Here is a 115,343-nt window from a genome sequence, read left to right as displayed (position 1 = left end):
TAATTTTGAGCAACCCTCCTTACATTGACCCGAGAGACCCGCATCTTCATGAAGGAGATTTGCGCTTTGAGCCGCGCAAAGCCCTGACTGACGAACACGACGGCTTGCAATGCATCCGCCTGATTCTAGATCGGTGTCAGGAGTTTCTAAAGAGGGATGGCCTCATTGCCTTGGAACATGGCTACAATCAGGCAGCGCAGGTTCGCGCTCTACTGAATCAGGCAGGCCTATCGGATGTGGAGTCTCGTCCTGACCTAGCCGGGCATATGCGGATTAGTATTGGCCGTAAGGCTCCTAAAACCCCATTAGCAAATAGGTCATAAAATATGGGGGTTGATTCAATGAAAGGATTTAACCCATGAGTGATGCTCAAACCCGTATTAAAGAGATTGTGACCGGCCATCCTGTAGTCCTTTTTATGAAAGGTACTGCCCAGTTCCCCCAATGCGGCTTCTCCGGTAACGCCATTAATATTTTGCGTGCCTGTGGAGTAGAGACACTGCATACGGTCAATGTCTTTGATGATGAGGCAATCCGTCAGGGGATTAAAGAGTATGCCAACTGGCCGACCATTCCTCAGCTTTATGTCAATGGAGAGTTCATTGGCGGATCTGACATCATGACCGAAATGTACCAAAGCGGCGAGCTTAAAAAGCTTCTTGGAGCTTGATTTACTCCTATCCATTTATCGTTTTAAAAGCTCACCCAGTGGGCTTGGTCTAATTTAGACTAATGCCCATGTCTGATCTTAGTCTTCTAATCCCCGCCCTAAGCTTTGGTATTACCATCGGCTTATTGGTCTATGTTTTTATCTTGCGCTCTCATCAAAAACAAACTGCTGTATCCCTGTTTGAGCAAACTACTCTTTTAAACGCCTTACGCGAAGAACGTGATCAAGCTGTTTTGCATGCTATTCGTTTAGAGGCAGAATTAGATTCTGAGCGCAAGCAAGTACAGAACCGTATTGAGTCTCTCAATGAAGCTAAAGAAGCACTCACTAATCAGTTTAAGAACCTAGCCAATGAGATTTTGGAAGATAAGTCTAGAAAATTTACAGAACAAAACGCGCAGCAATTAGATATCTTATTAAAACCTTTGCAAACTAAGCTAACCGAGTTTAAGGAACAGGTTAGTAACTCCTACGACCAAGAGTCACGTGAGCGCTTTGCTCTGAAGAACGAGATCGAGCGCCTAGCCAATCTAAATCTAAAGATGTCAGATGAAGCAAGATCATTGACCAATGCCCTAAAGGGTGACTCGAAGATTCAGGGTAACTGGGGGGAGCTTGTTTTAGAGTCCATCCTCGAGTCTTCTGGTCTTCGTAAGGGTGAAGAATACCTTGTCCAAGATAGTCATACACAAGCCGACGGCGGAAGACTTCAGCCTGATGTGATCGTTAAGCTCCCCGAAGGCCGACACCTAGTCATTGATAGCAAAGTATCGATTACAGCCTATGCCCGCCATACTGAAGCGGGTGACGATGCGATTGCAAAACAAGAGCTCTTAGCTCATATCCAATCGATCCGTCAACATATTCAAGGGCTATCTGCCAAGAACTATGCAGGTATCGCTGATTTATCTACCGTTGATTTTGTGCTGATGTTTATCCCCATTGAGCCAGCATTTTTAAGTGCACTTAAGGCTGCACCTAATTTATATCAAGAGGCCCTTGCTAAAAATATTGTCTTGGTCTGTCCCAGCACTCTGATGGCAACACTCCGAACAGTTGCTCACTTATGGCGCCAGGATCAACAGAATAAGAATGCAATGGAAATTGCACGTCAGTGCGCAAATCTCTATGATAAGTTTGTGGGGTTTGTAGAGGACTTAGAGCAAATTGGAAAGCGTCTTGATCAAGCCCAATCAAGCTACCATGACGCCTTTAATAAGCTCAAGTCGGGTAAAGGTAACTTGATTAAAGCAGCAGAACGCGTTAAGGAGTTGGGTGTGAAACCCAATAAAGTAATTGCTAATAATTTACTAAATCACGAAGAAGAATAAAAATTCAACACTGAATAAAAAAACCCGCCCATATAGGGCGGGTTCTTGACTCATAAATCCTACTGGTAAAACTAGCTCAATTAAGCAGCCTTACGTTTAGCCGGAGCAGCAGCTTTTTTTACTTGAGCAATTTGACCTTGGAATGCTTCGAAAGCTTGGTCAGCAGATTTCTCTACCGTTGCCATTGCATCTTTACTGGCTTCACGGAACTGCTCAAAACCCTGCATCACCGAGTTCATCGAAGTTTTGAATGCAGATACAAATACATCCGAACCGGCTGGTGCGTTAGCAGCTAATGTATTTACCCAATCTTGCATACCAACTTGAGTTTGTTCAATGCTAGCTTCTACAACGTTAGCGAACTCTTTGCCGCTCTCACGCAATACTTTCGTAACTTTACGCTGATGAGCAATCGCCTGATTACCTACTTCCTGCAAAGTTTCAGCTTGAAGGAACTCGCTCACGTCTTTTGGATCTTTAGCGGTGATTACCTGCTGAATGTTCTCTTGAGCATTCAGAAGTGCGTTCTTGGATGCGTCGTAATTGAGTTCTACGAGCTTTTGTGCATTCTCAAGAGCGGCTTCGCCCAAGGAAAATACAGTCTCGAGGTTCTTGCTCTGAATTTGCGACAATTTTGCTGTTACTTGATCTTGATTCATGGTGTACTCTCCATTAAGTTAATGTATTCAATACTGCACTGCACCATGAAACTATACCCAATTTTTTGCTGCTCTGCAATAAATATTATTGCTCTGCAACATAAAAGTCTCTAATCTATTAAATAGTCATTTTAAATCAATAGCTTATACATATTTAGTGTAATTAATTTATGAGTAATTCTAATCGGTCTTACCCCAAAATTGCTACAGCAGCCTGCTTTGGCACCTTTCTGGAGTGGTATGACTTTCTTACCTTTGCAACCCTTGCGGTGGCTTTTGCACCCTTATTCTTTCCAAGCTCAGACCCAGTTACTGGGCTTTTAGCAAGCCTTGCTACCTTTGGGGCTGGGATGATTGTGCGGCCCTTGGGGGCGGCCTTCTTTGGCTCCCTCGGGGACCGCATTGGCAGAAGGCCCGTCTTTCTAATCACAATCTCTTTAATGGGTGGGGCTACATTTGCGGTTGGCTTTTTGCCAACTTACGAGCAAATTGGCATTTTGGCGCCCATTCTTTTGGTGAGTTTAAGACTACTTCAGGGCTTATCAGCCGGGGGTGAAATTGGGGGTAGTGCGGTTTTCCTCACGGAACACGCCGGCGACTCTAATAGGGGTTTTAAGACTAGTGTTCTGCAGTTAATGGGTCCTTTGGGTATGCTGGTATCAACCCTCCAACTTCTTTTACTCAATCAATTTCTGGACCCCGCAAGTTTTAAGGAATGGGGGTGGCGAGTACCGTTTTGGTTCTCGATCGTGCTTCTCTTGGTGGCATTAAAGGTGCGTATGACCTTAGAAGAAACACCCATCTTCAAAAATATGCTTGCCAAAGGTGAAACATCAAAATCGCCCTTACGCGATAACTTCAAAGATAAAGAGACCCGCAAGCAAATGTTCTTACTTTTCTTTTGTATCTCAGCCGGTGGCTCTGTTTTATTCTTCTGCGTACAGGTATACACCGGCATATTTATGAAGTCGGCATTACAAATTAACCCACAAATTGTGGATACTTTAACGATTACCGCAACGATAGTTTTGTTCCCATTAACGATTATTTCTGGGGCACTCTCTGATAGGATCGGCCGAAGACCAGTGGTCATCAGCGGATTACTCCTTGGCACAATACTGATTCAGCCGGCTTATCAGTTTTTACAAACACTCAGCCAGCAAACTGCCCCAGACTACTCCCTCATGATCGTCGTACTCATAGCAATCACGTTGCCATTGGCTCTAGTGGTTGGGCCACAAACTGCCCTATTGGCGGAACTATTTCCCGCGCGAACGCGCAATAGTGCTGCAACCCTGCCACATAATCTTGCAGCAGGCTGGATCGGAGGGATGCTACCTCTTATCGTCACTTGGCTTAATAAAGAGTTTTCCAGTCCGCTCGCTGGTTTATGGTACCCAACCATCTTTTTAGCTATCGCAGCTGGGCTGGCGATCTTCTTCTTGCCAGAAACTAAGAAAATTGATCTGACTAAATAGAATAATAAAGACGGGGGAATTTTGGTGCCCCATGTCCGACTCGAACAGACCACCTACTGATTACAAATCAGTTGCTCTACCAGATGAGCTAATGGGGCATCTAAGAAATTTAATTTTAACTTACTTCACAATCTTTAAAGCGGGACGCTCACTCTTTGCCTTCGTAGCGTCTTTATTTCCAAGCCCATTATCCACTGGCCCCTTTGTTTCGGGATCAAATGGGAAGGACATTCCCTGACCATTTTCTCTAGAATAGATTGCCAAGACATGGGTGACTGGAACCAATACTTTCTTGGGTATACCCCCAAATCGAGCCTGAAAACTGATCCAATCGTTCTCAATATGCAGTTGATGGCAGGCATCTGCCGAGATGTTGAGCACGATCTCATTATTTTTCACAAACTCCATGGGAACCTCAACCCGCTCGTCCACAAATACTGCTAAGAACGGGGTAAAACCAAAATCCGTACACCACTGATGCAGTGCACGAATTAGGTAGGGCTTGGTACTTGGAGCGTCGGTAGCCATCATTACGATTTTAAGCCAACCGAAGAGTGCAGCTAATTATCAAATTAGCGGCGCATCACTTTCTCGGAAGGGGTCAATGCCTCAATATAGGCTGGGCGGCTAAAAATACGCTCTGCATATTTGAGTAAGGGTGCCGCATTTCTGGAGAGGTCAATGCCGTAATGCTCAAGACGCCAGAGTAAGGGGGCGATTGCAACGTCAAGCATGGAAAACTCTTCGCCCAACATATATTTGTTTTTGACAAATATTGGGGCTAGTTGCGTTAAACGATCCCGAATCGCTAAGCGAGCCTTCTCATGTAATTTCTCAGCAGTTTTACCCTTCTCATTCTCGAGTGCACTAACATGCACAAAGAGTTCTTTCTCAAAATTAAATAAGAACAGGCGTGCCCGTGCGCGCGCAATCGGATCGGGCGGCATGAGTTGAGGATGAGGAAAGCGCTCATCAATGTACTCGTTAATGATATTGGACTCATACAAAATGAGATCGCGCTCAACCAAGATAGGCACTTGCGCATATGGGTTCATGACCGAGATATCTTCTGGTTTATTAAACAGATCGACATCCCGTATCTCAAAATCCATACCTTTTTCAAATAGAACAAGGCGGCAGCGTTGTGAGAATGGGCAATTTGTGCCCGAGTACAACACCATCATAAGCAGGTATCCTTTAAATCAAATTATTAAAGCAAAACGCTTGGACTTAACGAATATCTTTCCAATACGCTTTATTCAGACGCCATGCAATCAATGTAAAGATCGCTAGGAACAGAAGGACAACGACACCAATGCGCTTACGTTGTAACTGAGTGGGCTCAGCCATCCAAGACATAAACGACACAAGGTCCGCAATATTATCATCATATTCTTGGGGCTTCATTAATCCAGGGCTTAACTGCTCAAAACCCTTGAATGCTTTTGTTGTTTTGCCTGGATCTTTAGCGTCTTTAACGTTCTCAAAAATAGCGGCACGCTCACCCTGCAATTGCCATAAAACATGAGGCATACCGACATTTGGATAAACTAAGTTATTCCAGCCTGTTGGGCTATCAGGATCTTTGTAGTAGGTACGAAAATAGGTGTAGAGCCAATCCGTGCCACGTGAACGGGCCACAACCGACATATCTGGCGGTACCTTACCAAACCACGCCTTCGCATCCTTTGGATTTGTAGAGATGGTCATGAGATCGCCCACCTTTTGATCGCCCAAGATGAGGTTGTCTTTAATTTGTTGATCGGTAAGGCCGATATCTCGTAAACGGTTGTAGCGTAAGTTAACCGCAGAGTGACAACCCGAACAGTAGTTCACAAAGATCTTGGCGCCATTTTGCAATGAAGCGTTGTTATTTAAACGATCTGGTGCGCTATCAAGCGGGAAGTCACCACCTGCCGCAAATGCCGTTCCAAGCAAAAAGCTGGTACTAACTAGAGTAAGCCCTTTTTTTAGGATACACACCATAGTGAGTCGATAATTCATAAAAGTTCCTAGCAATCTTTATGGTTATGATTAATGTGCATGAAATGTCACTCTGTCAGGGACTTGTTTAAAGCTACCTAACTTACTCCACCATGGCATTGCTAAGAAAAACGCCAAGTAAATAATCGTACCTACTTGGGCAAGAAACTCAAATAAAGGCGATGGTGGCTTAATACCCAAATATCCCAAAACTAAGAAGCTCACAACGAAGGCACCATAGATGTATTTATGAAAATCTGGGCGATAGCGAATCGAGCGCACGGGGGATTTGTCCAGCCATGGCAAAAAGAAGAATATCAATACAGAACCGCCCATGATGACAACGCCCCAAAACTTAGCATCCAAGAAGTAAAAGCCAACTGCTAGGATCAAAATAATGGCTGCACATACACCCTTAACGCGGATATCTCGTGTATTTTTAATCACGAGGCCCAATGGTATGGCGCACAAGATCCAGAGGGGTATTAAAAAAGGAGTGGTAGTGGCACGCAGCATGGAGTAGAACGGCGTGAAGTACCAAACTGGTGCGATGTGTGATGGGGTTTGTAGTGGGTCAGCCGGAATAAAGTTATTCGCTTCTAAGAAGTAACCGCCCATCTCAGGGGCAAAGAACACGATGGCAGCAAAGATCATCAAGAAGACACCCAAACCCATAATGTCATGCACTGAGTAGTAAGGATGAAACGGAATGCCATCCACTGGTTTACCCGTGGAATCTAGAGTATTTTTAATCTCGACGCCGTCTGGATTATTAGAGCCTACTTCGTGAAGAGCAATAATATGAGCTACTACTAAACCGACGAGTACCAATGGCAGCGCAATGACATGGAAGGAGAAGAATCGATTGAGTGTTGCATCACCAACCACGTAGTCGCCTCGCAACCATAAAGCAAGGTCAGGCCCGATTAAAGGTATGGCGGCAAACAGATTAACAATCACCTGCGCACCCCAGTACGACATTTGTCCCCAAGGCAGAAGGTAACCAAAGAATGCTTCAGCCATTAACAACAAGAAAATAGAACAGCCAAAGATCCAAATCAGCTCACGCGGCTTTTGATAGGAGCCATAGATCAAACCGCGGAACATATGCAAGTACACCACTACAAAGAACATGGACGATCCAGTGGAATGCATATAGCGTATCAACCAGCCCCATGGAACCTCGCGCATGATGTACTCAACAGAGTCAAACGCCTTGGCAGCGTCAGGCTTGTAGTTCATTACCAAAAAAATACCGGTTACGATTTGAATGGCTAAAACAACAATTGCTAAAGCACCAAAGAAATACCAAAAGTTGAAGTTTTTGGGAGCGTAGTACTCGCTCATGTGCTCCTTAAACAATTTAGTCAAAGGAAAACGTGAGTCGACCCAAGCCAAGCCTTTTTGGGCAATCGTTGCGTTATCTGGAACTTTAATTTCTTGGAAAGCCATAGCTAGTGTCCTGAATCAGTTTCTAAAGAATAAATAGTAAAGTAAATTAATCAAGTTTTCTTGTCTTCACCAACCAAGATCTTGGAGTCGCTCAAATACATATGGGGAGGAACCTCTAAATTATCGGGGGCTGGCTTATTTTTGTAGACCCGTCCTGCCAAATCAAAGGTGGAGCCATGGCAAGGACACAAGAAACCACCTGGCCAGTCATTTGGCAAGGAAGGTTGTGCGCCTGCCTGTAACTTGGGATTAGGTGAGCAGCCTAAATGGGAACAAATTCCCACCACAACCAGGTACTCAGGCTTAATCGAGCGATATTCGTTACGAGCATAGGCGGGGGTTAAAGCAGCAGGATCTCGTAAAGACTTGGGGTCAGCCAGCTCACCGTCAAGCTTTGAAAGCTCTTTAACCTGGTCTTGATTACGACGAACCACCCACACAGGCTTACCACGCCACTCAACGGTTCTGATCTCATCGGGCTTCATACCGGAGATATCTACTTCAACAGCTGCACCAGCGGCCTTGGCGCGCTCCGAAGGCTGAAAACTGTCTAGGAACGGGTAAGCCACTGCGGCAGCACCACAACCACCGACGGCCGAGGTTGCTATTAGCCAAGTACGGCGATCTTTATCCATTTTTGGGGTATCACTCATTTACGATCTATCCTTGTACCGAATTCAAAATAAGAGGTTCTAAAGGGCGAATTGCTCAAATCCTCGATTTTAAGGTAAAAAGTGGTTACCCTGCTCAATCCTGCTTAACTTATAAAAATAGAGATTCAAAGGAGAAATACGTGGCTTCCAACATCATGAAAGAATTTAGGGCCTTTGCCGTTAAAGGCAATGTGATCGACCTCGCGGTTGGAGTCATTATTGGTGGGGCATTTGGCAAAATTGTCGATTCCTTAGTCAATGACATTATGATGCCCCTCATTTCAACGCTTCTAGGTGGAAAAATTGACTTTACGAACCTCTTCATTGTAATGGGAGCAGTCCCAGAAAATGTACCAAGAACATTTGATGCCCTCAAAAAAGCAGGTATACCAATTTTTGCCTATGGCAACTTTATCACCATCTCAATCAACTTTGTCCTCTTGGCTTTTGTGATCTTCCAAATGGTCAAGATAGTCAACAAAATCAGATTACAAGATGAAGAGCCAAGGCCAACCCCGCCAACACCAGAAGATATTACCTTATTACGAGAAATAAGAGATTTAATAAAACCTAAGTTTTAGAAAAGTGAGAAATAATGAAGAAAATATTTTTTAGGTTTGCTACTGCAGGCAAAAAAATTTGCAATAGTAATTTTGTTAATGAAATTAATTTCAAATCCTGAACAGCACTGTTCATTAAAAAATACCTTTTCTTTATCAGATTATGAATTTAATTTCTTCCGATCAATTACTTAAAACTGCCAAAATACAGTTAAAAAAAAATAATTTTGAATTAGCAAAACAAATACTTTTAAGTGCGATTAATTCTAAAAATGCCAAAGCTGAGCACTATGAACTATTGGCAAAAATTTACGACACTAATAATGACTTCGCCCAATGTTTAAAATATCTTTCAATAGCCTGCTCTACTGAAAATGCTTCTGCAGAGGCGCATTATTACCTGGGAAAAGAATATATTAAATTAGGTAGGTTAGAAGAAGGAATCAACCATATTCATATATCAATAAAAAAGGCAGGGGATTTTATTGAAGGATTAGTAGAGTTAGGACTCGGTTATATAAAATTAAATGAAAGCCACAAGGCGCTAGATTTTTTAAAAAAAGCCCTACAGTATGACCAAACTAATATTGGTGTGCTATTTAACCTTGGCAAAATCTATAGCGAAGAATTAGCTGATTATGAAAACGGCCTTAAATTTTATGATCAAATTCTTGAATTAGATCCGAAAAATACCGAAACATTAATTGCTAAGGGTATTTTATTTAGTCAATTAAATAAATATGACGAGTCAAATTCATGCTACTTGGAAGTAATTAACCTAAATTCAAAACTATCAATTGCATGGCACAATATAGGACAAAATTTAGGTATAAAAAAACAATTCAAAAAGGCACTTTTAAATTTTGATAAAGCAATTCTATTGGAACCCAATAATCCAATATATTTATCTAATGCGGCCAAGTGCCATTACGAGTTAAAAAACTATAAAGATGCATTTTATTTATATAACAAAGCTATAGAATATAAAAATAGTCATCATGAAGCCTGGATCGGAAAATCTAGATGTGAATTTAAAAATAATAAAATTTCAGAAGCTTTTACATCTATCGACCAAGCAATAAAATTTGCTCCTAATGTTGCAGATGGTTGGTATTGGAAAGGAAATTTTTATGCTGATATGAAATATTATTCTGATGCCATTAATTGTTATGAAAAGGCAATAAATTTTAAGCATGACCATCTGGCTCTTTTAGGATCATTACTACAGGTAAAAATGGAAACCCTTAATTGGGCTGGCGTTGAACCTCTCTTTTCTGAAATAAGAGCAAAGGTTTCAAGGGAGGAATTTATTATTTCCCCCATGATCTTTCAGGCAATTAATGATGATCCTATATTAAATTTAAAGTGTAGTAGAACTTGGTGCAATAATCACTTTCATAAAATTGAGAATAAATTTACTACACAATTAAAAAAGTCAAAAATACGTATTGCATATATTTCACCAGATTTTAGAAGTCACCCAGTTCTTTACCTCACAGAAAAAATTTATGAGCTCCATGATCGATCTAAATTTGAGATATATGGATACCACTTAAATTCTATAGTTGATGAAAACACAATAAAAATATCAACTAATTTTGATAAATTTTTTTTTGTAAGCAAATTTACTGATGAAGAATTAATTAATTTCATTCGCGAGCATGAAATTGATATTGCTATTGATTTAGCTGGTCATACGAAAGGCGCAAGAACCAATATTTTTTTAAACCGTATTGCGCAATTTCAAGTTAATTTTATTGGATATCCTGGAACTCTAGGGTCAGAGATGTACGACTTTATTATTGGTGATAAAATTCTCACGCCTAAAAGTAGCCAACTATTTTATTCGGAAAAAATATTAAACTTACAACGCACTTTTCAGCCTAATGGCTTTCGCTGTAAATCAAATAGATTTAATTCACGAACAGATCTTGGTCTTCCAGAAGATACTTTTATTTACTGTTGTTTCAATTCCAATTATAAAATTACAGAAACTATTTTCAAGAGTTGGATTAATATTTTAAAGAGAGCAAATGATTCAATCTTGTGGCTATTTCTAAATGAGCCCAATGTAAAAAATAACGTTTATAATAAACTTGATTTATATGGAATTCCACGACAACGTGTAATTTTTGCAGAGCAATTAAATTATTCAGATCACCTAAGTCGCATTAGATTTGCAGATCTGTTTCTTGATACTTCTCCATTTAATGCTGGTACAACTTGTAGTGATTCATTATGGTCTGGGGTTCCAGTTCTTACTTTAAAGGGAAAAAGCTTTTGCGGGAGAATGACAGAAAGTATCTTATCTTATATATCTGTAACCGAGTTAGTTGCAAATTCACTTGATGAATATGAAGATATTGCTGTGAGGCTCTACGAGGATGAATTTTATTTTCGAAATATAAAATCTAAGTTAGCCAATAAAATTCATAGTTCAAATTTTTTTGATCCAAAAGAATATATCGCCGATCTTGAATATTCGCTAATTTCTACTATTTCGGCTAATACTTAATTAAAGTACTAATTTAGTGCTCTAGTTTTTTAAACTAATTTCATTTATAAATTTTGAAATATAGCATTCAGATTTTATATTTAAAAAATTTTCATATATTTGGCACCTTATTTTTTTTAAGTATTCATTGTTTAAACTGATTGTATAAATTTTTTCTATCAGTTCCTCTGGTGATGTGGAAGTTAACTCCTCTATACCTATTAATTTATATATTGCAGCTGTGTGATTTGATCTCATAAAATTATTTTTTAAAGTTAACACTGGCAGTCCAGCACCCAAACAATCTAAAGTTGTATTACCTCCCGACCAACCCAAGGTGTCTAGTGCGATATCTAAAGTTTTTAAAAAATTCCTATAGTTTTCTTTATTTAGTCGATCTTGAAATGTGATGATGCTTGGATCTATTCCATTTTTTTCAAATTCTAATGTTAATCTTTTCCTTAATTTTTCATCTAGCTCATCTTGATATTTTATAAATTTAAATTTTACTTTTACTATCTTTTTTGCAATTTCGATTAATATGTAATCGTATTGTGGATGATATTTAAATGGTGTTTGTAAGCATCCAACCATTAAATGTTCATTTTTTTGCTTATCATGTAATTTTTTTATAGTTGTTGATATGTACGGTTCTGGATTTATTTTTAATCCAATACCAGGTAATTTAATTAAGGTTTCTGTATATTGACTTTCTGACTCCAATGTTTCCATTAATTCGCCACTTAAAAAATAATCAATATTTTTTGAGCCTGATGTAACTGGATGGAGCCATCCCATAATACTTACCTTAGCAAGTCTATATGCAGCTAAAATTTGCGACTCTATAGACATCCCTATATCGGGCATAAATAATATATCGATATTTTGATTACTAATATTTTGTACCACTTGATTTAGATTGTCAGGTGATATATTTACATGATCTATTTTAAAGTTTGTTGGTATCCCATCTAATTTTATTTTTGGATTATTTATTATTATCAGTACTACCTGAAGGTTTTTATCTATTTGCTTGAGTTGTTCAATAATAAATAGGTTTGGGTGGTATTTGAATGTGCTGATAACACCTATCTTTTTATTATGTATGTTTTTAATTTTATTCGGTTGTTCTATCTTATCTAACAGCAATGCTGTAATTTGACTATATATTTCATTTATTTCTTTGTCATCTTTTTGTTGATACGCCAAGTAAAATCTATTCAATTTAAATGCTATTTTTTTACCTATATTATTTGTTTGCAAGTATTCTGATGGGATTTTTTTTAAGCTCTCTACAATGCGCCTAGCTTTTTCTTCTAATCTAATTCTATCTGTATTAATTTTTTTTTCAGTTTCGTAAATTGCATTTATTTTTATTAATTCTAAGCACTCTATTAGAGTGTCGGAATATTTTGTGTTTACATTTTTAATTTTTAGATTTAGCCATTTTTTTAAGTCTAAATTTGCATCTTCTACCAGGTCTTGATGTTGTTTTGCGATTCCCCTGGCTTCATATGCCTCTGCAATATTAGAATTTATACTTATTGCTTCGCTTGAGTATTGAACAGCTTCTTTATAATTAGTAGTTTCATTTAATGAGACTGCTAGATTAACAAGTGCATCACAGTCTTTTGGGTTTATTTCAATTATTTCTTTATATTTTTTTTGTTCTTCGACATGGTTTCCAGCTAAGCCTAGCATTAGTGCATAGTTATATTTAGTATCTAAATTTTTTGGATCACTTAACTCAATTTTATGTATTGCTTCTAATGCAGCTTCTTTATAGCCCTTATTAAATAAGGCAATCACTTCTAACATTTCTGCTCTTTGCATAATGCTTAATTTTTCATTTCTAAGTTTGCTTTTTCAGTTCATTTTTTTTAATAAGTATATATCGATGACCCTTTTTGGTGTTTTTTTAATTTCCATCACCTAGATACTCTTTTTTTTGTGTTTAAATGTTTTTTAATCACTCTGGTTTTTTATTTTTTTTATCACCACATTAATACTCTTTTTATAATAAAAAACCCACTGTGAGATCACAGTGGGTTTTTTTAACTTCAGACCTAAATTTAACTAGCAGATGCTAGCTTCAAATTAGAATGTATGACGCATACCAATAGTGTATTGCTGGTAAGTTACGCTGGCTGTAGTTGTTGGAATTTTCGATTTCCAGTCAGTTGAGCCATAGCCCGCATAGACACCGGTTCTCTTGCTAAGATTGTAATTAGCAACAAATTGCATACCGGCTGTATCGTAAACTCCGGTATTGTTATTTGTTACTTTTCCACCAGTATATGACGCTGTCACAGTTAATGCTGCAGACAATGGAGCAGTTAAACCAAACAATACGCCAGATGTTGTACCAGATTGCTGTGTATTCGCACCGTTAACACTTTGGTTGTAATACAGCACAGCAGGTTTAACCATCTTCAAATCATAACTTGCGCCTAATGCATAGTAATTAATGCTAGGTGCGATTGCTGATAAAGTGCCACCGGGGCCAACTGCTACCATCTGATTGAACCCGTTACCTGCTCCGCCCGAGGCGGCAGCTGCTGCAGTACCTACGTTTAGTGCCCACGTTGTTCTGCGCTCATAAATACCGCCGACCTTAATTGGGCCTTGGGTAAAATCTAAGCTAGCTGAACTTGAGCGGTTGCTTGTTGGAACCGCATTAGCTGCGGTTGCTCCACCATTATTTGAGGCTGTGCCATCAACGGTTGTCTGCACTCTCAAGGTAATACCTGCCATAGTAGGCGCCTGATAAGTAGCCGCTTGGCTATAGCGTGTAACGGTACCCTGTTGATATAACGAACCAGAACCAGTCATATTTGGACCACCTTGTGGGTCAAATCCCTCGGTAGCGTCTTTGAGCAATGAGTTTTGGGTACCAATACGCAACTCTCCAAATTTGCTATTACCGAGAGATGCATATGCTTGGCGAACGTTGCCAAACATCGTTGCATTAGTTGCACCTGCAACGTCAGTCATGGTTGCTGCGACTGTTGGGGCAGTTGCGTTGTTATAGTTAATGGCTGTCTCAAGGACGAAGCCGGCACGATCGCCACCACCTAAATCTTCTACGCCACGAAAGCCTAAACGTGAGCCGGATAAGTTACCAGTTCCGTTACCGCTTTGGAAACCGCCGATAGTAGTTTGGTTTTGTTTTTGAACTGTGTTGTAGTCTATATTGGTTACGCCTACACCAGCATCAACTAAACCATACACAGTCACGCTAGACTGAGCTTGTGCTACACCAGCAAATGCGCTAACTGCCGCAAGTGCAAATAGTGATTTTTTCATTGTTTAAATCTCCATAAGTTAAGAATTGCCCGAATTGCTTCAGGACACTAGAATTATCCGGTTTTTCTATGTAAATACATTCTTTTAAATCTTTTATATGGCTATTCGTTGTATTGATGCAACAGCTCAATTTAAGGAAATAATCCATTTAAATCAATTACTTATAGTTCTAAGCTGTTTTTTCTTCTGGAGATTCTGTTTTGGGTAGGTAGAAACGAGCAATAAACAGTCCGAGCTCGTAAAGAATGCACATCGGAATCGCCAATAAAAGCTGGGATAGCACGTCTGGGGGGGTAACAACAGCCGCAATAATGAAGGCGCCGACGATGACATACGGTCTTATCTCTCGAAGTTTTTCAATCGAGACAATGCCCATTTTGACCAAAACCACCACCACGACCGGGACTTCAAAGGTAATACCAAAGGCTAAAAACGTCGACATGGCAAAACTTAGGTACTTATCAATATCAGTCGACATCTCAGCGCCCAATGGGGCGTTATAGCTTGCCATGAACTGAAAGACGGTTGGGAAGACCAAAAAATAGGCAAATGACATGCCGATCAAAAAGAGTGAGTAACTACTTACTACCAATGGAAGAACCAACTTCCGTTCATGAGTATAAAGGCCTGGTGCTATAAAAGCCCAAACTTGGTAAAGAACTATTGGTAAGGCAATTAAAAAGGCAACCAACATGGTGACCTTCATAGGCACAAAAAAGGAGCCGGTCACATCGGTGACAATCATCTTGCCGCCTGCCGGCAAGGAATCCAGCATTGGCTTGGCAAATAAATGGAAGATGTCAGGGGCCCAGTAAACCAGGGAAACAAACACAATGATCACCGCGATGGCCGACTTAACAACCCGATCTCGCAACTCAAAGAGATGCGACATGAAGGTTTCTTGAAAACCCTCTTTTTGCTCCGTCTCTTTGGTGTCGAAGTTTGTATCAGACATCGTTGATTTTAGTGTTCTTTTGATTGTTGGTTTATTGTTTTGAGCTTACTTATGCAACACTGGTCGCTTAAAGCGCTTCACGCGTGCAGCGCCCGACTGAACTCTCGTACGAATTCCAGCGGAATGCTTAAACCATAATGGTCTCGCAGTACGTTTCACACCCCAACTATCTCGCCCCTGACGCAGGGCATCGCGATACACCTTGGTAACGTCTGGTGCTGATTCTAAAATAGCGCTAGCGTAATCATCGGTCTTTGGTTCTGCCTGATCACTGAGATTGACATTGGCTTCTTGCACCGTAGCATTTAAGGTGCTCTCCATCTCCTTCATGGCGTCGGTGCTCGCTTCACGCAGTTTCTTGAACTCGTCAAGCTCTATTTGGCGATTAACCTCGGAGCGCACTTCATTCATATAGCGCTGAGCGCGTCCAAATAAATTGCCCGCCATGCGAGCAACCTTGGGTAAACGTTCGGGACCCACCACAATCAAAGCCACCACTGCGATCAGGGCGAGCTTTGATATACCAAGATCAATCATCGATGCATCGCCGGTTCTTGATTAGCGCTAGTAGAAAAGTGTTCTGCTAAGTACAAATGGAATGGCTTAGGACTTATTAACGTCCTTCGCATGCACGTCCACTGTTTTGTCAGCAGGGGCTGCTTGCGACTGAATTTGATCGGTCTTAGCTTCTTCACCAGGCTTCATACCATCTTTAAAACCTTTCACTGCTCCGCCTAAATCTGAGCCGATATTACGCAATTTCTTGGTGCCAAACACCAACAAAATGATCGCCAATACGATTAACCAATGCCAAATACTAAATGAGCCCATCTCAATTTCTCCTAAAATTATTTTTTCCAGGGGCGTGGCCCGCCCATCACATGCAAATGCAAGTGGTAAACCTCTTGACCCCCATCAGCGCCATTGTTCACCAACACCCGAAAACCACCCTCTTTTCCAGGCCGAGATCCTTGTTGTAGAGCCAAACGCGGGGCTAATTCCATCATTCTACCTAGCAATGGTGCATCGTGGGCAGTGGCAGATTCCAGCATAGGGATATGTTTTTTGGGAATGATCAAAAAATGGACTGGGGCTGCCGGATTAATGTCATTAAAAGCGAGGATTTCTTCGTCCTCAAAGACCTTTTGGCAAGGTATTTCCCCTGCAATAATCTTGCAAAAAATGCAACTGGGGTCATGGCTGGAATGATTCATGGACATGGATCTTACCCGAAAACCTCCCCAAAACAAGGAGCGTGGGGCTACTTAGGGTTAATTAAGGCTTACGGGCCGCTTTCTCAGCCAAGCCCGAAACCCCCTCCCGACGCTTGAGTTCAGCTAAGACATCCTCGGGACGTAAATTGAACTTGGATAGGGCAACAAGACAATGGAACCATAAATCCGCCATCTCACCCACAAATAAGGCTTGGTGTTTTGGGTCCAATTGATGCTGCCGAGAGTCTTTGGCAGCCAACACGGTCTCGGTCGCCTCCTCCCCAATCTTTTTCAAAACCGCATCATCCCCCTTGGTGAACAGTTGGGCGATATATGAACTGCTTGCATCAATCTTGCCGGCAGCCAGATCGGCACGGCGCTGATCGACCACATCGGCAAGGTAGGCCAATACAGAATCTAAATTAGCTTTGCTGTCTGTCATGGCTTTATTGTATCGACCCAGTTACTGGCGACCGGGTCCCATTCATTAAAGAAACAACTGTGTCTGCCAGTATGGCAGGCAATACCACCCTTCTGATCAACAATGAGCAAAAGAGTATCGCCGTCGCAATCCAAACGGATCTCACGTATGGTCTGAAAGTGGCCAGACTCATCGCCCTTGTGCCATAACTTATTGCGTGAGCGCGACCAATAGACCGCCTCACCCTTTTGCAAAGTTTGTAATAAAGCCTCTTGATTCATCCAGGCCATCATCAAGATATCGCCCGAAGAAGCCTCTTGTGCAATCACAGGCACTAAACCCAGATCGTTCCAAACAATACGATCAAGCCACGGGCCTGCTTGCAAAGTGGGAGTCTTGGTTAATTTGGGCGTTGTCATATTTAGTTGAGCTCGATCAGTCAAGTCTAATCGCAATTCCCTTGCTCGCCATAAACTGCTTCGCTTCTTGTACCGTATGCTGCCCATAATGAAAGATACTCGCTGCCAAAACGGCATCCGCTTTACCAATCTGAATACCATCAACCAAATCTTGTAAACCACCTACGCCACCGGAGGCAATCACCGGCACGGAAACCGCATGACTCACCGCCGCAGTGAGCGTCAAATCAAAACCGTCTTTGGTGCCATCCCGATCCATGCTGGTTAAAAGTATTTCTCCGGCTCCTCGTTTGGCAACCTCTTTGGCCCATTCAATGACATCAATACCAGTGTTCTTGCGGCCACCATGCGTAAACACTTCCCAACGATTAGGGGCGCTTTGCTTTGCATCAATGGCCACCACAATGCATTGCGATCCATAGTAAGCCGAGGTCTCGGAAACTAGATCGGGGTTCGCAACTGCCGAGGAGTTCATGCTGACCTTATCCGCACCCGCATTTAAGAGACGACGTACATCGCTTAGCTCTCGAACTCCACCACCCACCGTTAATGGAATGAATACCTTCGAAGCAACGGCCTCAATGATGTGCAAAATTAGATCGCGCTCATCTGAGGTTGCGGTGATATCTAAAAAGGTGAGTTCATCAGCGCCTTGACCGTCGTAACGTTGCGCAATCTCAACGGGATCACCCGCGTCTTGCAAACCCACAAAATTTATACCCTTCACCACTCGCCCTGCAGTGACATCAAGGCAAGGAATAATCCTCTTATTGAGCATGCTTTACTGACTCTTACTAAGTTGATCAGCGTATTTTTGAGCCTCTGCAAAATCAAGGTCACCGTTATAAATCGACCGTCCAGCAATGACGCCCATGATGCCCTCGTCTTCTACCTTGCAAAGTGCTTCGATATCTTTCTTATTTGACAGCCCACCGCTCGCGATTACAGGAATGCGCACAGACTGAGCCAGTTTCACGGTCGCCTCTAGATTAATGCCCTTGAGCATGCCATCACGGCCTATATCGGTATAAATGATAGCTTCAGCGCCATAGTCCTCAAACTTCTTCGCCAAATCAATCACCTCATGACCCGTGAGCTTGCTCCAACCATCGGTTGCCACCTTACCGTCTTTGGCATCGAGACCCACCATGATATGACCCGCAAATGCAGTACAGGCATCTTGTAAAAATCCAGGGTTCTTCACAGCCGCTGTGCCAATAATGATGGTACTAATACCGTCATCCAAAAGTCGCTCAATGGTCTCTAGATCACGTACACCACCACCCAGTTGAACTGGAATGTCATTACCAACGGCTTTCAAGATCGCCTTAATGGCAGACTCATTTTTTGGCTTACCAGCAAATGCGCCATTCAGATCAACCAAATGTAAGCGTCTTGCGCCCTTACTTAACCAATGCTTTGCCATCGCAGCAGGATCTTCAGAGAATACCGTGCTACGGTTCATATCGCCTTGCTCAAGACGAACACAATGTCCATCTTTAATATCGATTGCGGGGATTAACAACATAAATAAATGGCGTAAAGGAAATGTTGTGTGGGATCAAGGTCGCCAAGCGACAAAGTTTTGATAGAGCTTAAGTCCGTGTTGAGCACTTTTTTCTGGATGAAACTGCGTAGCAAAAATATTATCCCGAGTCACGGCAGATGTAAACCACCCCCCGTAATTGGTTGATCCTACAGCATCTTCCGACCTACTGGCTTTTACATAATAGCTGTGAACAAAATAAAAACTGCTCATATCGGGTATGCCATGCCATAAAGGATGATCTTGGTCTTGACGGACCTGGTTCCAACCCATATGCGGGATTTTGTATTCTGAGCCGTCTTCTTGGGTTCCGGACAAGGCAAAACGAACAACTTTGCCAGGCATAAGTGCTAAGCAAGCGGTGTTAGTCGCCACCCCTGGCTTACACTCTTCGCTTTCTTCAAACAACATCTGCTCGCCCACACAAATTCCAAGAAGAGGTTTCTCGCGCGCAGATAACAAGACCGCATCAAGCAAACCAGAGGAGCGTAGCTGTGCCATGCAATCTGGCATCGCCCCCTGACCCGGCAACACAACTCGATCGGAGCGGAGGATCTCTTGCGCATCATTGGCAATGCTGATCTTGCAGTCTGGGGCGACATGATGCAGGGCCTGAGAGACCGAACGCAAATTACCCATCCCGTAATCAACAATGGCGATATGCATCGCTAGCTCAATCGATTCTTTAGCAATAGAAAGGGGGCAGTATTACAAACTTCCTTTGGTGGATGGAACGGCATTCGGGGAGCGCGGATCAACACTCAATGCCATCCGCAGAGCTCTTCCAAAGGCCTTAAATACAGTCTCGATTTGATGGTGCGCATTCACGCCCCGAATATTATCGATGTGCAGGGTCACTCCCGCATGATTGACAAACCCCCGAAAGAACTCAATGCTTAGGTCAACATCAAAGTCACCCACACGAGCACGAGTAAATGGTACATTGAACTCCAAACCGGGTCTACCCGAAAAATCAACCACGACTCGAGAGAGGGTCTCATCAAGAGGTACGTAAGAGTGTCCATAGCGAGTAATGCCTGCCTTATCGCCCACCGCCTTTGCAATAGCTTGACCCAGGGTAATGCCAACATCTTCCACGGTGTGATGATCATCAATATGAGTGTCGCCCTTGGCATGGACCTTGAGATCAATCATGCCGTGCCGCGCAATTTGATCGAGCATGTGGTCTAAAAAGGGGACTCCCGAGTTCAGATCGGCCTTACCCGTTCCATCCAAATTTAATGTAATTTGGATCTTTGTCTCAGAAGTATTTCGACTTACATCCGCTTGGCGCATAGTGTGGCGTTCAAAAAAATAAAATGGGTTTAGGGGTTCATAATATCATTTGTCATTCAAAATCAATCACTTCACTCCCTCTATGAGCCGCTTTTGGAACCCTGACCTACAAAATCTTAGCCCCTATGTGCCGGGTGAGCAACCGAAGCTTGAAAAGCTCGTAAAGCTCAATACCAACGAGAGTCCCTATGGGCCATCCCCCAAGGCACTAGCAGCGATTGCGCAAGCTAATAACGACAACCTGCGTCTGTACCCCGATCCGGATGCCAAAGATCTCAAAGAAGTGATTGCTAAGCATCATGGCATCACATCCAATAAAGTCTTTGTGGGCAATGGCTCTGATGAGGTCTTGGCGCATGCCTTTCTAGGTCTTCTCAAACACCCTAATCGGCCTGTTTTATTTCCAGACATTAGCTATAGCTTCTACCCAGTCTACTGCCAACTCTTTGGAATTGAGCATCGCACCATTGCCTTAGATGATCAGTTTGCCGTTCGGGTGGAAGACTATTTGGAATTGAGTAAACAATATGGTGGTAATGGCGGGATCATTTTCCCCAACCCCAATGCGCCCACAGGATGCGGTCTGCCACTTTCACAAGTCGAGTTATTGCTTCTTCAAAATACCGACAGCATTGTGGTGATTGATGAAGCCTATGTTGACTATGGAACTGAGTCTTGCGTACCTCTTCTGCAAAACAATCCACCTAATTTACTAATTACCCACACCCTTTCTAAATCACGAGCACTGGCAGGATTACGAGTTGGTTATGCATTAGGCCACCCAGACCTGATCACCGGTCTAGAACGAGTCAAAAATAGTTTTAACTCTTACCCATTAGGTAGGCTAGCGCAAGTGGGTGCAATCGCCGCGATGGAAGATCAAGCTCATTTGGATGCCATGTCGAGTAAAGTTATGACAACACGATCTCAATTTGTCAAGGAACTAGATGTACTTGGTTTTGAGACCCTGCCCTCCAGTGCGAACTTTGTCTTTACACGACACCCCAAACATGATGGCGCAAGGATCCATCAAGCATTACGTGATCGGGGAATTATTGTGCGGCACTTCAAAACAAAACGTATTGATCAATTCTTGCGAATCACCATCGGCACCGATGAGCAAATGAGCGCTTTCCTTGCGGCATTAAAAGAAATACTTTCTGTCTAAACCAATTATTTTTTCTTGAGGCGCATCTCAGCGGCACGCGCATGGGCTTGCAAGCCCTCGCCGTGCGCTAGGGTGCTCGCAATTGGTCCGAGCGTTTGCGCTCCTGCTTCGCTTACTTCAATTAAGCTTGAGCGCTTCATGAAGTCATAGACACCCAATGGGGAAGAGAAACGGGCGGTACGCGCCGTTGGTAAGACGTGATTAGGACCCGCACAATAATCCCCGAGAGATTCACTCGTATACGAACCCATAAAGATTGCGCCTGCATGCCGAATTTGCTCAGCCCAACGTTGTGGCTCTTGCGTACATATCTCTAAATGCTCGGCAGCAATCAGGTTGGCAATCTGACAGGCTTCATTCATATCGCTTACTTCAATCAACAAAGCCCTGTTTTGCAACGATGCTCGAATCACTTTCTCACGTGGCATTTGCGGTAATAGCTTTTGAATGCTCTGATTGACCTTATCAATAAAATTAGGATCAGGACACAGCAAAATCGACTGGGCTAATTCATCATGCTCTGCCTGCGAGAACAAATCCATCGCAATCCAATCGGGATCGGTGCTGCCATCACAGAGCACCAAGATCTCTGAAGGGCCGGCAATCATGTCAATGCCCACCGTGCCAAAGACACGACGCTTTGCAGCGGCCACATAGGCGTTACCAGGACCCACGATCTTATCAACCGCAGGAACTGTTTGCGTTCCATACGCAAGTGCAGCAACAGCTTGTGCGCCACCGATGGTAAATACGCGATGTACTCCTGCTAAATAAGCGGCAGCCAAGACTAAAGGGTTGCGAGCACCATCGGGGGTTGGCACCGCCATGATGATTTCTCCAACGCCTGCAACGGTTGCTGGGATTGCATTCATCAAAACAGATGATGGATAAGCTGCCTTACCACCTGGCACATAAATACCGACGCGGTCTAAAGGAGTTACTTTTTGACCTAAACGGGTACCGTCGGGCTCGGTGTATTCCCATGAACGACAACCTGCCGCCTCTTTTTGTTTCTCGTGATAGGCGCGTACCCGCTGTGCAGCAATCTCTAACGCCTTGGCTTGCTCGCTCGGTAAAGAACGATAGGCTGCTTCTAGATCTGCCTGTTTAATCTCAAGATCAGAAATACGATTAGCAGACAGTCGATCAAATTGTTTGGTGTAACTTAATAGCGCCTCATCCCCTCTAGACTTAACCTCAGCCAAGATAGCAATCACCACTACATCAATTGCTTGATCATCGGCCGATGGCAATGAAAGACTTGCCAATAATGTTTTCTTAAAGTTAGGATCACTACTCGTTAAACGTTGTACCATCACAGTTTGGTTTGATACCTTAGACATTACTGCCACGCATCCAGTAATTTTTTGATGGCCGTACGCTTACGCTTATAGGACGCCTGATTCACAATAAGGCGTGCACTGATATCGGTGATTGATTCCACCTCAACCAAATTATTAGCGCGCAAAGTGTTACCCGTGGATACTAGATCGACAATCGCATCAGCTAAGCCAACTAAGGGCGCTAGCTCCATCGAGCCATACAAATGGATCGTATCAATATGAACGCCTTTGTTCGCAAAGTGCTCACGGGCGCAATTGACATACTTGGTTGCTACGCGCAAGCGTGAGCCCTGACGAACCGCCCCTGCATAATCAAACCCATTCTTAACAGCTACCGCCATCCGGCAACGTGCAATCCCTAAATCGATCGGTACATACAAACCATCGCTACCCTTTTCTAAAAGGACGTCTTGACCGGCCACCCCAAAATCAGCCGCCCCAAATTGCACATAAGTAGGCACATCGGAAGCTCGCACAATAATGATCTGCACTTCTGGGTTCGAAGTTGGGATAATCAATTTGCGCGACTGCTCAGGATTTTCTAGTGGACGTATTCCAGCCTTAGCCAAGACTGGGGCTGTTTCCTCGAAGATGCGCCCTTTGGATAGCGCGAGTGTCAACATAATGCGTTGATTATTTCATGCGGCGGATGTTTGCGCCAATTTGGGTTAATTTTTGTTCCATCCGGTCATAACCCCGATCAAGATGGTAGATACGATCAACCTGGGTCTCCCCTTGAGCCGCTAAGCCTGCAATGACAAGGCTTGCTGAGGCACGCAAATCGGTTGCCATAACGGTTGCCCCCGAGAGCTTATCCACCCCCTCGACAATGGCTGTATTGCCCTCAATCGAGATATCGGCACCCAAACGATTGAGCTCTTGAACGTGCATAAAGCGGTTCTCAAAAATAGTCTCGGTAATCCGGGAATTTCCACTGGCAATCGCGTTTAAAGCCATGAACTGAGCCTGCATATCGGTTGGAAAGGCGGGGTATTCTGAGGTTCTGAAGCTCACCGGTTTAGGGCGACCTATCATGCTAGCCGTTATCCAATCCTTGCCCTTCTTCAACTTAAGGCCCGCTTCTTTTAACTTCACTAAGACCACATCCAAGGTATCGGGTCGACAGTTCTTAAGCGTGATCTCACCGCCGGTCGCAGCCACGGCACATAAAAATGTTCCGGTCTCAATTCGATCTGGGATGATGGAATGACTTGCACCGTGTAAAGCGGATACACCCTCAATCACCAAGCGGTCGCTACCAATTCCAGAAATCTTCGCTCCCATTTTTACTAAGAGCTCTGCTAAGTCCGACACCTCGGGCTCACGTGCGGCATTTTCAAGCACTGTAGTTCCTTCGGCTAAACAAGCTGCCATGAGCAAATTTTCTGTACCAGTAACCGTAATCATGTCGGTCAGAATCGCATTGCCCTGCAAGCGCGGCTTACCTTCCGCAATCTTAGCAACAATAAACCCTTTACGAATCTGGATGCCAGCGCCCATCGCCTTAAGGCCCTTAATATGCTGATCGACAGGTCGTGCGCCAATTGCACAACCGCCTGGCAACGACACCGTCGCTAGACCCATTCGTGCGAGTAATGGGCCCAATACCAAAATTGATGCGCGCATGGTTTTAACTAACTCATAGGGCGCTTCTGGGCTAATGATCTTGCCAGCGTTGAGACACAAATGACTGCGATCACTGGGGTCCGGGAAGTCAACCATCACGCCCATTTGCTGTAATAACTTCAGCATGGTACGTACGTCTTGTAAATCAGGCACATTATGCAACTCGATTGTGTCTGAACTTAATAAGCAAGCGCACAAAATAGGCAGGGCAGCATTTTTTGCGCCTGCAATCTGTACCTCGCCCTGAAGGGGTGAACCACCCGTCATTACTAATTTATCCATGAATCCGTTTTAATTGATTGATTCTGAATGAGTGCTTATTTAGCAGCAAACTCATCGGGGGTAAACGCCTTAATCGATAGGGCATGAATTTCTGCTTTCATGCGATCTCCTAAAGCTTCATAGACCATTTGATGCCTTTGCACCAAGCGCTTACCAGCAAAGTCAGGGCTCACAATCGTGGCATAAAAATGCTGGCCATCTCCCTCCACCATTAGATGCGTGCACGGAAGTTTGTCCTTGATATAGCCTTCAATCTGCTCTGGTGTGGGGAACATCTGCTTTCCTCATTCAATGGATTTAATACCGTAATTTATAACCTGATTGTAGTAAACGCAAAGCCAGGGCCGAGACAATCACAAAAAATCCTCCAACCACTCCTAGGCTCATCCAAGGCGAGACATCCGAGACTCCAAAAAAACCGTAACGAAAGCCGTCAATCATATAAAAAAAGGGGTTGAAGTGCGAAATGACTTGCCAGATCGTTGGCAAGGAATGTATCGAGTAGAACACCCCTGAGAGCATCGTCGCAGGCATGATTAAGAAATTCTGAAATGCGGCTAACTGATCAAACTTATCCGCCCAAATTCCAGCAATGAGTCCCAGCCCACCCAAAATAGCAGCGCCCAAGAAAGCAAACAACAAAATCCAAAGTGGATACTGCATACTGGGAACATCAAAAAATAAGGTGATGATCAAAACACCTAAGCCCACTACAATCCCTCGAAATACTGCCGCTAATACATAGGCTGAGTAAAATTCAAGGTGCGTTAATGGGGCCAAGAGAATAAATACTAAATTACCAGTAATCTTTGACTGAATTAAAGATGAAGAAGTATTAGCAAAGGCATTCTGCAAAATGCTCATCATCACTAAACCTGGTATCAAAAATGCGGTGTAACTTAATTTGTCATATACCACCAGCCGACCCTCTAATACATGACCAAAGATCATGAGATATAGAACGGCCGTTAAAACAGGAGCAGCAACGGTCTGAAAGGCAACCTTATAGAAGCGTTTAATCTCTTTACGCAATAGGGTAAAAAAACCGCTACCGTACTCCAATGCAGGTCGCATTATTGTTGATCCCCTGCCATGATTTGCATAAATACATCTTCCAAATCGGTCTCTTGTCCATCAACCCCGCGAGTCTTTCCATAACGCGCGAGTAGGTTTGCTGTGGTATCCAACGCCACCACCTGCCCAGACTTCAACATGGCAATACGACCACATAAACTCTCAGCCTCTTCTAGGTAATGTGTGGTTAATACAATAGTGTGGCCATCTTGATTGAGACGGCTAATAAATTTCCAGAGCGATTGACGAAGTTCAACATCGACTCCGGCAGTAGGTTCATCTAAAACTATCACTGGCGGACGGTGGACCAATGCTTGAGCAACCAAGACTCGACGTTTCATGCCCCCTGACAAAGAGCGCATATTACTATTCGCCTTAGTCGTGAGATCTAGATTGGCCATGATCTCATCGATCCAATCATCGTTATGCAAAATCCCAAAATAACCCGACTGAAATTGTAAGGTCTCGCGTACCGTGAAAAATGGATCAAACACGAGCTCTTGGGGAACCACGCCCAACATCCTGCGTGTTTCTAAGAAATGGCTTTGAACGTTTGTGCCCATAATGAAGGCCTCTCCCTGATCTGGACGACAAAGGCCAGCCAGTATGGAGATCAGGGTAGTTTTACCAGCCCCATTTGGACCCAACAGACCAAAGAATTCACCCTCTTTAACTTGTAGAGACACATCATCAAGAGCGAGTAAATTACCGTAGCGCTTACTTAAGTGCTCGACCGAAACTGCCAATGCCATACCTACTCTAAGCCTAGTAAATTAGAGATTCCGTAAACGCGGGCTAATACTTTTAACTTCTCGGGCGGGTTAAGTAAATCTAGGGTTTGATGAATGGGGTGGAGCTCCCGTTGCCAAGCCATAAGAACGGCAAGTACGCTGGAATCAAAATCGATTAAAGCAGAGCAATCAATTATCTGGCTTTGTCGAATACTTGCCATACCCTGCTGCTGAAGACCCATTGCATTACCTTGATTGACACAGGCAGGGAGCGCAAAACTCATGCTTATTTTTTTCCAGCCAACATAGCATTGCGCTCTTGCAAAAACCGAATTAAACCATCCACGCCATTTTGACTAATTTGATTGGCAAATTGATTACGATAGGCCTCAATCAACCATGCGCCCATGATATTAATGTCATAGACTTTCCAGCCATCATTGGTTTTCTCAAGTCGATAGTCCAAAGGAATTGGATCTGCCTTACCCACAACTACTGTTCGTACAATCACATCCGTATCACTAGGAGTGGCGCGTAACGGTTTATATTGCACAGTCTGATCACGAAGCTGACTAAGCGCTCCCGAGTAGGTCCGAATTAATAAATTTTTGAACTCCATGATGAGCTGATTCTGTTGCTCTGGACTAGCTTTGCTCCAATTTTTGCCCATCGCCAACTGTGTGGTGCGTCGCATATCGGTATGGGGCACAATTTTCTTCTCAACCAAGTCGACCACCCGAGGAATATTACCCTTCTGGATTTCTGGATCCGACTTAACCGAGATCATCACATCGGCCACGATAATTTTAATTAATCCATCTGGGGTATTAGAGTCGGGCGCTGACTGTGCATAGGCCGGGCCAACAAAGAAGGATATAGTGCTTACAAGAAGGGATAGGATGATTTTATTCACAATGATCGACACTAATTTGTGTAAAGCTAGATTTTAGTCGTTTCTAGACTTTTGTTACTGATATTGGTTTTCATAAACAGGCATGGGTGGCTCCTTGCCCTCTTTAGCCTGGTCAATCTGATATTGGCGCCTTTGAATATAGGCATCGCGAGTAAAGGTGTACTTATCAATCGCTGCACCCTCTAATAAATCCCCAGCCTCAAAGTATGTATTACGAGCATTCACAACACGTAATGCGGTCAAACTGTTACGCAAGGCAACATCGGGCAAAAGCCGGAATAAATAGTCGGTCTCCAAATCGGCAGCAGTTCCAAAAGTGTCGCGCACCGAGCTAGGCCCAAAGATTGGCAAGACCACATAAGGACCCGATGGAATACCCCACACACCAAAGGTTTGTCCAAAATCAGCCTTATGTTTTTCCAGTCCGCCTGGAGTAGCCATATCAATAAAGCCACCTAAACCAAAAATAGTATTGACGACCACGCGCATTAAATCACTAAAGGCCATACTAAAGTTGCCCTGCAGAAGATTATTAGCTGAGGTATAGATATCCCGATAGTTACCAAAGAAATTATCGATGCCCTGTTGTGCTGGTTTTGGCAGAATAAAACGATAGCCTTTCGTAATGGGCTTTAGTAAATAATCATCCAATCCTTCGTTAAAGGCGAAGACCGAGCGATTAAAAGATTCCCAAGGATCATTGGGAGAGCCCTCACTGCCAGGCGGAATGCTTGCGCACCCAATCATCGAGGCAGAAATAAAGAGAAGAAAAAGACGTTTTAAACTTGACACAGAGTTGTTAGTGTTATTTTGGTAGAGAGTCTAATTCTACTTCGATGAACCCTTGGCACCATCGCCTTTATCTTGCCCGCTATCGGCAGCCTTGTTATACAAAAACTGGCTAATTAAATTCTCCAAGACAATAGCTGATTGAGTTTGGGCGATCTTGCCACCTTCACCAAGCATTTGCTCATCTCCACCAGCCTCTAGGCCAATGTATTGCTCTCCTAGCAAACCCGAGGTTAATATTTTGGCCGAGGAGTCCTTCGGAAACTTATATACCTTATCAATGGTCATAGTCACAGTCGCTTGATACGTTGAGTCATCAAACTTGATATCCGCAATGCGCCCAACAACTACTCCGGCACTTTTAACGGGGGCCCTAGGCTTTAGACCACCAATATTGTCAAAGCGGGCAGATACGGTATAGGTGGGCGCAAATGAGATGGCGCTCATATTGCCAACCTTCAAGGCCAAGAACAACATCGCCAACATACCAATGGCAACAAAAATACCTACCCAGACATCAATTGCACTTTTTCTCATAAGAACCTCAGTTTATTCTGAATGGAACAATTACTGTTTAAACCATTCATTTTTATATTCACTCTCAATTGTTTGAGAACATCATGGCAGTTAATAAAAAATCGAGAGCCAATACCGCCAAAGATGACAGCACCACCGTTCGAGTCGTAGCCTGTGATACGCCCTCAGGGGTTGGCTTAGCCTCATAGCCCTGATATAGAGCTATAAAGGTCACCGCAAAGCCAAACACAATGCTCTTAATAAAACCATTGCCAATATCATCAAACAAATCAACACCGCCTTGCATCTGTGACCAAAAGGCGCCGCTATCAACACCAATTAGTGGCACACCCACTAAATAGCCGCCAAGAACACCGACCGCGGTAAAGATCGTAGCCAAAATAGGCATAGAGATAATTCCGGCCCATAGGCGAGGAGCAATCACGCGGCGCAAAGGATCAACCGCCATCATTTCCATCGCAGAGAGTTGCTCGCCTGCTTTCATTAAACCAATTTCTGCCGTTAAAGAAGTTCCAGCTCGACCAGCAAATAACAAAGCTGTGATCACTGGGCCTAACTCTCGAGTTAAGGACAAAGCAACTAATAAGCCTAGTGCCTGTTCTGAGCCATAACGTGTAAGTGTGTAATAACCCTGGAGGCCTAAAACAAAGCCTACAAATAAACCGGAGACCGTAATAATGACAAAAGAGTAGTTACCCACAAATAAGACTTGATCTGAAACTAAACGGGGGCGCTTTAATAAAGATCCCGATCGGAATAGCACAAGAGCAAACATACGAGCCGCATAACCAAGACCAGTAATATTGCGACGAATAAAAAATCCCAGGTCGCCTAGTTTATTCAGTAATCCACTAAATAACGAATTGGCTTCTGTACTCATGAAGACCTCACACCAAAATCAGTCGCAGCATCAACGCCTGGATAATTAAATGGAACCGGGCCCTCCGGTGAGGCATCTAAAAACTGACGCACAAAAGGATCGCTTGATTGATTGAGATCATCTGGCGTTCCCTCTGCACCGATTTTTCCATTCGCAATAAAGTAAACGTAGTCGGCAATTTCAAAGGTTTCTTCCACATCGTGCGTAACGATAATGCTAGTTGCCCCAAGCGCATCATTCAAATTACGGATTAAGCGGGCTGTAATCCCCAAACCAATAGGATCTAATCCTGCGAAGGGCTCGTCATACATGATGAGCGGTGGGTCTAGAACAATAGCGCGCGCTAATGCAACTCGTCTTGCCATGCCGCCTGATATTTGTGAAGGCATCAGATCACGTGCACCCCGCAACCCAACTGCGTTGAGCTTCATCAAGACTAGATCGCGGATGAGCTCTTCGCTGAGATTGGTATGCTCGCGCAATGGAAAAGCGACGTTCTCAAACACACTGAGATCAGTGAACAAAGCACCGAATTGAAACAGCATACCCATGCGTCGACGGGCTTGCATCAACTGATTGCCATTCATCGTACCGACATCATGGCCTTCAAAGTGTACTGAGCCCAGTTGTGCAATCACTTGACCGCCAATCAGACGTAAAACTGTAGTCTTGCCACAACCCGAGCCACCCATCACCGCAACGACTTGACCGCGCTTAAACTCCATATTGAGTCCGGAGAGAATTTTTCTCTCTCCAGGGGCGTAGGAGAAATCTACCCCGCGGATAGAAACTACCGCAGCATGATCATGATTTGCAATAGACATGCCTTATTATCGTGGCAAAACCGACGAGCCCATTAAAAACTCATCGACTGAGCGTGCACACTGACGCCCTTCACGGATTGCCCATACCACCAAAGACTGGCCGCGGCGCATATCTCCAGCAGCAAAAACCTTAGGGACATTTGTGTGATAAGCCTTATGACCATCGACCGTTGCTTTGGCATTGCCCCGCGGGTCTTTATCAACCCCAAAAGCACTAAGCATTTGTTGAGCAGGTGAGACAAAGCCCATTGCCAGCAAAACTAAATCTGCCTTGACCTCAAACTCTGAATTTGGGACCTCAGCCATCTTCCCATCTTTCCACTCCAGACGAACACCGATAAGTTTCTCAACCTTGCCATTTTTACCTTCAAACCGTTTTGTGGCTACCGACCAATCACGCTCACATCCCTCTTCATGGGATGAAGATGTCCGTAACTTTGTAGGCCAATATGGCCACACTAAGGGCTTATTCTCTTCTTCTGGAGGTTGTGGCAATAGCTCAAACTGAGTAACGTGTTTGGCACCATGGCGATTTGACGTGCCAACGCAATCCGAACCGGTATCACCGCCACCAATAACCACCACATGTTTATCCGTCGCACGAATCTCGTTCTTTAAATCGCCTGCAACCTCTTTATTTTGAGGAATTAAAAATTCTAGAGCGTAATGAATGCCAGCTAGTTCTCGGCCTGGTACCGGTAGATCACGAGGCTGCTCTGCGCCACCACTAATAATGACTGCATCAAAGTTTTTCATTAGCTCTTCGGGGCTTACCGTTTTCTGAGCATAATTTTTTACTTCCTTACCCAAACTATCCTTGCCAACAAAAACACCTGTGGCAAAGGTCACGCCTTCGGCTTGCATTTGCTCAACTCGCCGATCAATCAACCATTTTTCCATCTTGAAGTCAGGAATACCGTAGCGTAATAAACCGCCCACGCGATCATTTTTCTCATATAGAGTTACATCATGACCGACGCGCGCTAATTGCTGAGCCGCAGCCATACCAGCTGGGCCAGAACCTACCACCGCAACTTTCTTGCCGGTCTTGACCTTAGGAGGCTGTGGCTCTACCCAACCATTCTCCCAAGCCTTATCGATAATCGCATGCTCAATCGATTTGATACCTACAGGTAGTTCATTAATGCCGAGAGTGCAAGCAGCTTCGCATGGTGCCGGGCAAATTCGTCCCGTAAACTCCGGAAAATTATTGGTGGAATGTAAAACCTCTATCGCATTTTTCCAATCGCCCTGATAAACCAAATCATTAAAGTCAGGAATGATGTTATTCACTGGGCAACCGCTATTGCAAAACGGAATGCCACAATCCATACAACGTGCACCTTGTACCTTGGCATCGGCATCAGATAATGCCGCCACAAATTCTTTGTAATGATGAATGCGCTTGACAGGGGCTTCGTATTTTTCATCGACCCGTTCAAACTCCATAAATCCAGTCACCTTACCCATACAAACTCCTGTAATTTCTTAAATATGTTCTTGTCTTAAACTAGCCCGCTATACCGTGACCGACTTCTCTTTACCAAGTTGGCCCTGAGCGCGCTCCCACAATTCTCCTAAAGCGCGCTTGTACTCGGTTGGCAACACTTTCACAAAACGGGTACGGGACCTTTCCCAATCTGCTAAGAGAGCTTTTGCTCGCTCGGATCCTGTGTAACGGAAATGGCGTTCGATCAGAGTCTTTACGATCTGCTCATCCGTTTGACGCTCGCCACCCTCTTTCACATTTACGGGGGCATGCCAAGCAGACTTCGGCATTGCAGTTATTTGCTCAGCTGACGGCAATACTTTTTCAAGGCTGGCCATGCTGGTATTGCAACGCTTCTCAAAAAGGCCATCTTCATCATAGACGTACGCAATACCACCGCTCATACCGGCCGCAAAATTACGGCCTGTCTTACCTAAGACCACAATAGTGCCACCCGTCATGTACTCACAACCATGGTCACCCGTGCCCTCTACCACTGCAATTGAACCTGAGTTGCGAACCGCAAAACGCTCGCCAGCAACTCCATTAAAGAAAGCCTCTCCCTCGATCGCACCGTAAAGGACGGTATTGCCAACAATAATATTTTGGGATGTATCGCCCCGGAACTCATGCGGCGCACGCACAACCACACGACCACCCGAGAGTCCTTTGCCAACATAGTCATTCGCATCACCTACTAAATCGAAGGTAATGCCATGCGCTAAGAATGCTGCAAAGCTCTGGCCTGCTGTGCCATTCAATTGAATATGAATGGTGTCGTCGGGTAAACCAACGTGGCCATAACGCATAGCGACCTCGCCTGATAGCATTGCGCCCGCAGTGCGATTCACGTTACGGATTGGTACGATGAATGACACCTTCTCACCGCTCTCTAAGGCAGGCTCACTCTTCTCAATCAAAATATGATCCAGTGCAGAACCTAAGCCATGATCTTGAGTGAGGATTTGATGACGAGGCTCCTTAGCGGGTACATCAGGAAGCGCAAACACTTTACTGAAATCTAATCCTTGTGCTTTCCAGTGGTCTACCCCTTTACGGGTATCCAAAAGATCCACGCGACCGATCAAATCATCAAACTTTCGAATCCCTAACTGTGCCATGATCTCGCGCACCTCTTCGGCAATGAAGAAGAAAAAATTAACCACATGCTCTGGTTTGCCAGAAAACTTTTTACGTAACTCGGGATCCTGAGTTGCAACGCCTACAGGGCATGTATTGAGATGGCATTTACGCATCATGATGCAGCCCTCAACAACTAGCGGTGCGGTGGCAAAGCCAAACTCATCGGCGCCCAATAAAGCACCGATTACTACATCACGGCCAGTTTTCATTTGACCATCCGCCTGGACTCGGATTCGACTCCTCAAGCGATTCAGCACCAAAGTTTGTTGAGTCTCCGCTAGGCCTAACTCCCATGGTGAGCCTGCGTGCTTAATCGAGGATAGGGGTGAGGCACCGGTTCCGCCATCATGGCCAGCAATCACCACATGATCTGACTTTGCTTTAGCAACACCCGCTGCAACCGTACCAACACCGACCTCAGAAACTAACTTCACCGATACATCAGCTTTTGGATTGACGTTCTTGAGATCATGAATGAGTTGTGCCAAATCCTCAATCGAATAGATGTCATGATGAGGAGGTGGAGAAATTAAGCCGACTCCAGGAACTGAAAACCGTAACTTACCAATGTAATCCGAGACCTTGCCGCCGGGCAGTTGACCGCCTTCCCCAGGCTTCGCACCCTGAGCCATCTTGATCTGAATTTGATCGGCTGAGCGCAAATACTCCGTGGTTACACCAAAACGGCCTGAAGCAACTTGCTTAATCTTGGAGCGTAATGAGTCACCATCTTGCAGGGGAATATCCGCCTCGACGACATCCTTGCCCAAAACACTAGCAAGGGTCTCGCCCTTTTTAATCGGGATACCCTTCAGTTCATTCTTGTAACGATTAGGGTCCTCACCGCCCTCGCCCGTATTGGATTTTCCCCCAATCCGATTCATCGCAATTGCCAAGGTGGCATGCGCCTCAGTGGAGATAGAGCCCAAGGACATCGCACCTGTCGCAAAACGCTTGACGATCTCTTTAGCCGACTCCACTTCGTCTAATGCGATAGCTTTACTCGGGTCTAACTTAAACTCAAATAAACCACGTAGGGTCATTAAGTGTTTACTTTGATCATTGATGAGATTGGCATACTCTTTGTAGGTCTGATAGCCTTTCTCTGGGCCACTGCGTGTCGCATGCTGTAACTTTGCAATCGAGTCCGGGGTCCACATATGTTTTTCACCCCGAATGCGGAAGGCATACTCACCCCCTGCATCCAACATATCAGCAAGTACCGGATCATTACTAAAGGCTGCATGATGCAAGCGCAGGGCTTCTTCTGCAACCTCAAACACACCAATACCACCGACATTCGATGAGGTACCCTTGAAGTACTGATTAATTAACTCATTGTTTAAGCCAATCGCTTCAAAGATTTGTGAACCGGTATACGACATATAGGTTGAGATACCCATCTTCGACATGACCTTCTGCAAACCCTTACCGATGGCTTTCACAAAGTTTTTGATTACCTTCTCTGGCGATAGATCACCTGGTAAGCCTTTGGCCATTTCAGCGAGAGTTTCCATAGCTAAATATGGATGAATCGCCTCTGCACCATAGCCCGCTAGCAATGCAAAGTGATGAACTTCGCGAGCACTACCAGTCTCAACCACCAAGCCGGTACTCGTTCGTAAACCACGCTCTACCAAATGCTGATGAATCGCCGAAGTCGCGAGTAGCGCTGGTATAGCCATATGCTGGGCATCCACCTGACGATCACTCACGATTAAGATATTTAATCCGCTGCGGACTGCATCCGTTGCTTCGGCACATAAAGAAGCTAAACGTGCTTCGATACCCTCTTTGCCCCACGCTAATGGATAACAAATATCAAGCTCATAGGAGCGGAACTTCCCCCCTGTGTAATGCTCGATGTAGCGCACCTTGGTCATATCATCAAAATCTAATACCGGCTGACTAATCTCTAGCCGCATTGGTGGATTAATGTTGTTGGTATCTAAAAGATTTGGTTTAGGTCCAACAAAAGATACCAAGGACATCACCAGGTTTTCTCGAATTGGATCAATCGGCGGATTGGTCACTTGGGCAAACAATTGCTTGAAGTAGTTATACAAAGACTTACTGCGATCGGATAAGACTGCCAAGGGGCTGTCGTTGCCCATCGATCCAATTGCTTCTTCACCGTTTTGTGCCATGGGCGCCATCAAATATCTCAAATCCTCTTGGCTATAGCCAAAGGCTTGCTGACGATCTAATTGATTTGCTGCAGGACGAATATGTTTTTCTTCTTCTTGAAGATCTTTTTTGCTGACATCGAGCTCATCGAGCTTTACCCGTACTGCATCGATCCAGCTCTTATAAGGTTTAGCTTTAGATACCGAGTCCTTTAAATCTACGTCATCAATAATGCGTCCTTGCTCCATATCGATCATGAACATCTTGCCGGGCTGCAAACGCCACTTTTGAACGATCTTGTTTTCTGGTATTGGCAACACTCCAGCCTCTGAAGCCATAATGACCAGATCATCATCAGTTACGTAATACCGTGCAGGCCTTAAGCCGTTGCGATCCAAGGTCGCTCCAATTTGACGGCCATCCGTAAATGCAATAGCAGCTGGGCCGTCCCAAGGCTCCATCATGGCGGCATGGTATTCATAGAAAGCGCGGCGGTTTTCATCCATCAAGGTGTGCTGTTCCCAGGCCTCGGGGATCATCATCATCATTGCTTGCGCCAATGGATAACCCGACATCACTAAAAGCTCTAGGCAGTTATCAAAGGATGCGGTATCAGACTGCCCTGGGTAAATGAGTGGCCATAGTTTTTGTAGATCGTCGCCTAAAACTGGGGAACTGATCGCACCTGTTCGAGCATTGATCCAGTTGACATTGCCCTTCACGGTATTGATTTCACCGTTATGCGCAATTAAACGATAGGGATGAGCCAACTCCCAGGCAGGAAAAGTATTCGTTGAAAAGCGTTGATGTACTAATGCCAACGCAGATACTGCTTTACTATCTTGCAGATCGCAGTAATATGCGCCGACTTGGCTTGCCAAGAGCAATCCTTTATATACGATTGTTCTAGCAGACATCGATGCCACAAAATATTCTTTTCCATGCTTTAGGTGCAAATCCTTAATTGCGTGGCTACCCGTTTTGCGGATGACGTACAGTTTGCGCTCTAGTGCATCGGTGGTCATGATTTCGCGTCCGCGCCCAATAAAAATTTGGCGGATTACTGGTTCAGTCTTTTTAACTGTGGGCGACATTGGCATCTTCACATCGATAGGGACATCACGCCATCCCAATACGATCTGACCCTCTTGTCTTACTGTTCGCTCAAGCTCTTGCTCACATGCCAATCGTGAAGCACTTTCTTTGGGCAAAAAGATCATGCCAACGCCATACTCTCCAACTGGTGGAAGATTAACTCCTTGTTTTTTCATTTCAGCTCGATAGAGCGCATCTGGTATCTGTATCAAGATGCCGGCACCGTCTCCCATTAGCGGATCTGCACCAACTGCACCGCGATGATCCAAGTTCTCCAGAATCTTTAATCCTTGAGAAATAATCTCGTGCGTTTTTTTACCCTTGATGTGCGCGACAAATCCAACGCCACAGGCGTCATGTTCATGATTTGGGTTATATAGTCCTTGCGCTGTTGGGCGGAGTTCTAAATGATTCATTAGTCTTGGATCCAAATTTGTTCAATGCGGCGCCCAATCCCCATGGACTGGTCTATTTTTAGCCGGGAGAGTAAATATAGGTGAATCTACTTAGGGATGCAATAAAAATTAATTGTCTCTGTCCCGTTTTTATATGGGATAGATTAATGATTCATCCTAAAAAGGGGACAGATTCATGTTTTTTTAGGCCTACCCCGAGGTTTTATAAGCCAATCGTCTAAACCCAATTTCTGGTTTTTAGCTCTAAATTCAGGGCTCAGCCAAGGCTTTGAACGCAAAATATGGGCCGTTATCGTCTGATCCTCATGATTGGGGGCGCCTTCTCGCACAAAGCTAGCCCAAGCCAATTGCCTTTCAAAGGGGGTATTGCCCAAGCCCCAAAAAGTAGGGTGATCGGTCAACCAAGTCTCTCCTTTTCCGCCAATATGAGTTGCAAAACTAGTATTTTTTGAGTCCTCTGGCCGAATCTCCAATCCAGAGCGAACCGGGTTGAGCTCAATATAGCGTTGGCAACGTAAGACATAAGCAGGATCAATTAAGGAAGAACAAAACCGTCCAGCCCACATTGTTCCCGAGTAAGCACGACTTTGATTGAAGTACTGTGCATAGCGACGTCCGAGTGATTGCATTGTTCTGGCCAACGACTCTTCTTTATATGGGGTCAATAAAAGATGTGCGTGATTAGGCATCAGTGCAAACGCATGAACGGCGCATCCAAAATCTTTTGCAGCCTGACGCAGCCAATCTAAATAGTGTTTGCAATCAAGTTCATTTACAAAAATAGTTTGCTGATTATGGCCATGCACTAAAACATGCATAGCGTGGCCTGGAATCACAAAGCGTGCTTTGCGAGCCATAGTCTAATTAGTTCAATTGGCGAATGCCGCCTGAGGGTGCGAAATCGGGTATCGCCCAGTCACCATCTAATTCAACGACGCCCGGGGGTGGCGTACGCGGGAGTTCTGGAACCCCTCGAAGGGCAATCGACATAAAGTTAATCCATATTGGTAATGCAAGGCCGCCCCCGGTTTCTCGGTCTCCCAGACTCTTGGGCTTATCAAAACCAATCCATGCCACAGCGGCAACGCGTGGGTTATAACCTGCAAACCAGACATCGTTGGAGTCGTTTGTGGTTCCGGTCTTACCGGCAATGTCATTTCGACCTAAGCGAGGGCGAGCACTTGCTGCGGTTCCGGTCTTGGTAACCTCTTGCAACAAACTATCGACTACAAAAGTGGTACGCGCATCTAAAACTCGATTTGCATTTTTTCCAACCTTGACAGGATCCGCCTGAAATAAGATTTGACCCTTTGAGTCTGTAATCCTATCAATTAAATATGGGTTCACAAAGTACCCACCATTCGCAAATACACTGTATGCATTAACCATTTGTAATGGGGTGGTAGAACCAGCACCTAATGCCATCGTTAAGTATGGCGGATGTTTCTCTGGCTCAAATCCAAAACGTTGAATAAATTCTTGGGCATAAGAAGGCCCAATCCTACGAATAATGCGCACAGAAACTAAATTTTTTGACTTTGCTAACGCGGCACGCAAGCGCATCATCCCATCGTACTTACCATCGTAGTTTTTAGGCTCCCATGCTTGACTACCAGTTTCTGAACCTCCAATGGATATGGGTGCGTCATTGACGAGGGTACTGGGACTAAATCCCTTCTCGATTGCGGCCGCGTAAATAAAGGGCTTAAATGCAGAGCCCGGCTGTCGAAGGGCCTGTGTAACTCGATTAAATTTATTACGCCTAAAGTCAAAGCCTCCTACCAAAGCTAAAATCGCTCCATCGCTTGGATCCATCGCGACAAATGCAGCCTCGACTTGGGGAAGTTGCGCAATTTTCCACATCCCCTCATCTCTTAATAACCGAACAATTGCCCCGGGTCTTATGCGCTGCTTGGGTTGCGCGGTCTCGGAGAGAGAGGCGCGTGCCAACTTAAGCGCATCACCAGATAGGTTAATTTGCTCCCCTGTTGCAATCATGACTTTGAGTTCTTTAGGGCTGGACTCAAGAACAACACCAGATTGCAATTCATCCAGTGCAGGGTAATCAAGTAATGCGGTATCAATTGCTCGCTGGCGCTTTACGATATCAGCAGGCAGCTCAATAAATCCCTCCGGGCCGCGATAGGAATGGCGCAAGTCATAGTCAAATATTCCTTTTCGAAGCGCACTATAAGCTGCATCTTGGTCAGCTTTTAAGACAGTGGTGTAAACGCTGATACCTTGAGAGTAAATAATATCCCCATACTCAGAATACAAAAGTTGCCTAGCCATCTCTGCAACAAAATCAGCACGCGTATCGAACTCATTTCCTAAACCACGCACCCGAATTGTTTCTGCAATCGCCTTGTTGTAATCTGCTGGCGTGATATAGGATAAATCTCGCATCCGTTGCAAAATATATTCTTGACGGATCTTGGCGCGCTTGAAGTTAGACACTGGGTTATAGGCGGAGGGTGCTTTTGGCAAACCAGCCAACATCGCTGCCTCAGCAATAGTGATTTCTCTTAGTTCTTTTCCAAAGTAAATTTGTGAGGCGCTTGCAAATCCATAAGCGCGCTGACCCAAATAAATCTGATTCATATAAATTTCTAGAATCTTATCTTTAGTCAACTGGGATTCAATTTCCCAGGCAAGCAACACCTCATAGAGCTTGCGACTAAATGTTTTCTCATTGCTTAAGAAAAAATTGCGTGCCACTTGCATCGTAATTGTCGATGCGCCTTGTGATAGACGACCACGTAAGTTAGCAAGGCTTGCGCGAAGAACGCCCCAATAATCAACGCCTCCATGACTATAAAAACGATCGTCCTCAATCGCAATAACTGCATACCTTAGGTGTATCGGTATCTGATTTAGGGGTACGACATTGCGTCGCTCTTCACCAAATTCTCCAATTAAAACTTTGTCCGCCGTATAAATTCTCAGGGGCACTTTGGGGTTGTAATCAAGTAATGCAGAAATAGCGGGTAAGTTTGGCTTGGCAATAATGAATGCATACGCCACCAGCATCGTAAAAAGCATCCCCAAAATGACTACCAAGATGAGTAGGGCTTTTATTAAAGGGCTCGAACTCGGCCTTTTGGGAGAATTCAAGCTCGACCCGCTCTGAAGGGGTGGTTTTTTACTTGGTAAATTTGCCATTGTGAAATTATATGGTCCTACCGCAAATCTCAGTCTGACTTACAAATAAATCAGCTTAATCCAATAGGCAAGGCCAAACTTAGGCGCAACAATCACTGATGGCCTATCGAAATATTACCCGCGATGATTTCAATCAAGTTTTGCAAAGTCTTGGTAATGATCCTGCCATCTTGACTGATGAAATAGGCCCCAATCACCTCCGAACTGCCAATACCGCTCCTTGGTATACCAACTTATATAGGAACTGGATGGAATCAAATCCGCTGAAAGAAAAATGGGCCAATCAAGCAGCCCCAACTCCGATCTTGATGATATTTATTATTTTGCTGGTCTTGGCGGGCGGTCTTACCTATATCGCCCTCCAAATACAAGGGCTTGACTCGGGTGAAAATCGCACTAGCGACTTGGCCGCCATTCAGAAGCAATTGGGGCAAATCCAAGATGAGCTCCATGAGCTTGATGAGCGACTCGAAGAGCAGTTTGAATCTGTTTTTATTCAACTTGTCGAGATGCAATCTAAATATCAAAGTTTGGCTAGATCAGCACACATTTCTGCTCCATCAAAACCAGACCCAACCGAAGCTGAATTAAAAAAGTGGCGGCATCTTGGCGTAGGACAAAACAAAAACGGGGCTTATGCATTACTTCATGATGGGCAACAAGCACTCATGCTTAGTAAAAATCAAATCACTAACGGATCATGGCGACTCGCTGAATTTAATTCAGCAGAAGCGATTTTGGTCGGCCCCAATGAAAAACGTATTGTTTTAAGGATTCAATGAGAGGCTCCTGGCTAACTCATTTTCTCGGCTGCTTATTACTTTTAATCAGTGCCGCCTGCTTGGCTAACAATACTCACCGGCAAACCGCTGAAATCAAAGAGCTACTCCCGACCCCAATTAGCATCACCGTCAATGAAATGCTACTGGTTGATTTATTACATATCTTGGCACGTCTTGGGCATACCCATTTTGTTTTAAGCCCCAGCATTCAAGGCAATATTAGCTTGCAGCTAGAGGCTGTTCCTTGGCAAACCGCCCTATCTACAGTCTTAGCAAGCCGAGGCTTGCGCTTTGTTCGTAACGATGGCCTATATTGGATTGGGAGTCATAGCGAGATTAGTAGTTTTCAGAAACAACGTCGTGATGAGTCTGCTTTACCGTTTGGGGGAGAACATCACAGCACCCCACGCCAAGTTTTGATTGAGGCCCGCATTGTTGAGGCCGATCATCGCTTTGCCAGAAACCTAGGTATCAAATTAGGGATGCGTCCACGCTCGTCTTCTTTAGAGCAGGCCCCATTTCAGATGAGCGTCCCACTCAGTGCTGGTGGGCTTGGTGGCTATGAGCCAGCCAGCGCTGCTGCCACCCTTTTAAGTAAGAACGCAAGTCGTTTACTGGATATCGAACTCACTGCCTTAGAGAGCGATGGTCAAGGGAAGATTCTGTCAAACCCACGCATTATGACCGCTGATATGGTCAAAGCAACTATTGAGCAGGGAACTGAGCTGCCCTACCAAACCTCCTCCTCAAGTGGTGGCAATAAAATTCAGTTTCGCAAAGCAAATTTGCGGCTAGAGGTTATTCCAAAAATTCACCATGATGGCAAAGTTTCTTTATTGGTCGCCATTAATAAAGATAGTGTGGGCATGAAGACTGAACAGGGTTATGCAATCGACACTAAAAATCTGAGTTCAGAAGTAACTGTTGAAAATGGCGGCACCGTGATTCTTGGCGGCATCTACCAAACTACTGAACGCGAAGATTTAGTAAAAGTTCCGCTTTTAGGCGACATTCCCTTAATCGGTCATCTCTTTAAACACCAATCCAAGCTTCGCGATAAAACAGAGTTATTGGTCTTTCTTACTCCTACCATTTTGGAAAAACCCGAATAGAATTGAAGGGTGATTCCTGAAAATTCAAATATCTTCCTAATCGGCCTAATGGGTGCCGGCAAATCCACTGTTGGAAGGGTGCTGGCACGGAAACTCAATAGTCGATTTATTGATTCTGACCACGCCCTAGAGGAACGCTGCGGTGTGAAGATTCCAACTATTTTTGAGATGGAAGGCGAGGCCGGTTTTCGTAAGCGTGAAGCGCAAATTATTGAAGAGCTGACTCAAGAAAAAGGTTTAATCCTTGCTACCGGCGGAGGCAGTGTTTTGCTCCCTGAAAACCGTCGTGCCTTGAGCGAACGCGGGACAGTGGTCTACTTACATGCCAACCCTATCGAACTCTGGCATCGCACCAAAGGGGGGGAAGGTCGCCCCTTGTTGCAAAATGGAGATCCAAAGGCCATCTTAGAAAATCTGTATGCTCTTCGCGATCCCCTCTACCGAGAAATTGCTGATCATATTATTGAAACGGGCAAACCCAGCGTTAACCAATTGGTCAATACTCTTTTAATGCAACTTGAACTCGCCTCATGAAAACATTACAAGTCTCTTTAGGAGATCGTAGCTACCCTATTTATATTGGCCCTGGTTTGCTTTGCAAGACAGATCTCTTTAAGCCCCATGTAGCAGGTCAGTCCATTTATGTCGTGAGCAACACCACCGTAGCTCCCCTCTATAGCAAGAAACTTATTCAAACAATTTCAAGAGACGCCAAGTCTGTTCATGAAATTATCCTGCCTGATGGTGAGTCCTATAAAGACTGGGCTACCTTACAGAAAATCTTTGATGTCATGCTTTCTAAGGGGGCCGACCGAAAGAGCGTCATCATTGCCTTAGGTGGTGGTGTGATTGGTGATATGGCTGGCTTTGCAGCTGCTAGTTTTATGCGTGGTATCCGTTTTATTCAGGTACCTACCACCCTCTTGGCCCAAGTAGATTCCTCGGTCGGCGGTAAAACTGGCATCAACCACCCCTTGGGAAAAAATATGATTGGCGCATTTCATCAACCCGTCGCCGTCATCGCTGATCTCGATACCCTCAAGACTCTGCCCCCTAGAGAGTTATCGGCCGGCCTTGCTGAGGTTGTTAAACACGGTGCGATCGCCGATGCTACTTTTTTTGATTGGATTGAGTCGCATACAAAAGAGTTGCTGGGGTGTGATCCCAATGCCATGAGTCATGCTGTAGAACGGTCGTGTGAAATTAAATCTGCTGTTGTGGCAGCCGATGAAAAAGAATCTGGTATCCGCGCAATCCTTAACTATGGACACACATTTGGACATGCCATTGAATCTGGCCTAGGTTATGGGGAGTGGCTACATGGTGAAGCGGTCGGCTGCGGCATGGTGATGGCAGCGGATCTATCAGCTCGCCTGGGTCACATTCCTAGCAGTGATGTAACCCGTATTCAGGAATTAGTGACTGCCCTTGGATTGCCAAATTGCGCACCCAAACTTGGTAATCAGCGCTTCTTTGAGCTAATGCAAATTGATAAAAAATCAGAGGGCGGCGAGATTCGGTATATCACTCTGGAAAAAATTGGGCGGGCCAAAATTGAGATGGCTGATCACGCAATCGTTAGCCAAACTCTTAGCGCGTACCAAGCAAGCTGACCTTAACGTCTTTCCCCGCCTGAGCGCTAACGAAGGATGATAAATCAGCGAGTAACTCATTGCCGGTTTTAGTATCTAACCAAAGCGGCTCCAATGCCGTTCCAGCCCAACGATAATGAAAACCGCCTACCTTAGCGGCGACCCAAATCTCATGAAGAGGGGGCTGGGTATTAACGACGATGACGCTACGATCATGAAAGGCAATATTGATAACATTGCCACCCTGTCTAGCGATATCTAAATCAAGATCCAAAGCCTCATCCGCATGCTCGAGAGAGAGCTCAATTGAGTGCAATAGCTGGGCTGCAATCTGATGAAACTGCTTATCGTCAATTTTTTCAGCTTGGGGTCGATTGGTGTTCTGCATGCTATATTCAAATACCTTTTGCAAAGCTAATGATGATATCGATTGTAGTAAGAATTCCGATACTGGTGCTTTTTATTTCCCTCGGTGCTTGTGGGGTAAGAGGGCCTTTATTTATTCCTAACCCTCCCCCTGTCCCTCCGGCCCCTACCCAAGCAGAGCCTAAAGGAAACCTATATCCACCCAAGGATGTGCCAGCAAAAACAACTGGAAGCGGTAATAAAGTAAATTAACAATGGTGAACGCAATCCCTTCTCTTCTTGGCTTCTCTGAAAAAAATGGGCAATGGTTTGCTGAGGGCATAAGCCTCAGAAAACTAACGCAGGATTTTGGTACCCCACTATATGTTTATAGCAAGGAGGCTATTTGTAGCGCCTACCGCGCCTATGATTCTGCCTGCATTAGGCCCGATGGTACGCGACGAGCTCGTATTCATTACGCCATGAAGGCGAATAGCAATTTAGCAGTCTTAGATGAGCTTAAGCAACTGGGCGCCGGCTTTGATCTGGTCAGTGGTGGAGAGTTGGCGCGCGCCCTTCATATTGGCGCTGACCCAAAAAGTCTTGTTTTTGCAGGTGTTGGTAAATCATCTGCTGAAATTGAGAATGCGCTTCGTGTGGGCGTCAAATGTATTAATGTGGAGTCCATACCGGAGTTACAGCGTATTAATGCAATTGCTAAAACGATGAATTTACGCGCCCCAATTTCATTGCGTGTTAATCCTGATGTAGATGCCAATACACATCCATACATCTCTACTGGACTTAAAGATAATAAGTTTGGGATTGCGTATTACGAGGTTCTCAAAACATATCGAGAGGCTGCCCTTTTGCCTCAAATTGATGTGATCGGCATTGACTGCCATATTGGTTCGCAAATTACGAGCACCTCACCTTATCTCGATGCACTTGATAAAGTTCTTGATCTCATCACACAACTTCAACGCGAAGGAATCAAGATTCATCATCTCGATTTGGGTGGCGGATTGGGCATTGACTATGGCGGTGAGTCACCGCCAAATATTACTGAATTTACCAATACACTTCTTAATCGGGTCGAGGAGCGCGGATTTTGCCATCTAGAAGTCTTGCTCGAGCCTGGGCGTTCTTTAGTTGGTAACGCAGGTATTTTATTGACTCAAGTGGAATACTTAAAAACAGGGGTCGATAAAAACTTTTGCATTGTCAATGCCGCCATGAATGACCTGATGCGACCTACTTTGTATGAGGCTTATCATGCGATTGTTCCGATTCACGTCAGCCAAGCTAAGCCAAATTGCTACGATGTTGTAGGCCCCGTTTGCGAATCTGGCGATTGGCTAGGTAAGGATCGAGTACTCGCGGTCAACGAGGGGGATATCCTTGCGATCTTGTCAGCTGGTGCGTATGGCTTTGTGATGGCCTCTAACTACAACACACGGGGCCGAGCTGCCGAAGTAATGGTAGACGGCAATGAGGCTTATTTAGTGAGGCAGCGCGAAACGCCAGAAAGCTTGTATGAAAATGAGCGCACCATAAATCAAGCGAGCGCGCTCAAGTAAGCAGTAAAAGATTAACGCAGACCTGCCATATAGTCTGATACTGCCTTCATTTCTGCGTCCGATAGCTTGGTTGCAATCGTAGTCATCTGAGCACTATTTTTACGAGTACCCTCTCTAAATGCCACTAACTGCGAAGTAGAGTAATCAGCCCACTGCCCACTCAATCGTGGATATTGCGCAGGAATACCAGCGCCATTGGGGCTATGACAACCAGCACATGCAGGGACGCCTTTTTCAGCGATACCGCCACGATAGATTTTTTGACCAAGTGCAATGCTATCTTTATTTTGAGCAACCCCTAGGGTGGGTTGTTGCTTGTTTAAATATGCCGCCAAGTTCAACATATCTTGTTGGGTTAAAGTTGCCACCATACCCATCATGACGGGATTTGCACGAGAGCCGTCCTTGTAGTTTTTAAGCTGTTTCAAGGTATACGCCGAGTGCTGCGCTGCCAATTTTGGCCAGCTTGCAACCCCACTATTACCATTGGCGCCATGACAGCCAACACAGGCAACCACCCCACGCTTGGGGTCGCCATTGTTATAGAGTGCATCGCCTGCCGCCGTATCTGCCTTCATTGCGGCAGGAGCAGGCGCAGCAGCCATTGCTGGGGTCACTGGTTTAGCCGGCTCTGTTGTTGCATTAACAAGGGGTACAAATAGCGTTGCCAAGACAACTAAAAATGAAGGGAAGTTTAATTTGGAGATTTTGCGACTTTGAAGCATTATGGTTACCTTGCTTACTTTGATATGGGTACTGAAATGATCTTAATTTATTGAGATTTTACAATAACTTCCATACTTTCATTTATGTCTAAACTTCATCAAACCCGCTTCTTTACTACCGTAAATGAACTGCACACCCTGCCCCAGGGCGATATTCCGGAAATCGCCTTTGCTGGCCGCTCAAATGCCGGAAAATCTAGTGCAATCAATGTGTTATGCAATCAGAAGCGGCTTGCTTTTGCCAGCAAAACTCCCGGGCGGACCCAACATATCAACTATTTTGGGGTTTATGCCAAAGAAACGCTATTGGCCTATTTGGTGGACTTACCTGGATATGGCTATGCTGCCGTCGGAGAGAGCACCCGATCCCATTGGAACGATATTCTCAGTAACTACCTCCAGAACCGTAAATCGCTTGTAGGTTTAGTTTTGATTGTGGATGCGCGTCGCGGCCTAACTGAACTTGATGAGCAAATGATTCGGTGGTTTGGTGTTACCCAAAAACCGATTCATATCCTACTTAGTAAGTCTGATAAACAAACCTATTCCGAAAACCGTGACCTCCTGCATAGTATTAATGAACAGGTAAAGCAATTTGCGCCAGCACAAATTAGTGCCCAACTATTTTCTAGTACAAAACGGGTTGGCCTTGAAGAAAGCGATACACTTATTCAAGAATGGCTTTTTAAAGAAGTCTTTCTTAGTGAAAATACTCCTAACTAGTTTGATTCTTTTTAACAAATACAACCATGTCTCAATACCCTGCCTATAGACCGCGTCGGATGCGTCGTGACGATTGGTCCCGTCGCTTAATTCAAGAAAATCGTCTCAGTCCAGATGACCTTATCTATCCAGTCTTTCTGCTGCCTGGTAAGAACCAAACACAGACTGTTACCTCAATGCCTGGGATTGAACGAATGTCACTCGATCGTTTATTTTCAGTTGCCGAGGAGTGTGTCGCTCTAGGTGTCCCGGTCATGGCTTTATTTCCTGTGATTGAGGCCTCACTCAAAACGATTGATGGTGTTGAAGCGTTTAATCCTAATGGCTTAGTGCCCAATGCAGTTACTGAACTAAAAAAACGTTTTCCCAATCTTGGCATCATGACCGATGTTGCCTTAGACCCCTACACTAGCCATGGGCAAGATGGAATTTTGGATCAAAATAACTGCATACTCAATGATGAAACTGTTGCTGTTTTAGTAAAACAGGCTCTATGTCATGCTCACGCCGGCGTCGATATTGTTGCGCCCTCCGACATGATGGACGGACGTATTGGACAAATCCGAGCCGCTCTTGAAAATAATCAATTCATTCATACGCGCATCATGGCCTACTCCGCAAAATATGCGTCTTCTTTCTATGGCCCATTTCGGGATGCTGTCGGCTCTGCCACAAATTTAGGTAAGGCGGATAAAAAAAATTATCAAATGGATCCGGCTAATAGCGATGAGGCTATTCGTGAAGTCGGCCTTGATATTAGCGAGGGCGCTGACATGGTCATGATTAAACCTGGCATGCCTTATTTGGATATCGTCCATCGCATTAAAGATGCATTTGGCTACCCCACCTATGTGTACCAAGTGAGCGGTGAATATGCGATGCTAAAAGCTGCTGCCAATAATGGTTGGTTAGATCATGATGCGGTCATGATGGAATCTCTGATTGCATTTAAGCGTGCTGGTTCAGATGGTATCCTCAGTTATTTTGCTCTCGAAGCAAGCCGCCTGCTAAAAAAATAATCGACAACTCTTCGAACTATTTCGTATTGAGATCTTGCAAACGTTGACTAAAACGTGTTGGCGGCATAAATCCGACAATGCGTAATGCTTTCTGCTCTTCACCAAAGCTATTAAACAATAAGATTGCGGGCGGCCCAAAAAGACCATATTGCTTTAAGAGGGCCTGGCTAGATGGATTATTCAACGTGACATCAGCTTGAACTAATACAAAACGACCCATCTCTTTTGCAATCTCAGGGTTTGCAAAGGTAATTGCTTCCATTTCCTTACAACTGATGCACCAATCGGCATAGAAATCTAACAAGACTGGCTTTTTATTCTCTTGTGCTTTTTGTAGGATGATTTGTAGTTCTTCGGGGGACCGCACTACCTGGAAGACTAGATTTGGAGAAATTCGTTTTTCTGAGCGATTGATGTTTTGCATGCTACTTTCCCCACTGAGCATAGAGAATGCTGGCCATACAATCCAAATTGCCAAGAACACAAGCATCACCCCAAGTGCGCGCTGCAACCAAATCATCCAAGCACCGGCACTCGGAACCACACTTCTTGCTCCTAAGGCAATCAGCAATAAGGGTAAGCCCATGCCCAGCGCCATCACAAATAACAATGCCCCCCCTAACACCATGGAACCCGTTTGTGCCACAAAACCCAAAACGCTTGCGAGGGGTGCGGTGATACAAGGGCTTGCTACCAAGGTTGAAATCGCGCCAAGTACAAAAGCCCCAAAGAGACTTCCGCCCTGCTGCCTGCATGCTATTTGATCCACTTTATCTTGCCAAACTTGTGGCATTTTTAGTTCGTAGAACCCAAATAAAGTCCCTGCCAAAAATAGCAAAAGCCCAGAAAAAAGGATTAAAGCAATCGGGCTTTGTAGAACACGCTGCACTCCACTTCCCAAGGCTGCAGTTAATATACCCGCTAAGGCATACAGCAAAGCCATCCCGAGGATATAAGACAAGGCTAAATATGCTGAACGAACTTTGCTAATTGGCACATCACTTTGTTTACCCAAGACAATGCTGCTTAAGATAGGTAACATGGGTAATACACATGGAGTAAATGCTAATGCTAGTCCTAGAATAAAGAAGCCCACTAACAAATATCCTAAGTTGGCATTTTCTAGATATGACTTAATTGAACCAACATCATCTCGTCCACTCCAGAGCTCAATCAAACTTAATCCCTGAATATTGGCACCCTCTTTGCTAGGCTTTGCCTCAGCCTCTGGTATTGGCGCCACCTTCACTCCAGGGGCGGCGATAAAATATTGATAGGTCATCGGTGGATAACAAATACCGCCATCAGCACAGCCTTGTAAATCTAGTTCTAAACGAATACCCTGGTCTGCCTTTTGTGTAAAAGGAATGATGACCTGAAAGGGCTTTGGATAAATCTCCATCTTTTTGCCAAAGGTCTCATCAAACTTTTCAACACCGCGCGGTAGCTGTATATTTTTTGTATTTATTTTTTGATTATTGATAAAAAGTCTGTATTGAAGCGACTCTTGATAGATGTAATAGCCTTTTGCTGGACGGTAATCAATTAACAACTCATTGGCGTCGGCTACCCATGTTGCCTCTACTACAAATGCTTGTTCCGGCGGCAAAAACTCTTTAGCTGAAAGAGTGCCGATCAAAAACCCAATGCCAATGATCGGAATACAAATACTCAGAAAAATTCTTTTGATTACGCTCACTTAAGCTCCTTAGACACCCAAGCACCATACGCTTCTGAGTACTGGCTTGGACTTAAGGCAATTATCTCTGGAAGATCGTATGGGTGGTGCTCCACAATGTAACTTTCCAATGCTGGCCAACTTGTCTCGTTTGTCTTGGCGCTTAAAAGAACTTCAGTTTCTTCACAGATTTGATCGTCCCAGCGATAAATCGAATGCACGCCCTCCTGGATTTGTATGCAAGCCGCTAAGCCATGATCAAGCAAGCTACGGCCTAATGTCTTGGCCTCTTGAATATTTGGGAGGGTTGTGATCACGATCAAAATAGAATTCATATTGATTTGATTGCTTGAGCTAATTCTTAGATCCAATAAAAAAAGCCAGGCAAAAGCCTGGCTTTACTATACCCGAAGCACGCTTATGCTGCTGTCTCTTGGGTAGTCTCTTCGACTGCTGGGCGATCAACTAATTCAACTAAAGCCATTGGAGCATTATCGCCATGACGGAATCCAAACTTCAAGATGCGCAAATAACCGCCTGGGCGAGTTGCGTACCTTGGGCCTAATTCTGAAAATAATTTAGCCACCATCTCACGATCGCGTAAACGATTAAATGCAAGGCGGCGATTAGCCAAATTATCTTTCTTACCCAAAGTGATCAAAGGCTCAACCACCATCCGCAGCTCTTTTGCTTTTGGCAGGGTTGTTTTAATCACTTCATGCTCGATTAAAGAGTTTGACATATTGCGCAACATCGCCAAACGATGCGATGAAGTGCGGTTTAATTTGCGTAAGCCATTACCATGACGCATGATGCTTCCTTTCTAATTATTGCCCAATCGTAGCTGGAGGCCAGCTATCGAGTTTCATACCAAGGCTCAAGCCACGGGCTGCTAATACATCTTTAATCTCATTAAGAGACTTACGACCTAAGTTAGGCGTCTTCAATAGCTCATTTTCAGTACGCTGGATTAAATCACCGATGTAATAAATGTTTTCTGCTTTTAAGCAATTGGCAGAACGAACCGTTAACTCGAGATCATCAACGGGTCTCATCAACAGAGGATCAACCATCGCGGAGCGGCTTGGCGCTAAGTCGCCAGCAACTTGACTGCTCTCCAGGGCGGCAAACACAACTAACTGATCTACCAGAATACTAGCTGCTTGACGAATTGACTCCTCTGGAGAGATAACTCCATTGGTTTCAATGGTCATAACCAAACGATCTAAGTCAGTGCGCTGCTCTACACGAGCAGACTCAACAGCATAGCTAACACGATTCACAGGGCTAAAGGATGCATCCAACACAATGCGGCCAATTAACTTTGTTGCCTCGTCTTGATATTGACGCATATTGCCAGGTACATAACCGCGGCCCTTTTCAACCTTAATCTGCATATCTAACTTACCACCCGCAGAGAGGTGAGCAATCACATGCTCAGGATTAATGATTTCTACATCATGAGGCAAATCAATATCCTTGGCACAAACAACGCCAGGACCTTCTTTACGAAGATTGATCGTTACCTCATCGCGTGATTGGAGCTTAAATACAACGCCCTTGAAATTTAATAAAAGATTAACAACATCTTCTTGCACGCCATCCAAAGTGGAATACTCATGGACAACGCCCCCGATTGCCACTTCGGTTGGTGCAAAGCCAACCATTGACGACAACAATACGCGGCGCAATGCATTACCTAGAGTATGGCCGTAACCGCGCTCAAAGGGCTCCATAACAACTTTAGCCTGATTAGCAGCAAGTGCTTCAACAGAAATGATTTTTGGTTTAAGCAAATTTGTTTGCATAGATATCTTTTCCTTAAGAGGTGCTGTATTAGCGTGAATACAATTCGACGATCAAACTTTCATTAATATCGCCGCTAATTTCATCGCGATCTGGAACTTGTTTAAAAGTACCTTCTAGTTTTGCAGCATCAACACTTACCCAATTAATAGCGCCTACTTGCTGTGCAAGGTTTAGAGACTCTTGAATACGAGTCTGTTTTTTAGCCTTCTCACGAATAGCAATCACATCACCTGCACGCACTTGCATAGAGGGGATATTGACGACGCTACCATTCACAGTAATTGCTGCGTGCGAAACAAGTTGGCGCGCTTCGGCTCGCGTAGAGCCAAAACCCATCCGATAAACGACGTTATCAAGACGTGATTCGAGCAATTGCAACAAGGTTTCACCTGTGTTTCCTTTACGACGCTCTGCCTCTGCAAAATAGCGGCGGAACTGACGTTCTAGAACACCATAAATACGCTTTACCTTTTGCTTTTCACGCAATTGGTTACCAAAGTCGGATGTACGTGAACCTGAAGTGCGTCCATGTTGACCTGGTTTGCTATCTAATTTGCACTTATCAGATAAAGCACGACGTGCGCTCTTTAAAAATAAGTCAGTACCTTCCCGACGGGATAATTTAGCCTTAGGGCCTAAGTAACGTGCCACGATTCCTTCCTTTCTATGCCGCAGTTTTTCAACTGTGGTGAGTTCGCTTCAACTTCAAACGAACGGTGGGCTTATTAATCAAAGACTGAAAATCAGTCGCTTCTTTACAACTAAAAACGTTTTATCAAATACGACGGCGCTTTGGCGGGCGGCAACCATTATGGGGAACCGGTGTTACGTCCTGGATCTCCACAATTTTGATACCCAATGAATTCAAGGCGCGGACAGCTGATTCACGTCCAGGGCCAGGGCCTTTAATTTGTACTTCTAAATTTTTAATTCCACATTCAATCGCAGCCTTACCAGCGACTTCGGCGGCAACCTGAGCGGCAAAGGGAGTAGATTTACGCGAACCTTTAAACCCTTGACCCCCTGAAGTCGCCCACGATAGAGCATTTCCTTGGCGGTCAGTAATGGTCACGATAGTGTTATTGAACGATGCATGAACGTGAGCGATACCATCGGCCACATTCTTTTTAACCTTCTTGCGTGCGCGTTGTGCGCTAGCGTTAGCCGTTGTTTGTTGTGCTTTTGCCATTTTTTATCCCTTCTTCAATGCAACGCCGGCCTTGCGTGGGCCTTTACGAGTACGCGCATTTGTTTTAGTACGTTGACCACGAACAGGTAAACCCTTGCGATGACGAATACCGCGGTAGCAGGCCAAATCCATCAAACGCTTGATGTTCATGGTCACTTCGCGACGTAAATCACCCTCAGTGGTGCGTTTTCCAACCTCATCACGCAATTTCTCTAACTCTGCATCGGTTAGATCTTTTACTTTTTTATCAATAGCAACACCTGCGCTATCGCAGATCTTCAATGCTTGCGTTTTGCCAATACCAAAAATCGCTGTTAAGCCGATTACAGTATGTTGATGATTTGGGATGTTTACCCCAGCGATACGTGCCATATAAATTCCTCTACTTAACCGAATTAACCTTGACGCTGCTTATGACGTGGATCAGACGAGCAGATCACACGCACTACGCGCTTACGTTTAATAATCTTGCAATTTCTGCAAATTGCTTTAACGGATGCCAATACTTTCATGATTCACCTCTTTAATAATTACTTTGCACGGAAGATAATTCTTGCGCGCGTTAAATCGTATGGGGTCATCTCCACGGTTACCTTATCGCCTGGCAGGATGCGTATGTAATGCATACGCATCTTCCCAGAAATATGACCTAAAACTACATGCCCATTCTCTAACTTCACCCTAAACATGGCATTGGGTAAGTTTTCGACAATCTCACCCGCCATCTGAATAACATCATCTTTAGGCATAGTTAAAGTGTGGGCCCCATCTTAAAGTTAGCTTTCTTCATCAGAGAGCCGTACTGTTGTTGCATCACAAACGATTGCACTTGGGCCATAAAGTCCATTGCAACTACCACAATAATTAATAATGATGTTCCGCCAAAATAGAAAGGTACGTTGTATTTGAGCACTAAGAACTCTGGCAATAAGCACACTAAAACCATGTAAATAGCACCTGCTAACGTGAGACGTACCAAAATTTTGTCAATATATCGTGCGGTTTGATCACCGGGACGAATGCCTGGGACAAAAGCGCCACTCTTTTTGAGATTGTCTGCAGTATCGCGGCTATTAAAAACCAAAGCTGTATAAAAAAAGCAGAAGAAAATAATTGCCGCTGCATACAAAATAATATACACAGGCTGTCCTGGTGCCAAAGTGGCTGCTAAGTCTTTCACAACTCGACTAACCATATTGGTAGGTTCACCAGCAGTAAACCAACCTGCTATGGTGGCTGGGAACAAAATAATTGAGGATGCAAAAATGGGGGGGATAACACCGGCCATATTTAACTTCAATGGTAGATGGGAAGACTGTCCACCGTAAATCTTATTACCTACTTGGCGCTTGGCATAGTTGACTAAAATACGGCGCTGACCACGCTCAACAAAAACTACAAAGTAAGTTACAGCAATCACAATTAAAACAATCAAAATTGCCGAGAGGATATTCATGGAGCCGGTGCGAACCAGTTCTAATAAACTTGCCAATGCACTGGGTAAGCCAGAAACAATTCCACCAAAAATAATAATGGAAATGCCGTTACCCAAACCTCGTTCTGTAATCTGCTCACCGAGCCACATTAAAAACATGGTGCCAGTTACTAGGGTAACAACAGTATTAAATTGGAAGATTGCCCCGGGATTTACAACGAGACCTGGCTGTGACTCAAGAGCTATGGAAATACCAATTGCCTGAAAGGTTGCTAAAAATACGGTTGCATAGCGCGTGTACTGAGTAATCTTACGCTGCCCTGCTTGCCCCTCTTTTTTCATTGCCTCTAACGATGGGAGAACAATCGTCATTAATTGCATGATGATCGAGGCAGAAATATAAGGCATGATGCCAAGAGCAAAAACGGTAAAGCGCGATAAGGCACCGCCCGAGAACAAATTAAACATTCCCAAGATGCCATCTTTTTGCTCTGTAAATAACTTGGCTAATTGGTCTGGATCAATGCCTGGTACAGGAATGTGTGCGCCAATTCGAAAAACAACCAAAGCCAAGACCAAGAAAATTAGACGGCGACGTAAGTCACCGAACTTATTTCCAGAGGGTGTCAGGCTAGAGACGTTAGAAGAACCGAGGGCCATAAATCCTTAAACTTGCTCGAGAACCTTGCCGCCAGCTGCTTCAATGGCAGCCCTTGCGCCAGCACTTGCAGTGAGCCCCTTGAGGGTAACTGCTCGTTTAATTTCACCTGTCTTAATGACTTTCACAGCATTAATCTGCTCACCAGCAAGGCCATGCTGTTTTAACGCAGGCAGATCAACCTCTGCTAGGCCAATTCGCTCAAGATCTGCCAAAGTGATTTGGCCAACATGACGACGTGTCAATGAAATAAAGCCGCGTTTTGGAAGGCGACGATACATTGGCATCTGTCCACCCTCAAATCCAACTTTATGAAATCCGCCAGAACGTGACTTTTGTCCCTTGTGTCCACGACCAGCAGTTTTACCAAGGCCAGAACCAATGCCACGGCCAACACGACGGCGTGGGCGCTTTGAACCAGCGGCAGGTTTAATAGTATTTAATTGCATCGATTTACCCAATCACTTTCACAAGGTAAGAGACTTTATTAATCATTCCCCGAACTGCAGGGCTGTCCTGCAACTCAGAAACGGAGTTAAGACGACCAAGCCCTAATCCACGAACAGTTGCACGATGACTCTCACGAGTACCGATTAAGCTGCGAACTAGTTGAACCTTGACCTTTGAATTCGATTGCGTATTTGCCATGATTTACTTTCTATTACTCATTAGCCCAAGATTTCTTCAACTGACTTGCCGCGCTTAGCAGCAATCTCTGCTGGCGTACTCATCTTGCTAAGACCATCTAGGGTTGCGCGAACCATGTTGTAGGGATTAGTAGAGCCAATCGATTTAGCAACCACATTGGTTACGCCCATCACATCAAAAATGGCACGCATCGGACCACCGGCGATAACACCTGTACCCTCTTTTGCTGGAGAGATCAAAACACGAGATGCGCCATGCTGACCAATTACAGTGTGTTGCAAAGTACCTTTGCGAAGCGAGACCTTAATCATTTTGCGACGAGCCTCATCCATTGCTTTTTGCACAGCCACAGGCACTTCTTTTGATTTGCCCTTACCCATGCCAATACGTCCATCGCCATCGCCAACAACCGTTAAAGCTGCGAAGCCGAGAATACGGCCACCCTTAACAACCTTAGTGACACGATTAACTGCAATCATCTTCTCGCGAAGACCATCATCGCGCTCTTCTGACTGTATTTTGGTTTGCATTTTTGCCATAATTTTTCCTAAACCGTTTTCTTAGAACTTCAAGCCGGCTTCACGCGCGGCCTCAGCAAGAGCTTTAATACGACCGTGATAACGATGGCCAGCACGATCGAAAGCAACACTTTCAATCCCGGCTTTCTTCGCACGCTCAGCAATTAACTTGCCAACTTTTTGTGCTGCATCGCTATTGCCGCCATTCTTTACAGAAGTGCGCAGATCTTTTTCCATGGTTGACGCTGCCGCTATCACTTTATTTCCACACGGGCTATAAACCTGTGCAGAAATATGGCAATTGCTACGAATCACGGTTAGGCGATGAGCCAATAACTCAGCAATCTTGATGCGAGTCTGGCGAGCGCGTCTTTGTCTTGTTTCGTTTTTATTCATATCGAATCTCGGCTTTACTTAATTACTTCTTCTTGGTTTCTTTAAGGTGAACCACTTCATCCACATAACGCACGCCTTTGCCCTTGTATGGCTCTGGTGAACGATATGCTCGTACTTCAGCGGCAACCTGGCCAACTTGTTGCTTATTGGCGCCCTTAATAATGATTTCGGTTTGCGATGGGGTTTCTGCCTTTACTCCAGCTGGTAAGGCATGATTAATTTCATGTGAGAACCCTAATTGCAATTTCAAGGTATTGCCTTGAGCTTGAGCGCGATAACCTACGCCCACTAAACTTAATTTACGCTCAAATCCCTTGGTTACACCAACAACCATGTTATTAACTAGGGCGCGTGTTGTTCCAGAAAGAGCATCGGATTCTGGTGTGGTCTCTTTAATAGCAACCGTAATCACACCGTCTTTATGTTCAAGACCAATGCTGGGATGAAGGTTGTGAGTCAAAGTACCTAATGGCCCTTTGACAGTTAATAGTGCATTCACAATACTAATCTCAGCACCTTTTGGGACAGCAATGGGAGACTTACCAACTCGTGACATTGTTCTCTCCTTAGGCCACGTAGCAGATAACTTCGCCGCCAACGCCAGAAGCGCGTGCTTTACGATCGGTCATCAAACCTTGTGGTGTAGAAATAATTGCAACGCCCAAGCCATTCATCACTTCTGGAATGTCATGACGTCCCTTGTATATGCGTAAGCTAGGTGTTGAAACCCGCTCAATACGCTCAATCACAGGGCGGCCAGCGTAGTATTTAAGATCAATCTTTAATACTGGTTTGGCTGCTTCACCGGTAATTTCAAAACCATCGATATAGCCTTCTTCTTTCAAGACTTTGGCGATGGCTACTTTTAATTTGGATGACGGCATATTAACCAAGGTCTTCTGCACCGCTTGCGCGTTGCGAATTCTGGTCAACATGTCGGCGATTGGATCGCTAATACTCATGGATTCTCCTAAATACTTTCGCCGCTTACCAGCTGGCCTTGGTTAAACCGGGGATCTCGCCACGGAAGGCGATCTCACGAATCTTGCCGCGCGCTAAACCAAATTTGCGGAAGGTGCCACGTGGACGGCCAGTTAAAGAACAACGATTACGTTGACGAATTGGGCTGGCATTGCGAGGAAGTGCTTGTAACTTCAAGCGAGCTTCATAGCGCTCTTCATCACTTCTTGAGCTATCGTCGATCACTGCTTTGAGTTCAGCGCGCTTAGCAGCGTACTTTGCAACCAATTTAGCGCGCTTCTTTTCGCGCTCAATTAAAGATAGTTTTGCCACGTTAGCCTCTTAATTGCGGAATGGAAATTTAAACGCCGCCAGCAATGCTTTTGCTTCTTCATCTGACTTTGCGGTTGTCGTAATACTGATATTGAGTCCGCGTAATGCATCAATCTTGTCGTACTCAATCTCAGGGAAAATAATTTGTTCTTTAACGCCAATGTTGTAATTACCGCGACCATCAAATGCTTTACCGGAAATACCGCGGAAGTCACGAACACGTGGCAAAGAAACTGTAATAAAGCGATCAAGGAACTCATACATGCGTGTTCCGCGCAATGTCACCATTGTGCCAATAGGATAGCCTTGACGGATCTTAAATCCTGCAATCGCTTTGCGCGCCTTCGTTACAACAGGCTTCTGTCCTGCAACCTTAGTTAAATCCCCTACAGCGTGCTCAATGACTTTTTTATCATTGACGGCCTCACCCAAACCCATATTGAGTGTAATTTTGGTAATACGGGGAACTTCCATCACAGATTTATAGCCAAACTGCTTCATTAAGTTGGCAACAACTGTATTTTTGTAATGCTCTTGTAAACGAGTGCTCATAATATCTCCGAACCTTAAGCGCTAAGGGTGGCGCCAGTGGTTTTTAAAAAACGCACCTTTTTGCCATCTACCAACTTGATGCCTACACGCGATGGCTTGCCATTAGCATCGACCAAAGCAATGTTGGATGCATGGATCGGCATAGTTTTATCAACCGTACCACCAGTAGTTCCCTCATTGGGGTTTGGTTTTACATTCTTTTTATAGATGTTGACACCTTCCACCACAAACTTGTTTTCCAATATTCCAGTGATGGTGCCTTTTTTACCTTTGTCACGTCCGGTGAGGACAATAACGGAATCGCCTTTACGAATCTTTTTCATAGTTGCCTCTTTAAATAACTTCGGGCGCGAGAGAAACAATCTTCATGAAACGCTCAGTACGCAACTCGCGAGTAACGGGCCCAAAAATACGGGTACCGATTGGCTCGAGTTTTGCATTTAGCAACACCGCAGCGTTTTCATCAAATTTGATTAAGGAGCCATCTGGACGACGAACACCTTTGGCAGTTCGAACAACAACCGCGTTATAAATATCACCTTTTTTTACACGACCACGCGGAGCGGCAGCTTTAACGCTTACCTTAATAACATCACCAATATTGGCATAGCGACGCTTTGAGCCGCCCAATACTTTGATGCACAATACTTCGCTGGCGCCTGTGTTATCGGCGACCTGCAACCTGCTTTCAGTCTGAATCATTTTGTCTAATCCCCAACTTGCACGCTTTATGCGCCAGTCTTGGTTCCGTCTAAGAGTCCTTAACGTTACCGCAAAGGACTCGGATTTAATAAAAATTGCTTATAAATCAAATACTTAATTAACTTAATGCGATTGACTAAATCATTATTTTGATTGAGGCAAACTGCAGAAAGCCTATGATTCTACTACAAAAATCGTGGTTTTAACAAGCCTCTGATAAAACCGAGCTACTAAATACCTTTGGAAGCCTCTACTAGGCGAGTAACTACCCAAGCCTTGGTTTTAGCAATTGGCTTACCTTCCGTTATTTCCACGGTGTCGCCCATCTTGTACTGATTGCTTTCATCATGAGCATGGTATTTTTTGGACTTACCCACATACTTACCAATCACTGGATGCTTTACTTGACGCTCAATCTGAACAGTGACCGTCTTTTGCATTTTGTCACTTACCACACGACCAATGAGTGTGCGGCGAAGAGGTTTGGAGATTTCTGTCATATCTCTTTCCTATTTATTTCTGTGCAGTCTTTTGGGTGATAAAGGTTTTGACGCGAGCAATATCACGTTTTACCTGGCCCAATTGACTAGTGTTTTGAAGTTGCTGAGTAGCTTTTTGCATACGCAATTTAAAACGCGTCTTCAAGAGTTCTGATAACTCTTGATTAAGCCCACCCAAATCTTTAGCCTGCAATTCTTTTGTTTTCATTTTTGATTCCTAATTAAGCGCCAATTTGACGAATCACAAAGGTTGTTTGGATCGGCAATTTAGAGGCAGCTAAGCGGAAAGCCTCGCGTGCTAAAGCTTCATCAACGCCATCCATTTCATAAAGAACCTTGCCCGGCTGAATTTCAGCAACGTAGTACTCGGGATTACCTTTACCGTTACCCATACGTACTTCTGCGGGTTTTTGCGAGATTGGCTTATCTGGGAATATCCGAATCCAAATACGGCCGCCACGTTTAATGTGACGGGTCATTGCGCGACGCGCAGATTCAATTTGGCGGGCAGTGAGACGACCGCGACCTACTGCTTTAAGACCAAAATCACCAAAAGACACAGAGCTACCACGAGTGGCTACTCCAGTATTACGGCCTTTTTGTTCTTTACGATATTTACGACGCTTTGGTTGCAGCATGCTTACTCTCCTGCCTTTTTCGTTTCTGCACTAGCAGCAACTTTACGAACCCGCTTTACTGCGGGCTTCACTGCTGGTTTATCTTCTGGTGCTTTTGCTACAGTATCTGCACTAGCGGCACGACGAACTGTCTTCGCTGGTGCACGACGTGGCTTCTTATCATCAGGAGCGGGGGCTTCGGTTGCAGAGTTTTGCGCTATCTGTACGTCCGCGCCACGACCCAAGGTATCACCTTTATAAACCCAAACCTTCACACCAATAATGCCGTATGTTGTCTCGGCCTCTGATGTGGCGTAATCAATATCAGCCTTCAAAGTGTGCAGAGGTACACGACCCTCGCGGTACCATTCACGACGTGCAATTTCAGCGCCATTCAAGCGACCGGAGGACATAATCTTAATGCCTTGAGCACCCAAACGCATTGCACTTTGCATCGCACGCTTCATTGCGCGACGGAACATAATGCGTTTTTCTAGCTGCTGTGTAATTGAATCTGCAATCAACTGTGCATCCACTTCTGGCTTGCGAATTTCTTCAATGTTGACATGCACCGGAACGCCCATTCGCTTCTGTAATTCTTTCCGAAGAACTTCGATATCCTCACCCTTTTTACCAATTACCACGCCAGGGCGGGAACTAAAAATAGTAATACGGGCATTTTTTGCTGGACGCTCAATCAGAACCTTGCTTACAGAAGCATTTTTTAATTTCTTCTTGAGATAATTTCGTACCTCAACATCCTCTTTGAGCATGTTAGCGAAATCAGTATTATTTGCGTACCAACGTGAGGTCCAGTTACGGCTTACCGATAAGCGAAAACCGTTTGGATTAATTTTTTGGCCCATGTCTTTCCTTAATTGCTCAAGGTCACACTAATGTGACAGCTTTGTTTCTCAATACGATTGCCACGGCCTTTTGCGCGGGCAGTAAAGCGCTTTAATGATGTCGCTTTATCCACAATCACTGCAGATACTTTGAGCTCATCAATATCGGCCCCTTTGTTGTGTTCAGCATTTGCAATGGCTGACTCAACTACTTTTTTCATAATGAAGGCAGCTTTTTTAGGACTGAAATTCAGAATGTTCATTGCGCGTGAAATTGGCAACCCACGAATTTGGTCGGCGACCAATCGTGTCTTTTGCGCAGAAATTCTAGCGCCGCGGTGAATAGCTTTAACTTCCATCATCATCCCCTTACTTCTTCACTACTTTCTTATCGGCAGAGTGTCCCTTGAACGTACGTGTCAAAGCGAACTCACCAAGCTTATGACCGACCATGTTTTCAGAGACATAGACCGGGACATGTTGTTTTCCGTTATGAACAGCAATGGTTAATCCAATAAAGTCAGGAAGAATGGTCGAACGCCGTGACCAAGTCTTAATGGGCTTCTTATCTTTGTTGGCTTGTGCGGTCTCAACCTTTTTTACAAGGCTAGCATCACAAAATGGACCTTTTTTAGCAGAACGGGTCATCTATCTATTCCTTATCGATTAACGCTTCTGACGACGTTGAACAATCATGGTCGTCGTGCGCTTATTACGGCGTGTGCGATATCCCTTAGTTGGTGTGCCCCATGGAGAAACAGGGACACGACCTTCTCCGGTCTTTCCTTCACCGCCACCGTGTGGATGATCTACTGGGTTCATGGCAACGCCACGTACCGTTGGACGAATACCGCGCCAACGGGTTGCTCCTGCTTTACCAATCTGACGCAAGCTATGCTCTTCATTGCCAACTTCACCAATAGTGGCACGGCACTCAATCAATATGCGACGGACTTCCCCAGAACGTAAACGAACCTGCCCATAAACACCCTCACGAGCCAATAAAACTGCAGAGCTTCCAGCTGAGCGTGCAATTTGAGCGCCTTTACCAGGCAACATCTCTACGCAGTGAATCGTGCTTCCAATTGGAATATTACGGATGGGTAAATTATTGCCGGCCTTGATTGGGGCTTCCGCACCATTCATTACTTGTTGTCCGACATTCATGCCTTTGGATGCAATGATGTAACGACGCTCACCATCAGCATAAATTAAAAGTGCGATGTTGGCGCTACGATTTGGGTCGTACTCTAGGCGCTCTACTTTGGCAGCAATGCCATCTTTGTCATTACGCTTAAAGTCAACCATACGGTAGTGATGCTTATGTCCACCACCCTTATGACGGGTTGTTATATGGCCATTGTTATTACGCCCCGCTTTTTGGAACTGTGGCTCAACCAGAGCTGCAAAAGGTTTTCCTTTATGAAGATCGGGGTTAACCACTTTCACCATTGAACGGCGACCAGGTGAGGTCGGTTTTGTTTTCATGAGCGGCATAATTAATTTGCCTCCGCTTCAAAGTTAATTTCTTGGCCAGGTTTCAAATTCACATAGGCCTTCTTAGTATGGTCACGACGCCCTTCAAAACGGCCAAAGCGCTTTGGCTTACCCTTTTGATTAACGATTTGCACAGAGTCAACTTGCACTTTGAAAAGCAACTCTACAGCTTGCTTCACGTCGAGTTTATTGGCGTCACGTGTAACTTGAAAAACAACTTGTTCATTCTTTTCTGCAACCATAGTAGCTTTTTCCGAAACTACAGGGCCAAGCAAAACTTGCATTAGGCGATGATCGTTTTTACGAGTTTGGCTCATTTCAGCAACTCCTCCATTTTGGCGATCGCTGATTTGCTCACCAATACTTTTTGAAACTGAACTAGGGATAAGGGATCAGCATGCTGCGGCTCTACAATCGAAATCTTATGAAGATTACGTGACGCTAAATACAAGTTCTCGCTTACCTCATCCAGAATAATTAGCACTGACTCTAAGCCCATGCCCTTTACTTTTTCAGCTAACAGCTTAGTTTTGGGAGCATCCAAGCTGAACTGATCAACTACATTAAGACGTCCTTCACGCGCTAACTGAGAAAGGATCGAACGCATACCGGCGCGATACATTTTCTTGTTTACTTTGTGGGTGAAGTTTTCTTCAGGCGAATTAGGAAATATACGACCACCTCCACGCCATAGCGGTGAAGACGTCATACCGGCACGGGCACGGCCTGTACCTTTTTGACGCCATGGCTTTTTGGTGCTGTGCTTTACCTGTTCACGATCTTTTTGTGCACGATTGCCGCTTCTGGCATTTGCCTGATAAGCAACAACCACCTGATGAACTAAGGCTTCGTTGTACTCGCGCTCAAATACTTCGGGAGATGCCTGAACACCTGCACCGAGTTGACCGTTATCTTGGAGAAGTTTAATTTCCATCATTCTTCTCCTTATTTAGTTGCCGCAGCTTTAACAGCTGGGGTAACTATTACTTTTCCACCAGGGGCGCCTGGAACTGCACCCTTGACCATAATTAGATTACGCTCAGCATCTACACGAGCAATTACCAAGTTTTGTACTGTGCGAGTGACATCGCCTAAATGACCTGTCATACGCTTACCAGGAAACACGCGACCTGGATCTTGGGCCATACCAATCGAACCTGGAACATTGTGTGAACGAGAATTACCATGGCTAGCGCGACCAGATGCAAAGTGATAGCGCTTAATGGTGCCAGCGTAACCTTTACCAATCGAAACGCCTTGCACGTCAACCTTTTGACCTGCTGTGAAAACATCAACGCCAACAACTTGGCCCGGTTTCATTTCAGCAAGTTTTTCAGAATCAATACGGAATTCATTTAAGGCATTACCAGCCATGACGCCTGCTTTTGCAAAGTGTCCGGCCATTGCCTTAGTTACGCGACTCGCGCGACGAGTGCCGTGAGCCAACTGAACAGCGTCATAACCATCCGTTGCCTGGGTTTTTACTTGAGCAACCCGGTTATCGCTCACATCGATTACGGTGACAGGAATTGCTTCCCCTTCATCCGTAAAAAGACGGGTCATGCCGACCTTACGGCCGATCAAGCCTAAGCTCATATTCTTACTCCAACGCCGACTTCGATTGGCCGGCAGAAATTTAATTTAAACTCGATTTAAATAAAAATTATCTATATAAATCAAGCACTTAATAATTAATTACGATAAAACTTACTGCTTAAAACTACGAAAAGCCTTCAATTCTAGCCTAAAAAAGCAAAACAAACAATCTGTAGGCTAAAACCTCTTACTGAAGCTTAATTTCAACATCAACGCCAGCTGGCAAATCCAACTTCATCAAGGCATCTACTGTTTTCTCAGTTGGATCAACAATATCCATTAAACGCAAATGAGTCCGAATCTCCATTTGGTCGCGCGAGGTCTTATTCACGTGTGGAGAACGCAATAGGTCGAAGCGCTCTATGCGAGTTGGCAAAGGAATAGGACCCTTCACAACAGCTCCAGTACGCTTGGCAGTATCGACAATCTCAGCAGCAGACTGATCAATTAAACGATAGTCAAATGCTTTTAAACGAATTCTAATTTTTTGATTTTGCATAATATTTCCAAAGAGCGGAGCGGTGCTGCCGCGTTAATCATTACATCTAAAGAACGAGGGAATGTCTGCAGCACAAACATTCCCGTTAGCAAAGCTATTACGCCAAAATCTTCGCAACGACACCGGCGCCTACTGTACGACCGCCTTCACGGATCGCAAAGCGCAGGCCTTCTTCCATCGCAATCGGTGCAATTAACTTCACGGTAATTGTGACGTTATCGCCTGGCATCACCATCTCTTTGTCTTTTGGCAACTCAATGGAGCCCGTGACATCGGTGGTGCGGAAGTAAAACTGAGGACGGTAGTTGTTAAAGAATGGGGTATGACGACCACCCTCATCTTTAGAGAGTACATACACCTCCGCTGTGAAGTGGGTGTGCGGAGTAATCGAACCGGGCTTGGCTAATACTTGACCACGCTCGACCTCTTCGCGCTTTGTACCACGCAAGAGGATACCAACGTTATCGCCTGCTTGACCTTGGTCTAAGAGTTTACGGAACATCTCCACGCCGGTACAGGTAGTCTTGAGAGTGGGCTTAATACCTACGATCTCAATCTCTTCACCGACTTTTACAATACCGCGCTCAATACGACCGGTCACAACCGTGCCACGACCGGAAATCGAGAACACGTCTTCTACTGGCATTAAGAAAGCGCCATCAATGGCACGCTCTGGATTGGGGATATAGCTATCTAAGGCTTCGGCTAATTTGATAATCGCGCCTTCACCGAGTTCGCCCTTATCGCCTTCTAAGGCAAGCTTGGCAGACCCTTTTACGATCGGGGTATCGTCACCTGGGAAGTCATACTTGGAGAGGAGCTCGCGCACTTCCATCTCAACGAGTTCTAAAAGCTCGGCATCATCAACCATATCGCATTTGTTCATAAACACGATGATGTAAGGTACGCCTACTTGACGCGCTAAGAGGATGTGCTCGCGGGTTTGGGGCATTGGGCCGTCTGCTGCAGAGACCACCAGGATTGCGCCATCCATCTGCGCAGCACCAGTAATCATGTTCTTCACATAGTCAGCATGGCCTGGGCAATCGACGTGTGCGTAGTGACGATTCTTGGTCTCGTACTCAACGTGAGCTGTATTAATCGTAATACCACGCGCCTTCTCTTCGGGAGCTGCATCGATCTGATCGTATGCTTTGGCTTCACCACCAAAGAGCTTGGAGAGCACGGTGGTGATTGCTGCGGTGAGAGTCGTTTTGCCATGGTCGACGTGACCAATGGTGCCAACGTTAACGTGGGGTTTAGTCCGTTCAAATTTTTCTTTTGCCATTTTGGGTGCCTTCTATTTAGCTAATCAATGTTCAAAAAATTAAATTACTTTGCTTTTGCTGCCATTACTGCCTCGGCAACGTTTTTGGGTGCTTCTGAATAATGCTTAAATTCCATCGTGTAGGTTGCACGTCCCTGCGTTAGTGAGCGCAGGCCAGTGGAGTATCCAAACATTTCTGCAAGCGGTACTTCTGCTCGCACAATCTTCCCGCCGCCTGGAATATCGTCCATACCTTGCAAAATTCCACGTCGTGAGGATAAATCACCCATTACGTTACCCATAAAATCTTCAGGGGTCTCAACCTCAACCGCCATCATTGGCTCAAGCAAAACAGGGCTCGCTCTACGCATGCCCTCTTTAAATGCCATAGAACCGGCCATCTTAAACGCGTTCTCGTTCGAGTCAACATCATGATATGAGCCGAAGAATAGAGTTGCCTTGATGTCTACCACAGGGTATCCGGCCAGCACGCCAGATGTAAGTGTTTCAACAATCCCTTTTTCAACAGCTGGGATGTATTCACGAGGAACAACTCCGCCCTTGATTGCATCAACGAACTCAAAACCTTTTCCAGGTACCTGTGGCTCTAGTTTTAGTACAACGTGTCCATATTGACCGCGCCCACCAGACTGCTTCACAAATTTACCTTCGACCTCATCGCAATTTTTACGAATTGTTTCACGATAAGCAACCTGTGGCTTGCCTACAGTTGCCTCAACGCTAAACTCGCGCTTCATACGATCAACCAGGATCTCAAGATGCAACTCACCCATTCCAGAAATAATGGTTTGACCAGACTCTTCATCGGTCTTGACTCGGAATGATGGATCTTCTTGGGCTAAACGGTTCAGTGCCAAGCCCATTTTTTCTTGATCTGCCTTAGTCTTTGGCTCTACTGCCTGAGAAATAACGGGCTCAGGGAAGACCATGCGCTCCAGAATCAAAATACTATCGGGGTCACACAATGTCTCGCCAGTAGTCGCTTCTTTCAAACCAACGGCGGCGGCGATATCGCCAGCACGAACTTCTTTGATCTCTTCACGCTGGTTTGCATGCATCTGCAACAAACGACCAATACGCTCTTTCTTTCCCTTAATTGGGTTATAGATCGTATCGCCAGAGTTAATGACGCCAGAATAGACACGGAAGAAGATGAGCTGCCCAACAAAAGGGTCAGTCATGATCTTAAAAGCAAGAGCAGAAAACTTTTCGTCATCGCTGGCTTTGCGACTAGTTTCGCTGCCGTCTTCCTTCTCACCCTTAACCGGAGGAATATCTACCGGAGATGGCAAAAAATCGACAACCGCATCTAACATCGCTTGAACGCCTTTGTTTTTAAAAGCGCTACCGCAAAGCATAGGAACAATTTCACCAGCAATAGTTCTATTGCGCAGTGCTTTTTTAATATCTTCTTCAGAGAGAGCCTCTCCACCAAGGTATTTATCCATCATCTCTTCGGAACTCTCAGCAGCAGCTTCGAGCATCTTCTCGCGCCATTCTTCTGCAGTTTCTTTCAATTCAGCAGGTATATCACCATACGTAAATTTTGTACCTTGAGAAGCATCATCCCAAATAATGGATTTCATCTTAACTAAATCAACTACGCCTTGGAAATTTTCTTCTGCGCCAATAGGTATCTGAATCGGAATAGGATTGGCTTTAAGGCGCGCCTTCATTTGGTCATAGACCTTAAAAAAGTTTGCGCCAGTTCGATCCATCTTGTTTACAAAAGCAAGGCGGGGAACGCGATATTTATTAGCCTGGCGCCAAACAGTTTCCGACTGTGGCTGAACGCCGCCGACTGCACAATAGACCATGCATGCACCATCTAGTACGCGCATTGATCGTTCAACTTCAATAGTAAAGTCAACGTGTCCTGGAGTATCAATAATATTGATTCGATGCTCAGGATAGTTACCGGCCATCCCTTTCCAGAATGCCGTTGTTGCTGCAGAGGTAATTGTGATGCCGCGCTCTTGCTCTTGCTCCATCCAATCCATAGTGGCTGCGCCATCATGGACCTCACCGATTTTATGATTTACGCCGGTATAAAACAGAACGCGCTCGGTCGTTGTGGTCTTACCAGCGTCAATATGTGCTGAGATACCAATATTGCGATAGAGCTCAATAGGGGTTTTACGTGCCACTTTATATTCTCTTTCGTTAGAGCGTTAGAAACGGAAATGGGAGAAGGCCTTGTTGGCTTCAGCCATACGGTGAACTTCCTCGCGCTTCTTCATTGCGCCGCCACGTCCTTCGGCAGCTTCTAATAATTCATTAGCCAAACGTTGCGCCATCGACTTCTCGCCGCGCTTTTTAGCTGCTTCTCTTAACCAACGCATCGCCAAGGCAATCCGACGGGAAGGGCGAACTTCGACTGGAACCTGATAGTTGGCACCGCCAACACGACGGCTCTTTACCTCAACCATAGGCTTCACATTCCCCATAGCGGTTGAGAAAATCTCTAAGGGCTCTTTATTAGCTTTTTTCTCAATATGCTCAAAAGCGCCATAAACAATTCGCTCAGCGACGGATTTTTTCCCGTCAAGCATTAGAACGTTCATGAACTTGGCAACTTCCACATTCCCAAACTTTGGGTCAGGAAGGATCTCCCTTTTGGGAACTTCGCGACGACGTGGCATAACTACTCCTATTTATTCAGTTAGGGAACATTCCCCTCAGTTACTTAACTACTTTGCTAGCAAAGCGAAGTAACCACTTACTTGCCAATATGGCCTTTAATACATGCTTCTAAACTATTTACGCTTTCTTGGCGCGCTTTGCACCATACTTAGAGCGGGATTGCTTACGATCTTTAACGCCCTGAAGATCCAATGATCCACGTACGATGTGGTAACGAACACCTGGCAAGTCTTTTACACGGCCACCACGGATCAATACAACCGAGTGCTCCTGAAGGTTATGGCCCTCACCACCAATATAGGAAATAACTTCAAACCCGTTGGTTAAGCGGACCTTAGCCACCTTACGCAAAGCTGAGTTTGGCTTTTTAGGCGTAGTTGTATACACACGGGTGCAAACACCACGGCGTTGGGGGCTATTTTGCAACGCGGGGCTCTTGCTCTTAACGACAAGGCGCGAACGCGGATTGCGCAGCAGCTGATTAATTGTTGGCATAAATTTACTCGCTTATTGCTTTTTATCTATATAAATCAATGATTTAGATTATCTTACTTTTATCAACCTAAGTAATTGATTTTCTTACAAATCAGTAGAACTCAGCATTCTAGCTTGGCCAGCCTTTTCCGTCAACCTTCAGGAAAAAACTGGCCAAATTGCCAAGTTTCTGACACCCACTTAAACCTGCTCAGCACCGCCTTCGGAAGCTGCTTCTTGCGGCTCTGCAACGGCGCCAGCCTCTAAAGCCAATGCCTCCTCAGCGGCAATCATTTGGGCGCGATCACGCTCAAACTGCTCTCGCACCTTTCTAGCACGGCGATAGGCCAAGCCCGTTCCGGCAGGAATCAAACGACCAATAATGACGTTCTCTTTGAGGCCTCTCAAAGTATCAACCTTGCCCATAATGGCGGCCTCGGTCAGGACTCGGGTAGTCTCTTGGAAAGAAGCTGCTGAGATAAAGCTATCCGTTGACAGGGACGCCTTAGTAATACCTAGAAGCACGTTGTCAAATTGAGCAGGAGTCTTGCCTTCAGCAATCACGCGATCGTTCTCGTCATACAACTTCGAACGCTCAACTTGCTCGCCTGTAATAAAGTTAGCATCGCCAGGGTTGGTGATCTGAACACGACGAAGCATCTGACGCACGATGACCTCAATATGTTTGTCGTTGATCTTCACGCCCTGAAGACGATAAACGTCTTGAACTTCATCCACGATGTAAATCGCTAACTCTTCAATACCCTTGAGAGTCAAAATATCATGCGGATCAGCAGGGCCCTCAACAATCATTTCACCTTTATTGACGACCTGGCCATCGTGAACCAACACTTGCTTCTCTTTTGGAATCAAGAACTCGCTACTCTCACCATCCATATCGGTAATTACTAAACGTTGCTTACCCTTGGTTTCTTTACCAAATGAAACCGTTCCGGTAACCTTCGCCAAAATGGCGGCATCTTTTGGTGATCGGGCTTCAAAGAGTTCAGCTACGCGTGGCAAACCACCAGTGATATCGCGGGTCTTCTGCGACTCAATCGGAATACGTGCCAAAACCTCGCCTACCTCAATCTTCTGACCATCTTTAACCGTAATTAAAGCGCCGACCTGAAGACCAATGGTAACTGGGTGCTCGGTACCAGTAATCTTAATATGATTACCTTGAGCATCTAACAGCTGAATGACTGGGCGCAAGCCCTTGCTAGCTGCCGAGCGACGTTTCCCATCGATCACAACTAAAGTAGACAAGCCAGTAACCTCATCAACCTGTTTGGCAACAGTCACACCCTCTTCAACGTTTTCAAAGCGTGCAATTCCTGCAAACTCCGAAATAATGGGGCGTGTCAATGGATCCCAGGTCGCAATACTATTACCCGCTTTTACATTAGCGCCTTCTTTAACGGTCAAGGTTGCGCCGTAGGGTATCTTATGGCGCTCACGCTCACGGCCGTTATCGTCTAAGACCAAAGCCTCACCCGAGCGCGAGATCACAACTTGTTCGCCCTTTGCATTGGTAACAATACGCATAGTCGAAGAGAACTTTAATGCGCCTGTTGATTTAACTTCCACATTACTTGCCACCAATGCACGGGATGCTGCACCGCCAATGTGGAAAGTGCGCATGGTCAACTGAGTGCCTGGCTCACCGATAGATTGAGCAGCAATGACGCCAACTGCCTCGCCCACGTTGACCAAGCCGCCGCGACCAAGATCACGTCCGTAGCACTTCGCACAGAGACCATAGCGCGTCTCACAAGTTAGTACAGTGCGAACCTTCACTTCATCAATACCAAGGTCTACAATCTGATCTACATGATCTTCTTCGAGTAAAGTGTCGTGCGGAATAATTACATCTTGTGTATCTGGGTGCAGGATGTCACCGATGCAAACTCGACCTAATATGCGATCGCGCAATGCTTCGATAATTTCTCCACCCTCGACTAAAGCCTTCATCGTGACACCAGAAGTTGCGCCGCAGTCGTCTTCAATGACCACTAGATCTTGTGTGACATCGCATAAACGACGAGTCAGATAACCCGAGTTAGCGGTCTTCAAAGCTGTATCAGCAAGACCTTTTCGTGCACCGTGGGTTGAAATGAAGTATTGCAATACATTCAAGCCCTCTCGGAAGTTTGCTGTAATGGGGGTCTCAATGATCGAGCCATCAGGCTTTGCCATCAAACCACGCATGCCAGCTAACTGACGGATCTGTGCAGCAGAACCACGCGCGCCTGAATCGGCCATCATATAAATGGAATTGAAAGACTCTTGACGAACAGTCTTGCCATTACGATCGGTTACATCAACGTGTGAAAGTTCATCCATCATGGCCTTACCAACTTGATCGCCAGCAGCACCCCAAATATCAACAACGTTGTTATAGCGCTCTTGGTTAGTTACGAGGCCTGACATAAATTGCTTGTCATACTCCTTAACCTTTCCTGCAGCTTCGTTGATGATTCCGTCTTTAGAGCTAGGGATCAACATGTCATCAATTGCAATGGAGATACCTGCTTTGGTTGCCAAACGGAAGCCAGACTGTAATAACCGGTCTGCAAAAATCACCGTCTCACGTAAGCCGCATTTGCGGAAAGAAGTATTAATTAAGCGCGAGATCTCTTTCTTCTTGAGTGGCTTATTAATTTCCGCAAAAGCCATTCCTTTAGGCAAAATCTCAGACAAAATTGCACGGCCGACAGAAGTGTGCTGAACTGAAGTCTTCGGCACAAAACGCTCATCGCCCTCTGCAGCCTTATTCACGATTTCATACTCTGTAATACGCACTGCAATCCGGGTAGCAACCTCCACCATACCGGCTTCATATGCACGAATTACCTCAGGGATGTCGGCAAAAACCATGCCCTCACCCTTGCCATTAATTTTGTCGCGCGTTGCATAGTACAGACCCAGAACAACGTCTTGTGATGGAACAATAGATGGCTCACCGTTTGCTGGGAACAGTACGTTGTTCGAGGCCAGCATTAAGGTGCGCGCTTCCATTTGCGCTTCGAGCGACAAGGGAACGTGAACCGCCATTTGGTCGCCGTCAAAGTCAGCATTAAAAGCGGCGCAGACCAAAGGATGCAACTGAATTGCCTTACCTTCAATCAACATAGGCTCAAATGCCTGAATACCTAAGCGGTGCAAGGTTGGGGCACGATTTAATAGAATCGGATGCTCCCGAATAACTTCTTCTAGGATGTCCCAAACGATCGGGGTTTGGCTCTCGACTTCTTTCTTAGCCGCCTTAATCGTAGTTGCGATACCCAAGGTCTCTAGCTTATTAAAGATGAAAGGCTTAAACAACTCTAAAGCCATCAGTTTAGGCAAGCCGCATTGATGTAATTTTAAGGTAGGGCCAACAACGATGACCGAACGACCCGAGTAGTCAACACGCTTACCCAATAAGTTTTGACGGAAACGACCGCTCTTACCTTTAATCATCTCAGCCAAGGACTTCAATGGGCGCTTATTGGCACCAGTCATCGCCTTACCACGACGACCATTGTCAAGCAATGAATCAACCGCCTCTTGTAACATCCGCTTCTCATTGCGCACAATAATTTCAGGGGCGCGCAGCTCCAAAAGACGACGCAAGCGATTATTACGGTTAATCACACGACGATAAAGATCATTCAAATCAGATGTCGCAAAACGTCCGCCATCCAATGGCACCAATGGACGCAGCTCAGGAGGCAATACAGGCAATACCTCCATGATCATCCAGTCTGGCTTAATACCCGAGCTTTGGAATGCCTCTAATACTTTAAGACGCTTAGCGTATTTCTTGATTTTGGCATCACTGCCAGTTGCCTTGAGCTCAGAACGTATCGACTCGACTTCGCGATCAATATTGATAGTACGGAGAAGTTCACGAACTCCTTCGGCGCCCATGATGGCAGTAAACGCACCATCACCAAACTCTTCAATCTTGGCGTTGTACTCGTCTTCGGACATAATCTGGCCGCGCTTCATGGTACCCTCAGGCGTTAGGCCCGGATCTACGACAACATAGGCTTCAAAATAAAGAACGCGCTCAATATCACGCAAGGTCATATCCAAAACCATACCCAAGCGGGATGGCAAGGATTTTAAGAACCAAATGTGGGCAACTGGTGCTGCAAGCTCAATATGGCCCATGCGCTCACGACGCACCTTAGCCAGAGTAACCTCAACACCACACTTCTCACAAATAACACCGCGGAACTTTAAGCGCTTATATTTACCGCACAAGCACTCATAGTCTTTAATGGGTCCAAAAATCTTGGCACAAAAGAGGCCGTCTCTTTCTGGCTTAAAGGTACGATAGTTAATAGTCTCTGGCTTGCGAACCTCACCAAAAGACCATGAACGGATTTTCTCGGGAGAGGCCAAGCCAATTTTGATGACATCAAACTGCTCTTCTCCAGAGCTTTGCTTAAATAAATCGAGCAATGCTTTCATGTCAGTTGCGCTCCATATCAATGTCAATACCCAACGATCGGATTTCTTTCACCAGAACGTTGAAGGATTCGGGCATACCAGCATCGATGGTGTGCTCGCCCTTGACGATGTTTTCGTAAACCTTGGTTCGGCCAGTAACGTCGTCTGACTTCACGGTCAGCATCTCTTGCAATACATACGACGCGCCATAGGCCTCGAGTGCCCAAACTTCCATTTCGCCAAAGCGCTGACCACCAAACTGCGCTTTTCCGCCCAATGGCTGCTGAGTAACCAAAGAATAAGGCCCTGTAGATCGAGCATGCATCTTGTCGTCCACCAAATGGTGCAGCTTCAAAACGTGCATTACCCCAACCGTTACCGGACGCTCAAACGCATCGCCGGTGCGACCATCATGCAGAGTGATCTGCTGACGGGATGGGGTCATATGCAAGCTCTTCGCCTGATCATCAGGGTAGGCAAGCTCAAGCATTTTGCCAATTTCTGATTCTGTTGCACCATCAAACACTGGGGTTGCAAAAGGCAAGCCGCCCTTTAGATTGCTGGCCAACTCGAGAACCTGATCATCACCAAACTCATCGATATTTTCTTGGCGGCCAGTTTCGTTATAAAGGGTCTTCAAAAACTTTCTTAAATCGGCAATTTTGGCTTGCTCTTTGAGCATCGCTTCAATACGCTTACCAATACCTTGAGCGGCCCATCCTAAATGGGTCTCCAAGATTTGGCCAACGTTCATGCGTGATGGCACGCCCAATGGGTTGAGAACAATGTCGACCGCGCGGCCATCAGCCATATAAGGCATATCTTCGACCGGAACGATTTTAGACACCACGCCCTTATTGCCATGACGTCCTGCCATTTTGTCGCCTGGTTGTAAACGGCGTTTCACCGCCAAATATACCTTCACCATCTTAGTGACGCCTGGTGGCAACTCATCACCCTGAGTTAATTTCTTACGCTTCTCTTCAAAAGCGGCATCAAACTGTTTACGCTTTGCTTCGATCGAGGTCTTGATCGCCTCTACCTGAGTTGCAACATCCTCATCGGCAGGACGAATATCAAACCAATGATAACGATCTAGCTCTAAGAGGTATTCTTTGGAGATCTTGCTGCCTTTGGCTAATTTCTTTGGGCCACCATTTGCGGTTTTATTGATCAAGAGCTTTTGTAAACGATCAAAGGCATCTCCCTCAACAATACGCAACTGATCATTAAGATCAAGACGATAGCGCTGTAACTCTTCAGCAATAATTGCTTGTGCACGCGCATCGCGCTCAATGCCTTCACGAGTAAAGACCTGAACATCAATCACCGTACCACTCATTCCAGATGGAACACGCAGGGATGTATCTTTAACATCCGATGCCTTTTCACCGAAGATGGCGCGCAATAATTTCTCTTCTGGGGTTAAGGTAGTTTCACCTTTAGGTGTTACCTTACCAACCAATACATCGCCTGCCTCAACTTCAGCACCGATATACACAATACCGCTTTCGTCTAGACGGGCTAGTTGGGATTCTGCCAAGTTGGAGATATCGCGCGAAATCTCTTCCGAGCCCAATTTAGTATCGCGCGCAACAACCGATAACTCCTCAATATGAATCGAGGTGTAACGATCGTCGGCAACCACTTTCTCAGAAATTAAGATTGAGTCTTCGAAGTTATAACCATTCCACGGCATAAAGGCCACAGTCATATTTTGGCCAAGCGCCAACTCTCCAAGATCAGTTGATGCGCCGTCTGCAACAACGTCACCGCGCTTAACATGATCTCCCACCTGAACGATGGGGCGCTGATTAATATTGGTGTTCTGATTGGAACGGGTGTACTTGGTGAGGTTATAAATATCCACACCAACTTCGCCAGCAGCGGTTTCATCATCGTTTACACGAATCACAATACGATTCGCATCTACATAGTCGACAACACCGCCACGTGTGGCCATTACTACCGTACCAGAATCGACCGCAACAATACGCTCCAAGCCGGTGCCTACGAGAGGCTTATCCGGACGCAAGCAAGGCACTGCTTGGCGTTGCATGTTTGCGCCCATCAAAGCACGATTTGCATCATCGTGCTCTAGGAAAGGTACAAGGGATGCCGCTGCAGAAACAATCTGGCTTGGCGCAACGTCAATGTAATCAATGCGCTCTGGCCCAACCATCATGGTCTCGCCCGCTTGACGCGAAGATACCAGCTCATCGGCCAACTTACCATTCTTATCAATGGTCGCGTTTGCTTGAGCAATGGTGTATTTAGCCTCTTCAATTGCAGATAAATATTCCACTTGATCTGTTACTTTGCCATTGACCACCTTGCGGTATGGTGTTTCTAAGAAACCATGCTCATTCAAGCGCGCAAACAATGCAAGCGAGTTAATCAAGCCAATGTTAGGTCCCTCGGGGGTTTCAATGGGGCAAACACGTCCGTAATGGGTAGGATGTACGTCACGCACTTCAAAGCCTGCGCGTTCACGGGTTAAACCGCCTGGCCCCAATGCAGAAATACGACGCTTATGCGTAATCTCAGATAAAGGATTTGTTTGATCCATAAATTGAGATAACTGCGATGATCCAAAGAACTCGCGGATTGCAGAAGAAATCGGCTTGCTATTAATTAAATCGTGTGGCATCAAGTTCTCGGTTTCCGCCTGCCCCAAGCGCTCTTTGACTGCGCGCTCTACGCGGGATAAACCGGCACGGAACTGGTTCTCGGCCAACTCACCAACGCAACGTACGCGTCGATTACCAAGGTGATCAATATCATCAACCTCGCCTTTGCCATTTCGGAGGTCTACCAAAATCTTAATGGTGTCCATGATGTCTTCATTAGACAAAACCATCAGGCCTTCCATTTCGGCGCGCCCCAAACGGCTATTTACCTTCATACGCCCTACGCGAGACAGGTCATAAGAATCTTCGCTATAAAACAGACGTTGGAACAAAGCCTCTACAGCATCTTCAGTAGGTGGCTCGCCAGGACGCATCATGCGATAAATGGCGATACGGGCAGCCATTTGATCAGCGGTCTCATCGACGCGCAAGGTTTGTGAAATATAAGCTCCGCAATCTAAATCATTGGTATAAATCGTTTCAAATTGCTTAATACCGCTCTCGCGCAGATTGGCCAACAGATCTTCGGTGATCTCGTCGTTAGCACTAGCCAATACCTCGCCTGAATCAGGATCAACAATATTTTTAGCGATCACGCGCCCAATTAAAGAATCGTCTGGGACGGTGATGATCTTAGTTTTTGCAGCTTCAAGCTCACGAATATGCTTTGCATTAATGCGCTTATCTTTTTGAATAACGACAACACCATTCTTGTCGAGGATGTCAAAGCGCGCTACCTCACCTCGTAAACGCTCTGGCACGAACTCCATGGATGCGCCAGACTGCGACAAAGTGAAATGATCGAAGTTAAAGAAATTAGCCAAAATTTGCTCATTGTTTAAACCAATAGCTTTGAGCAAAATAGTGACCGGCATCTTACGACGACGGTCTACTCGGAAATACAAAATATCTTTAGGATCAAACTCAAAATCAAGCCATGAGCCGCGGTAAGGAATGATGCGTGCCGAGAACAAAAGTTTGCCTGAACTATGCGTCTTGCCTTTGTCGTGCTCAAAAAATACGCCGGGTGACCGATGCAGCTGTGACACGATGACACGCTCTGTACCATTAATCACAAATGAGCCGGTATCGGTCATGAGCGGAATCTCGCCCATATACACTTCTTGTTCTTTAACCTCTTTCACCTTTTGTGGCGCTTCGCGATCGTTAATGATCAGTCGAACTTTGGCGCGCAAGGCAGAATGAAAGGTCAGACCGCGCTGTTGACACTCTTTAACGTCAAATGGAGGTGGCGACAACTGATAGGAGACATACTCCATGCGAGCATATCCATTGTTGGACACGATCGGGAATATCGATGTAAAAGCAGATTGCAGTCCTTCATTTGCACGGGCCGTAACGGGCTTTTCGGCCTGCAAAAACTTAGCATAGGACTCTAGCTGGGTTGTAAGCAGGTATGGAACCTGGTGATTATTGGGTCGCTTAGCAAAACTCTTACGGATGCGCTTGCGTTCGGTGAAGCTATAGTTCATTTCATCTCCGATGGCAGCGACTGAGCAAAGATTTGGCGGTTGGCCTCTACCAACCTCTGGCGGACAGCAAAACAATTGCTTGTTATGCCCGACCAAACTTGTCTTCTGCAGTCGTATCAGAAGGCAAACCAGATTTCAGACCTACCAAAGTAAATATGAGATCTGGTTTGACCACTGAGGATCAAACCGAGAGAGGGCCAAGACCCTCTTTATCTCAATTACTTCATTTCAGCTTTAGCGCCTGCGTCTTCAAGCTTTTTCTTGGCTTCTTCTGCAGTCTTCTTATCTACAGCCTCTTTGATTGGTTTTGGTGCGCCATCGACTAAGTCTTTAGCTTCTTTCAAACCAAGACCAGTGATTTCGCGAACTGCTTTAATTACACCAACTTTGTTAGCGCCGGCTTCGAGCAAGTTCACTGTGAACTCAGTCTTTTCTTCTGCAGCAGCTGCGCCACCGCCACCGCCAGCAGGACCAGCAACAGCCATTGCTGCTGCGGATACACCGAACTTCTCTTCGAATGCCTTCACGAGGTCATTCAAATCCATTACGGACATATTGCCTACTGCTTTAATAATCTCATCTTTGGTAATTGCCATTTTTAGCTCCTAAAACTGTATTAATTAATCCTGTGCTCACTTACGCAGCAGGAGTTGGGTTGTCTTGCTCGGGCGTAGCACTTGCTTCTGGGGCTGGCTCAGCAACAGGCTCTGGAGCAGCTGGTGCAGCAGCAACTGCTGGTGCACCACTTGCTTTTTGCTCTGCAACTGCGCCAAGAACACGGGCCATTGCCGACACAGGCGCCTTCATTACTCCCAATAACATCGAGAGCAATTCATCGCGTGACGGAATAGTTGCCAATGCCTTAACCGCATTAACATCAAGTACTTTGCCGTTATAAAAGCCTGCCTTAATGACCAGCTGATCTTGTCCTTTAGAAAACTGATGAAGCACCTTTGCCGGAGCAACGGGGTCAGCAGAAATTCCGTAAATCAATGGACCAACCATCGAGTCACCAAGTTGCTCAAACGGAGTGCCTTGCGCTGCGCGTCGCGCTAGCGTGTTCTTCAAAACGCGAAGATACACACCTTGCGAACGTGCGCTTGCACGCAAAGCAGTAAGCTGGCCCACGGGAATACCGCGATACTCAGCAAGCACAACTGTTTGAGCCGCAGCCAATTGAGCGCCGACATCAGCCACAATTGCTTTTTTGTCTTCTACATTCAAAGGCACGGTTTAACTCCTTCATAATCCGATTGTTTCCAATCGGGGTTACACACCAGCGTCTGATTCGTCTATCACGGGGTGTGCCCGAAATATCCTTACAGGGTCGCCATCTGCGCTGGTCATTACTTTCGTAATCATTAAGAACTCCGCCAACAGCACTTTGTTCACCAACGGTCTTTGATGTTCGAGCGCCAAGGCGCTCGACCCAAAGTTCTTTTACTGCCGGCTTACGCCGCTTGCAGTGAAGCTTGATCGATACGCACACCAGTACCCATAGTGCTACTGACAGCGATCTTCTTTAAATAAATTCCTTTTGATGCACTTGGCTTTGCTTTGTTTAATGCATCGAGCAATGCCAATAGATTTGTTTTCAAGGCTGTTGGCTCGAATGAGCGACGACCAATTGATGCATGCACAATTCCTGCTTTGTCGACGCGGAACTGAACCTGACCAGCTTTTGCATTCTTAATCGCTGTAACTACATCAGGAGTTACAGTGCCAACCTTAGGGTTAGGCATCAAACCCCGTGGTCCTAATACTTGACCCAGAGTTCCTACAATTTTCATTGTGTCAGGCGATGCAATCAAAATATCAAAATTAATTGTGCCGCCTTTAATCTGCTCAGCCAAATCTTCCATGCCAACAATTTCTGCACCAGCAGCTTTTGCTTGCTCAGCCTTTTCGCCCTGTGCAAAAACTGCAACACGGACGTGCTTACCGGTTCCTGCAGGCAATACAACCGCACCACGCACAACTTGGTCTGATTTCTTTGCATCAATACCAAGCTGAACTGCAACATCAATTGACTCATCAAACTTTGCAGTTGCGCACTCCTTTACAAGCACTAGTGCATCGTCTAAAGGATAAAATTTGTTCCGATCCACTTTGGACTGAATCGCTTTCACGCGTTTGGATAACTTAGACATGCTTAGACTCCTTCCACAGTGATGCCCATCGAGCGGGCGCTACCGGCAACAGTTCTTACTGCAGCATCTAAATCGGCAGCTGTGAGGTCAGGCATTTTTAGCTTGGCAATCTCTTCGGCTTGGGCGCGAGTAATTTTGCCAACTTTATCGGTATGTGGGCGTGGTGAGCCTTTATCTATTTTGGCTGCCTTCTTAATCAAAATAGTTGCCGGGGGGGTCTTCATCACAAAAGTGAAGCTCTTGTCCGCAAATGCTGTAATTACAACGGGAATTGGTAAACCAGGCTCCATGCTCTGGGTTTGAGCATTAAACGCTTTACAGAATTCCATAATGTTAAGGCCACGCTGACCCAATGCAGGTCCAACGGGTGGGGATGGATTTGCTTTACCAGCAGGAATCTGCAGCTTGATAAAGCCAATAATTTTCTTTGCCATACTTGCTCCAAAAAAGCGCGCTAGCCTTAAGTGCTAACCGCCGTTGAGTAAACGCTTCACTAGAATTGGCGTTTTCTAGATCCGCTCCTCTGTAACTTCAGATAATTACATCTTCTCCACTTGGCCAAACTCTAGCTCAACTGGTGTACCGCGACCAAATATTGTAACAGAAACGCGAAGTTTTGACTTCTCGTAATTAACTTCTTCAACATTGCCATTGAAGTCGGTGAAGGGGCCTTCCTTGACCCGAACCATCTCACCCACCTCAAATAAGGTCTTGGGCTTGGGTTTATCTACCCCAGCCTGCATTTGATCCATGATCTTACTAACCTCAGCCGTCGAAATTGGAGATGGGCGATTACGTACTCCGCCCACAAAACCAGTTACTTTGGGGGTGTTTTTAACCAAATGCCAGGTTTCATCGGTCATTTCCATCTCTATGAGGACATAGCCAGGGAAAAATCGTCGCTCAGATACAGCCTTTTGACCAGATTTAATCTCAACAACCTCCTCGGAGGGCACCAGAATTCGGCCAAATTTATCCGTCATTCCAGAGCGAGCAATGCGTTCTTCAAGCCCCTTTTTAACGCTTTTCTCCATACCAGAATAGGCATGGATTACATACCAGCGCATATTGCCAGTAGCTTGAGGGTTAGAAACCATATCTGCATCAACCATGATTACTCACTTCCAGCCTAAAAAGATCGAGAACACAAGCCACTCGACCAATTTGTCGACTAGCCATAAAAAGAGAGACATGATGACCACAAAACCAAACACCACCAGGGTCATTTGAGTGGACTCTTTACGAGTGGGCCATACAACCTTCTTAACCTCAGCCCAAGAGTCCTTGCTATAAGCAATAAATCGGCGACCATCTGGGGATAGTGCAACAATAATCACCGCCAAAATAATGCCGCCCAATAGAGCCCCTAAGCGGATCCAGTAGCCCTGATCAATCAAAGTGTAATAAAGAACCAGGGCAACAATAACAATAGCCACGGCAAGCAAGCTTACCCAGCTGGATTTTTGTTCCGAGTTCTCAATAGTTTGTTGTGACATGTACCAATTCGCTTACAAAAAAATGCTGGCAGGGGCGGAGGGCATCGAACCCCCAACCTTTGGTTTTGGAGACCAACGCTCTGCCAATTGAGCTACGCCCCTAATTCTTTCTTACGCCAAAATCTTCGCAACGACACCGGCGCCTACTGTACGACCGCCTTCACGGATCGCAAAGCGCAGGCCTTCTTCCATCGCAATCGGTGCAATTAACTTCACGGTAATTGTGACGTTATCGCCTGGCATCACCATCTCTTTGTCTTTTGGCAACTCAATGGAGCCCGTGACATCGGTGGTGCGGAAGTAAAACTGAGGACGGTAGTTGTTAAAGAATGGGGTATGACGACCACCCTCATCTTTAGAGAGTACATACACCTCCGCTGTGAAGTGGGTGTGCGGAGTAATCGAACCGGGCTTGGCTAATACTTGACCACGCTCGACCTCTTCGCGCTTTGTACCACGCAAGAGGATACCAACGTTATCGCCTGCTTGACCTTGGTCTAAGAGTTTACGGAACATCTCCACGCCGGTACAGGTAGTCTTGAGAGTGGGCTTAATACCTACGATCTCAATCTCTTCACCGACTTTTACAATACCGCGCTCAATACGACCGGTCACAACCGTGCCACGACCGGAAATCGAGAACACGTCTTCTACTGGCATTAAGAAAGCGCCATCAATGGCACGCTCTGGATTGGGGATATAGCTATCTAAGGCTTCGGCTAATTTGATAATCGCGCCTTCACCGAGTTCGCCCTTATCGCCTTCTAAGGCAAGCTTGGCAGACCCTTTTACGATCGGGGTATCGTCACCTGGGAAGTCATACTTGGAGAGGAGCTCGCGCACTTCCATCTCAACGAGTTCTAAAAGCTCGGCATCATCAACCATATCGCATTTGTTCATAAACACGATGATGTAAGGTACGCCTACTTGACGCGCTAAGAGGATGTGCTCGCGGGTTTGGGGCATTGGGCCGTCTGCTGCAGAGACCACCAGGATTGCGCCATCCATCTGCGCAGCACCAGTAATCATGTTCTTCACATAGTCAGCATGGCCTGGGCAATCGACGTGTGCGTAGTGACGATTCTTGGTCTCGTACTCAACGTGAGCTGTATTAATCGTAATACCACGCGCCTTCTCTTCGGGAGCTGCATCGATCTGATCGTATGCTTTGGCTTCACCACCAAAGAGCTTGGAGAGCACGGTGGTGATTGCTGCGGTGAGAGTCGTTTTGCCATGGTCGACGTGACCAATGGTGCCAACGTTAACGTGGGGTTTAGTCCGTTCAAATTTTTCTTTTGCCATTTTGGGTGCCTTGTAATCTACTTAATTCAAATTGAGTCACACTAAAAAACATCACTACAAAAACTGGTGCCCATGGGCAGGATCGAACTGCCGACCTCTCCCTTACCAAGGGAGTGCTCTACCACTGAGCCACATGGGCAGTGTCACTGCATCACACTGCTTCGATACTGCTCATGCATAACAAAAGCTGGAGCGGGTGAAGGGAATCGAACCCTCGTCATAAGCTTGGAAGGCTTCAGCTCTACCATTGAGCTACACCCGCAGTATTACTGCTTAATTACATCCACTCATATTTCACTTATTCCGCTCTTACTTTCATACAACAAATTCATCTGGTGGAGAGAGTTGGATTCGAACCAACGTAGGCGTAAGCCAACAGATTTACAGTCTGCCCCCTTTAGCCGCTCGGGCATCTCTCCGAGAACCAAACATTTTCTCCTGTTCGGCCACTACTGTCAATCTGCAAGTCCTTCTTTCACAAGTGAAAACGCCCAGACCGTAGGGGTCTGGGCGTCACACATTGGTGCCCGGCAATTACCTACTTTCACACGGGTAATCCGCACTATCATCGGCGTTGAGTCGTTTCACGGTCCTGTTCGGGATGGGAAGGGGTGGTTCCAACTCGCTATGGTCACCGGGCGTAGAGGGTAGGTTGCTTTGATACACAAAACAACCCAATTTGAGCAAGCAATGTTACGTATTAGTGATAGTGACTTGAATCACGCAAACTTCAGCACAATGGTGCTGGTTATAGGATCAAGCCTAACGGGCAATTAGTATCAGTTAGCTTAACGCATTACTGCGCTTCCACACCTGACCTATCAACGTTGTGGTCTTCAACGACCCTTTATGGAGGTTAAACCTCCGGGAGATCTTATCTTCAGGCAAGTTTCCCGCTTAGATGCTTTCAGCGGTTATCTCTTCCGTACATAGCTACCCTGCGATGCTTCTGGCGAAACAACAGGTACACCAGCGGTACGTCCACTCCGGTCCTCTCGTACTAGGAGCAGCCCCCGTCAAATCTCCAACGCCCACGGCAGATAGGGACCAAACTGTCTCACGACGTTTTAAACCCAGCTCACGTACCTCTTTAAATGGCGAACAGCCATACCCTTGGGACCGGCTACAGCCCCAGGATGAGATGAGCCGACATCGAGGTGCCAAACACCGCCGTCGATATGAACTCTTGGGCGGTATCAGCCTGTTATCCCCAGAGTACCTTTTATCCGTTGAGCGATGGCCCTTCCATACAGAACCACCGGATCACTATGACCTGCTTTCGCACCTGCTCGACTTGTCGGTCTCGCAGTTAAGCACGCTTTTGCCATTGCACTTTAGGCACGATGTCCGACCGTGCCAAGCGTACCTTCGTACTCCTCCGTTACACTTTGGGAGGAGACCGCCCCAGTCAAACTGCCCACCATGCACTGTTCCCGACCCGGATAACGGGCCAAGGTTAGAACCTCAAATAAATCAGGGTGGTATTTCAAGGTTGGCTCCACCAGAACTAGCATCCTGGTTTCAAAGCCTCCCACCTATCCTACACAGACCGATTCAAAGTCCAATGCAAAGCTACAGTAAAGGTTCATGGGGTCTTTCCGTCTAGCCGCGGGTAGATTGCATCATCACAAACATTTCAACTTCGCTGAGTCTCAGGAGGAGACAGTGTGGCCATCGTTACGCCATTCGTGCAGGTCGGAACTTACCCGACAAGGAATTTCGCTACCTTAGGACCGTTATAGTTACGGCCGCCGTTTACTGGGACTTCAATCAAGAGCTTGCACCCCATCATTTAATCTTCCAGCACCGGGCAGGCGTCACACCCTATACGTCCACTTTCGTGTTTGCAGAGTGCTGTGTTTTTATTAAACAGTCGCAGCCACCTTTTTATTGCAACCCTTTTGCCCTTCTGTTGTTCACAGTTAAGCTACTTGGGCGTACCTTATCCCGAAGTTACGGTACAAATTTGCCGAGTTCCTTCTCCTGAGTTCTCTCAAGCGCCTTAGAATACTCATCTCGCCCACCTGTGTCGGTTTGCGGTACGGTCTCGTTAGACTGAAGCTTAGAGGCTTTTCTTGGAACCACTTCCAATTGCTTCGTGAGCAAGCTCACTCGTCCCACACCCTTGATTTACGCTACCGGATTTACCTAATAGCCATCTCCAATGCAGGAACCGGGACATCCAACACCCGGACAACTCTCCGCGATCCGTCCCCCCATCGCATCTAACGACGGTCAAGGAATATTAACCTTGTTCCCATCAGCTACGCATCTCTGCCTCGCCTTAGGGGCCGACTCACCCTACGCCGATGAACGTTGCGTAGGAAACCTTGGGCTTACGGCGAGGGGGCTTTTCACCCCCTTTATCGCTACTCATGTCAGCATTCGCACTTCTGATACCTCCAGCACGCTTTACAACGCACCTTCACAGGCTTACAGAACGCTCTCCTACCATCACTTACGTGATTCGCAGCTTCGGTAACTGGCTTAGCCCCGTTACATCTTCCGCGCAGGACGACTCGATCAGTGAGCTATTACGCTTTCTTTAAAGGATGGCTGCTTCTAAGCCAACCTCCTGACTGTTTTAGCCTTCCCACTTCGTTTCCCACTTAGCCAATTTTAGGGACCTTAGCTGGCGATCTGGGTTGTTTCCCTCTTGACACCGGACGTTAGCACCCGATGTCTGTCTCCCGTGCTTCCACTCATAGGTATTCGGAGTTTGCTATGGCGCGGTAATCCGCAATGGACCCCACAACCATTACAGTGCTCTACCCCCTATGGTGATACACGAGGCACTACCTAAATAGTTTTCGGAGAGAACCAGCTATTTCCAGTTTTGTTTAGCCTTTCACCCCTATCCACAGCTCATCCCCTAACTTTTCAACGTTAGTGGGTTCGGTCCTCCAGTACGTGTTACCGCACCTTCAACCTGGCCATGGATAGATCAACTGGTTTCGGGTCTACACCCAGCAACTAGCGCCCTATTCGGACTCGCTTTCGCTACGCCTTCCCTATGCGGTTAAGCTTGCTACTGAATGTAAGTCGCTGACCCATTATACAAAAGGTACGCAGTCACCCCTTGCGAGGCTCCTACTGTTTGTATGCATGCGATTTCAGGATCTATTTCACTCCCCTCCCGGGGTTCTTTTCGCCTTTCCCTCACGGTACTTGTTCACTATCGGTCGATTACGAGTATTTAGCCTTGGAGGATGGTCCCCCCATGTTCAGACAGGATTTCACGTGTCCCGCCCTACTTGTCTCTAGCCTAGTACCACACATCACCTTTCGCATACGGGGCTATCACCCTTTATTGCCGGACTTTCCATTCCGTTCTGCTAAATGTTGTGCTATCACTAGAAGGCTGATCCCATTTCGCTCGCCACTACTTTGGGAATCTCGGTTGATGTCTTTTCCTCTCGCTACTTAGATGTTTCAGTTCACGAGGTTCGCTCCACACACCCTATGTATTCAGATGTGGGTGCCGCAAAAGCGGCGGGTTTCCCCATTCGGAAATCTTCGGATCAAAGCTTGTTTGCCAGCTCCCCGAAGCTTATCGCAGGCTACAACGTCCTTCATCGCCTGTAATCGCCAAGGCATCCATCACATGCACTTATTCACTTGATCCTATAACGAGCACCATTACTAGTACCTGTTACAGGTTTTACTTCTGACATGTTTGCCGTAATCCAAACTTGATAAAACTCATTTGTATTACTGATGATTCAATCACTACCCATACTACTTGTTGTTTGATGCACTCTCAAAGATGCATCAAACGCATTGCTTACTCAAATTGTTAAAGAACAGCCATAAATGGCAAAACAAAACACTGCTTCAATGCTTTGTTTTGACATTTAATGATGGTGGAGGATGACGGGATCGAACCGACGACCCCCTGCTTGCAAAGCAGGTGCTCTCCCAGCTGAGCTAATCCCCCATCGACCGCAGTCTGTATTGCCCCTTGATGGTGGGTCTGGTAGGACTTGAACCTACGACCCCCGCCTTATCAAGACGGTGCTCTAACCAGCTGAGCTACAGACCCGTGGCGTTTTTCGTCAACCGATAAGTGTGGGCACTAAAGCTCCAGCATCATTCTCTAGAAAGGAGGTGATCCAGCCGCACCTTCCGATACGGCTACCTTGTTACGACTTCACCCCAGTCATGAACCCTGCCGTGGCAATCGCCCCCCTTGCGGTTAGGCTAACTGCTTCTGGCAAAACCCACTCCCATGGTGTGACGGGCGGTGTGTACAAGACCCGGGAACGTATTCACCGCGACATGCTGATCCGCGATTACTAGCGATTCCAGCTTCACGTAGTCGAGTTGCAGACTACGATCCGGACTACGATACGTTTTAAGAGATTAGCTCCCCCTCGCGGGTTGGCAACCCTCTGTACGCACCATTGTATGACGTGTGAAGCCCTACCCATAAGGGCCATGAGGACTTGACGTCATCCCCACCTTCCTCCGGTTTGTCACCGGCAGTCTCTTTAGAGTGCTCTTTCGTAGCAACTAAAGACAAGGGTTGCGCTCGTTGCGGGACTTAACCCAACATCTCACGACACGAGCTGACGACAGCCATGCAGCACCTGTGTTCACTTTCCCTTACGGGCACCTAATGTATCTCTACTTCGTTAGTGACATGTCAAGGGTAGGTAAGGTTTTTCGCGTTGCATCGAATTAATCCACATCATCCACCGCTTGTGCGGGTCCCCGTCAATTCCTTTGAGTTTTAATCTTGCGACCGTACTCCCCAGGCGGCTGACTTCACGCGTTAGCTACGTTACTGAGAATGTAAATTCCCAACAACTAGTCAGCATCGTTTAGGGCGTGGACTACCAGGGTATCTAATCCTGTTTGCTCCCCACGCTTTCGTGCATGAGCGTCAGTGTTATCCCAGGGGGCTGCCTTCGCCATTGGTGTTCCTCCACATATCTACGCATTTCACTGCTACACGTGGAATTCCACCCCCCTCTGACACACTCTAGCTATACAGTCACAGACGCCATTCCCAGGTTAAGCCCGGGGATTTCACGCCTGTCTTGTATAACCGCCTGCGCACGCTTTACGCCCAGTAATTCCGATTAACGCTCGCACCCTACGTATTACCGCGGCTGCTGGCACGTAGTTAGCCGGTGCTTATTCTTCAGGTACCGTCATTCGCAGTCTATGTTAGAGCTGCTGTTTCTTCCCTGACAAAAGAGCTTTACAACCCGAAGGCCTTCTTCACTCACGCGGCATTGCTGGATCAGGGTTGCCCCCATTGTCCAAAATTCCCCACTGCTGCCTCCCGTAGGAGTCTGGGCCGTGTCTCAGTCCCAGTGTGGCTGATCGTCCTCTCAGACCAGCTACTGATCATCGCCTTGGTGAGCTTTTACCTCACCAACAAGCTAATCAGACATCGGCCGCTCTAATCGCGCGAGGCCTTACGGTCCCCCGCTTTCCCCCTCAGGGCGTATGCGGTATTAGCGCAACTTTCGCTGCGTTATCCCCCACGATAAGGTACGTTCCGATGTATTACTCACCCGTTCGCCACTCGCCACCAGGTGCAAGCACCCGTGCTGCCGTTCGACTTGCATGTGTAAGGCATGCCGCCAGCGTTCAATCTGAGCCAGGATCAAACTCTTCAGTTTAATTCCTGTGAACCTTGCGGTTCGTCGCACTCATTCAAGAGATTGACTTGGTAATAAAACCAAATCTTTTTACTGTCTATGAGTACTGTTTATTTACATCTGTCCCGAAGGACTGGATGCCTTTACTCAGTACCCACAATTATCGGTTGACTAATTTTTAAAGAAGGCTGTCCCATCGAAAATCTATGGAAAATCAGCGAAGTCCATGACTATGACATACCCTTAGATATATGTCAACACCCATTCACGATTATTTCTATATTTTCCTACAAAAAAAGTAATCCTTTTTGTAGTGCGCCAATTAAATCAATGGGTTACTGATTTGAAAGGTCGTTAAGGTCAGACATCCAAAAAGACGGGCTGTAATAAATAAGGGTAAACCCTTATATAAATCAGGCTTAAGGGCCTCTTTTTTGTAAAAACGCTTAATTTGGGCTTGGGTTCGTATCTGGCTGAGAGGTTCTGGCTTTGCCCTCTTTTTCTAAGCGCTGTTTTTCTGACTCAGAAATAATGTCAAAAAATGCAAAGACTTGCTTCACCCCGTTTACTTTGCTAACAATTTGTTTAGCCTTTTCAGCCTCTTGTTGGCTCAATATTCCCATCAAATAAACTCGACCGCCCTCCACTGAAATATTCATTGAATTTGAAGGAATGTCTGCCGTAAAAACGAGTTGGGTTTTAATGCTTGATGCAAGATAAGAGTCGCTTGCGCGTGCGCCTATAGTGCTGTTCGGCCCAATCATGATTTCATTAAACAAAGAGCGAACATTTTTCATCGCTTTCACATCTGTAGCCGCTTGATTTTTGATTGACTCATCTTTTGCTTCACCAATCAATAAAACTTTTTGATTAAAAGATACGACCACAATATGTGCAGAATCTCCAAATTTCCTAGAGAGCTGACTGTTTGCCTCAAGCTCAATGCCTAAGTCAATAGCTTGCACCGCGGGCGTTCTTCGATCAGCCAAAATAGTTGCGCCCCCAACCATGCCCCCAACAATAAATACCCCGCATGCAGAAATCTGAATGGTGATCAATAAAAGACATGCAACTTTAATCAATCGCAACATATTTATTCCTCATCAAACAAAACATGATCAACCCCATCGCAAAGGCAATGCAACAATAATAAGTGTGTCTCTTGAATCCGAGCGGTGCGTGAAGCTGGGACACACAAGTGCAGATCCTGGCCATTTAATAGGTCAGCCATCTTGCCTCCGCCATTCCCAGTTAGAGCAATGATGTGTATACCAATTTTTTTTGCAGCCTCGATTGCTTTGATGACGTTCTTCGAATTGCCAGATGTTGAGATTGCGATCAAAATATCATCTGCGCGCCCAATGCCACGAACTTGTTTACTAAACACATCTTCGTAACTGTAATCATTACCGATCGCAGTCAAGATCGAGGTATCGGTAGTTAATGCAAGAGCGGCAAGCTCGCGGCGCTCGCGCTCAAAACGCCCCATTAACTCAGCAGCAAAGTGCTGGGCATCTGCTGCAGACCCGCCGTTACCACAGGCCATCACTTTGCCCCCTTCATGAAGGCATTTACTCATTAATGCTATTGCTTTGGCAACCTCGGTTGGCAACAGAACCGCGCCATCTTGTTTTACAGCAATACTATCTACAAAATGTTTTTTTGCCCTGCTCGCAAGGCTGTCGATTGATTTCATTTTCATATGATTATTATGCTCTGATTAGATCTCATTTATTCCCAAAATAGATGCTGTTTATTCCTAATATTTACGGGGATAATCAATTCTATAAGGCTTTATTTATTCATGGACAAAACTATCCTTCATTTTCTCTCAGAGCAAGAGCTTCCAACTTCTTCTCTGTATATGGTTGCCTCGCCCATTGGGAATTTAGGCGATATTACTCTGAGAGCGCTTCATGTTTTAAATCATGTCGATGGAATTGCTTGTGAAGACACCCGACATAGCGCGCAACTCTTAAATCGCTTTGATATTCGTAAGCCACTCCTAGCTCTACATAAACATAATGAGATGGGTGCGGCCGCTGTCCTAATAGATCATCTGCGCAATGGTCAGCGCTGGGCCTATCTATCCGATGCCGGCACACCGGGAATCTCTGATCCTGGGGCTCGTCTTGTCATGCAGGTGAGTGCGGCAGGATTTCGGGTGATCCCCATTCCTGGTGCGAGTGCGCTTAGTGCCGCCCTTTCAATAGCGGGCTCCTTGTTAGTGGAATCAAACGGCCAATTCCAGTTTCTTGGTTTTGCGCCCAGTCAGAGCAAAGAATTTGATCGAATGATCGAGCAAATGATTGAAAGCTCCTTGCCCAGCATGTTTTACGAGAGCCCTCACCGACTCTCCAAAACATTGCTCAAATTAAGCAAGCTCGTCCCAGAAGAGCGGATTCTTTTTATTGGGCGCGAACTAAGCAAGAAATTTGAGGGCGTTTACCTGCTCAAGCCCAGCGAAATTGCGGAATGGCTTGAAAACGCCAATAACTTAAAGGGGGAGTTTGTTTTGATGCTAAGTGGTGGCGCTTCACAAAAAAATGCGGTTTCCAGTCAAGCTGAGCCTAGCCGATTAGCAAGCCTGCTAGGGGCGCATATGAGTAGTAAAGATATCGCTACAACCCTAAGCTCTATGTTTGGCCTAAACAAAAATGAGGCTTATCAAATAGCCCTTTCCTGCAAGGAGAAGGGCTAAAGCTTACTTGGCGGCTGGTTTTTCTATGGGCGCCTTTGGTTCTGGAAACTTTCCACCCGCTGAGTTTGCGAGATAAACCACGGCTCGTGCGATTTCATAATCACTGATATCGCTTGGATTGGCTCCCCCGCGCGCTGGCATTGCTCCTTTGCCCTTAATAACTGACGCATACAAAGCGTCATAACCCGTTCCAATGCGCCCACCCCAAGTTGAGGCTGCGGCAAATTTAGGGGCCCCAGCGGCTCCTGAGTTGTGGCATGAGGCGCACACCGCCTTGTAAACAGCCTCGCCAGTCTGCATTTCACGAGGTGCGCTGGCATCTTTAAAATTTAACTGTCCAACGGGTTTGATGATAGCCAGCGTAGACCGCTCAGAGCCATTGGTATCTGTCTTTTTCCCGCTGTTGACATACACAATTAAGAGAAAAATAATAATCAGAGGGATAAAAAAGCTTGCAATCACAGCTATGGACAGCTGTTTTGTATTTTTAATTAAACTACCGTGCTCTTCACTCATATTAATTTGGTCTGTTGGGGTTATATCTAGAGAACATTTTTTGACAAATTCGAATTATACCGAGTGCATTAAGAGTGGGGGCACTTACAATAGACTTGTACGCCACTATTGGCGCCCGTAGCTCAGTGGATAGAGTATTGGCCTCCGAAGCCAAGGGTCGCAGGTTCGATTCCTGCCGGGCGCGCCAGATTCAAAGCGTTGTCACTCCAAAAACCTAAAAAACCACTATTATTTGGGCTAACTTAGAAAGAAAACGTGTCGGAATTAAATAGCGCCCTCCATACTAGCCAAGCATTAGCCAACACAGCTACGCCCTTGAGCCCTGAGCTGCCCCTGCCTCATCGTCGGGTTATTCGTTCCTGGCTAACCCCCATGACAGAAGGGCAAACGCTTCAAGCAATTGCTCTTTTAGTGCTGGATTCAGTATTGTGGCTTGCGTGCATTGCTGCAACGGTTTATTTTGAGAACATTCTGGTCAAGCTAGTATTTGGCATCATTGCTGGATTTGTAACAGGTCGTATTTTTATTCTGGGCCATGACGCTTGCCATCAAAGCTTCACCCCGCATCGCAATTTAAATAAAGTTTTGGGAAGAATTGCCTTTCTTCCCTCGCTAACACCATATAGCCTTTGGGATATTGGTCACAATGTTGTGCACCACGGACAAACCAATTTAAAGGGCTTTGATTTTGTGTGGGCGCCACTTGCTAAAGACGAGTATGACGCTTTGCCAGCATGGCGAAAAGCCCTGGAGCGTCACTATCGAAGCGGCTGGGGACCAATTACCTACTACTTGGTTGAAATTTGGTGGAACAAAATGTTCTTCCCCAATAAAAAATATAAGCCAGCCGATCGGTCCATCTTTCTTAAAGACAATCTTTTGGTTAGCGCCTTCGCTCTTATTTGGCTTGGTGCGCTCATCTCATCAGCAATTGTTACAGAGCAATCGGTAATACTTTCATTGCTTTGCGGATTTGTGCTGCCCTATTTATTTTGGAACGGAATGATTGGCTTTGTAGTGTATGTCCATCATACTCACCCATCAGTTGCTTGGTATGACAACAAGGCTGAATGGCTCCGCGCTCAGCCCTTTGTATCAACTACGGTTCATCTAACATTCAAGTTTTATTGGGGTGCATTAATGCACCACATCATGGAACATACCGCCCATCATGTCGACATGAGCGTTCCGCTCTATAACCTGAAGGCGGCCCAAAATCGCCTTGAAACCCTTTTACCAGAAAGAATTATTGTTCAGCCTTTCTCATGGCAGTGGTATTTTGATACCGCTAAGACCTGCAAGCTTTACGATTTCAAGGAAAAAGCTTGGTTAGACTTTAATGGCAATAAAACAGCTAATTCTGTTCGGGTTCTCCTAAGCCCCTCTAGTAATGGGGAAACGAGGTAAAATAGCGGTTTCGAGCAGATTTATCAGATTCCGTTATGACCACTTCTACCACCCCAACCCCCACCCAAGACACATCTCCTAGCCTTAAATTTTGCTCGTCTTGTAGTCGGGAAAAGCGCTTGGAAGGCGGCACCTGGATTCCAACCAGTAACCGCAAGCAGCGCTGGATTTGCGCCAGCTGTCTCTATAACCGTACACATCGCACGGGCGCGGCAAAAGCATAGTCAACTTACCCCGCACGGGGATTGGCTTGTCTTTCTCGACCAAAGCTATATGCGTTGATTCATCAAAAAACACGATACATCACGACTTGCTGCCGCAGCAATGAAAAATTAGGGGATGTGTTCACCCACACTCACGGTTTCTCTCTCGCTTAACCGGCGATAGGCCCAAAGGCTAGATTCAGGATCATGATTGTTTTGATCTAATATTATTGATTAATTACCGATAAAATATTCTTATGAATAATCTCGACAGTCTATTGTTTGCTCACACGCATGAATGGGTCAAGCTGGGCGATGACCAAATGTATTGGGTTGGCATTAGTAATCACGCTCAAGAGGCATTAGGGGATGTAATGTTTGTACAACTGCCGGCCCTCAACACCGAGATCAAGCAGGGGCAGGCATGTGCAAGCATTGAGTCCTTAAAAGCGGCAAGCGATATCCATGCGCCCATTAGCGGAACGGTTGCGGTCATTAATCAAACGGCAATCGATTCGCCCGAAACCATTAATGCCAAACCTTATGATCTATGGCTTTTTAAAATCAAGTCGGAAGATAAGGCTTTGCTCACGTCAGAGCTTGGGTCATTGCTTTCCTCCGCTTCTTATGATGCCACCCTTTAATCTGTTATATCAACAAAGGGTCGCGCTCAATAGACCAGCGTACCTTCCCTTTTTTACTAATACGGCCATTAGATTGCTTGCGCAGAAAATCATCTAGGCAATTGAGTTGAACCTGTAGTTGAGCCCGACTATCTGCTTCGATTAATAATTGTGCGCGCTCCTTTCCGCCCACTCTTGCTAATGCTTTTGGAACAGGATCAAAGCAGATCAATCCATTATTAGCGTTACTATTTTTTTGAATTAAAGTTTTTGCCTCGGCAAGCAACTCCAATGAATCGCTCATGTACCTTGATTCTGCATGCACCAAAGCATGGCAAACATAAGGTGGCAAACCGCTCTCTTGACGCTCCTTAAGAAGGTGCTTCATATATCCTGCGACATCGTAATTGCGAAGATATTGGTAGATCGGGTCATTGGGATAACGGGTTTCAATCAGCATCTTGGTATGCCCCCCACCCGAACGTCCAGCGCGACCGGCCACCTGAATGAGTTGGGCAAACAAGGCTTCAGGAGCACGATAATCATTGGAATACAGTCTAGCGTCTGCATCCAAAACACATACCAATCCGACATTTTGATAATCATGCCCTTTGCTAAGCATTTGAGTTCCAACAATCATGTCAGCCTCACCTTGATGAATTTTTGTAAACAAGGCTTCGCTTAACTTCCCGGTGCGCGCAGTATCGGCATCCACTCTCAGAACTTTGGCGTGCGGAACAATCTCTTCTAATTGCTCCTCTATTTTTTGAGTGCCCCTACCCAATGGATGCAAATCGCTATCACCGCATTTTGGACACGATAGCGGAATTGGCTTTATCAAACCACAATGATGACAACATAGGGCGGGGGACTTTCTTGATCCAAGCTGTTTATGCATGACCATATAGCCAGAGCAATCTGGGCACTCTGAAAGCCATGCACAAGATCCGCAAGTAATAACCGGTGCAAAGCCTCGTCGATTCACCAATATCAAAGCTTGTCGGCCTTGTTGATAGTTTTTTTGTAAGGCTTGTCTAAGGGTTGTGCTTATCGCTTGGTTTTTATCCGCCTCTTGTATCTGCACCAACTCGACTTCGGGCATTTGCGCCTGATGAATGCGTTCGCTCAATTTAATTTCTTGATAGCGCCCGCGCTCAATGGCGTGCCATGTTTCTAGGGACGGCGTTGCTGAAGACAGTAGAACAGGAATGTTTTCATTTTTTGCTCGCCAGATTGCAAGGTCTCTGGCAGAGTAGCCCAAGCCTTCTTGTTGTTTAAATGAACTATCGTGCTCTTCATCAACCACAATGGCGGCTAAGTTTGGTATAGGGGTCAGTATAGATAAGCGGGTGCCGAGAATGACCTTGGCTTTTCTGCTTATGATCGCATGCCATGAAATTGCTCTTTGTTTATCACTCAAGCCGCTATGCAATACGGCCATTTCTTGATTTGGCATATGGCTTGCAATTCTTCGCTCTAGTTGTGGGGTTAGGTTTATTTCTGGCAGTAGTACCAGCACCTGCGCGTCATGATCATTACTTAAGATCTGCTGGAGATAATTTAAGTAAACCGCAGTCTTCCCACTACCGGTTACGCCATTCAAAAAAATAGTCTGAAACTCTTTTCGATTGTGTGCATAAAGCTGCGAGAGTGCATCCGCCTGAGCGGAATTTAGTTGCTCGGGGCGTATCGCCTGATCGTGCGATTGCAAAGCGGTCTGAGTATTTGTCCTCTTGGCTGGCGAAGCGCGCAAGCCCTTTTGCCAATTTTTGGGGCTTCTCCACCATTTTGGAATAGCCGGAATCATGGTTTCCCCAAGGCCGTAAACATAGTAATGCGATGCAAATTGCCCCAGCTCTAGTATTTTTTTATCCAAACAGGGTAGTGGTGCCAAGGCCTTTACTGACTTTAATTTTGATGGCTCAATACTTGAGTGAGCGCTCACCCCAATCACGACCCCTACAACTGAGGTTCTGCCAAATGGAGCCTCCACAATCATTCCAATACTTGGTTTGATCCCTGCTTGTGTTTCCTCCCAAATGTAATCAAAGGCCTCTTTAAGGGGCTTATCCAAAATCACCTGAACGATTATTTTTGCAAGATTATTCAAGTGGGTGTTTACTTTAATGGTCTGTGGATAACTTTGTGGATAACCCCTATTTATGGGGGTCCTGAAGATAATCGCATAAATGCATAGGGCTCTTCATAAATATGCGCTTTTAATAAAAAGTGAATTAAATCAATGGCTTGGTAAATTTTAAGGCTCTAATACATTTGCTTTGTCTTAAATCCCCATGAAATCAGGATTATGGCCTATCCATGTGTATAAGTACCCCTTAAAAGCCTTGATTTATAGGGATTTATCCCGATTTATACTGCTTTTCTGAGTTGGGCAGAATGCTCGAGAACGGCTTTAGCCAAAACTGTAACGGCGTCTGGATTGGTAAATTGAGATATGCCGTGGCCCAAATTAAAGATATGGCCATCCAAGGGATGGAGCCCAGACTTTAGAGCCGGGGCTTTTGCCAACGAATCCAGTATGCCAATAGCCTCTTGAGTAATTTGTTCGGGTTTGGCAAAAAGCGCTATTGGGTCAAAGTTACCTTGAAGCGCTAGTGGCTTATTTTTAGAAACCAATAGGGTGCGCGCCTTGGCAATGGACATCGTCCAGTCAAGCCCGATCACATCGGCACCCACGTCTGCCATGTCCTCCAGCCATAAACCGCCGCCCTTTGTAAAAATAATAATAGGGACTTTTTGCCCATTAACTTCCCGAGGTAATTGATCAATCACGCTACGCATGCTGGCCAAAGAAATTCTTTGATACCAACCATCTGGCAACAATCCCCCCCAGGTATCAAAAATCATAAGTGCTTGAGCCCCCGAGCGCAACTGCTCACCTAAATAAGCAGCTACCGATTGGGCATTGATATCCAATATATGTTTAAGCAAATCAGGGCGATTAAACATCATCGTTTTAGCATGACGAAAATCATCTGAACCTGAACCATCGATCATGTAACAGGCTAGAGTCCAGGGGCTTCCGGAGAACCCGATCAAGGGTACGCGTTGTTTGCCATCTTGAATAAGCGCCTGTCGTATTTGTGCGACCGCATCAAAGACATACTGAAGTTGTTGCAGATCAGCTGGCCTCAGTTTTTTAACTTCGTCCTCACTGCGCAAGGGATGCTGAAAACTGGGGCCCTCGCCAGCAGCAAACTGTAGTCCCAAACCCATGGCATCGGGTATTGTCAAAATATCAGAAAACAAAATTGCCGCATCCAGCGGATAACGATCCAAGGGTTGCAATGTTACTTCTGTCGCATAGGCAGGATTTTTGGCTAAGCCTAAAAAACTACCCGCTTTTGCACGTGTTGCATTGTATTCGGGTAGGTAGCGCCCTGCCTGACGCATTAACCACAGAGGCGTGCGGTCTGTTTTTTCGCCTAAGCAAGCCTTTAAGAATCGATCGTTTGTTAACAATTGTTTAATTATTTTTTACGGCGTAGGCGCGATATTGCAGCTAACTGGGCTGCAGCCATCGCAAACTCTGATTGAGCGTGAGCTATATCAAAGTCACCGGCACGATTTTGCATGGCCTCTTCAGCACGTTTTTTAGCCTCAACAGCTTTCGCCTCATCAAGGTCATGGCCCCGAATTGCAGTGTCTGCCAACACAATCACGCTGTCTGGTTGAACCTCTAGATAACCCCCGGCCACGAACACAAACTCTTCATCACCGTCTGCTTTTTCAATCCGGACTGCACCAGGCCTTATTCGCGTAATCAGCGGAGTATGCCCATGCAATATGCCAAGCTCGCCAGCCTCTCCTGGCAAAGCAACAAATTTTGCCTCGCCACTAAAAATCGACCGCTCTGCACTTACAACATCAACGTGGATTGTTGCCATTACAGTTTTTTCGCCTTTTCAATTGCCTCATCAATCGAACCAACCATATAAAAGGCCTGCTCTGGTAGATGATCTAGCTCTCCACTAATAATCATCTTGAACCCACGAATAGTTTCCTTTAGTGGTACATATTTACCAGGGGAGCCTGTAAATACTTCAGCAACGTGGAACGGTTGCGATAAGAAGCGCTGAATCTTACGAGCACGAGCTACCGCTAATTTGTCATCAGGTGAAAGCTCATCCATACCTAAAATTGCAATAATGTCGCGCAGCTCTTTGTATTTTTGCAATGTAATCTGCACTCCGCGAGCAACCTCATAATGCTCGGTACCGACCACTTGTGGATCAAGCTGACGGCTTGTTGAGTCCAAAGGATCAACCGCTGGGTAAATACCCAACGCAGCAACATCACGCGATAAAACTACGGTGGAGTCTAAGTGAGCAAAAGTAGTTGCTGGTGAGGGGTCTGTTAAGTCGTCGGCCGGAACATAAACTGCCTGGATAGAGGTGATCGAGCCGGTCTTCGTCGAGGTAATACGCTCTTGAAGCTTTCCCATTTCTTCAGCCAAGGTTGGTTGATACCCAACGGATGAAGGCATACGACCTAATAATGCAGACACTTCAGTGCCCGCAAGGGTATAACGATAAATGTTGTCGACGAAGAACAGAATGTCTCGGCCCTCATCGCGGAAAGCCTCAGCCATTGTTAAACCTGTCAAGGCAACGCGCAAACGGTTTCCAGGTGGCTCATTCATCTGGCCAAATACCATGGCTACTTTATCAACAACATTAGACTCTTTCATCTCATGATAAAAGTCATTGCCTTCACGGGTACGCTCTCCAACGCCTGCAAATACGGATAATCCAGAGTGCTGTTTAGCAATGTTATTGATGAGCTCCATCATATTGACTGTCTTGCCCACACCAGCACCACCGAACAGGCCAACCTTGCCGCCCTTAGCAAATGGGCAGACCAAATCGATCACCTTAATGCCTGTTTCTAGCAAATCAACCGACGGGGAAAGCTCATCAAATTTTGGGGCAAGCTGATGTATGGCTCGGCGATCTTGCGTTGCTATTGGGCCAGCATCGTCAATTGGTCGGCCAAGCACATCCATAATTCGACCCAAGGTCGCGGGGCCCACCGGGACCTTGATGCCGGCACCACTTGCTTTCACTTCCATGCCGCGTCGCAATCCGTCGCTTGAACCCATTGCAATCGCGCGAACTACGCCGTCTCCAATTTGCTGTTGGACCTCAAAGGTTAAGCCTTTTTCTGCGAATGAGGCTTCCTTGCTCTCTACTAGAGTCAAGGCATCATAAATGTTGGGCATTTCATTTCGAGGAAACTTAATATCCACCACTGCACCAATACATTGAACGATATTTCCGTTGCTCATTATGTTTCTCCGCTATTTAAACTTTAAATTTTTTACAATTAAACCGCTGCGGCTCCAGCCACAATCTCTGATAACTCTTTTGTAATCGCTGCTTGTCTAGTTTTGTTATAAATCAACTGTAGCTCACCAATCACGTTTTTGGCATTGTCCGAGGCGGCTTTCATTGCCACCATTCGAGCCGATTGCTCAGAAGCCATGTTCTCTGCCACAGCCTGATAAATAAGAGCTTCTACGTAACGTTTTAATAATCCATTCAAAACCGATTCGGCATCTGGCTCATAGATGTAATCCCAGCCATGGCCACCACCAGCCTCTTGATTTAATTCTGAGGACTCAAGCGGCAAGAGTTTCTCTAAAACAGGCTCTTGTTTCATCGTATTAATGAAGCGCGTATAAGCTAAATAGACCGCATCAACCTCACCACGCTCAAACGCAGTGAGCTGGGCAGCGATCGCACCAATCAACACATCCATATGCGGGGTGTCGCCCAAATGCACCGACTGAGACAGAAGCTTAGCCTTTGCTCGATTCAAGAACTGTAAGCCTTTTGAACCTATCGCAGTAAATTCGATGGATACATTCTTATCCTTAAACTCGCGAACCTGATTCGTAATTAAACGCAAAATGTTGGTATTTAAGCCGCCACACAATCCCTTATCAGTGCTAACCAAAATGACGCCAGCCTTTTTCAGCTCACGAACTACCATATAGGCAGGCCGATACTCTGGATTAGCTTTTGCTAAATGCGAAGCAATTGCTTTAATTTTTTCTGAGTAGGGTCTAGCAGAGCGCATACGTTCTTGCGCACGACGCATCTTCGATGCGGCCACCATTTCCATCGCTTTCGTGATCTTGCGCGTATTTTGAACGCTCTTGATCTTGCTGCGTATTTCTTTTGTACCTGCCATGATCGCCTAAATTAGAAAGAGCCCGAACGTTTAAAGTCTTCGATTGCTGCGCGCAAGGCGGTTTCGTCATCTTTGCTTAGGTCCTTCGTATCTTCAATGCGCCCAACTAAATCTGCAAACTTTGATTTAAGGTGCTCATGTAGGCCTTTTTCAAAGGGCAGGATTTGCTTGATTTCCAAATCATCAAAGTAGCCGTTGTTCACTGCATACAGTGAGGCAGCTAATTGCCACACTTGCATCGGAATATATTGTGGCTGCTTCAAAAGTTCAGTAACGCGCTTACCACGCTCTAACTGCTTACGTGTTGCCTCATCCAGGTCAGACGCAAACTGTGCAAATGCTGCAAGTTCACGATACTGGGCAAGGTCGGTACGAATACCGCCCGAAAGCTTCTTAATAACCTTTGTTTGTGCCGCACCGCCCACACGTGATACGGAGATGCCGGCATTAATCGCTGGACGAACGCCTGCATTAAATAAGTCGGTTTCCAGAAAGATCTGTCCGTCAGTAATCGAAATTACGTTTGTGGGTACGAATGCGGATACGTCTCCCGCCTGCGTCTCGATCACAGGCAAGGCGGTTAATGATCCGGTCTTGCCCTTCACTGCACCATTCGTAAATTTCTCAACGTAATCTGTGTTGACTCGCGCAGCACGCTCAAGAAGGCGTGAGTGCAAATAAAACACGTCGCCCGGATATGCCTCGCGACCTGGTGGGCGACGCAACAACAAGGAGATTTGACGATAAGCAACCGCCTGCTTTGTTAAATCATCATAAATAATCAAGGCATCTTCACCGCGATCGCGGAAGTATTCGCCCATGGTGCAGCCCGCATAAGCAGAGAGATACTGCATCGCCGCTGATTCCGATGCGCTAGCAGCAACCACAATGGTGTATTCCATTGCGCCAAGCTCGGTTAGCTTACGGACCACGTTAGCAATGGTGGAAGCCTTTTGACCGATCGCTACATAAATACAGTAAACACCCTTACCCTTTTGATTGATGATGGCATCAACGGCTACTGCAGTCTTGCCGGTTTGACGATCGCCAATAATTAATTCACGCTGACCGCGTCCAATAGGAACCATTGAGTCAATCGCTTTAAGTCCAGTTTGCACAGGCTGGCTAACAGACTGGCGCGCAATAACACCCGGCGCAACTTTTTCAATAAAGTCAGTAAGCTTGCTGTTGATTGGTCCTTTGCCATCAATCGGTTGTCCGAGAGCATCAACAACCCGGCCTAACAGTTCGGGGCCTACGGGAACCTCCAAAATACGTCCAGTACATTTAACTGGATCGCCTTCTTTTATGTGGGTGTACTCACCGAGCACCACGGCACCAACAGAATCTCGCTCCAAGTTCAGAGCAAGCCCAATGGTATTGCCTGGGAACTCCAACATCTCGCCCTGCATGACGCCCGATAAACCGTAAACACGGCAAATACCATCGGTCACCGAAATAACAGTGCCCTCATTACGAATTTTTGAATCAACGCCTAATTCGTTAATTCGACTTTTGATCAGCTCGCTGATCTCGGAAGGGTTCAGTTGCATCAATTACTCCTAGATATAAATCGTATGTTCTTAATTAATCGTTACGCGCTTAAATTGATTTGCATTTGTACTAAACGGGTTTTAATCGAGCTGTCCAAAACCTCGTCGCCTACTTGTACGCGAACACCGCCAATCAGCTCTGGGTCAACCACAACCGTCGGGCGCAGCTCTTTTCCACCAAATCGTTTTTTTAAACTTGCTAATAATTCAGTTAAAGCCCCGCCCTCCATCGGAAATGCGGATGTAATGATTGCCTCTGCTGCTCCCTCGCTCTGATTTTTCATAGCAATAAATTGCTTTGCAATTTCGGGTAATGCCACTAAGCGGTGGTTATTGGCTAACAAATTTAAGAAGCTGGCGAGACCTTGATCTGGCTTCGACTTAAGAAGGCCTTCAATTAATTTGAATAGGTCATTTGAGCTTAATTTTGGGTTATTGGCCAACGCAATCAATTCAGCATTCTCAAACAACGCCGCTAAGTCTTCTAATTGATTTGCCCAAGCACTCAGATCAGCAGGCTTAGCGCTTGCAAATAAAGCCTCAGCATAAGGCCGAGCAATTGTGGCAATGTCGGCCATTTATAGCTCTGCCTTTAATTGGTCCAATAACGCGGCATGAGCTTTGGGATCAACCTCGCGGCGCAAGATTTGCTCTGCGCCTTTGACTGCTAGGCCTGCAACTTGATTGCGCAACTCATCTCGCGCCTTACCAACCTGTTGCTCTGCATCGGCTTTTGCTTGGGCAATAATGCGTGCGGCTTCGGCCTGAGCATTTACCTTAATTTCCTCAGCAGCCATTTGCGCTCTTTTTTCAGCCTCTGCTACACGCTGAACACCCTCTTGCCGCGCAGACGCCATTGCCAATTCTGCTTTTTTGGTTGCATTCTCGAGATCGATCTTGCCACGCTCGGCGGCTGCCAAGCCATCGGCAACTTTAGCAGAGCGCTCATCTAGCGCTTTCACCAAAGGGGGCCATACAAAACGCGCAACGACCCACCATAAGATGAAGAAAACGATCATTTGCGCGAATAAGGTCGCGTTTAGATTCACGATGTTCCTTTCAAAACATTTCGCTGTTGTGGGCCACTAATGTGGCCCGAAACAAAATTACTTAATAACGGCAAGAAGTGGGTTCGCAAAAGCGAACAACATTGCAACACCAACGCCGATCAAGAACGCAGCATCAATCAATCCGGCCAACAAGAACATCTTGGTTTGTAATTCGTTCATCAATTCTGGCTGACGTGCAGCACCCTCAATGAATTTTCCACCCATTAGGCCGATTCCCAAGCAGGCGCCAAGGGCTCCGAGGCCAATAATGAGACCAATACCAATTGCGGTGAGGCCTTGAATGTTTGCTAAAAATGCTTGCATGTTGACTCCTAAGTAATAAAGGTGGTGTTAAAAATAAAAACGGCTAGTTAATGATGGCTATGTGCCTGACCAATGTAGACCAAGGTCAACATCATAAAAATAAATGCTTGCAACAAAATAACAAGAATGTGAAATATCGCCCATGCCGACCCTGCGATCACATGTCCAACCAGTCCGAGCACGCTTAGATCAAGACTAAAGGTCCAAATACTTCCCAACAGGGCAATCAACAAGAAAATTAATTCTCCCGCATACATGTTGCCAAATAGTCGCATTCCTAATGAAACGCCCTTTGCAACATATTCAATAATATTCAACACTAAATTAAACGGCGCCAAGTACCATTTCGCACCAAATGGGGCGGATAAAAGTTCATGGGCAAATCCGCCGACGCCTTTTGCCTTGAAGCTATAGAAAAACACTAAGAGCAGAACTGCAAATGACATTCCTAGTGTTGCATTTAAGTCGGTCGTCGGAACTATTTTGTGGTGAGGAACATGTAAGCCAAAATTTTCTAAGAAATGATTTACCCCCACAACCCAATCAACCGGAACGAGGTCGAGCGTGTTTAACAAAATAATCCAACAAAATACAAATAGGGCTAGTGGGGCAATATAGCTACGATCACCGTGCACAATACTTTTTGATTGCGTATCAACCATCTCTACCAACATCTCTACTAGGGCCTGAAAGCGCCCTGGTACACCAGACGTCGCTCGTCTTGCGGCAACCAACAAAAAGCCAACGGCGATAAGACCCATTAAGAGGGTCCAAAAAAGGGTATCTAAATTAATAACGCTGAAATCAATAATGGAGGTCTGCGCACCACCAATATTGTTAAGGTTTTGCAAATGCTCTGCAATGTAGGCTGTGGGTGTTAAAGGCTCGCTAGGAGCTCCGTGTGCTGCACTTGCCATTTTTAAGCAATTCCCTTGTTACACAAAATTAACACTGCTCACCGCCAAAACCACGCAAGCCAATAACACTTGAGCGTGACAAAGTAAGTGACCAGCAACGGTATCCACTGCAGATCTGGGTAACTAAACGCTACCCACACAAACATTGCAATCGTTACGGCAATTTTTATAAATTCGCCAGAAACAATCGCCGCTAACAAACTCCCAGGATTCTGGTTTTTCATTCGCTTGGCGGCGCTGAGTCGTAAAGCAAACAGCGATGCCGGAAAAAACCCGATAAATCCACCCAAAAGAGCTGAGTAAGTATAAAGGCTCAGACCTTTTGGAATTCCAACAATCGACCAAGCGAGCGCACTCAATAAGGTCACGACCAACTGAAGGCCGATAACCGCCCAGGGAGAAAGGGTAAAAAATGCTCTGCTTTTATTCTGCCGCAGGGCATCCATCTCTTTCTTGCTATAGGTCCGATAAGCCAACTGCTGCTCATCGACCTCGTCCCAAGCGTGCGCTGAATGATCTTTTTTGGGAATCAATTTAGCAACAACATTCTATTATTTGCCCCGATCAAGGTCAATTGTTTTAGGTACTTTTATTACTTAATTTGATTCAATACCCAGTTTTTTCATAAGGGCATCTAGCTCATCAAATTGACTGAAGTAAAACCGCAGCTCTCCTCCCTTGCCCTTATTTTTAAACTCGACCTCTAAGCCCACAATATCGGCCATATTCTGCGCCAATCGTTTTAGGTCTTGATCGGCCTGGCTCGACTTCCCCGCAGAGCCTTTTAATGGTTTTTTCTTTGCCAAGTCTCCTGAAATTAAGGTGGCCGAAGCTGCCAATCGCTCTGTCTCCCGAACTGAAAGGCCCTGGGCCACAATTTTTTGAGCCAGCGCAACCTGACTAGACCCAGGCAAAGAAAGTAGGGCCCTTGCATGCCCCATATCCAGCTCGCCAGCTATTAGCATTGCTTGCACGGCTTTTGCCAGCTGGGATAGGCGCAACAAATTACTAATTGCACTTCTCGACTTTCCAACCGACTTGGCGGCCTGTTCATGAGTAAAGCCAAACTCCTCAATAAGACGTGCAAGGCCCCGTGATTCCTCAAGGGGATTGAGATCTTCGCGCTGCATGTTCTCAATCAATGCCATAGCCGCTGCCGCCTGATCGTCCGCGTCCACAATGCGCACCGGCACCTCTTTAAGCCCAGCAATGCTGGCAGCCCTAAAGCGTCGCTCGCCCGCAATAATCTCGTATCGACCTGTTCCTAACCCTCGTACTAATAAAGGCTGTATCACACCCCGCTCACGAATACTGTCGGCCAACTCCTTTAAAGGAGTCTCGTCCATTATTTGTCTTGGCTGATATTTGCCTGCCTGCAACAAATTAAGCGGCAAGGCGCTAGGGTTGTCGCCACCAAATTCACTCGCCATATTTTTATTGGAGGCCCCAAGCAAGGCATCCAAGCCTCTTCCCAGTCCTTTTTTCTTATTTACACTCATTTTTTATCTACATTGTTTTAATGCGCTCAACCATTTCTCCGCCGAATTCAATATAGGCTTGTGCTCCACGCGCTGATTTATCAAAAATAACCCCAGGCAAACCGAATGATGGCGCCTCTGCTAAACGAACATTTCTAGGAATAATTGTCTTAAACACCTTATTCCCAAAATGGGTCATAAGCTGCTCTGATACCTGTTGTTGCAATGTAACGCGAGCATCAAACATGACCCGCAATAATCCAATTATTTTTAAATTGGGATTTAAATTTGCGTGCACCTGTTTAATCGTATTCACCAAATCCGATAACCCTTCAAGGGCAAAATACTCGCATTGCATTGGCACCACAACGCCATCGGCAGCACACAGGCCATTAAGCGTTAGTAAAGATAATGCTGGCGGACAGTCGATCAAGATAAAGTCAAATTGATCCTCTATCTCCGCTAGGGCTAGCTTCAATCGCATCTCACGATTTTCTAAATCAACCAGCTCTACTTCTGCTCCGGCCAAATCACGGTTTGCAGGCATCACGCTGTAGCCAGCAGTGGGCGCGTACAGAACGGTCTGTGCCGCGGTGGCCATGCCGATTAGGACTTGATAAACGCTGTTTTCTAAATTTGCTTTGTCAACTCCAGACCCCATTGTTGCGTTGCCTTGGGGGTCAAGGTCTATCAAAAGAACTCTTTGTTTTTGGGCCACGAGGCCCGCAGCCAAATTAACGGCGGTTGTTGTTTTACCAACGCCGCCCTTTTGGTTTGCAATACAAAATGTTTTGGCCATTTTATTATTTTTCTTTTTTACTTAATTTGAAATACTAATAATCGACGGTCTACTTTTTGCCCAGGCAATGCCAGCGCACACTCCTCTAAAAGCGTCCACTCTGCTTTAGAAACCTCTGCAATTTCTTCTTCGCTGCGCTGGCTCTTCATTGCAAACACCAAGCCCGAAGGTTTTAGTAGGGGCCTTGCCAACTCCAATAGCTTTTTTAATCGAGTAAATGCGCGCGCAGTAACTGCATCGAACTCCCCCGCCATCTTATGTGCAACCTGCTCAACGCGCATTGCCATTACGCTCATATTATTTAATTGCAAGCCGCCACGCACATGCTGTAAGAAAGCTGCCTTCTTTTTGCTTGCCTCGATCAAATAAAGGCTCCATTGGGTTTGCAAAATAGCAAGCGGGATCCCCGGGAGGCCGCCTCCGGAGCCCATGTCAGCAAGCTGAAGTTTCTGTGTTTTGTCTCTCGCAGCACTTCCCAAATAGCGCATTAGTATTGGAAAAATTACAATGGAATCAATAAGATGTAAATTTATAGCAGAATCTGTATCCTCAATTGCCGTTAAATTGTGCACCCGATTCCATCGCAATAGCTCATTTAAAAAATAATCCATCGCTTTAATTTGCTCAATATTCAAGCCCAGATCGGCAAGGCTGCCCTCTAAAGTCAGGCCATTCATAGCAGTACCTGTGTTTTACCAATGCCTTTCTTTAGATGAACCAGCAGTAATGAGATGGCTGCCGGCGTAAGCCCAGAAATTCTGGAGGCCTGCCCCAAAGTCTCAGGCTGATGCATATTGAGCTTTTGCCAAACCTCTACAGACAGGCCTTTCACTAAGGAATAGTCTAAATCTGGGGGCAAGCGAAGGCTTTCATAGTGCTCATGTCGCTCTATCTCAGTTTTTTGTCGTTCAATATAACCCTGATACTTGATCGATATCTCAACTTGATCAACGATCTGTTTGTGCAATTGCAAGTCTGATATTGCTGGGGCGCCCTCAGCAAGCTGAGGGTCGGCCTGCATAAGATCCCGATAAGATGCTTCGGGTCGTCGCAAGATCTCTGCCAGGGTGGATTCGTGCGACAAGGCCTGGCCCAGGAAGGCTGCCAGTGCTGGGGCTGCTTTATGGCGGGGGCCGACCCGAAATGTGGCGAGACGAGATGTTTCACGTGAAACATGCTCCTGCTTTTTCTGAAAAAACTCCCATTGCCGGTCTGATAACAGGCCCATTGAGCGCCCTCTCTCTGAAAGACGGGCATCGGCGTTGTCCTCTCTAAGACTCAGTCGATACTCTGCTCGGCTAGTAAACATTCGGTAAGGCTCTTGCACCCCACGGGTAATTAGGTCGTCTACTAAAACCCCTAAGTATGACTCGCTTCGCTTCGGGACCCATGGATCGCGTTCTTTAACTGCAAGTGCCGCATTAATTCCGGCCAAGAGGCCTTGGGCAGCGGCCTCCTCATATCCCGTGGTGCCATTAATCTGGCCCGCAAAATAAAGTCCAGACAACGCCCTAGTCTCCAGGCTATGTTTAAGGCGCCTTGGATCAAAGTAGTCATACTCAATCGCGTAGCCAGGCCGAACAATCTGCGCAGACTCAAGACCACGGATACTCTGCACCAAATCCTGCTGAACATCGAATGGCAAGCTAGTCGAAATACCATTTGGATAAAACTCATTGGTCGTCAAGCCTTCGGGCTCTAAAAAAATCTGGTGGCTCTCTTTGGCTGCAAACCGGTGAATTTTATCCTCTATAGAAGGGCAATAACGAGGGCCCACCCCTTCAATAACCCCCGTATACATCGGCGAGCGGTCAAGGCCTCCGCGAATGATGTCATGCGTTTTTGCATTGGTATGAGTTATCCAACAGGCCACCTGCCGAGGGTGCTGCTCAGGCCGCCCCATAAATGAAAAACATGGGACAGGATCTAAATCGCCGGGCTGCTCAGTCATTACCGAAAAATCAATTGTTCTGCCATCAATGCGCGGCGGGGTCCCGGTTTTAAGTCGCCCCTGGGGGAGCGCAAGCTCTTTTAGACGAGCTGAAAGTGTCATTGCCGCAGGATCTCCAGCACGCCCGCCACTAAAGTTCATCAGGCCAATATGAATCTTTCCATCCAGAAAGGTGCCCACAGTTAATACAACTGTTTGCGCCCTAAACTCAAGACCGTTTTGAGTTTTAACCCCCAAAACCCGATCGCCCATCACAATCAAGTCATCCGCAGCGGCTTGAAATAAGCTCAAGTTAGCCTGATTTTCAAGGCGCCTACGTATGGCAGCCTTATATAAGATGCGGTCGCCCTGCGCCCGGGTTGCTCGCACTGCCGGGCCCTTGCTGGAGTTTAAGATGCGAAACTGAATGCCAGCCTCATCGGTTGCGGCCGCCATCGCGCCGCCCAAGGCATCAATTTCTTTTACCAAATGCCCCTTCCCAATGCCACCGATGGAGGGGTTGCAGCTCATGGCGCCAAGGGTTTCGATGCTGTGGGTTAACAAAAGGGTAGCGCAACCCATTCGAGCGGACGCAAGCGCAGCCTCGGTGCCAGCATGACCGCCGCCCACCACAATGACATCAAATTTCTTGGAATAAAGCATGGATTGCCCTTTGTCGGGCGTAGATCATAGCATTTTTACTGTTTCACGTGAAACACAGTAACCCAAAAAGCCTTTTTTAAATCTTAAGTAATTGATTTAATTAGAAAAAAAAGCCGTGTAACCAGATTTGGCGATGAGGGTCATCACAACAACTAAAAAGATCTTTCTTACAAACTGGCTGCCGTGTTTAATGGCTAATTTGCTTCCAATCTGACTCCCAATAATATTAGCAACCATCATGATCAAGCCCAGTGGCCAGTCGATAAAACCCAGGCTTACGAGCATAAACACGGCGGCAAAATTGGTGGTGACATTCACGAGCTTTGTTGCGGCAGAGGCGTGAAGAAAGTCGAAATAAAAAAGGCGCACGAAGGCGAACAAAAAAAAGCTTCCGGTCGCAGGACCAAAAAATCCATCATAGAAACCAATAACCAAGCCCATTGCGATGGCCTTTATCTCTTCGTGCCTCCCCACCTTTTGGGGTGGTCGATTCTCCAGCCCAAAGCTTGGCGCAAACCAGGTATAGGCCAACAAGATAACCAACATGAAGGGCAGGGCTTTGCGCAAGGGCTCAGAAGGAAAAACGCTTACCGCAAAGGCGCCTAATAGTGCGCCTATAAATCCACCGATAATCGCGGGGCCCAAAATATTCCAGGGCAGTTGTGCGTGTTTTAAATAACGGCGCGCTGCATTTATGGTTCCGCCAATTGAAGACACCTTATTGGCGCTTAATAATGTTGCAGGGTGTGCGTCTGGGTATGCCATAAAAAGTGCCGGCACCTGGATCAATCCGCCGCCGCCGGCTATTGCATCAACCAAGCCGGATGCAAATGCAGTAAACAAAAGTAACAGCCAAAGATAAGATGAAAAATCGACCAGTGTTTCCAAAAATTTCGCTTTGTTGTTTTATTTGTTTGTATTGTTAGCTTCTCTAAATATTTAAGAAGAATTGCGAGCGCCCATAAATTTTGTGAGCGCCTCTTTGCACGCCTCATCCAAAATATCAATGGGCATTCGTTGTGACCCCTGAACGATCATAAGAGCGTAGGGCTTGGCAAGCGCCGCGGCCTCTTTTGACAAAATCAACTCTTCGCCCTTTGCGGGCGATTGTGAGCGCCAATAATTAATGGCGGCCTCTAATTCTTGAATAGTAATAAACAGCATTTAAACAAGGGGGGCTTAACCAATGTCCAGCATTGTGCCGCGGCATTTTTTACTGCCGCAATAACAGGCGTAATCCTTTTTTTCTTTCTTCGTTAGCTTACCATCTAGATTTAACGAGTAGTCATAAAAAAGCTCCTCGCCAGGAAGAAGCTTGCGTCTTGCAAAAATAAACACCCGGCTTTCCCCATCCACCGCAATCTCATCGGCCTCGCAATTAGGCTTGCAAGAGTGATTTATCCAGCGCGCAGCATTGCCGCCAACGTTTGCGTCGATCACCCTTCCATCCTCCAATGAAAAATAAAAGGTGTGGTTTGGTTGTTCTGGATCGTGAGGGTGCCGACGCAAAGCCTCCTTCCAACTAATGCGCTCGCCAATGTATTCAATCACGGCTGCACCCTTTGGGATGTCTTTTTTTACAAAGACACCGCGACCATGAATTTCAGAGTTTTTAACGGCGATATGGCTCTTTGCCACCGTCTTGGGGGCTATACGTTTTTTCATGTGACTAAATATCTAAATTACGAGCAATTAGGGCGTTTTTCTCAATGAATGCTCGGCGTGGATCAACCTCGTCGCCCATGAGGGTTGTAAATACCTGGTCGGCCATAATTGCATCCTCAATCTGAACACGCAGCAACCGGCGGGTGCTCGTATCCATGGTTGTCTCCCAAAGCTGCTGGGGATTCATTTCACCAAGACCCTTATAGCGCTGACGACTAATGGCACGCTCAGCCTCGGAAAGAAGCCACTCAAATGCCGCCCGGAAATCTTGGACTGCCTGCTCTTTGTTTGACTTCTCTGGATCGCCCCGACGAACTCGACTGCCCGCCAAAACCCGACCGGAAAGGGCGGCTGCCGCCTTCACCAGGCTTTGGTAATCGTCACCCGCCACAAAGTCTGAATTTATAACTGATAGTTTTAGGTTTCCATGAATTCTGCGGGCAAGTAAGAGCCGATAATGATCGGTTCGCTCTTCTTTTTGAACCGTGATCTCAGGGGTTACAGCTAAGGGGTGCTGATTTTCTGAAAAAGCTTTCCTAAGGCGCTCTGCCGAGGCGCTTGCAGCACTCTCCGTGTCAAAATTAAGGCTAACACCATCAGCCACAGCACGCAAAGCATCTTCATCCATTGTGCGCGAAAGTCGATCAATGACGGCCTGTATCGTTTGATAATTTTTTGCCAAGTCTTCAAGTGCGGGGCCGGCAATCTTTTCGCCCGAGGGGGTTTCAATTGACGCCTGCTCCAGAGCAATCTTAAAAAGCAGCTGATTTAATTCAACATCATCCTTAATGTATTGCTCACTCTTGCCATGCTTTACTTTGTAAAGCGGCGGTTGCGCAATATAGATATGCCCGCGCTCAATAAGTTCAGGCATTTGCCTATAAAAGAATGTGAGTAGCAGAGTGCGAATATGACTACCATCAACGTCCGCATCGGTCATGATAATGATGCGATGGTAGCGAAGCTTGTCGGCCCTGTACTCCTCAACCCCAATGCCAGTACCAAGAACGGTGATCAGTGTGACCACCTCTTGGCTGCCCAACATTTTGTCAAAACGCGCTTTTTCGACATTTAGAATTTTTCCCTTTAAGGGCAAAATCGCCTGAAATTTACGGTCCCGCCCTTGCTTTGCAGAGCCGCCAGCAGAGTCTCCCTCAACAATAAAGAGTTCTGATTTTGCGGGGTCCTTTTCTTGGCAGTCTGCCAGCTTTCCGGGCAAGCCAATGCCGTCGAGAGCGCCCTTGCGACGCGTCATCTCACGCGCCTTTCTGGCGGCCTCGCGCGCTCTAGCCGCATCCACAATCTTGCCGCATAAAATCTTGGCGTCTTGTGGCTTCTCTGCCAAGTATTCTGTCAAGGCCTGAGCCACAACATCCTCAACGGGGCCGCGCACCTCACTAGAAACCAACTTATCTTTGGTTTGACTTGAAAACTTTGGCTCTGGGACCTTAACAGACAAAATACAGGTCAAACCTTCGCGCATATCGTCGCCCGATATTTCTACTTTTGCCTTTTTTGCAACCTCGTTTTCGTCAATGTACTTATTAATAACCCGAGTCATTGCCGCGCGCAGGCCTGTTAAGTGTGTGCCGCCGTCGCGCTGGGGTATGTTGTTGGTAAAACACAAAACCTGCTCGCTATAGCCATCGTTCCATTGCATGGCCACCTCAACCGTAATCGTTCCGCCCAAATCGGACGGGCGGTCTGCAACCGCATGAAAAATGTTGGGGTGGAGAACCGTTTTGTTTTGATTAATGTACTCAACAAAGCCCTTTACACCACCTGAAAATGCAAAATCTTCCTCTTGGCCGCTGCGCTGATCCACTAAACGGATATGAACGCCGTTATTTAAGAAAGAAAGCTCACGAATACGCTTTACTAGTATTTCGTAGTGATACTCTATGTTTCCAAAGATTTCTTCGTCGGCAAGAAAATGAACCTCTGTGCCACGCAGGCCCGTATCGCCAGTTACTGATATTGGTGAAACCTCAACGCCATTCTCCTTTTGAATGTTGCGCTTTTGTACAACGCCCCGACCAAATTCCATATGATGAGTTTTGCCATCACGCCGAATAGTAAGGCGAAGCCATTTGGATAGTGCGTTGACACAGCTTACGCCCACACCATGAAGACCGCCAGAAACCTTATATGAGTTTTGATCGAACTTACCCCCGGCGTGCAGTTCCGTCATTACAATTTCAGCTGCGCTACGCTTGGGCTCGTGCTTGTCGTCGTACTTAATACCAGTAGGAACACCGCGGCCATTGTCAATCACCGATATAGAGTTGTCTGTATGAATTACGACGGATATTTCGGTACAGTGGCCAGCAAGGGCCTCATCAATAGAGTTATCTAAAACTTCAAAAACTAAGTGGTGTAACCCCGTTCCGTCCGAGGTGTCACCAATATACATACCCGGGCGTTTTCTTACCGCCTCTAAGCCCTCTAGAATTTGAATTGAGGATGCGCCGTATTGTTCTAATGTTTTATTTTCTTCAGACATTTTTATATAACTTACCTTCTCGGCTGTGCTTATATGCGCATTGGCATAACAACATACTTAAACGACTCTGAACCGGGAAGAGTAATAATGGCGCTACTATTTGCGTCTCCCAGACTAATTTGAATTTCATTATTTTTGATGTTGGCTAAAACATCCAATAAATAAGTTACGTTGAACCCAATTTCAACTGGCTCGCCATCGTATTTGGTTTCTATTTCTTCTTGCGCTTCTTCTTGTTCTGCGTTGGTAGACTGAATGGTTATTTTGCTGCCAGAGAGCGAAAAGCGAACGCCCTTAAATTTTTCTGTTGTCAAAATAGCTGCGCGTTGAAGTGCTGCCTGTAACGTTTCACGACCAACAACCAATGTGTTTTTGTGACCCTTTGGAATAACGCGCTGATAATCAGGAAACTTTCCCTCAACTAGTTTTGAGATTAGCTCGATATCTCCAAAACTTAATTTAATTTGATTTCCACTTAAGCTTATCTGCAACGGATCATCACCATCACTCAAAAGATGTTGGCACTCTAAAATTGTTTTACGAGGAATAATAATTTCTTGTTTTTGTCCGGCGCCGGTCGGCGGGTGATCTAAGGTTAGTTGACTAAATGCGAGACGGTGACCGTCTGTTGCAGCTGCAATCAATTCCTTGCCTTCCAAGACAAGCAACATACCGTTAAGGTAATAACGAATGTCTTGCTGCGCCATTGCAAAATAAACTTGGCTAATGATTTGCTTGAAAGCACCCTGACTCATCTTCCAACTTGCAGTGACTTCCCCGCCGGTCTGCATCACCGGGAACTCACTCGCAGCTAAAGTCTGTAGAGAAAAACGGCTCTTGCCGCTTTGAACGACCATTCGATTGTCTTTTAAGTTAAGACTAACCGGACCATCTGGAAGGGCGCGCAGGATATCTAAAATCTTTCGAGCACCCACGGTCGTCGTTATCTCGTCGTCGCCAACACCAAAATTAGCCTTGGTCGTTATCTGAATCTCTATATCCGTAGAAACAAAAGAAACGGTATTACCAGCCTTACGAAACAATAAATTTGCCAATATCGCAAGCGTGTGGCGACGTTCAACAATACCACTAACAACCTGAAGAGGTTTTAATAACTCATCTCTGGTGGCGTTAACTAATTGCATTGTCTTTAGATTCCTTTTTTATATCAAAGTAGTAATAGTAGTAATGGTCTGGTTTTGTGTTGATAAGTTAAATTTTATAGCGAAATCATGGCTTTCCAAGAAAAATTTCTTGTGGATAAACTCGTTAATGCTTGTGTATAACTTGTGCAGAAGTGGGACCCCAAAACCCAACCCAACAATATTCACAAAACTACTCACAACTTAGACACATACTTATACATCACCTTACCCACAGGCTTATCCACACTAATTTTTTAAGGACTGCTCTAAAACATGTAATTCATGGTTGAGGTGGGAATCATGCTGGCGCTCCTCAGCAATTTTGCGAACGGCGTGTAAGACAGTCGTATGATCACGACCACCGAATAGCTCGCCAATTTCAGGAAGGCTTTTCTGGGTAAGCTCTTTAGCAATAAACATCGCAATTTGACGAGGCCGAGCTATGTTTGCCGGCCTTTTCTTGGAGTACATGTCTGCAACCTTAATGCTATAAAAGTCCGCAACAGTTCGTTGAATGCTTTCAACCGATATTTGACGGTTTTGAATGGACAGTAAATCCTTGAGCGCGCTTCGGGCCACCTCAATGTTGACCTCCTTGCCATGAAAGCGCACATACGCCAAAATCTTACGTAGCGCCCCCTCAAGCTCTCGTATATTCGATCTCAAGTGTTTGGCAACAAAAAACGCAACGTCTTCGCTCATCGGCACACCCTCCGCCGCTGCCTTTTTCATAAGAATAGCCACGCGCATCTCTAGCTCCGGCGGCTCAATTGCAACCGTTAAACCAGAGTCAAAGCGCGAAATCAAGCGCTCATCAATACCCTCCATCTCTTTTGGGTACGTGTCGCTCGTAATAATGACCTGAGAACCATTATTAATAAGGGCCTCAAAAGCATAAAAGAACTCTTCCTGCGTTCTTGATTTGCCCCCAAAGAACTGAATGTCATCAATTAGAAGAAGATCAAGGGAGTGGTAATAGCGCTTAAATCGATCGAAAGCCTTTTGTTGATAAGCACGAACCACGTCCGATACATATTGCTCCGCATGTATGTATCGAATTCTTGCGTCAGGCTTATTTTTTAAAAGATGGTTTCCAATCGCATGAATAAGATGTGTTTTGCCAAGGCCAACCCCCCCATACAAAAACATTGGGTTATAGGATGATCCAGGATTGTGAGCCACCTGAATTGACGCGGCGCGCGCCAGCTGGTTTGCTTTTCCGGTAACGAAGTTTTCAAACGTTAAGGCGGGATTAAGTTTGGCCTGTTCTCGCTCAGCAGGATTTGGAATGTCATCAACCGCATCAAGACCCAAACCGGAGTCTGGGGCGGGAGCGGGAACCGCTGAAGGAAGAACCGTAGCCGGCGCCGCTAACCCTACCTCAAACTCTGTTTTAACCGGGGCAGATTGAGAGCTACGATGGGCGTCTGAGCCAAGCGTGAACTGTAGGTTTACCGGGTAGCCAAAATAATCTGCAGCAATTTCGTGAAGACGCGAGGAAAAAGTTCGCCGAATCCAATCAAGCTTAAATGGGTTGGGCGCACCAATTAAGAGTAGGCGCTCACTTTCTTCATAACCCTTAATTTTAAGCGGCTGTATCCATGTTTTAAACTGTTGAGGCGACAACTCTTTTGCCAAGGTTTGTAGGGCTAGATCCCAGAAACCAAGGGGGTTAAGTTGTGCCAAGAGTGGGGGGATTTCGGGTTTGCTCATAAGTTTACTTAGGGTTCGATTGTAGCGATCATCAAAAGTTATCCACAAGGAAATGACAGGT

Annotated in this window: 122 protein-coding genes, 8 tRNA genes and 3 rRNA genes (1 of these 133 running past the window's edge); 18 read left to right on the top strand and 115 right to left on the bottom strand. The window is 45.8% G+C overall.

Going from position 1 to position 115,343, the window contains the following annotated elements; translation table 11 throughout:
• The 3 genes from prmC to rmuC form a co-directional block, all read left to right on the top strand.
• Window positions 1–323, top strand: partial view of a peptide chain release factor N(5)-glutamine methyltransferase gene (gene prmC / locus NKE59_RS00665; RefSeq protein ID WP_353438940.1) — the 3' end only. Its footprint begins 586 nt before the window's first position; the window shows 323 of its 909 coding nt (coding positions 587–909); the start codon falls outside the window, past its left edge; it ends in the stop codon at window positions 321–323.
• 35 nt (window positions 324–358) lie between these two features.
• Window positions 359–670 carry a Grx4 family monothiol glutaredoxin gene (grxD, locus tag NKE59_RS00660; protein ID WP_353438939.1) on the top strand — a complete coding sequence of 104 codons (312 nt, stop codon included), beginning with the start codon at window positions 359–361 and terminating at the stop codon, window positions 668–670.
• A gap of 68 nt (window positions 671–738) precedes the next feature.
• Complete coding sequence (gene rmuC / locus NKE59_RS00655; RefSeq protein ID WP_353438938.1) at window positions 739–2,001, top strand: DNA recombination protein RmuC; 1,263 nt, start codon at window positions 739–741, stop codon at window positions 1,999–2,001.
• Window positions 2,002–2,081: 80 nt separating this feature from the next.
• On the opposite strand, the gene NKE59_RS00650 is transcribed toward rmuC, so the two are convergent.
• Window positions 2,082–2,660, bottom strand: a complete 579-nt coding sequence (locus NKE59_RS00650) for a phasin family protein (RefSeq protein ID WP_353438937.1) — start codon at window positions 2,658–2,660, stop codon at window positions 2,082–2,084.
• A 170-nt stretch (window positions 2,661–2,830) separates the two neighbouring features.
• Here NKE59_RS00650 and NKE59_RS00645 point away from each other — a divergent pair, with 170 nt between their 5' ends.
• A complete protein-coding gene (locus NKE59_RS00645) occupies window positions 2,831–4,138 on the top strand; it encodes an MFS transporter (protein WP_353438936.1) in 1,308 nt (435 codons plus the stop codon).
• 22 nt (window positions 4,139–4,160) lie between these two features.
• Here the strand turns inward: NKE59_RS00645 and NKE59_RS00640 are convergent.
• From NKE59_RS00640 to petA, 6 genes are all read right to left on the bottom strand, one after another.
• Window positions 4,161–4,236, bottom strand: a tRNA-Thr gene (locus NKE59_RS00640).
• Window positions 4,237–4,258: 22 nt separating this feature from the next.
• On the bottom strand, window positions 4,259–4,669 hold the full coding sequence (locus tag NKE59_RS00635) for a ClpXP protease specificity-enhancing factor (RefSeq protein WP_353438935.1): 411 nt from the start codon (window positions 4,667–4,669) through the stop codon (window positions 4,259–4,261).
• A gap of 41 nt (window positions 4,670–4,710) precedes the next feature.
• Entirely contained in the window at window positions 4,711–5,322 is a 612-nt protein-coding gene (locus NKE59_RS00630; RefSeq protein WP_353438933.1) for a glutathione S-transferase N-terminal domain-containing protein, read from the bottom strand.
• Between the two features lie 46 nt (window positions 5,323–5,368).
• Window positions 5,369–6,142 (bottom strand): cytochrome c1, encoded by a 774-nt coding sequence (locus tag NKE59_RS00625; RefSeq protein WP_353438931.1) that lies wholly within the window; start codon window positions 6,140–6,142, stop codon window positions 5,369–5,371.
• 30 nt (window positions 6,143–6,172) lie between these two features.
• On the bottom strand, window positions 6,173–7,573 hold the full coding sequence (locus NKE59_RS00620) for a cytochrome bc complex cytochrome b subunit (protein WP_353438929.1): 1,401 nt from the start codon (window positions 7,571–7,573) through the stop codon (window positions 6,173–6,175).
• A 50-nt stretch (window positions 7,574–7,623) separates the two neighbouring features.
• Window positions 7,624–8,226, bottom strand: a complete 603-nt coding sequence (gene petA, locus NKE59_RS00615) for a ubiquinol-cytochrome c reductase iron-sulfur subunit (protein ID WP_353438928.1) — start codon at window positions 8,224–8,226, stop codon at window positions 7,624–7,626.
• A 155-nt stretch (window positions 8,227–8,381) separates the two neighbouring features.
• On the opposite strand from petA, the gene mscL reads away from it, so the two are divergent.
• Window positions 8,382–8,807, top strand: a complete 426-nt coding sequence (gene mscL / locus NKE59_RS00610; RefSeq protein WP_353439870.1) for a large conductance mechanosensitive channel protein MscL — start codon at window positions 8,382–8,384, stop codon at window positions 8,805–8,807.
• A 142-nt stretch (window positions 8,808–8,949) separates the two neighbouring features.
• Window positions 8,950–11,301 carry a CDC27 family protein gene (locus NKE59_RS00605; RefSeq protein ID WP_353438927.1) on the top strand — a complete coding sequence of 784 codons (2,352 nt, stop codon included), beginning with the start codon at window positions 8,950–8,952 and terminating at the stop codon, window positions 11,299–11,301.
• A 21-nt stretch (window positions 11,302–11,322) separates the two neighbouring features.
• Here NKE59_RS00605 and NKE59_RS00600 read toward each other — a convergent pair whose 3' ends face one another.
• From NKE59_RS00600 to hisB, 12 genes are all read right to left on the bottom strand, one after another.
• Window positions 11,323–13,113: a hypothetical protein gene (locus tag NKE59_RS00600; protein ID WP_353438926.1), complete on the bottom strand. Its 1,791-nt coding sequence runs from the start codon at window positions 13,111–13,113 to the stop codon at window positions 11,323–11,325.
• A 264-nt stretch (window positions 13,114–13,377) separates the two neighbouring features.
• Window positions 13,378–14,586 carry a porin gene (locus NKE59_RS00595; RefSeq protein ID WP_353438925.1) on the bottom strand — a complete coding sequence of 403 codons (1,209 nt, stop codon included), beginning with the start codon at window positions 14,584–14,586 and terminating at the stop codon, window positions 13,378–13,380.
• A gap of 169 nt (window positions 14,587–14,755) precedes the next feature.
• Window positions 14,756–15,541 (bottom strand): twin-arginine translocase subunit TatC, encoded by a 786-nt coding sequence (tatC, locus tag NKE59_RS00590; protein ID WP_353438924.1) that lies wholly within the window; start codon window positions 15,539–15,541, stop codon window positions 14,756–14,758.
• Window positions 15,542–15,586: 45 nt separating this feature from the next.
• Window positions 15,587–16,078 (bottom strand): Sec-independent protein translocase protein TatB, encoded by a 492-nt coding sequence (tatB, locus tag NKE59_RS00585; protein WP_353438923.1) that lies wholly within the window; start codon window positions 16,076–16,078, stop codon window positions 15,587–15,589.
• Window positions 16,079–16,144: 66 nt separating this feature from the next.
• Window positions 16,145–16,372, bottom strand: a complete 228-nt coding sequence (tatA, locus tag NKE59_RS00580) for a Sec-independent protein translocase subunit TatA (protein ID WP_353438922.1) — start codon at window positions 16,370–16,372, stop codon at window positions 16,145–16,147.
• Between the two features lie 17 nt (window positions 16,373–16,389).
• The gene (locus NKE59_RS00575) at window positions 16,390–16,755 is read right to left on the bottom strand and encodes a histidine triad nucleotide-binding protein (RefSeq protein WP_353438921.1); all 366 of its coding nucleotides are present in this window, start codon (window positions 16,753–16,755) and stop codon (window positions 16,390–16,392) included.
• 61 nt (window positions 16,756–16,816) lie between these two features.
• Window positions 16,817–17,197, bottom strand: coding sequence for a phosphoribosyl-ATP diphosphatase (locus tag NKE59_RS00570; RefSeq protein ID WP_353438920.1), 381 nt, complete (start codon window positions 17,195–17,197; stop codon window positions 16,817–16,819).
• Window positions 17,194–17,595, bottom strand: a complete 402-nt coding sequence (gene hisI, locus NKE59_RS00565; protein WP_353438919.1) for a phosphoribosyl-AMP cyclohydrolase — start codon at window positions 17,593–17,595, stop codon at window positions 17,194–17,196. The genes NKE59_RS00570 and hisI overlap by 4 nt, the downstream gene beginning before the upstream one ends.
• A gap of 16 nt (window positions 17,596–17,611) precedes the next feature.
• A complete protein-coding gene (gene hisF, locus NKE59_RS00560) occupies window positions 17,612–18,373 on the bottom strand; it encodes an imidazole glycerol phosphate synthase subunit HisF (protein ID WP_353438918.1) in 762 nt (253 codons plus the stop codon).
• Between the two features lie 3 nt (window positions 18,374–18,376).
• On the bottom strand, window positions 18,377–19,123 hold the full coding sequence (gene hisA, locus NKE59_RS00555) for a 1-(5-phosphoribosyl)-5-[(5-phosphoribosylamino)methylideneamino]imidazole-4-carboxamide isomerase (protein WP_353438917.1): 747 nt from the start codon (window positions 19,121–19,123) through the stop codon (window positions 18,377–18,379).
• Window positions 19,124–19,156: 33 nt separating this feature from the next.
• Window positions 19,157–19,807: an imidazole glycerol phosphate synthase subunit HisH gene (gene hisH, locus NKE59_RS00550; protein ID WP_353438916.1), complete on the bottom strand. Its 651-nt coding sequence runs from the start codon at window positions 19,805–19,807 to the stop codon at window positions 19,157–19,159.
• Window positions 19,808–19,849: 42 nt separating this feature from the next.
• Entirely contained in the window at window positions 19,850–20,437 is a 588-nt protein-coding gene (gene hisB, locus NKE59_RS00545) for an imidazoleglycerol-phosphate dehydratase HisB (RefSeq protein ID WP_353438915.1), read from the bottom strand.
• Window positions 20,438–20,519: 82 nt separating this feature from the next.
• On the opposite strand from hisB, the gene hisC reads away from it, so the two are divergent.
• The gene (gene hisC, locus NKE59_RS00540) at window positions 20,520–21,605 is read left to right on the top strand and encodes a histidinol-phosphate transaminase (RefSeq protein WP_353438914.1); all 1,086 of its coding nucleotides are present in this window, start codon (window positions 20,520–20,522) and stop codon (window positions 21,603–21,605) included.
• Between the two features lie 5 nt (window positions 21,606–21,610).
• Here the strand turns inward: hisC and hisD are convergent, their stop codons facing one another.
• From hisD to NKE59_RS00460, 16 genes are all read right to left on the bottom strand, one after another.
• Window positions 21,611–22,948 carry a histidinol dehydrogenase gene (gene hisD, locus NKE59_RS00535; RefSeq protein ID WP_353438912.1) on the bottom strand — a complete coding sequence of 446 codons (1,338 nt, stop codon included), beginning with the start codon at window positions 22,946–22,948 and terminating at the stop codon, window positions 21,611–21,613.
• Window positions 22,948–23,571 carry an ATP phosphoribosyltransferase gene (gene hisG / locus NKE59_RS00530; RefSeq protein ID WP_353438910.1) on the bottom strand — a complete coding sequence of 208 codons (624 nt, stop codon included), beginning with the start codon at window positions 23,569–23,571 and terminating at the stop codon, window positions 22,948–22,950. The genes hisD and hisG overlap by 1 nt, the downstream gene beginning before the upstream one ends.
• Window positions 23,572–23,581: 10 nt before the next feature.
• On the bottom strand, window positions 23,582–24,856 hold the full coding sequence (gene murA, locus NKE59_RS00525; protein WP_353438909.1) for a UDP-N-acetylglucosamine 1-carboxyvinyltransferase: 1,275 nt from the start codon (window positions 24,854–24,856) through the stop codon (window positions 23,582–23,584).
• 35 nt (window positions 24,857–24,891) lie between these two features.
• Complete coding sequence (locus NKE59_RS00520; RefSeq protein WP_353438908.1) at window positions 24,892–25,131, bottom strand: BolA family protein; 240 nt, start codon at window positions 25,129–25,131, stop codon at window positions 24,892–24,894.
• Between the two features lie 22 nt (window positions 25,132–25,153).
• Window positions 25,154–25,930, bottom strand: a complete 777-nt coding sequence (locus NKE59_RS00515; protein WP_353438907.1) for an ABC transporter permease — start codon at window positions 25,928–25,930, stop codon at window positions 25,154–25,156.
• Window positions 25,930–26,682: an ABC transporter ATP-binding protein gene (locus NKE59_RS00510; RefSeq protein ID WP_353438906.1), complete on the bottom strand. Its 753-nt coding sequence runs from the start codon at window positions 26,680–26,682 to the stop codon at window positions 25,930–25,932. Before NKE59_RS00510 ends, NKE59_RS00515 begins: the two co-directional genes overlap by 1 nt.
• Before the next feature lie 2 nt (window positions 26,683–26,684).
• Window positions 26,685–26,945, bottom strand: coding sequence for an STAS domain-containing protein (locus tag NKE59_RS00505; RefSeq protein ID WP_353438905.1), 261 nt, complete (start codon window positions 26,943–26,945; stop codon window positions 26,685–26,687).
• Between the two features lie 2 nt (window positions 26,946–26,947).
• The gene (locus NKE59_RS00500; protein ID WP_353439869.1) at window positions 26,948–27,577 is read right to left on the bottom strand and encodes an ABC transporter substrate-binding protein; all 630 of its coding nucleotides are present in this window, start codon (window positions 27,575–27,577) and stop codon (window positions 26,948–26,950) included.
• 51 nt (window positions 27,578–27,628) lie between these two features.
• A complete protein-coding gene (locus NKE59_RS00495; protein ID WP_353438904.1) occupies window positions 27,629–28,366 on the bottom strand; it encodes a VacJ family lipoprotein in 738 nt (245 codons plus the stop codon).
• 36 nt (window positions 28,367–28,402) lie between these two features.
• Window positions 28,403–28,900, bottom strand: coding sequence for an outer membrane lipid asymmetry maintenance protein MlaD (gene mlaD, locus NKE59_RS00490; RefSeq protein WP_353438903.1), 498 nt, complete (start codon window positions 28,898–28,900; stop codon window positions 28,403–28,405).
• A 64-nt stretch (window positions 28,901–28,964) separates the two neighbouring features.
• Window positions 28,965–29,780, bottom strand: a complete 816-nt coding sequence (gene mlaE / locus NKE59_RS00485) for a lipid asymmetry maintenance ABC transporter permease subunit MlaE (RefSeq protein WP_353438902.1) — start codon at window positions 29,778–29,780, stop codon at window positions 28,965–28,967.
• Window positions 29,777–30,604, bottom strand: a complete 828-nt coding sequence (locus NKE59_RS00480) for an ABC transporter ATP-binding protein (RefSeq protein ID WP_353438901.1) — start codon at window positions 30,602–30,604, stop codon at window positions 29,777–29,779. The genes mlaE and NKE59_RS00480 overlap by 4 nt, the downstream gene beginning before the upstream one ends.
• Before the next feature lie 6 nt (window positions 30,605–30,610).
• Entirely contained in the window at window positions 30,611–32,074 is a 1,464-nt protein-coding gene (locus tag NKE59_RS00475) for a glutamate synthase subunit beta (protein ID WP_353438899.1), read from the bottom strand.
• A 48-nt stretch (window positions 32,075–32,122) separates the two neighbouring features.
• The gene (locus NKE59_RS00470; protein ID WP_353438898.1) at window positions 32,123–36,874 is read right to left on the bottom strand and encodes a glutamate synthase-related protein; all 4,752 of its coding nucleotides are present in this window, start codon (window positions 36,872–36,874) and stop codon (window positions 32,123–32,125) included.
• Window positions 36,875–37,047: 173 nt separating this feature from the next.
• The gene (locus tag NKE59_RS00465; protein WP_353438896.1) at window positions 37,048–37,731 is read right to left on the bottom strand and encodes a transposase; all 684 of its coding nucleotides are present in this window, start codon (window positions 37,729–37,731) and stop codon (window positions 37,048–37,050) included.
• A gap of 7 nt (window positions 37,732–37,738) precedes the next feature.
• On the bottom strand, window positions 37,739–40,036 hold the full coding sequence (locus tag NKE59_RS00460; RefSeq protein ID WP_353438895.1) for a penicillin-binding protein 1A: 2,298 nt from the start codon (window positions 40,034–40,036) through the stop codon (window positions 37,739–37,741).
• 98 nt (window positions 40,037–40,134) lie between these two features.
• Here NKE59_RS00460 and NKE59_RS00455 point away from each other — a divergent pair, with 98 nt between their 5' ends.
• From NKE59_RS00455 to aroB, 4 genes are read left to right on the top strand one after another with little or no spacing between them, the layout of a single operon-like run.
• Window positions 40,135–40,818, top strand: coding sequence for a hypothetical protein (locus tag NKE59_RS00455; protein WP_353438894.1), 684 nt, complete (start codon window positions 40,135–40,137; stop codon window positions 40,816–40,818).
• A gap of 59 nt (window positions 40,819–40,877) precedes the next feature.
• The gene (locus tag NKE59_RS00450; protein WP_353438893.1) at window positions 40,878–41,930 is read left to right on the top strand and encodes a type II and III secretion system protein; all 1,053 of its coding nucleotides are present in this window, start codon (window positions 40,878–40,880) and stop codon (window positions 41,928–41,930) included.
• 48 nt (window positions 41,931–41,978) lie between these two features.
• On the top strand, window positions 41,979–42,464 hold the full coding sequence (locus tag NKE59_RS00445; RefSeq protein WP_353439868.1) for a shikimate kinase: 486 nt from the start codon (window positions 41,979–41,981) through the stop codon (window positions 42,462–42,464).
• Window positions 42,461–43,543, top strand: coding sequence for a 3-dehydroquinate synthase (gene aroB, locus NKE59_RS00440; RefSeq protein ID WP_353438892.1), 1,083 nt, complete (start codon window positions 42,461–42,463; stop codon window positions 43,541–43,543). The genes NKE59_RS00445 and aroB overlap by 4 nt, the downstream gene beginning before the upstream one ends.
• Here the strand turns inward: aroB and cyaY are convergent.
• Window positions 43,521–43,910 carry an iron donor protein CyaY gene (cyaY, locus tag NKE59_RS00435; RefSeq protein ID WP_353438891.1) on the bottom strand — a complete coding sequence of 130 codons (390 nt, stop codon included), beginning with the start codon at window positions 43,908–43,910 and terminating at the stop codon, window positions 43,521–43,523. The genes aroB and cyaY overlap by 23 nt on opposite strands.
• Before the next feature lie 232 nt (window positions 43,911–44,142).
• On the opposite strand from cyaY, the gene lysA reads away from it, so the two are divergent.
• Window positions 44,143–45,447: a diaminopimelate decarboxylase gene (gene lysA, locus NKE59_RS00430; RefSeq protein ID WP_353438890.1), complete on the top strand. Its 1,305-nt coding sequence runs from the start codon at window positions 44,143–44,145 to the stop codon at window positions 45,445–45,447.
• Window positions 45,448–45,458: 11 nt separating this feature from the next.
• Here the strand turns inward: lysA and NKE59_RS00425 are convergent, their stop codons facing one another.
• Entirely contained in the window at window positions 45,459–46,052 is a 594-nt protein-coding gene (locus NKE59_RS00425; protein WP_353439867.1) for a c-type cytochrome, read from the bottom strand.
• Between the two features lie 204 nt (window positions 46,053–46,256).
• Here NKE59_RS00425 and yihA point away from each other — a divergent pair, with 204 nt between their 5' ends.
• Both yihA and hemB read left to right on the top strand, forming a co-directional pair.
• Entirely contained in the window at window positions 46,257–46,895 is a 639-nt protein-coding gene (yihA, locus tag NKE59_RS00420) for a ribosome biogenesis GTP-binding protein YihA/YsxC (RefSeq protein WP_353438889.1), read from the top strand.
• Between the two features lie 26 nt (window positions 46,896–46,921).
• The gene (gene hemB / locus NKE59_RS00415) at window positions 46,922–47,914 is read left to right on the top strand and encodes a porphobilinogen synthase (protein ID WP_353438888.1); all 993 of its coding nucleotides are present in this window, start codon (window positions 46,922–46,924) and stop codon (window positions 47,912–47,914) included.
• 16 nt (window positions 47,915–47,930) lie between these two features.
• Here the strand turns inward: hemB and dsbD are convergent, their stop codons facing one another.
• The 56 genes from dsbD to NKE59_RS00135 form a co-directional block, all read right to left on the bottom strand.
• Window positions 47,931–49,613, bottom strand: coding sequence for a protein-disulfide reductase DsbD (dsbD, locus tag NKE59_RS00410; RefSeq protein ID WP_353438887.1), 1,683 nt, complete (start codon window positions 49,611–49,613; stop codon window positions 47,931–47,933).
• Window positions 49,610–49,927 carry a divalent-cation tolerance protein CutA gene (cutA, locus tag NKE59_RS00405; RefSeq protein ID WP_353438886.1) on the bottom strand — a complete coding sequence of 106 codons (318 nt, stop codon included), beginning with the start codon at window positions 49,925–49,927 and terminating at the stop codon, window positions 49,610–49,612. Before cutA ends, dsbD begins: the two co-directional genes overlap by 4 nt.
• 83 nt (window positions 49,928–50,010) lie before the next feature.
• A complete protein-coding gene (gene rplQ / locus NKE59_RS00400; protein WP_353438885.1) occupies window positions 50,011–50,403 on the bottom strand; it encodes a 50S ribosomal protein L17 in 393 nt (130 codons plus the stop codon).
• Between the two features lie 16 nt (window positions 50,404–50,419).
• The gene (gene rpoA, locus NKE59_RS00395; RefSeq protein ID WP_353438884.1) at window positions 50,420–51,400 is read right to left on the bottom strand and encodes a DNA-directed RNA polymerase subunit alpha; all 981 of its coding nucleotides are present in this window, start codon (window positions 51,398–51,400) and stop codon (window positions 50,420–50,422) included.
• A gap of 28 nt (window positions 51,401–51,428) precedes the next feature.
• Entirely contained in the window at window positions 51,429–52,052 is a 624-nt protein-coding gene (rpsD, locus tag NKE59_RS00390) for a 30S ribosomal protein S4 (RefSeq protein WP_353438883.1), read from the bottom strand.
• Window positions 52,053–52,176: 124 nt separating this feature from the next.
• Window positions 52,177–52,590, bottom strand: a complete 414-nt coding sequence (gene rpsK, locus NKE59_RS00385) for a 30S ribosomal protein S11 (RefSeq protein ID WP_353438882.1) — start codon at window positions 52,588–52,590, stop codon at window positions 52,177–52,179.
• Between the two features lie 3 nt (window positions 52,591–52,593).
• Window positions 52,594–52,962 carry a 30S ribosomal protein S13 gene (rpsM, locus tag NKE59_RS00380; RefSeq protein ID WP_353438881.1) on the bottom strand — a complete coding sequence of 123 codons (369 nt, stop codon included), beginning with the start codon at window positions 52,960–52,962 and terminating at the stop codon, window positions 52,594–52,596.
• 23 nt (window positions 52,963–52,985) lie between these two features.
• Window positions 52,986–53,102 carry a 50S ribosomal protein L36 gene (rpmJ, locus tag NKE59_RS00375; protein WP_353438880.1) on the bottom strand — a complete coding sequence of 39 codons (117 nt, stop codon included), beginning with the start codon at window positions 53,100–53,102 and terminating at the stop codon, window positions 52,986–52,988.
• A gap of 18 nt (window positions 53,103–53,120) precedes the next feature.
• Entirely contained in the window at window positions 53,121–53,339 is a 219-nt protein-coding gene (gene infA / locus NKE59_RS00370; protein ID WP_108507601.1) for a translation initiation factor IF-1, read from the bottom strand.
• 2 nt (window positions 53,340–53,341) lie between these two features.
• Window positions 53,342–54,685 carry a preprotein translocase subunit SecY gene (gene secY / locus NKE59_RS00365; protein WP_353438879.1) on the bottom strand — a complete coding sequence of 448 codons (1,344 nt, stop codon included), beginning with the start codon at window positions 54,683–54,685 and terminating at the stop codon, window positions 53,342–53,344.
• 6 nt (window positions 54,686–54,691) lie between these two features.
• The gene (gene rplO / locus NKE59_RS00360; protein ID WP_353438878.1) at window positions 54,692–55,132 is read right to left on the bottom strand and encodes a 50S ribosomal protein L15; all 441 of its coding nucleotides are present in this window, start codon (window positions 55,130–55,132) and stop codon (window positions 54,692–54,694) included.
• Between the two features lie 4 nt (window positions 55,133–55,136).
• Window positions 55,137–55,331 carry a 50S ribosomal protein L30 gene (gene rpmD, locus NKE59_RS00355; protein WP_353438877.1) on the bottom strand — a complete coding sequence of 65 codons (195 nt, stop codon included), beginning with the start codon at window positions 55,329–55,331 and terminating at the stop codon, window positions 55,137–55,139.
• 20 nt (window positions 55,332–55,351) lie between these two features.
• A complete protein-coding gene (gene rpsE / locus NKE59_RS00350) occupies window positions 55,352–55,870 on the bottom strand; it encodes a 30S ribosomal protein S5 (protein WP_353438876.1) in 519 nt (172 codons plus the stop codon).
• A gap of 21 nt (window positions 55,871–55,891) precedes the next feature.
• Window positions 55,892–56,245 carry a 50S ribosomal protein L18 gene (gene rplR, locus NKE59_RS00345; protein WP_353438874.1) on the bottom strand — a complete coding sequence of 118 codons (354 nt, stop codon included), beginning with the start codon at window positions 56,243–56,245 and terminating at the stop codon, window positions 55,892–55,894.
• A gap of 22 nt (window positions 56,246–56,267) precedes the next feature.
• Window positions 56,268–56,801 carry a 50S ribosomal protein L6 gene (gene rplF, locus NKE59_RS00340; RefSeq protein WP_353438873.1) on the bottom strand — a complete coding sequence of 178 codons (534 nt, stop codon included), beginning with the start codon at window positions 56,799–56,801 and terminating at the stop codon, window positions 56,268–56,270.
• A gap of 10 nt (window positions 56,802–56,811) precedes the next feature.
• Window positions 56,812–57,207 (bottom strand): 30S ribosomal protein S8, encoded by a 396-nt coding sequence (gene rpsH / locus NKE59_RS00335; protein ID WP_353438872.1) that lies wholly within the window; start codon window positions 57,205–57,207, stop codon window positions 56,812–56,814.
• A gap of 25 nt (window positions 57,208–57,232) precedes the next feature.
• Window positions 57,233–57,538, bottom strand: coding sequence for a 30S ribosomal protein S14 (rpsN, locus tag NKE59_RS00330; protein ID WP_353438871.1), 306 nt, complete (start codon window positions 57,536–57,538; stop codon window positions 57,233–57,235).
• A gap of 9 nt (window positions 57,539–57,547) precedes the next feature.
• The gene (gene rplE / locus NKE59_RS00325) at window positions 57,548–58,090 is read right to left on the bottom strand and encodes a 50S ribosomal protein L5 (protein WP_353438869.1); all 543 of its coding nucleotides are present in this window, start codon (window positions 58,088–58,090) and stop codon (window positions 57,548–57,550) included.
• Between the two features lie 14 nt (window positions 58,091–58,104).
• Window positions 58,105–58,413, bottom strand: coding sequence for a 50S ribosomal protein L24 (gene rplX / locus NKE59_RS00320; RefSeq protein WP_353438867.1), 309 nt, complete (start codon window positions 58,411–58,413; stop codon window positions 58,105–58,107).
• 10 nt (window positions 58,414–58,423) lie between these two features.
• A complete protein-coding gene (gene rplN / locus NKE59_RS00315; RefSeq protein ID WP_108507591.1) occupies window positions 58,424–58,792 on the bottom strand; it encodes a 50S ribosomal protein L14 in 369 nt (122 codons plus the stop codon).
• Between the two features lie 230 nt (window positions 58,793–59,022).
• On the bottom strand, window positions 59,023–59,292 hold the full coding sequence (rpsQ, locus tag NKE59_RS00310) for a 30S ribosomal protein S17 (protein ID WP_353438866.1): 270 nt from the start codon (window positions 59,290–59,292) through the stop codon (window positions 59,023–59,025).
• 13 nt (window positions 59,293–59,305) lie between these two features.
• The gene (gene rpmC / locus NKE59_RS00305; RefSeq protein ID WP_353438865.1) at window positions 59,306–59,500 is read right to left on the bottom strand and encodes a 50S ribosomal protein L29; all 195 of its coding nucleotides are present in this window, start codon (window positions 59,498–59,500) and stop codon (window positions 59,306–59,308) included.
• Window positions 59,501–59,513: 13 nt separating this feature from the next.
• Window positions 59,514–59,930: a 50S ribosomal protein L16 gene (gene rplP, locus NKE59_RS00300; RefSeq protein WP_353438864.1), complete on the bottom strand. Its 417-nt coding sequence runs from the start codon at window positions 59,928–59,930 to the stop codon at window positions 59,514–59,516.
• Between the two features lie 2 nt (window positions 59,931–59,932).
• Window positions 59,933–60,775: a 30S ribosomal protein S3 gene (rpsC, locus tag NKE59_RS00295; RefSeq protein WP_353438862.1), complete on the bottom strand. Its 843-nt coding sequence runs from the start codon at window positions 60,773–60,775 to the stop codon at window positions 59,933–59,935.
• Window positions 60,776–60,783: 8 nt separating this feature from the next.
• A complete protein-coding gene (rplV, locus tag NKE59_RS00290) occupies window positions 60,784–61,116 on the bottom strand; it encodes a 50S ribosomal protein L22 (protein WP_199908528.1) in 333 nt (110 codons plus the stop codon).
• 7 nt (window positions 61,117–61,123) lie between these two features.
• Window positions 61,124–61,402, bottom strand: coding sequence for a 30S ribosomal protein S19 (rpsS, locus tag NKE59_RS00285; RefSeq protein ID WP_108507586.1), 279 nt, complete (start codon window positions 61,400–61,402; stop codon window positions 61,124–61,126).
• Between the two features lie 18 nt (window positions 61,403–61,420).
• On the bottom strand, window positions 61,421–62,251 hold the full coding sequence (gene rplB / locus NKE59_RS00280) for a 50S ribosomal protein L2 (protein ID WP_353438861.1): 831 nt from the start codon (window positions 62,249–62,251) through the stop codon (window positions 61,421–61,423).
• A 2-nt stretch (window positions 62,252–62,253) separates the two neighbouring features.
• Window positions 62,254–62,568 carry a 50S ribosomal protein L23 gene (gene rplW, locus NKE59_RS00275; RefSeq protein WP_353438860.1) on the bottom strand — a complete coding sequence of 105 codons (315 nt, stop codon included), beginning with the start codon at window positions 62,566–62,568 and terminating at the stop codon, window positions 62,254–62,256.
• On the bottom strand, window positions 62,565–63,185 hold the full coding sequence (rplD, locus tag NKE59_RS00270) for a 50S ribosomal protein L4 (RefSeq protein ID WP_353439866.1): 621 nt from the start codon (window positions 63,183–63,185) through the stop codon (window positions 62,565–62,567). The genes rplW and rplD overlap by 4 nt, the downstream gene beginning before the upstream one ends.
• An 11-nt stretch (window positions 63,186–63,196) precedes the next feature.
• A complete protein-coding gene (gene rplC / locus NKE59_RS00265; protein ID WP_353438859.1) occupies window positions 63,197–63,847 on the bottom strand; it encodes a 50S ribosomal protein L3 in 651 nt (216 codons plus the stop codon).
• Between the two features lie 187 nt (window positions 63,848–64,034).
• Window positions 64,035–64,346, bottom strand: coding sequence for a 30S ribosomal protein S10 (gene rpsJ, locus NKE59_RS00260; protein WP_108507581.1), 312 nt, complete (start codon window positions 64,344–64,346; stop codon window positions 64,035–64,037).
• Between the two features lie 97 nt (window positions 64,347–64,443).
• On the bottom strand, window positions 64,444–65,634 hold the full coding sequence (gene tuf, locus NKE59_RS00255) for an elongation factor Tu (RefSeq protein ID WP_353438843.1): 1,191 nt from the start codon (window positions 65,632–65,634) through the stop codon (window positions 64,444–64,446).
• Between the two features lie 44 nt (window positions 65,635–65,678).
• Complete coding sequence (gene fusA / locus NKE59_RS00250; protein ID WP_353438857.1) at window positions 65,679–67,781, bottom strand: elongation factor G; 2,103 nt, start codon at window positions 67,779–67,781, stop codon at window positions 65,679–65,681.
• Between the two features lie 24 nt (window positions 67,782–67,805).
• Complete coding sequence (rpsG, locus tag NKE59_RS00245; protein ID WP_353438855.1) at window positions 67,806–68,276, bottom strand: 30S ribosomal protein S7; 471 nt, start codon at window positions 68,274–68,276, stop codon at window positions 67,806–67,808.
• A 118-nt stretch (window positions 68,277–68,394) separates the two neighbouring features.
• Complete coding sequence (gene rpsL / locus NKE59_RS00240) at window positions 68,395–68,772, bottom strand: 30S ribosomal protein S12 (RefSeq protein WP_353438854.1); 378 nt, start codon at window positions 68,770–68,772, stop codon at window positions 68,395–68,397.
• Between the two features lie 180 nt (window positions 68,773–68,952).
• Entirely contained in the window at window positions 68,953–73,215 is a 4,263-nt protein-coding gene (gene rpoC / locus NKE59_RS00235; RefSeq protein ID WP_353438853.1) for a DNA-directed RNA polymerase subunit beta', read from the bottom strand.
• A gap of 1 nt (window position 73,216) precedes the next feature.
• Window positions 73,217–77,317: a DNA-directed RNA polymerase subunit beta gene (rpoB, locus tag NKE59_RS00230; RefSeq protein ID WP_353438852.1), complete on the bottom strand. Its 4,101-nt coding sequence runs from the start codon at window positions 77,315–77,317 to the stop codon at window positions 73,217–73,219.
• Window positions 77,318–77,535: 218 nt separating this feature from the next.
• Window positions 77,536–77,913, bottom strand: coding sequence for a 50S ribosomal protein L7/L12 (gene rplL, locus NKE59_RS00225; protein WP_353438851.1), 378 nt, complete (start codon window positions 77,911–77,913; stop codon window positions 77,536–77,538).
• A 40-nt stretch (window positions 77,914–77,953) separates the two neighbouring features.
• Window positions 77,954–78,547, bottom strand: a complete 594-nt coding sequence (gene rplJ / locus NKE59_RS00220) for a 50S ribosomal protein L10 (RefSeq protein ID WP_353438850.1) — start codon at window positions 78,545–78,547, stop codon at window positions 77,954–77,956.
• A 39-nt stretch (window positions 78,548–78,586) separates the two neighbouring features.
• Complete coding sequence (locus NKE59_RS00215; RefSeq protein ID WP_353438848.1) at window positions 78,587–78,709, bottom strand: hypothetical protein; 123 nt, start codon at window positions 78,707–78,709, stop codon at window positions 78,587–78,589.
• 59 nt (window positions 78,710–78,768) lie between these two features.
• Entirely contained in the window at window positions 78,769–79,467 is a 699-nt protein-coding gene (gene rplA / locus NKE59_RS00210; RefSeq protein ID WP_353438847.1) for a 50S ribosomal protein L1, read from the bottom strand.
• A gap of 2 nt (window positions 79,468–79,469) precedes the next feature.
• A complete protein-coding gene (rplK, locus tag NKE59_RS00205; RefSeq protein ID WP_353438846.1) occupies window positions 79,470–79,901 on the bottom strand; it encodes a 50S ribosomal protein L11 in 432 nt (143 codons plus the stop codon).
• A gap of 105 nt (window positions 79,902–80,006) precedes the next feature.
• Window positions 80,007–80,579, bottom strand: coding sequence for a transcription termination/antitermination protein NusG (gene nusG, locus NKE59_RS00200; protein WP_353438845.1), 573 nt, complete (start codon window positions 80,577–80,579; stop codon window positions 80,007–80,009).
• Window positions 80,580–80,585: 6 nt separating this feature from the next.
• Window positions 80,586–80,963, bottom strand: a complete 378-nt coding sequence (secE, locus tag NKE59_RS00195; protein WP_353438844.1) for a preprotein translocase subunit SecE — start codon at window positions 80,961–80,963, stop codon at window positions 80,586–80,588.
• A 26-nt stretch (window positions 80,964–80,989) separates the two neighbouring features.
• Window positions 80,990–81,065 (bottom strand) — tRNA-Trp (locus NKE59_RS00190).
• 9 nt (window positions 81,066–81,074) lie between these two features.
• Window positions 81,075–82,265, bottom strand: a complete 1,191-nt coding sequence (gene tuf / locus NKE59_RS00185) for an elongation factor Tu (RefSeq protein WP_353438843.1) — start codon at window positions 82,263–82,265, stop codon at window positions 81,075–81,077.
• A gap of 64 nt (window positions 82,266–82,329) precedes the next feature.
• A tRNA-Thr gene (locus NKE59_RS00180) sits at window positions 82,330–82,404 on the bottom strand.
• A 49-nt stretch (window positions 82,405–82,453) separates the two neighbouring features.
• Window positions 82,454–82,527 (bottom strand) — tRNA-Gly (locus NKE59_RS00175).
• Between the two features lie 71 nt (window positions 82,528–82,598).
• Window positions 82,599–82,684: transfer RNA gene (locus tag NKE59_RS00170), tRNA-Tyr, on the bottom strand.
• Between the two features lie 106 nt (window positions 82,685–82,790).
• A 5S ribosomal RNA gene (gene rrf / locus NKE59_RS00165) occupies window positions 82,791–82,904 on the bottom strand.
• A gap of 113 nt (window positions 82,905–83,017) precedes the next feature.
• A 23S ribosomal RNA gene (locus tag NKE59_RS00160) occupies window positions 83,018–85,889 on the bottom strand.
• Between the two features lie 237 nt (window positions 85,890–86,126).
• Window positions 86,127–86,202, bottom strand: a tRNA-Ala gene (locus NKE59_RS00155).
• 28 nt (window positions 86,203–86,230) lie between these two features.
• Window positions 86,231–86,307 (bottom strand) — tRNA-Ile (locus NKE59_RS00150).
• Window positions 86,308–86,365: 58 nt separating this feature from the next.
• Window positions 86,366–87,898: ribosomal RNA gene (locus tag NKE59_RS00145) — 16S ribosomal RNA — on the bottom strand.
• Together the 16S, 23S and 5S rRNA genes with 5 tRNA genes alongside form the textbook arrangement of a ribosomal RNA operon.
• Window positions 87,899–88,323: 425 nt before the next feature.
• Window positions 88,324–88,968, bottom strand: a complete 645-nt coding sequence (locus NKE59_RS00140; protein ID WP_353438842.1) for a BON domain-containing protein — start codon at window positions 88,966–88,968, stop codon at window positions 88,324–88,326.
• Between the two features lie 2 nt (window positions 88,969–88,970).
• On the bottom strand, window positions 88,971–89,579 hold the full coding sequence (locus NKE59_RS00135; protein ID WP_353438841.1) for a phosphoheptose isomerase: 609 nt from the start codon (window positions 89,577–89,579) through the stop codon (window positions 88,971–88,973).
• Between the two features lie 102 nt (window positions 89,580–89,681).
• Between NKE59_RS00135 and rsmI the strand changes: the two genes are divergently transcribed.
• Window positions 89,682–90,578 (top strand): 16S rRNA (cytidine(1402)-2'-O)-methyltransferase, encoded by an 897-nt coding sequence (rsmI, locus tag NKE59_RS00130; RefSeq protein ID WP_353438840.1) that lies wholly within the window; start codon window positions 89,682–89,684, stop codon window positions 90,576–90,578.
• A gap of 3 nt (window positions 90,579–90,581) precedes the next feature.
• On the opposite strand, the gene NKE59_RS00125 is transcribed toward rsmI, so the two are convergent.
• Complete coding sequence (locus NKE59_RS00125; protein ID WP_353438839.1) at window positions 90,582–91,094, bottom strand: cytochrome c; 513 nt, start codon at window positions 91,092–91,094, stop codon at window positions 90,582–90,584.
• Between the two features lie 111 nt (window positions 91,095–91,205).
• Between NKE59_RS00125 and NKE59_RS00120 the strand changes: the two genes are divergently transcribed.
• From NKE59_RS00120 to gcvH, 3 genes are all read left to right on the top strand, one after another.
• Window positions 91,206–91,281: transfer RNA gene (locus NKE59_RS00120), tRNA-Arg, on the top strand.
• Between the two features lie 185 nt (window positions 91,282–91,466).
• Window positions 91,467–92,501 carry a fatty acid desaturase gene (locus tag NKE59_RS00115; protein WP_353439959.1) on the top strand — a complete coding sequence of 345 codons (1,035 nt, stop codon included), beginning with the start codon at window positions 91,467–91,469 and terminating at the stop codon, window positions 92,499–92,501.
• Between the two features lie 460 nt (window positions 92,502–92,961).
• A complete protein-coding gene (gene gcvH / locus NKE59_RS00110) occupies window positions 92,962–93,348 on the top strand; it encodes a glycine cleavage system protein GcvH (protein WP_353438838.1) in 387 nt (128 codons plus the stop codon).
• Window positions 93,349–93,352: 4 nt separating this feature from the next.
• Here gcvH and priA read toward each other — a convergent pair whose 3' ends face one another.
• The 21 genes from priA to dnaA all read right to left on the bottom strand — a co-directional run bounded on the left by priA (window position 93,353) and on the right by dnaA (window position 115,282).
• A complete protein-coding gene (gene priA, locus NKE59_RS00105; RefSeq protein WP_353438836.1) occupies window positions 93,353–95,437 on the bottom strand; it encodes a primosomal protein N' in 2,085 nt (694 codons plus the stop codon).
• A 260-nt stretch (window positions 95,438–95,697) separates the two neighbouring features.
• Window positions 95,698–96,810, bottom strand: a complete 1,113-nt coding sequence (hemE, locus tag NKE59_RS00100; protein WP_353438834.1) for a uroporphyrinogen decarboxylase — start codon at window positions 96,808–96,810, stop codon at window positions 95,698–95,700.
• A gap of 8 nt (window positions 96,811–96,818) precedes the next feature.
• Entirely contained in the window at window positions 96,819–97,235 is a 417-nt protein-coding gene (locus NKE59_RS00095; protein ID WP_353438833.1) for a F0F1 ATP synthase subunit epsilon, read from the bottom strand.
• Window positions 97,235–98,635: a F0F1 ATP synthase subunit beta gene (gene atpD, locus NKE59_RS00090; RefSeq protein ID WP_353438832.1), complete on the bottom strand. Its 1,401-nt coding sequence runs from the start codon at window positions 98,633–98,635 to the stop codon at window positions 97,235–97,237. Before atpD ends, NKE59_RS00095 begins: the two co-directional genes overlap by 1 nt.
• Before the next feature lie 38 nt (window positions 98,636–98,673).
• Window positions 98,674–99,543, bottom strand: coding sequence for a F0F1 ATP synthase subunit gamma (atpG, locus tag NKE59_RS00085; protein WP_353438829.1), 870 nt, complete (start codon window positions 99,541–99,543; stop codon window positions 98,674–98,676).
• Between the two features lie 11 nt (window positions 99,544–99,554).
• Entirely contained in the window at window positions 99,555–101,096 is a 1,542-nt protein-coding gene (gene atpA, locus NKE59_RS00080; protein ID WP_353438828.1) for a F0F1 ATP synthase subunit alpha, read from the bottom strand.
• Between the two features lie 41 nt (window positions 101,097–101,137).
• Window positions 101,138–101,674 carry a F0F1 ATP synthase subunit delta gene (locus NKE59_RS00075; RefSeq protein WP_353438827.1) on the bottom strand — a complete coding sequence of 179 codons (537 nt, stop codon included), beginning with the start codon at window positions 101,672–101,674 and terminating at the stop codon, window positions 101,138–101,140.
• The gene (locus tag NKE59_RS00070; RefSeq protein WP_353438826.1) at window positions 101,675–102,145 is read right to left on the bottom strand and encodes a F0F1 ATP synthase subunit B; all 471 of its coding nucleotides are present in this window, start codon (window positions 102,143–102,145) and stop codon (window positions 101,675–101,677) included. It abuts the gene before it with no gap.
• A gap of 57 nt (window positions 102,146–102,202) precedes the next feature.
• Window positions 102,203–102,469: a F0F1 ATP synthase subunit C gene (gene atpE / locus NKE59_RS00065; RefSeq protein WP_215370752.1), complete on the bottom strand. Its 267-nt coding sequence runs from the start codon at window positions 102,467–102,469 to the stop codon at window positions 102,203–102,205.
• A gap of 47 nt (window positions 102,470–102,516) precedes the next feature.
• Complete coding sequence (gene atpB / locus NKE59_RS00060; protein WP_353438824.1) at window positions 102,517–103,386, bottom strand: F0F1 ATP synthase subunit A; 870 nt, start codon at window positions 103,384–103,386, stop codon at window positions 102,517–102,519.
• Window positions 103,387–103,424: 38 nt separating this feature from the next.
• Window positions 103,425–103,919 carry an ATP synthase subunit I gene (locus NKE59_RS00055; protein WP_353438823.1) on the bottom strand — a complete coding sequence of 165 codons (495 nt, stop codon included), beginning with the start codon at window positions 103,917–103,919 and terminating at the stop codon, window positions 103,425–103,427.
• 63 nt (window positions 103,920–103,982) lie between these two features.
• A complete protein-coding gene (locus NKE59_RS00050) occupies window positions 103,983–104,885 on the bottom strand; it encodes a ParB/RepB/Spo0J family partition protein (protein WP_353438821.1) in 903 nt (300 codons plus the stop codon).
• 7 nt (window positions 104,886–104,892) lie between these two features.
• On the bottom strand, window positions 104,893–105,663 hold the full coding sequence (locus NKE59_RS00045; RefSeq protein ID WP_353438820.1) for an AAA family ATPase: 771 nt from the start codon (window positions 105,661–105,663) through the stop codon (window positions 104,893–104,895).
• Between the two features lie 17 nt (window positions 105,664–105,680).
• On the bottom strand, window positions 105,681–106,340 hold the full coding sequence (rsmG, locus tag NKE59_RS00040; protein ID WP_353438819.1) for a 16S rRNA (guanine(527)-N(7))-methyltransferase RsmG: 660 nt from the start codon (window positions 106,338–106,340) through the stop codon (window positions 105,681–105,683).
• The gene (gene mnmG, locus NKE59_RS00035) at window positions 106,337–108,256 is read right to left on the bottom strand and encodes a tRNA uridine-5-carboxymethylaminomethyl(34) synthesis enzyme MnmG (RefSeq protein ID WP_353438818.1); all 1,920 of its coding nucleotides are present in this window, start codon (window positions 108,254–108,256) and stop codon (window positions 106,337–106,339) included. Before mnmG ends, rsmG begins: the two co-directional genes overlap by 4 nt.
• Before the next feature lie 96 nt (window positions 108,257–108,352).
• Window positions 108,353–109,144 (bottom strand): TSUP family transporter, encoded by a 792-nt coding sequence (locus NKE59_RS00030; RefSeq protein WP_353438816.1) that lies wholly within the window; start codon window positions 109,142–109,144, stop codon window positions 108,353–108,355.
• Window positions 109,145–109,195: 51 nt separating this feature from the next.
• Window positions 109,196–109,420: a DUF3717 domain-containing protein gene (locus NKE59_RS00025; protein WP_353438815.1), complete on the bottom strand. Its 225-nt coding sequence runs from the start codon at window positions 109,418–109,420 to the stop codon at window positions 109,196–109,198.
• Between the two features lie 15 nt (window positions 109,421–109,435).
• Window positions 109,436–109,921 (bottom strand): SET domain-containing protein-lysine N-methyltransferase, encoded by a 486-nt coding sequence (locus NKE59_RS00020; protein ID WP_353438814.1) that lies wholly within the window; start codon window positions 109,919–109,921, stop codon window positions 109,436–109,438.
• Window positions 109,922–109,925: 4 nt separating this feature from the next.
• The gene (gene gyrB, locus NKE59_RS00015) at window positions 109,926–112,424 is read right to left on the bottom strand and encodes a DNA topoisomerase (ATP-hydrolyzing) subunit B (RefSeq protein ID WP_353438813.1); all 2,499 of its coding nucleotides are present in this window, start codon (window positions 112,422–112,424) and stop codon (window positions 109,926–109,928) included.
• Window positions 112,425–112,453: 29 nt separating this feature from the next.
• Window positions 112,454–113,569 (bottom strand): DNA polymerase III subunit beta, encoded by a 1,116-nt coding sequence (dnaN, locus tag NKE59_RS00010; RefSeq protein WP_353438811.1) that lies wholly within the window; start codon window positions 113,567–113,569, stop codon window positions 112,454–112,456.
• A 246-nt stretch (window positions 113,570–113,815) separates the two neighbouring features.
• Entirely contained in the window at window positions 113,816–115,282 is a 1,467-nt protein-coding gene (gene dnaA / locus NKE59_RS00005) for a chromosomal replication initiator protein DnaA (protein ID WP_353438810.1), read from the bottom strand.
• Window positions 115,283–115,343: the final 61 nt, after the last annotated feature.

The organism is Polynucleobacter sp. UK-FUSCHL-C3 (assembly GCF_040409815.1).
Lineage (GTDB): Bacteria > Pseudomonadota > Gammaproteobacteria > Burkholderiales > Burkholderiaceae > Polynucleobacter.
Note: the sequence above shows the minus strand (reverse complement) of the source record. Positions and strands in the feature narration are given on the sequence as shown.

Bases quoted from the DNA above. Each gene is read 5' to 3' on its own strand.
- grxD (WP_353438939.1), top strand. From the start codon at position 359: ATGAGTGATGCTCAAACCCGTATTAAAGAGATTGTGACCGGCCATCCT.
- rmuC (WP_353438938.1), top strand. From the start codon at position 739: ATGTCTGATCTTAGTCTTCTAATCCCCGCCCTAAGCTTTGGTATTACC.
- NKE59_RS00650 (WP_353438937.1), bottom strand. From the start codon at position 2,660: ATGAATCAAGATCAAGTAACAGCAAAATTGTCGCAAATTCAGAGCAAG.
- NKE59_RS00645 (WP_353438936.1), top strand. From the start codon at position 2,831: ATGAGTAATTCTAATCGGTCTTACCCCAAAATTGCTACAGCAGCCTGC.
- NKE59_RS00635 (WP_353438935.1), bottom strand. From the start codon at position 4,669: ATGATGGCTACCGACGCTCCAAGTACCAAGCCCTACCTAATTCGTGCA.
- NKE59_RS00630 (WP_353438933.1), bottom strand. From the start codon at position 5,322: ATGATGGTGTTGTACTCGGGCACAAATTGCCCATTCTCACAACGCTGC.
- NKE59_RS00625 (WP_353438931.1), bottom strand. From the start codon at position 6,142: ATGAATTATCGACTCACTATGGTGTGTATCCTAAAAAAAGGGCTTACT.
- NKE59_RS00620 (WP_353438929.1), bottom strand. From the start codon at position 7,573: ATGGCTTTCCAAGAAATTAAAGTTCCAGATAACGCAACGATTGCCCAA.
- petA (WP_353438928.1), bottom strand. From the start codon at position 8,226: ATGAGTGATACCCCAAAAATGGATAAAGATCGCCGTACTTGGCTAATA.
- mscL (WP_353439870.1), top strand. From the start codon at position 8,382: ATGAAAGAATTTAGGGCCTTTGCCGTTAAAGGCAATGTGATCGACCTC.
- NKE59_RS00605 (WP_353438927.1), top strand. From the start codon at position 8,950: ATGAATTTAATTTCTTCCGATCAATTACTTAAAACTGCCAAAATACAG.
- NKE59_RS00600 (WP_353438926.1), bottom strand. From the start codon at position 13,113: ATGCAAAGAGCAGAAATGTTAGAAGTGATTGCCTTATTTAATAAGGGC.
- NKE59_RS00595 (WP_353438925.1), bottom strand. From the start codon at position 14,586: ATGAAAAAATCACTATTTGCACTTGCGGCAGTTAGCGCATTTGCTGGT.
- tatC (WP_353438924.1), bottom strand. From the start codon at position 15,541: ATGTCTGATACAAACTTCGACACCAAAGAGACGGAGCAAAAAGAGGGT.
- tatB (WP_353438923.1), bottom strand. From the start codon at position 16,078: ATGATTGATCTTGGTATATCAAAGCTCGCCCTGATCGCAGTGGTGGCT.
- tatA (WP_353438922.1), bottom strand. From the start codon at position 16,372: ATGGGCTCATTTAGTATTTGGCATTGGTTAATCGTATTGGCGATCATT.
- NKE59_RS00575 (WP_353438921.1), bottom strand. From the start codon at position 16,755: ATGAATCATTCCAGCCATGACCCCAGTTGCATTTTTTGCAAGATTATT.
- NKE59_RS00570 (WP_353438920.1), bottom strand. From the start codon at position 17,197: ATGACAGACAGCAAAGCTAATTTAGATTCTGTATTGGCCTACCTTGCC.
- hisI (WP_353438919.1), bottom strand. From the start codon at position 17,595: ATGACAACGCCCAAATTAACCAAGACTCCCACTTTGCAAGCAGGCCCG.
- hisF (WP_353438918.1), bottom strand. From the start codon at position 18,373: ATGCTCAATAAGAGGATTATTCCTTGCCTTGATGTCACTGCAGGGCGA.
- hisA (WP_353438917.1), bottom strand. From the start codon at position 19,123: ATGTTGTTAATCCCCGCAATCGATATTAAAGATGGACATTGTGTTCGT.
- hisH (WP_353438916.1), bottom strand. From the start codon at position 19,807: ATGCATATCGCCATTGTTGATTACGGGATGGGTAATTTGCGTTCGGTC.
- hisB (WP_353438915.1), bottom strand. From the start codon at position 20,437: ATGCGCCAAGCGGATGTAAGTCGAAATACTTCTGAGACAAAGATCCAA.
- hisC (WP_353438914.1), top strand. From the start codon at position 20,520: ATGAGCCGCTTTTGGAACCCTGACCTACAAAATCTTAGCCCCTATGTG.
- hisD (WP_353438912.1), bottom strand. From the start codon at position 22,948: ATGTCTAAGGTATCAAACCAAACTGTGATGGTACAACGTTTAACGAGT.
- hisG (WP_353438910.1), bottom strand. From the start codon at position 23,571: ATGTTGACACTCGCGCTATCCAAAGGGCGCATCTTCGAGGAAACAGCC.
- murA (WP_353438909.1), bottom strand. From the start codon at position 24,856: ATGGATAAATTAGTAATGACGGGTGGTTCACCCCTTCAGGGCGAGGTA.
- NKE59_RS00520 (WP_353438908.1), bottom strand. From the start codon at position 25,131: ATGTTCCCCACACCAGAGCAGATTGAAGGCTATATCAAGGACAAACTT.
- NKE59_RS00515 (WP_353438907.1), bottom strand. From the start codon at position 25,930: ATGCGACCTGCATTGGAGTACGGTAGCGGTTTTTTTACCCTATTGCGT.
- NKE59_RS00510 (WP_353438906.1), bottom strand. From the start codon at position 26,682: ATGGCATTGGCAGTTTCGGTCGAGCACTTAAGTAAGCGCTACGGTAAT.
- NKE59_RS00505 (WP_353438905.1), bottom strand. From the start codon at position 26,945: ATGAGTTTTGCGCTCCCTGCCTGTGTCAATCAAGGTAATGCAATGGGT.
- mlaD (WP_353438903.1), bottom strand. From the start codon at position 28,900: ATGAGAAAAAGTGCAATTGATGTCTGGGTAGGTATTTTTGTTGCCATT.
- mlaE (WP_353438902.1), bottom strand. From the start codon at position 29,780: ATGAGTACAGAAGCCAATTCGTTATTTAGTGGATTACTGAATAAACTA.
- NKE59_RS00480 (WP_353438901.1), bottom strand. From the start codon at position 30,604: ATGTCTATTGCAAATCATGATCATGCTGCGGTAGTTTCTATCCGCGGG.
- NKE59_RS00475 (WP_353438899.1), bottom strand. From the start codon at position 32,074: ATGGGTAAGGTGACTGGATTTATGGAGTTTGAACGGGTCGATGAAAAA.
- NKE59_RS00470 (WP_353438898.1), bottom strand. From the start codon at position 36,874: ATGAATCATTTAGAACTCCGCCCAACAGCGCAAGGACTATATAACCCA.
- NKE59_RS00465 (WP_353438896.1), bottom strand. From the start codon at position 37,731: ATGGCTCGCAAAGCACGCTTTGTGATTCCAGGCCACGCTATGCATGTT.
- NKE59_RS00460 (WP_353438895.1), bottom strand. From the start codon at position 40,036: ATGGCAAATTTACCAAGTAAAAAACCACCCCTTCAGAGCGGGTCGAGC.
- NKE59_RS00455 (WP_353438894.1), top strand. From the start codon at position 40,135: ATGGCCTATCGAAATATTACCCGCGATGATTTCAATCAAGTTTTGCAA.
- NKE59_RS00445 (WP_353439868.1), top strand. From the start codon at position 41,979: ATGGGTGCCGGCAAATCCACTGTTGGAAGGGTGCTGGCACGGAAACTC.
- aroB (WP_353438892.1), top strand. From the start codon at position 42,461: ATGAAAACATTACAAGTCTCTTTAGGAGATCGTAGCTACCCTATTTAT.
- cyaY (WP_353438891.1), bottom strand. From the start codon at position 43,910: ATGCAGAACACCAATCGACCCCAAGCTGAAAAAATTGACGATAAGCAG.
- lysA (WP_353438890.1), top strand. From the start codon at position 44,143: ATGGTGAACGCAATCCCTTCTCTTCTTGGCTTCTCTGAAAAAAATGGG.
- NKE59_RS00425 (WP_353439867.1), bottom strand. From the start codon at position 46,052: ATGGCTGCTGCGCCTGCTCCTGCCGCAATGAAGGCAGATACGGCGGCA.
- yihA (WP_353438889.1), top strand. From the start codon at position 46,257: ATGTCTAAACTTCATCAAACCCGCTTCTTTACTACCGTAAATGAACTG.
- hemB (WP_353438888.1), top strand. From the start codon at position 46,922: ATGTCTCAATACCCTGCCTATAGACCGCGTCGGATGCGTCGTGACGAT.
- cutA (WP_353438886.1), bottom strand. From the start codon at position 49,927: ATGAATTCTATTTTGATCGTGATCACAACCCTCCCAAATATTCAAGAG.
- rplQ (WP_353438885.1), bottom strand. From the start codon at position 50,403: ATGCGTCATGGTAATGGCTTACGCAAATTAAACCGCACTTCATCGCAT.
- rpoA (WP_353438884.1), bottom strand. From the start codon at position 51,400: ATGCAAACAAATTTGCTTAAACCAAAAATCATTTCTGTTGAAGCACTT.
- rpsK (WP_353438882.1), bottom strand. From the start codon at position 52,590: ATGGCAAAAGCACAACAAACAACGGCTAACGCTAGCGCACAACGCGCA.
- rpsM (WP_353438881.1), bottom strand. From the start codon at position 52,962: ATGGCACGTATCGCTGGGGTAAACATCCCAAATCATCAACATACTGTA.
- rpmJ (WP_353438880.1), bottom strand. From the start codon at position 53,102: ATGAAAGTATTGGCATCCGTTAAAGCAATTTGCAGAAATTGCAAGATT.
- infA (WP_108507601.1), bottom strand. From the start codon at position 53,339: ATGCCTAAAGATGATGTTATTCAGATGGCGGGTGAGATTGTCGAAAAC.
- secY (WP_353438879.1), bottom strand. From the start codon at position 54,685: ATGGCCCTCGGTTCTTCTAACGTCTCTAGCCTGACACCCTCTGGAAAT.
- rplO (WP_353438878.1), bottom strand. From the start codon at position 55,132: ATGCAATTAAATACTATTAAACCTGCCGCTGGTTCAAAGCGCCCACGC.
- rpmD (WP_353438877.1), bottom strand. From the start codon at position 55,331: ATGGCAAATACGCAATCGAATTCAAAGGTCAAGGTTCAACTAGTTCGC.
- rpsE (WP_353438876.1), bottom strand. From the start codon at position 55,870: ATGGCAAAAATGCAAACCAAAATACAGTCAGAAGAGCGCGATGATGGT.
- rplR (WP_353438874.1), bottom strand. From the start codon at position 56,245: ATGAATAAAAACGAAACAAGACAAAGACGCGCTCGCCAGACTCGCATC.
- rplF (WP_353438873.1), bottom strand. From the start codon at position 56,801: ATGTCACGAGTTGGTAAGTCTCCCATTGCTGTCCCAAAAGGTGCTGAG.
- rpsH (WP_353438872.1), bottom strand. From the start codon at position 57,207: ATGAGTATTAGCGATCCAATCGCCGACATGTTGACCAGAATTCGCAAC.
- rplE (WP_353438869.1), bottom strand. From the start codon at position 58,090: ATGAGCACTCGTTTACAAGAGCATTACAAAAATACAGTTGTTGCCAAC.
- rplX (WP_353438867.1), bottom strand. From the start codon at position 58,413: ATGAAAAAGATTCGTAAAGGCGATTCCGTTATTGTCCTCACCGGACGT.
- rplN (WP_108507591.1), bottom strand. From the start codon at position 58,792: ATGATTCAGACTGAAAGCAGGTTGCAGGTCGCCGATAACACAGGCGCC.
- rpsQ (WP_353438866.1), bottom strand. From the start codon at position 59,292: ATGACAGAAATCTCCAAACCTCTTCGCCGCACACTCATTGGTCGTGTG.
- rpmC (WP_353438865.1), bottom strand. From the start codon at position 59,500: ATGAAAACAAAAGAATTGCAGGCTAAAGATTTGGGTGGGCTTAATCAA.
- rplP (WP_353438864.1), bottom strand. From the start codon at position 59,930: ATGCTGCAACCAAAGCGTCGTAAATATCGTAAAGAACAAAAAGGCCGT.
- rpsC (WP_353438862.1), bottom strand. From the start codon at position 60,775: ATGGGCCAAAAAATTAATCCAAACGGTTTTCGCTTATCGGTAAGCCGT.
- rplV (WP_199908528.1), bottom strand. From the start codon at position 61,116: ATGATGGAAGTTAAAGCTATTCACCGCGGCGCTAGAATTTCTGCGCAA.
- rpsS (WP_108507586.1), bottom strand. From the start codon at position 61,402: ATGACCCGTTCTGCTAAAAAAGGTCCATTTTGTGATGCTAGCCTTGTA.
- rplB (WP_353438861.1), bottom strand. From the start codon at position 62,251: ATGCCGCTCATGAAAACAAAACCGACCTCACCTGGTCGCCGTTCAATG.
- rplW (WP_353438860.1), bottom strand. From the start codon at position 62,568: ATGAGCCAAACTCGTAAAAACGATCATCGCCTAATGCAAGTTTTGCTT.
- rplD (WP_353439866.1), bottom strand. From the start codon at position 63,185: ATGGAAATTAAACTTCTCCAAGATAACGGTCAACTCGGTGCAGGTGTT.
- rplC (WP_353438859.1), bottom strand. From the start codon at position 63,847: ATGAGCTTAGGCTTGATCGGCCGTAAGGTCGGCATGACCCGTCTTTTT.
- rpsJ (WP_108507581.1), bottom strand. From the start codon at position 64,346: ATGCAAAATCAAAAAATTAGAATTCGTTTAAAAGCATTTGACTATCGT.
- tuf (WP_353438843.1), bottom strand. From the start codon at position 65,634: ATGGCAAAAGAAAAATTTGAACGGACTAAACCCCACGTTAACGTTGGC.
- rpsG (WP_353438855.1), bottom strand. From the start codon at position 68,276: ATGCCACGTCGTCGCGAAGTTCCCAAAAGGGAGATCCTTCCTGACCCA.
- rpsL (WP_353438854.1), bottom strand. From the start codon at position 68,772: ATGCCAACAATTAATCAGCTGCTGCGCAATCCGCGTTCGCGCCTTGTC.
- rpoC (WP_353438853.1), bottom strand. From the start codon at position 73,215: ATGAAAGCATTGCTCGATTTATTTAAGCAAAGCTCTGGAGAAGAGCAG.
- rpoB (WP_353438852.1), bottom strand. From the start codon at position 77,317: ATGAACTATAGCTTCACCGAACGCAAGCGCATCCGTAAGAGTTTTGCT.
- rplL (WP_353438851.1), bottom strand. From the start codon at position 77,913: ATGGCAATTACCAAAGATGAGATTATTAAAGCAGTAGGCAATATGTCC.
- rplA (WP_353438847.1), bottom strand. From the start codon at position 79,467: ATGTCTAAGTTATCCAAACGCGTGAAAGCGATTCAGTCCAAAGTGGAT.
- rplK (WP_353438846.1), bottom strand. From the start codon at position 79,901: ATGGCAAAGAAAATTATTGGCTTTATCAAGCTGCAGATTCCTGCTGGT.
- nusG (WP_353438845.1), bottom strand. From the start codon at position 80,579: ATGGTTGATGCAGATATGGTTTCTAACCCTCAAGCTACTGGCAATATG.
- secE (WP_353438844.1), bottom strand. From the start codon at position 80,963: ATGTCACAACAAACTATTGAGAACTCGGAACAAAAATCCAGCTGGGTA.
- tuf (WP_353438843.1), bottom strand. From the start codon at position 82,265: ATGGCAAAAGAAAAATTTGAACGGACTAAACCCCACGTTAACGTTGGC.
- NKE59_RS00140 (WP_353438842.1), bottom strand. From the start codon at position 88,968: ATGTTGCGATTGATTAAAGTTGCATGTCTTTTATTGATCACCATTCAG.
- NKE59_RS00135 (WP_353438841.1), bottom strand. From the start codon at position 89,579: ATGAAAATGAAATCAATCGACAGCCTTGCGAGCAGGGCAAAAAAACAT.
- rsmI (WP_353438840.1), top strand. From the start codon at position 89,682: ATGGACAAAACTATCCTTCATTTTCTCTCAGAGCAAGAGCTTCCAACT.
- NKE59_RS00125 (WP_353438839.1), bottom strand. From the start codon at position 91,094: ATGAGTGAAGAGCACGGTAGTTTAATTAAAAATACAAAACAGCTGTCC.
- NKE59_RS00115 (WP_353439959.1), top strand. From the start codon at position 91,467: ATGACAGAAGGGCAAACGCTTCAAGCAATTGCTCTTTTAGTGCTGGAT.
- gcvH (WP_353438838.1), top strand. From the start codon at position 92,962: ATGAATAATCTCGACAGTCTATTGTTTGCTCACACGCATGAATGGGTC.
- NKE59_RS00095 (WP_353438833.1), bottom strand. From the start codon at position 97,235: ATGGCAACAATCCACGTTGATGTTGTAAGTGCAGAGCGGTCGATTTTT.
- atpD (WP_353438832.1), bottom strand. From the start codon at position 98,635: ATGAGCAACGGAAATATCGTTCAATGTATTGGTGCAGTGGTGGATATT.
- atpG (WP_353438829.1), bottom strand. From the start codon at position 99,543: ATGGCAGGTACAAAAGAAATACGCAGCAAGATCAAGAGCGTTCAAAAT.
- atpA (WP_353438828.1), bottom strand. From the start codon at position 101,096: ATGCAACTGAACCCTTCCGAGATCAGCGAGCTGATCAAAAGTCGAATT.
- NKE59_RS00075 (WP_353438827.1), bottom strand. From the start codon at position 101,674: ATGGCCGACATTGCCACAATTGCTCGGCCTTATGCTGAGGCTTTATTT.
- atpE (WP_215370752.1), bottom strand. From the start codon at position 102,469: ATGCAAGCATTTTTAGCAAACATTCAAGGCCTCACCGCAATTGGTATT.
- atpB (WP_353438824.1), bottom strand. From the start codon at position 103,386: ATGGCAAGTGCAGCACACGGAGCTCCTAGCGAGCCTTTAACACCCACA.
- NKE59_RS00050 (WP_353438821.1), bottom strand. From the start codon at position 104,885: ATGAGTGTAAATAAGAAAAAAGGACTGGGAAGAGGCTTGGATGCCTTG.
- NKE59_RS00045 (WP_353438820.1), bottom strand. From the start codon at position 105,663: ATGGCCAAAACATTTTGTATTGCAAACCAAAAGGGCGGCGTTGGTAAA.
- rsmG (WP_353438819.1), bottom strand. From the start codon at position 106,340: ATGAATGGCCTGACTTTAGAGGGCAGCCTTGCCGATCTGGGCTTGAAT.
- mnmG (WP_353438818.1), bottom strand. From the start codon at position 108,256: ATGCTTTATTCCAAGAAATTTGATGTCATTGTGGTGGGCGGCGGTCAT.
- NKE59_RS00025 (WP_353438815.1), bottom strand. From the start codon at position 109,420: ATGCTGTTTATTACTATTCAAGAATTAGAGGCCGCCATTAATTATTGG.
- NKE59_RS00020 (WP_353438814.1), bottom strand. From the start codon at position 109,921: ATGAAAAAACGTATAGCCCCCAAGACGGTGGCAAAGAGCCATATCGCC.
- gyrB (WP_353438813.1), bottom strand. From the start codon at position 112,424: ATGTCTGAAGAAAATAAAACATTAGAACAATACGGCGCATCCTCAATT.
- dnaN (WP_353438811.1), bottom strand. From the start codon at position 113,569: ATGCAATTAGTTAACGCCACCAGAGATGAGTTATTAAAACCTCTTCAG.
- dnaA (WP_353438810.1), bottom strand. From the start codon at position 115,282: ATGAGCAAACCCGAAATCCCCCCACTCTTGGCACAACTTAACCCCCTT.